The following is a 111,081-nucleotide window of genomic DNA, read 5'->3' as shown; positions in this document are numbered from 1 at the left end:
CCAGCACAGCTGCGCCGCGTCACCGCCGAAAGCTTCGCGCATTACCGCCAGGGTCTGGCGCAACTGTTGTTCGATACGGTTCATGATGGCGCGTCGGTCGGTTTCATGGCCGACCTCGACATGGCGCAGGCCTACGGCTGGTGCGACGGGCTCAGAGTCGACGTCGCCGCTGGCACTCTGCTGCTGTGGGTCGTGGTCGAGAACGAAAACGTTCTGGCCAGTGCGCAACTGTCGCTGTGTCAGAAGCCCAATGGCCTGAACCGCGCCGAAGTACAGAAACTGATGGTGCTGCCTGCGGCTCGCGGGCGTGGCCTGGGCAGGCAATTGATGGAGGCCGTTGAGCAGGCGGCCGTGAAACACAAACGTGGACTGCTGCACCTGGACACCGAAGCAGGCTCGACGGCTGAAGCGTTCTATCGCTCGCTGGCCTACCACCGTGTCGGTGAACTGCCGGATTATTGCGCGACACCGGACGGTCGCTATCGGCCGACCGCCATTTATTTCAAAACCTTGGGGCAACCGACATGATCCCTGGTCAATACCAGATCCAGCCCGGCGACATCGAACTCAACGCCGGACGCCGCACCCTCAGCCTTACCGTCGCCAACAGCGGCGACCGGCCGATTCAGGTGGGCTCGCATTTCCACTTTTTCGAAACCAACGACGCACTGACCTTCGACCGCGCCGCCAGCCGGGGCATGCGCCTGAACATTCCGGCCGGCACCGCCGTGCGCTTCGAACCGGGCCAGTCCCGAGAAGTCGAGCTGGTGGACCTGGCCGGTTTGCGCAAGGTTTACGGGTTTGCCGGTCGGGTGATGGGGGAGCTTTAGCTTCAAGCTTCAAGAGAAAAGCATATGACGACTAAAGACTTGCGGCTTGCAGCTTTCAGCTTGTCGCTTTGAACACATTACAGTGTGCGGCCTGCAGCTTGCCGCTCTGAATCCGAGGTACGAGAGATGAAGATAAGCCGACAAGCCTACGCAGACATGTTCGGCCCCACCGTCGGCGACAAGGTTCGCCTGGCCGATACCGAGCTGTGGATCGAGGTCGAGCAGGACTTCACCACCTACGGTGAAGAAGTGAAGTTCGGCGGTGGCAAGGTCATTCGTGACGGCATGGGCCAGGGCCAGTTGCTGGCCGCTGACGTAGTCGACACGCTGATCACCAATGCCTTGATCATCGATCACTGGGGCATCGTCAAGGCAGACGTCGGCATCAAGAACGGGCGTATCGCGGCCATTGGCAAGGCGGGCAACCCGGACATCCAGCCGGACGTGACCATTGCAGTCGGCGCAGCCACCGAGGTCATTGCCGGCGAAGGCATGATCCTCACCGCGGGTGGCGTCGACACGCACATCCACTTCATCTGCCCGCAGCAGATCGAAGAAGCGCTGATGAGCGGCGTGACGACCATGATCGGCGGCGGCACTGGGCCGGCCACGGGCACCAACGCCACCACTGTCACACCCGGCCCGTGGCACATGGCGCGCATGCTCCAGGCCTCGGACTCGTTCCCGATGAACATCGGTTTCACCGGCAAGGGCAACGTCAGCCTGCCCGGCCCGCTGATCGAACAGGTCAAGGCAGGCGCCATCGGTCTGAAGTTGCACGAGGACTGGGGCACCACGCCTGCGGCCATCGACAACTGTCTGAGCGTGGCCGACGAATACGACGTGCAGGTGGCGATCCACACCGATACCCTCAACGAGTCGGGTTTTGTCGAGACCACCCTGGCCGCGTTCAAGAACCGCACGATTCACACTTATCACACCGAAGGTGCCGGTGGCGGTCACGCGCCGGACATCATCAAGGCCTGCGGTTCGCCGAACGTACTGCCGAGCTCGACCAACCCGACCAGGCCGTTCACCCGCAACACCATCGACGAGCACCTGGACATGCTAATGGTCTGCCACCACCTGGACCCGAGCATCGCCGAAGATGTGGCCTTCGCGGAAAGCCGCATTCGCCGCGAGACCATTGCCGCCGAGGACATCCTCCACGACCTGGGCGCGTTTTCCATGCTCAGCTCCGACAGCCAGGCCATGGGTCGGGTTGGCGAGGTGATCATGCGCACCTGGCAAACCGCCGACAAGATGAAGAAACAGCGTGGCCCGCTGCCGCAGGATGGCCCAGGCAACGATAACTTCCGCGCCAAGCGCTACATAGCCAAATACACCATAAACCCGGCGATCACGCACGGCATCAGCCATGAAGTGGGCTCCATTGAAGTCGGCAAATGGGCGGACCTGGTGCTCTGGCGCCCGGCGTTCTTCGGCGTCAAACCGACCCTGATCCTCAAAGGTGGCGCCATCGCCGCCAGCCTGATGGGCGACGCCAACGCTTCCATCCCGACGCCGCAACCGGTCCACTACCGGCCCATGTTCGCAAGTTTCGGCAGCTCGCTGCACGCCACCAGCCTGACCTTCATCAGCCAGGCCGCGTTCGACGCCGGCGTACCGGAGTCACTGGGCCTGAAGAAGCAGATCGGCGTGGTCAAAGGCTGCCGTACCGTGCAGAAGAAAGACCTGATCCACAACGATTACCTGCCAGACATCGAAGTCGACCCACAGACCTATCAGGTCAAGGCCGACGGCGTGCTGCTATGGTGCGAACCGGCCGATGTGCTGCCGATGGCACAGCGGTACTTTCTGTTTTGAATCAGCAAGGGCCTTCGCTTTCAGAAGGCCCTTCAATATTTATTGCTCGGTTTATTCTTTGAGGCTAAGCAACTCGTTGAGTTTGGCTCTGAACCAGGACTTCAGATGAAAATCAGCGGTTTCCTCAATCTTATTACCGCTCTTGAAAAAGATGACGGTTGGTGTAACGGTGACATTGTAGTTTTGGGCTGTCGCTGGGCTAGCGTCCACAGGCACACGAAGCATGACGACCCTCCCGGCAAACTCAGGCGCTAGCTCATCGAGAATTGCCCCAGTCCGTGTACTGTTGTTCGCTTCACCATGGTCATTAACGCCGGGGTTGCTGAATTCCAACACCACCAACGGGCTGATTGCAGTCCATTGGGAACTGAAGTCCGCATCGTTCTTGACGACCCGGACCTGGGCTGCCTTGTTCTGGTAATTCAGAAGTGTTTCTTTAGATTCCAATATTTTCAGCGACTGCAGCGTATCGTTGATAGCGTCCAGTACCCCCAGATCCTGGGGGGTGCCGGTGCCCTGCAATGCTCGCTGCAATGGGAGAAAAACGCTCAGTTTTCCTGTCGCTACGTCGTCGAGTTTGCTGACTTTTCCGTCGGCCAGTGTCTGCTGGGCACGCGTTACACGCTCTTCAACAAAGGCTGTGAGTTCTGTGTTCGACATGGTCATTCTCCGATTACGAGGCGGGTAGCAATTCATCCAGGGTCTGCGTCATCCGTTCTTTGGTTTGCAGGCCGACAAGGTCTTTCCTTGCTCTTGCGCCACCCTTGAAGAAAACCATCGTCGGACCATGATTTATCTGATATTCAGTCGAAGTCACCGGGTTCAAAGAGTCTTTGAGATCCGAATCCAGTTCGATCTCGACCCTGACCAAGCTGACATTTAGTAGGGCATATTTCTCTTCCAGCGCATTAAAAACGGTATCCATTCTGGCGCTGGCGTTTTCCTCGCCTCGCTTATTTACCTTCCCTTTCGTCGAGAATTCCACCACCACGAGCTTTTGGTTGCTCGCCTCAATGACATCCTTCTGAAAGGTCAAATCAGTAACTGTCATGACACTCATGCTCAGGGCCTCCGTTCGATTAACCTGCCGAATGAACATAGGCTCCATAGAAATCAGCGTCTACTGACAGAAATGACAGTAAACACTCTGTTTGTCGTGCTCTGTAAAGGCGATAATATGCGCCATCTTTCGTCACGCTCCTCCAAAGGTAACCGGCCATGCGCCTTTCCGAATTCATCGTTATTCATGTGGATCGCATCGTCGATGAATGGGAAGACTTCGCCAGAACCCTGAAACCGGCGGCAGAAACGATGACCAGGGCAGAGCTGCGGGATCATGCCAGGTCGATTTTGCTCGCCGCAGCACGGGACATGAAGACCGCGCAGAGCAAAAGCGAGGAGATTGCCAAGGCCAGAGGCGAAGAGCTGAACAAGACACCAAGCCTGGACGAAGCAGCCAGCAGCCATGGCGAGTTGCGCCATGAGGTCGGTTTTGATCTGGTGCAGATGACGTCGGAGTTTCGCCATCTGCGCGCCAGCGTCATCCGCCTCTGGGTAGAAAGCCTGGCAGCGCCGCAACTGGCCGATTTTCAGGACGTGATTCGCTTCAACGAAGCCATCGACGAGGCGCTTGCCGAATCCACCGCGGCCTATGCGGAGCGGGTTGGGCGCTCACGAGATATCTTTCTCGCCATTCTCGGTCACGATCTGCGCGCGCCACTACAGGCCGTCAGCATGTCCACCGAGTTGCTGGCCCGCAAAATAACGCTGGACGAAAAGACCCAGTCCTATGTTTCACGTATCCAGACCAGCACTCGCCATATGGGCTCGATGGTCAGCGATCTGCTCGAGTTCGTGCGCAGCCGCCTGGGCGCCGGGCTACCGGTGGAGCGCAAATACATGGACCTGGCCAGCGCCTGCCGCGAGGCCATCGAGGAAGCCTGCGCCGGGCGACCGGACTCTGTGCCGGTGCTGAACATCGAAGGCAACACCAAGGGTCACTGGGACGCCGGACGGATCAGCCAGATGTTACAGAACCTGATCGGCAATGCCCTGCAGCATGGTGCCGCCAGTCACGAAATAACGGTGACTGTCACGGGTGCCGAGAAAGCGGTGATATTGGTGGTACACAACGAAGGCAAACCGATTGCCGAAGACGCTATCGGGACGATCTTCGATCCGCTGGTGCGCAGCACCGAGGAAAACAGCGAAACACGCGGCACGTCGACCAGCCTGGGTCTTGGCCTGTTCATCGTCAAGGAAGTGGTCAACGCCCACGGCGGCAGCATCACTGTGACCTCGACCATTGGCGAGGGCACGACCTTCAATGTGGTGCTGCCGAAAAACTGACCGAGGCTGACTGCCTGCTGATGCGGGTGCCGCATCAGCCCAGGCAGAAAAGACAGAATCGCAAGAGCGCTCCGCTCAACCCTTCCACTGCGCGCGAGGATCGAACGACGAACTGTCTGCCAGTTTCTGCCAGAGCGCCCGGGTAGCCTCGTCGGTGTGCTTGGGCACGACGACTTTCAACTGCGCGTAAAGATCGCCGCGCTCGCCAGTCTTGTTCATCAAGCCGTTACCCTTGATCCGCAGACGCTGCCCGTTCTGACTGTCCGGGCGGATGGTCAGGTTGATCCTGCTGGTCAGCGTTGGCACGGCAACCTTGGTACCCAGCACGGCTTCCCAGGGGGCCAGTGGCACGGTGATGACCAGATCATGGCCTTCGACCTCGAACAGCGGATGCGGGGCCAGGCGAATGATCAGGTACAAGTCGCCATTGGCACCACCGCCCACGCCGGGTGCGCCCTGCCCTTTCAGGCGAATACGCTCGCCATCGACCACGCCTGCCGGAATCTTCACATTCAGCGTTTTGGTGATATCGCTCATGCGCTGCCCGTTGGGGCTGTGCTGCGGCACCTTGAAGCTGACCTGCTTGGATTCCCCCGAAAGTGTCTCTTCGAGGAACACCGCCAGTTCCATCTCCACGTCCTGCCCGGTGCGTCCAGGGTTGCGGGTACGCCCGCCCTGTTGTGGCCGGCCACCGAAAATGGAGCTGAAAAACTCCGAAAAGTCTGCCGTTTCCTCGAACCCGCCTGCCCCCGCGCCGGCGCGGCTTTGCCAGCCAGGCGGGGTCTGGAACGGACGGCCCTGACGACCGTATTTGCGTAGCTCGTCATACTCGGCGCGCTTTTCAGGGCTGCTGAGTACCTCATACGCTTCGGAGGCTTCCTTGAACTTGTCTTCGGCGCCTGCTTCCTTGCTGACGTCCGGGTGATACTTGCGCGCGAGTTTGCGATAGGCGGTCTTGATCGCCTTGTCGTCCGCAGTCGGCTCCACGTCAAGTATCTTGTAGTAGTCTTTGAAATCCATGTAACGATCACCCATCCGAATTATCCGGCAAAGCCAGATACGCTGGCGTCACGCGCCCAGCGCCCTCTGTCACGAGGCATCTGGATTACCTAACGTCGAAAAATATACAGATAGACCAGCTGCCTTTGTCGGCGGGTCGATAGCTCGACAACATAATGTCCGACAACAGGGTCTACCGGGAATCCCTTCAAGATTGGGGGTAACAGGCTTCAGTTCAAGCCTTGGCCGCAAATACAGCCAAGTAAATATAAGCGACGTGTCGCGCTACGCAATTTGCCCGCGCTGACATAAACTGCGCGGCCGTTTTTTGACTGGAACGTAAAAGACATGAATGACCAATCCCCGGCCCGTGCCTGCGGCATCGATTTCGGCACGTCCAACTCCACTGTCGGCTGGCAACGACCCGGCATGGAATCGTTGATCGCGCTGGAGGACGACAAGATTACCCTGCCTTCGGTGGTGTTCTTCAATATGGAAGAGCGCCGCCCGGTGTATGGCCGCCTGGCGCTGCACGAGTATCTGGAAGGCTACGAAGGCCGCCTGATGCGCTCGCTCAAGAGCCTGCTGGGCTCGAAGCTGATCAAACATGACACCAGCGTGCTGGGCACGGCGATGCCCTTCAAGGATTTGCTGGCCCTGTTTATCGGCGAGCTGAAAAAGCGCGCGGAGCAAACGGCCGGACGCGAATTCGAGCAAGTCGTGCTGGGCCGTCCGGTGCATTTTGTCGATGACGACGCCCAGGCCGATCAGGAAGCCGAAGATACGCTGGCTGAAGTGGCACGCAAGATCGGCTTCAAGGACGTGTCGTTCCAGTTCGAGCCTATCGCTGCGGCCTTCGATTACGAGTCCACCATCCAGGACGAAGAACTGGTGCTGATCGTCGACATCGGCGGCGGTACTTCGGACTTTTCGCTGGTGCGTCTGTCGCCCGAGCGCCGCCAGCACGATGATCGCCAGCAGGACATCCTCGCCACCGGTGGCGTGCACATCGGCGGGACCGACTTCGACAAGCAGTTGAGCCTGCAAGGCGTGATGCCGCTGTTCGGTTATGGCAGCCGCATGAAAAGCGGTGCGTACATGCCGACCAGTCACCACATGAACCTGGCGACCTGGCACACCATCAACGCCGTGTACTCGCAAAAATCGCAACTGGCCCTGGGCAGCATGCGCTACGACATCGAAGACACTGGCGGTATCGATCGCCTGTTCAAACTGATCGAACAGCGCGCCGGGCACTGGCTGGCCATGGAAGTGGAAGAAACCAAGATCCAGCTGACTCACGCCGACAGCCGTCACCTGCTCATGGATCGAGTGGAAGCCGGCCTGAGCGTGGACCTGAGCCGGGTGATGTTCGAAGCCGCCATCGACGCCCAGCTTGAGCGGGTGCGCAACAGCGTGACGAACTTGCTGAACGATGCGGGAGTGAGTGTCGAACAGGTCAGCACGGTGTTCTTCACCGGCGGTTCAAGCGGTATCCCTGCCCTGCGCAACAGCGTCTCGAACATGCTGCCCAACGCACGCCACGTTGAAGGCAACATCTTCGGCAGCATCGGCAGCGGCCTGGCCATCGAAGCGAAGAAGCGTTACGGCTAGTCATGCGCCTATCGTGGGAATGCCCTTCGTGATGCTCCGCGTCACAGATCGCTGATCTTGTGGGAGCGAGCTTGCTCGCGAAGACGGATTACCTCACCAATGGACTTCCAGCGGCTGCACGGGCCTCTTCGTGAGCAAGCTCACTCCCACGGGCGGGAGTGTTTCGAGCCATGTGGATGCGCTGCAGCACCGCAGACGCAGAGCGTCCAGAACTGCATGCCAACGCGGTGAACTGGCACGATAGGCGTTCTTTCGGACGCCTATCTACGCAAGCGCACTAGACCAACCCTTCCTTCTGCAACTCGCTCTTCAGGTAAGCATAGTAAATCGGCCCTGCGACCACGCCCGGCAGACCGAATGCGGCTTCGAACAGCAGCATCGCCAGCAGCAGCTCCCACGACTTGGCGTTGATCTGTCCGCCCACGATGCGCGCATTGAGGAAGTACTCGACCTTGTGGATCACGATCAGGTAGCCCAGCGCCGCCAGCGCAACCCAGATCGAGATGGACATGCCGACGATGAAGATCAGCGTGTTTGACATCAGGTTACCCACCACCGGCAACAGGCCAAGCAGGAAGGTCATGATGATCAGGGTCTTGGTCAGTGGCAGGTGAATCCCGCACAGCGGCAATACGATGGCCAGGAACACCGAGGTAAACGCCGTATTGAGCAGGGAAATCTTGATCTGGGCGAAAACAATGTTGCGAAACGCCCGGCTGACCAAGTGCAGCCGATCGAACAGAGCAGCCGCCAGCGGCTTGCGCGCATGCACATCGGAGATACGCTGCAAGGCAATGATCGCGCCCAGCACCATGCCGATCAGCATGGTGACGAACATGTGCGCCGCCCCCTTGCCGATCAACTGCAATTCGCCCACGTGCTTCTGCAGCCATTGCCCGAGCGAAACCTGAAACTCCGCTGCACTGGCAGGCAGATAAGCATCGATGAACGGAGGCAACTGACCACGCGCGCGGTCGACCAGGGTCATGAACTTGTCGAGCGAGGCACCCGGATTTTCGGCTTCATGCAGCACAAAACTGATGGCACCGGCAAAAATCAGTGTCAGCAGGCTGACCACCAGCGTGCCCAGCAGCGCCACAGCCAGCCAGCGGGCCCGTTCGCCGGAGATCAGACGTTGCAACTTGGGAGTCAACATGTTGACCAGCTCGAACACCAACAGTCCAGCCAGCAGGCTGGGCAACAACTTGAATGGCAACACCAATAACAGACCGCCAAATACAAGAATCCAGCTGGCTATTAACACCTGACGCGCAGAAAACGTTGGCATAGACCCTCAACGGGCAACACAAGGAAGGTGGGCAGTCTGCCAGCCTTCTTGGCCCATAACCAGTGATCCGAAAGCGGTAAAAAACAAGCCGCAATCATCTGCCCGATGATCGGCTCGAGAACAGCGCGAAAGTGCAGTGTTTACTGCACCCGCGCCTGTTGCCCGCAGTAAAGATGCCGACTGAAAAATTATTTCTTCTTGAGACAATCGCTCATGAAACTCTTGCGCTCATCGCCCTTGAGCGCCTGAGTGCTGGCGGTCGCGTTGCAGGTTTTCATCTTCTCCTGCTGGGTGGCCGCCGGCGGCGGTGCCGCTTTCAGGCAAGTGCTCATGAACGCCTTGCGCTCATCGCCCTTGAGCGACTTCGCGCTGGCGTCGGCATTGCAGGTGGTCATTTTGTTCTGCTGCGCGGTCGCAGCGAAACCCTGGGCAGACAACATCAAGCCAACGAGCAACACAGGAATACCGAGCTTGTTCATCGATCCACTCTCCAGATCCACTGCGCCGGGCGGCACAGGCTGAGATTCAGTGTAGTCAGCGTCTGCAGTCTGTGACGGGGCGCCGAATATCGCCGCTGGCATTCTCGACAAACAGGCGGATAATTACGCCTCGCTTTAACGATGATCCCCTTATGCAATACGCTTTCCCGCTGATCACCGTCCTTATCTGGGCGATCAACACAGCCGTCACCAAGGCGTCTGCCGGGGTGATCTTTCCGGCTGAAATAGGCTTTTATCGCTGGGCGCTGGCCGGCTTGCTGTTCACGCCGTTCATGCTCGGGCCGGTGTGGGCGAACCGCGCGGCAATAAGACCGGTACTCGGCAAGATCTTCATTCTGGCCGTGCTTGGCACAGCGCTGTATCAGAGCCTGGCGTATTTCGCGGCCAGCCTGACAACTGCCACCAATATGGGGATCATTCAGTCGATGGTGCCGATGATGGCGCTGGGGCTGTCGATAGCCTGCCTCGGCACTCGCTTGACCTCGGGTGCGCTGCTGGGGGCGGCGCTGTCATTCGCGGGTGTGGTGGTCGTGGTCTCGGCGGGCAATCCGGCCGGCCTGATCGAGCAGGGTGTCAATCGGGGCGATGCGATGGTGCTGGTGGCCGCCGCGTCGTATGCGGTCTACAGCACACTGCTGAAGAAGTGGCAGTTGCGTTTGCCGCCCCTGCAGTTGCTTTACGTACAGATCCTGCTGGCGATTATCGTTTTACTGCCGCCGTTCATGCTGTCGGCGAAAACCGGCCTGAATGCGAGCAACATCCCGATGGTGCTGTATGCCGCGATTCCAACGTCGATGCTCGCGCCGTGGCTGTGGATGACCTCGATCATGCGCCTGGGCCCCAGCCGCACAACACTGTTCTTCAACCTGATGCCCATCGCCACGGCCTTGATTGCCGCGGCGACACTGGGCGAGAAACTGGCGCTCTATCACCTGTTCGGCGGAGCGCTGACCCTGTGCGGCGTCATCCTCGCGGAACGCTGGACAACGCCGCTGCGGTCAAAGGCGGATTAGACAGTCGCGCTGCCTTCGCTGCCCTCCAGGCTGTGAATCGACACATCGGTGATGCCGGCGGCAAGGGGCAGCCCGGCTTCACCCATTGGCAGCTCGTCCAGCTCTACGTGATGCTTGAGCGCCAGTTCGTGCACGACTTCGATGATGGGCACGTCCAGATTCTCGATAATGTCTACGTGGTGCTCGCCGAGCAGGGTGTACTCGATCTCATACAGCTCTTTATCGCTCATCGCATCTTCCTGGCCGTCACTGAGGAACGGCTGATTAACGAACTACGGTCCGACAACCGATGACCGAGCCCAAGGCTGAGCAAAACGCTCAACCATGCCATCAGATTGACCTCGGCCTTTCGGGAACGTGCGAGGAATATTCAAAGCGCTTTTCATGCCCGATCGTCATGCCGTTCGGGGGGTTCAGCACCGGCATCAGGGTCGATGCAAGGTACTGCCTCATCGCCATCTTTTTTTCGAACTCTTGGCCTCTCCTCTGCTCCAAGGCGTACCGGGCCAAAACCGGCTCTGACATGTGGAGCAATAACGATGTACAAAAAACTCTTCGCGGCGACCTTTGTATTGGCGACGATGGCTGGCTGCAGCAACACAACCGTGCAGAACCCGGTGGACTACGTCACTTATCGCAACGAGCCGCTGGTCAAGCAGGTCGAGAACGGCATGACGCGCCAGCAGGTCCTGACCATCGGCGGTGAGCCGTCGAGCACCATCGAGCGCCGGGTCAACCCGGGCACTTGCAACAACTACGTCATGAACAAAGACGGCCACAAACAGGTTTACCATGTCAGCTTCAACAGCGACGGCCGTGTAACCAACAAAGGTTTCATGACTTGCGAACAACGCGAGAAGAACGAAAAAGCGATGTAATCAAAACGCAGGCACAAACAAAAAGCCCGAGGCATGGATGCCTCGGGCTTTTTGTTGAATGCTTTTTTAGAAAACCAGCTTGAACAGGGCGATAACCACGACCAGGCCGATCAGAAAGATGATGCCAACGGTGCTTCCCAGGAACTTGAGCATTGTGTATCTCCACGATTTATTTGGGTCTCAAGGTTGGGACCGCGGGGCTCAGCACTCGTTTCTTATATTTTTACATTCAGTCACAACCTTGCGCACCGACGAAAATCCGATAAAACTTTTTCCCTTCTCCAGCACTCACAACCCTTGCTGATCCTGCCGGGCAATACACAGAGCGGGACAGCAAAACCTGATGAGTCCTGGAGATAAATGATGAATTCTGCACCGCAATCACAGCTTTCCGATGTAAATACTCTGCGCCAGCGCGCACGCCAGAACGTTGAGGATGGTGCTGTGACTCAAGGTTACAGCGCTGACCGCGAAACGGTCCTGCGCCTGCTCAATGAATCGCTGGCTACCGAGCTGGTCTGTGTGCTGCGCTACAAGCGCCACTACTACATGGCGTCGGGCCTGAAAGCGAGCGTCGCGGCAGCCGAGTTTCTGGAACACGCAGAGCAGGAAGCGCAGCACGCTGACAAACTGGCCGAGCGTATCGTGCAACTGGGCGGCGAGCCGGAGTTCAACCCGGACACCCTGTCGAAGAACTCCCACGCGCAGTACGTGGCTGGCAACACACTGAAAGAAATGGTCTACGAAGATCTGGTTGCCGAGCGCATCGCCGTAGACAGCTATCGCGAGATCATTCAATACCTCGGCGACAGCGACCCGACTACACGCCGCATCTTCGAAGAAATCCTTGCTCAGGAAGAAGAGCACGCTGACGACATGGCAGACATTCTTAACGATCTGTAAGCCGCAGCAGCAAATGAAAAGCCAGGACCTGTGTCCTGGCTTTTTTGTGGCCGGTAGTTTCTCGAGGCACATATGTGAACATCGTTGCGCACGCTCCAGCGCTGGCACGAGAGATGGAGCGTTACTTCACCGTCTTCGGCGCCTTGCCGGTGCGCATCTGCTCCAGCAGCGGACCACACTGATTCGGCTCGCTGTCGCCAGTGGCGACCAGCGCGAGCAAACCGGCAACAGGACCTACGGTTGCACCGAGCAGGACCATGCCGGCTCCACGCAGCAACAACGGACCGGACTGTACGCCTGCGTTGGGCTTGGCGAACGGGCCGTTGACGTACAGCGGCGAGCGCAGCGAGAACACGCGGAAGCCCTTGGACTCAGGGTTGATCTGCAGGTCCAGTTGCTCGGTCTTCAGGTTCGCGGTGCCATTGATGTAAATGATGGCGTTCTCGGTATCGAAGACAAACAGCCGGCTGGTCGCCAACCCGTCTTTGATACCGAAGTTCGAGGCCGCGCAATTGATCTTCACGTCCTTGTCGCCGAACAGCTTGCCGACTACGTAGTTACCCACGTTCAGCCCGGCAATTTCCATCAGGCCACGACTGATCGCGCCGTCATTCACCAGCATCTTCATTTCGCCGTTGGCAGACCCCAGCAAGGCTGCAATCGAGTTGCCGCGCCCACTGATATCGGCGTCGCCGTTCAGCTCACCGAAGCTGGTTTTCATCGGTTCGAAGGTCGGGAACAACTGCTTGAGCTTGAAATTGCGCGCCGACAGTTTAGCCCTGCCCTGCATCGGTTTGTTTTGCCCGTTCAGGCGAATGTCCGCGTCCAGCTTGCCGCCTGCCACACCAAAGCGCAGCGGCTCGAGGCTCAACTGGCCATCGTCGAGAACCAGATGGGTGTAGAGGTCAGTGAACGGCAGATCCGGGCTCTGCACGATGCGCTTGCCGGTGAACTCCACGTCGGCGTCCATCGCCCGCCAGCGATCAGTCTGAAACTCCTCGACAGGCAGAACCTTGCCCGAAGGCTGCTTGCTCTCGCCACCGCGCTTTTTCTGCGCAGCATTGGAGTCCGCACCGATCAGCGGCGCGAGGTCACTGAACAGCAATTGATTGGAGACCAGCACGCCACTCAGCTTAGGGCGGGGCTGACTGGCGACGAAGCCCAGATCGCCATGGATATCGCTGTTGCCGATCTTGCCGTTGAAGCCTTCGTAACGGAAGTTGGCGCCGGCCGGATCATGCAGTTTGGCGATCAGACGGCCATCAGTGGAGTACGCCGGAGAATCCGGCAGGGTCACGCCGGTCAGCGGGTAAAGATTGCTCAGGCTCGCGCCGGAAAGCTTGAGGCGCAGATCCAGCGCGCCCAGGTTCTGTGGATCGGTCAGGGTCCCGGCGATCAGCGCATGGGTATCACCGACCTTCACGTCAGCCTGTACCGGAAACGGTTGATTGGCATCCTTGAGCGCGAGCAGACCGCCGACCTTGCCGGTGCCGCTCAGCTTCTGACCGTGGTACTGGCCGGTGACCGCCAGACCGAATGCATAATCCTGCGGCACTGCGCCCTTGTCCTGGGCCTTTTTCGCTTCCTTGCTGCCGACGATTTCACTGAACGGGATCGGCTTGCCGAGCAGGTCGATTACCACGTCCAGATTGGCGTTGAGTTTCTGGTCGTTGAAGCTCACCAGTCCCTTGTCAAACTTGATCGCGCCGATGTCCATCACCCATTTGGAGGGCTCGGCATTCGGGTCGGATTTGGGCAGATCGAACACCCAGTTGGCGCGACCATCGGCCAGACGCTCGAGTTTAGCCTCGGGGCCGGTCAGATCAATACGCGGGATAACCACTTGCTGCGCCAGCAGCGGCAGCAGCGAGAGACGAAATTCGACGTGCTTGAGGGTCACCATCTGCGGGGTCTTCGACCATTCAGGGTTACCCAGGCTCAGGTCATCGGCGACAAAGTGCGGCGACGGCACCCAGGCACGCCAGCCACCGAGTTCGGGCTCACGCGTCCAGCGCACATCCAGATCACCATTGATGGCGAACGGACGATGCAGCGCTTCGCTGACTTTTGCATTGAGGGTGGGTTTGATGCGATTCCAGTCGAAAGTGACGATCACAATGACCAATATAGCCAGCACCACCAGCAACGTGGCACCTGTCCAGGCGAAAATCTTGCGGCTGCGCGTCATGCGTCACTCTCCAGAAAACAGCGCCCCGACCCTGGCGCGCTGAATACGACATGAATGTTCGACTGACAAACGCGCCGAGGGTTTGATTTGAATACGAAAATGCATCGAAGGCCAGCACTCATGCACTATTACTGTTCAAGGAGCCTGACTGAAAACCCTTTCGACGCAGGTAAAGCGCATTTGCTAAAGTGCAACCCAGCCTAATCCAAGAATCGTTTGAGCCATGCTGCCCCGCGCCGAACAGAAACAACAGACCCGAAGAGCCCTGCTCGATGCTGCCCATCAACTGATGGAGAGCGGGCGCGGCTTCGGCAGCCTGAGCCTGCGCGAAGTGGCACGCACGGCAGGTATCGTACCCACCGGGTTCTACCGGCATTTTGAGGACATGGACCAGTTGGGGCTGGCGCTGGTCAGCGAGGTCGGCCAGACCTTTCGCGAGACCATCCGGCTGGTGCGCCACAACGAATTCGCCATGGGCGGGCTGATTCGTGCGTCGGTGAAGATATTCCTTGAACGCGTGGCGGCCAACCGCTCGCAGTTCCTGTTTCTGGCGCGCGAACAATACGGCGGCTCCTTAAAGGTGCGCCAGGCGCTCGGAGCGCTGCGTGAAGGCATCAGCGCCGACCTCACCGCCGACCTGGCAAAGATGCCCAAATGGCAGCACCTGAATGCCGATGCACTGTCGATCATCGCCGACCTGGTGGTCAAAAGCGTGTTCGCGATGCTGCCGGAACTGATCGACCCGCCCCCTGCCTCACTGGCCCCGCACCTGACACCTCAGGCGAAGATCACCCAGCAACTGCGCTTCATCTTCATTGGCGCACGGCACTGGCGGGGGCTGGGCAGTCACGATTGAGCGTCGGCACGCTCTGCTTCGTCCCGAGAAAAACGTCTCACTATTAACGCTCCCATCAACCAAAAGACTCGCACCAAATTAAGGCACCGCCTCGCTTACGCACCTAAATAGAGCGATGCAGCGCGTGTCGATACTCGCATCACCCGCTTCTGTCAGCCATTTCGTCGCAAGCTGCACTGTTGGCAAGCCCCTTGCTCTGATTTGAAGCATCGCAATTGGCTGGAAGCTATCTGATGCTGGTGATTCACGACCGAATCGAACCTCAGGCCGAATGGGCCGCCGAGCTGCATTTGAATTTCGAGGCACGCAGCAAAAGCCGACTGCGTTGCTTCAGTGCGGAAAACGAAGACGTCGGCCTGTTTCTGCAACGCGGCCAGTCGCCGCTGCGCGATGGCGAGTTTCTTCAAGCCCAGGATGGCCGCGTGGTGCGTGTCTGCGCGCGTCCCGAAAAACTCATGCACGTCACGTGCAGCAGCACCTTTGAACTGACCCGCGCGGCCTATCACCTTGGCAATCGTCACGTGGCCCTGCAAGTCGGCGACGGCTGGCTGCGCCTGCTCGACGATTACGTGCTCAAGGCGATGCTCGATCAACTGGGCGCCACTGTCGACACCATCGAAGCGCCGTTCCAGCCGGAACATGGCGCCTACGGCGGTGGGCATCATCACTCGCGTGCAGGCGAGGAGGATTTCAACTATCCGCCGCGAATGCACCAGTTTGGCGTGCGCAAGTGAACAGCGCCTGGGCGCTGTTGCGCCTGGCCAGCCCGCAGCTGCCTATCGGTGGCTACAGCTATTCGCAAGGGCTGGAAATGGCAGTGGAGCAGTCCATTGTGGTGGACCCGCAGACCGCAGGCCGCTGGATCGGCGATCAACTGCTGCTCAATCTCGCGCGTTTCGAGGCGCCCCTGCTGCTGGCTCATTGCGAAGCAGCGGCAGCCGGTGACTGGGGTCAGCTGCTGCAAGTCAGCGAACAGCATCGCGCCAGCCGCGAGACTCGCGAGCTGCATCTGGAAAGCCGGCAGATGGGTTACTCCTTGAAGCAGTTGCTCGATGGCCTGCCTGAACTGGATCGTGATGCGCGCCATTTTCTGCAGCAGACTGCCGAGCCGCACCTGGCCCTTGGCTGGGCGCTGGCCGCACGCGCCTGGCAGATCAGCCCGCAGGATGCGCTGGCTGCCTGGCTATGGAGCTGGCTTGAAAACCAGCTGGCCGTACTGATGAAAACCCTGCCGCTGGGCCAGCAAGCCGCCCAGCGGCTGACCAGCGAGCTGTTGCCGTTATTGCAGCAGGCGCAGGTCCGTGCGAGCGCACAAGATCCCTGCCATGCCGGTAGCGCAGCCTTCGGTCTGTCCCTGGCGAGCATGGCGCACGAACGTCAATACAGCCGGTTATTCCGGTCCTGATCAGTCCTTATGGAGAATTCAATGAACAGCCAACCTCTGCGCGTCGGAATCGGTGGCCCGGTCGGATCCGGCAAGACGGCGCTGACCCTGGCGCTGTGCCTGGCATTGCGCGACCGCTATAACCTGGCCGTGGTGACCAACGATATCTATACCCGAGAAGACGCTGACTTTCTGGTGCGTAACGAGGCACTGGCACCTGAGCGCATCATCGGCGTTGAAACCGGCGGCTGCCCGCACACCGCCATTCGCGAGGACGCTTCGATCAACCTGGAAGCAGTCGACCAACTCAATCGCCGCTTCGAAGGCCTGGACCTGATCATCGTCGAGTCCGGTGGCGATAACCTTTCCGCGACCTTCAGCCCGGAGCTTTCCGACCTGACCATCTACGTGATCGACGTGTCGGCCGGCGACAAGCTGCCGCGCAAAGGCGGTCCGGGCATTTGTAAGTCCGACCTGCTGGTGATCAACAAGATCGACCTCGCCCCGTTGGTGGGCGCGTCACTGGAAATGATGGACAGCGACACGCGCAGGATGCGTGGCGAAAAGCCGTTCGTGTTCAGCAATCAGAAAACCGGTCAGGGTCTGGAACAGATCATTGCCTTCATTGAGCGCCAGGGCCTGCTGAATGCAGCAGCCTGAATTCAACAACCAAAAGGAACCCATCGATGAACTACAAAAAAGCCCTTGGCGCCCTCGCGCTGTTGCTGGTGCCGACTCTGGCGCTGGCTCACCCCGGTCATGGCGATAACGGCCTGATCGCCGGTATCAGCCACCCCATCGGTGGGCTGGATCATTTGCTGGCCATGCTTGCCGTCGGCTTGTGGGCTGCGCAGCAACAAGGGTCGGCACGCTGGGCGCTGCCGTGCACCTTCGTCGGCACCATGCTGATCGGCGGCATGCTGGGCTTTGAAGGTCTGGACCTGCCTGCGCTGGAAAGCGGCATTGCAGCATCGGTACTGGCTCTGGGCCTGGCCGTGGCATTGGCAGTACGTCCGCCGCTGGCGTTGGCGGTCGCCGCAACAGCCCTGTTCGCCTTGTTCCACGGCGTGGCGCATGGCCTTGAACTGCCGGAGATGTCCAGCCCGTGGGCGTATGCAGCAGGTTTCGTTGCTGCAACTGCGGCCTTGCACGCGCTGGGTTATGCGATGGTTCGCGTGTTGCCTCAGGCGGCAGCACCGCTGGTGCGTATCGCCGGTGCAGCCTCTGCGGCAGCGGGTGTGTGGTTGCTGGCAGCCTGATCCCTGATCGAGTTTCGCGCTGATCGTGTCCGCGTCAGTTGGGGATGATCAGCGCGAAGGCGCAGGAATGCGGTACAGGTAGAGCAGCACTGCGCTGGCAAACGCCAGCAGACAGACCGGCAAGGGATGCAGACCGAACAGAACCGCGATGGCGGCGATCCAGGCGGGCAACCCGGCGGCCAGGAACGCCAGGCGGCGGATGGCCGCGAGCTTGAGCCACGCTGCCGGCTCCTCGGGTGTATCGAGTGCAGCCTGGGTGACCGCCAGCGCGCGCTTGTAGGCGCCGAAGGGTTTCAGGCTGACGAACATCGAGCCTATGCCGGCGATGAACAGCGGGATCGCCAACACCGGAATGAGCGGCTCGCTGGCACCGAAAAATAGACAGACCACCAGCAATGGCGCCAGGGTCAGACCCAGTTGACGCCACCATTGCATCTCCAGCTTTTGACGAACCTCGCTGCGTGTCACGCGGGGCCGACCTCGCTTTGATGTTCGTTGCCCATCATGTGCCCCAGCTTGCCCGCCTTGGTCGCCAGATAAAGGCGGTTGTGCGGGTTTTGTCCGGTGTGCAGCGGCACGCGCTCGGCGACCGTGATGCCCATGTCGGTCAAGGCCTTCACCTTGCGCGGGTTGTTGGTCATCAGCCGCAACGACTGCACGCCCAGATGCTGAAGCATCGGCAGGCAGATCGCGTAGTCACGCTGATCGGCAGCAAAGCCCAGCCGCTCGTTGGCTTCAACCGTATCGGCACCGCCATCCTGCAGCTCATAGGCGCGGATCTTGTTCATCAGACCGATACCGCGCCCTTCCTGGCGCAAGTACAACAGTACGCCCCGCCCTTCGGTGGCAATGGCGCGCAGGGCGGCTTCCAGTTGAGAACCGCAATCGCAACGCTGACTGAACAGGGCGTCGCCCGTCAGGCATTCGGAATGTACGCGACCCAGAACCGGCTCACCGTCCGCCACATCGCCCAGACTCAGGACGACGTGTTCACGGCCGGTTGCCGACTCGATAAAGCCGTGCATGGCAAACTCTGCAAAGGGAGTGGGCAGTTTGGAAGCGGCGACAAAGACGACGGGCACCGTGTGCTCCTGATCAGTATGAAGACTGGAAATTCGCAAGATTTGTATTGTAACAGCAGGTTCCTGCAGACGCTCAGGGTGAATTCTCGTGCATTTAGATCATAAAGTTCGATAGATAGAAGCGCTCATCGGCTCACTGCTCACCGCCAAAATGCTGGTAGCCACGCGTGTCAGGCGTGACGTCTTGCCCTGTGTCGTCAACAAGAATGACGCCTTGCCCCTGCTCTACCCGGCCAATCACATGCACCGGCCAGCCTTCTTTCAGCAACGTCGACAAGTGTTCGGAAGGCAGTGTGAAGGCCAGGATGTAATCGTCGCCACCGCTGAGCGCAGCCTGTCGGGCAGAAGGCAGATCGAACAAGGTCAGCAACTGGTCAGACATCGGCAGCCGGTCCCGCTCAACCACCAGACGAACACCCGACGCGCGAGCGATGTGTCCGCAGTCGGCCAGCAGCCCATCGGAGATGTCCAGCGCCGACGTCGCCCTGCCGCGCAAGGCCTGCCCAAGCGCCAGTTGCGGTTGCGGCGACCAGTAGCGGGCCAGCAATGCTTCGGCGATCAAGGGCTCGGCGCTGCGCTGCTTCAATACCAGCGGTAACGCACCTGCGCCATCACCCAGCGTGCCGCCGACACACAACAGGTCACCCGCCTGAGCACCCGCGCGGGTCAGGGCCGATCCGGCCGGCACAGCGCCGAACACTGTCAGGGTCAGGCTCAAGGGACCGCGCGTGGTATCACCACCGATCAGACGCAGCGAACAGCCTTGCGCCATCTGGTCAAGGCCGCGAGCGAAGGCCTGCAGCCAGTCGGCATCGACCTGCGGCAGAGTCAGGGCAAGGGTGAACGCGACAGGCCGGGCGCCCATGGCCGCCAGGTCACTGGCAGACACCGCCAGCGCACGCTGGCCAAGCAGAAAAGGGTCGCAGGCATCAGGAAAATGTACCCCGGCAACCAGGGTGTCGGTCGAGATCGCCAACTGCTCACCGGGCGCTAACGCCAGCAGCGCGCAGTCGTCGCCGATCCCCAGGGCAACTTCCTCGCCCACCTGCGCACAGGGCGCGGCGGCGAAGTAATTGCGGATCAGCTCGAACTCTCCCATGAAGGTCAGGCGCGAATCAGCGCTTGTGGGCCTTCACTTCGACTTCACGCAGGCGCGGCGCCAGCTTGTCCAGCACGCCATTGACGAACTTGTGGCCGTCAGTGGAGCCGTAGACTTTCGCCAGCTCGATGCCTTCGTTGATCACTACGCGATAAGGCACATCGATGCGCTTGAGCAGTTCGAAGGTGGACAGCCGCAGCACGGCCAGTTCAACCGGGTCGAGCTCTTCGATGGTCAGGTCAAGGCAAGGCGAGAGCGCGGTGTCGATCTCGGTCTTGTTGGTTGCCACGCCGTGCAGCAGCTCATGGAAGTAGGTGCCGTCGACGTTGCTGAAATCGTTGTCGACACGGAACTGCGCTTCGATCTCGTTCAACGAATGGCCGGCCATGTGCCACTGATACAGGGCCTGGGTTGCCATCTGACGTGCTTCACGACGCTTGGCGCTTTTGCCCTTGGCGGCTTCCGGCGATTTGGCGTCGCGCGGGTTGAACTGGTCGGTATCGTCGGAAATCACTTGGCCTCCAGCTGCGACAGCAGACTGACCATTTCGATAGCAGACAGGGCAGCTTCAGCACCCTTGTTGCCGGCCTTGGTGCCGGAACGCTCGATGGCCTGTTCAATGGAGTCGACGGTCAACACGCCGAAAGCGACCGGCACGCCGAATTCCATGGACACCTGAGACAAGCCCTTGACGCACTCGCCTGCCACGTATTCGAAGTGTGGAGTACCGCCACGGATCACTGCACCCAGTGCGACGATGGCCGCGAACTCGCTGCGTTGGGCAACTTTCTGCACAACCAGTGGAATCTCGAACGCACCCGGGGCACGGATGATGGTGATGTCGCTTTCGCTCACGCCATGGCGTACCAGCGCATCAACGGCACCGCTAACCAGGCTTTCCACGACGAAGCTGTTGAAACGGCCAACTACCAAGGCATAGCGGCCTTGGGGGGCGATGAAGGTACCTTCGATGGTCTTCAAGGTCATTCGGTGAGTCTCGTATTAAAGAGCAAGCCCGCCTTGGGGCGGACTTTGAGGGATATTAGGCCACGAATCATGCCTGTCAGGCCAAAACCTGCGAAAAACCATCTTTCACACGCCCCGACCTGCCGGTATTTATTCGGAGGGCACGTATTCTACAACTTCCAGATCGAAACCGGATATCGCATTGAACTTCATCGGCGAACTCATCAGGCGCATTTTGCGCACGCCGAGGTCACGAAGGATCTGCGAACCGGCACCGACCGTGCTGTAAGTGGTCGGTGTCTTGATCGGTTGCTGACCGGCGGTTTCGCGAATATGAGCCAGCAAGACATCGCCATCCAGCGGGTGACCGAGCAGCAGCACCACGCCGCTGCCCGCCTCGTTAACCGCGCGCATGGCGGCGCGCAGGCTCCATCGGCCGGGCTGGTTGACCATCAGCAGGTCACGCAACGGGTCCATGTTGTGCACGCGAACCAGCGTGGGCTCTTCGGCGCAGATGGTGCCCAGAGTCAGCGCCAGATGCACGTCGCCCTCGACCGAATCGCGGTAGGTCACCAGGTTGAAACTGCCCAGTTCGCTGTCCATCGGCTGCTCGGCAATCCGCTGAACGGTACGTTCGTGGATCATCCGGTAGTGAATCAGGTCGGCGATGGTGCCGATCTTGATGTCATGTTGCTGGGCAAATGCTTCGAGTTCGGCGCGACGGGACATGGTGCCGTCGTCGTTCATGACTTCGCAGATCAGGCCCGTCGCCTCGAAACCGGCCATGCGCGCCAGGTCGCAGGCCGCTTCGGTATGACCGGCGCGTGCCAGGGTGCCACCCGCCTGAGCCATGAGCGGGAAGATATGGCCCGGGCTGACGATGTCTTCGGCCTTGGCGTCCTTGGCAGCGGCAGCCTGCACCGTGCGTGCGCGGTCGGCTGCCGAGATGCCGGTGGTCACGCCTTCGGCAGCTTCAATGGAAACGGTGAACTTGGTGCCGAAACCTGAACCGTTGCGCGCTGCCATCAGCGGCAGCTTGAGGGTTTCGCAGCGCTCGCGAGTCATCGGCATGCAGATCAGACCACGGGCGAAACGCGCCATGAAGTTGATGTGCTCGGGCTTCACGCATTCGGCGGCCATGATCAGGTCGCCTTCGTTTTCGCGGTCTTCGTCATCCATGAGGATGACCATCTTGCCCTGGCGAATGTCTTCGACCAGTTCTTCGATACTGTTGAGCGCCACGCGGCACCCCCTTCAATCAATTCAGGATTTGAGGTAGCCGTTCTCGGCCAGGAAGCTTTCGGTGATCGTGCCGTGGCCCGGCTCGGCGGCCTTGTCACCCAGCAGCAGGCGCTCCAGATAACGCGCCAGCAGGTCGACCTCCAGGTTGACCTTACGGCCGGGCTGGTAGTCGGCCATGATCGTTTCGCTCCAGGTATGAGGCACGATGGTCAGTTCGAACTCCGCGCCGTTGACCGAGTTGACGGTCAGGCTGGTGCCATCGACCGTGATCGAGCCTTTGTGGGCGATGTATTTGGCCAGCTCACGTGGCGCACGCACGGTGAACTGAATGGCGCGGGCGTTATCTGCACGGGCGACGATTTCGCCGACGCCGTCGACATGACCGCTGACCAGATGGCCACCCAGACGTGTAGTCGGGGTCAGGGCCTTTTCCAGGTTGACCCGGCTGCCGCTCTTCAGGTCGACAAAGGCGGTGACGGTCAGGGTTTCCCGGCTGACGTCAGCCCAGAAGCCATCACCGGGCAATTCGACAGCGGTCAGGCATACGCCATTGACGGCAATGCTGTCGCCGAGTTTGACGTCGGTCAGGTCAAGCTTGCCGGTTTCCACATAAACGCGGACGTCGCCGCCTTTGGGAGTCAGGGTGCGGATGCTGCCAATGGATTCGATAATGCCGGTAAACATGGGTCCTCCGGGAGAACAAGGGCTGCGCGCAAGGCGAAAGCCGGGAATTATACGCCGGGTGTGCGCACAGGGAGAGCGATGACTCGCCAGTCATTACCGACAGCACGCATTTCCACAATGTTCAGCTCAAGTGCCTCGCTCATCTGCGCCAGCGGAAGATCGAGCAGCGGGCGGGCCGATGAACCAAGAAACTTGCCGGCAATGAAGAGCTGAAACTCGTCGACCAGCCCGAGCCGGGCAAAAGCCCCCGCCAGTCGCGGACCGGCCTCGACCAGTACTTCATTGACGCCCCGCGCGGCGAGCTCGCCCATCAACCTGCGCAGGTCCACATGACCGGCGCTGTCGGCCAAGGCGAGCATTTCGTGGCCCTCTTCCTGATAACGGCCTCGCGCCGACGCAGCGGCGCAGGTCACGACCAGTGCACTGCCTGCCTGGAAAAACGGTGCATCGAGCGGCACGCGTAAACGGCCGTCGATCAACACCCGCAACGGTGCACGTGCAGCGGCCAGCGCGGTCAGTTCGGCATCGAGCCCCAATTCATCAGGGCGCACGGTGAGACGAGCCTTGTCGGCCAGCACCGTGTCGGCGCCGCTGAGTACCACACTCGACTGCGCCCGCAGGCGTTGCACGGCAGAACGTGCCTCAGGGCCGGTGATCCACTGGCTTTCACCGCTGGCCATCGCTGTGCGGCCATCCAGGCTCATGGCCATTTTGACCCGCACGTAAGGCAGGCCGGTCTCCATGCGCTTGAGAAAGCCTTTGTTCAGCGCTCGCGCTTCGCTTTCCAGCACGCCACATTGAACGCCGATGCCGGCATTCATGAGGCGCAACAGGCCACGGCCGGAGACTTCGGGGTTAGGGTCCTGCATCGCCGCGACCACCCGCGTCAGCCCGGCTTCGATCAGTGCATCGGCACAGGGCGGTGTGCGCCCCTGGTGACTGCACGGTTCGAGGGTGACGTAGGCGGTCGCACCTCTGGCCAGCTCGCCGGCCTGGCGCAACGCATGCACTTCGGCATGCGGCTCACCGGCGCGCGCATGCCAGCCTTCGCCAACGATCCGGCCTTCACGCACGATCACGCAGCCGACTCGCGGGTTGGGATGTGTGGAGTAGAGCCCCTTGCGCGCCAGCTCGAGTGCTCGCGCCATGTAATGAACGTCGAGAGCCGCCTGTTCAGTCAGCAATGCATTTATTCCTTGCCCGGCTCGCGGGCCAGACGGTCGATTTCTTCACGGAATTCGTTGAGGTCCTGAAAGCGCCGGTACACGGAAGCGAAGCGGATGTAGGCCACTTCGTCGAGCTTCTGCAGCTCGGTCATGACCAGCTCACCCACTACCAGCGATTTGACTTCGCGTTCGCCGGTCGCGCGCAGCTTGTGTTTGATGTGAACCAGGGCCGCTTCCAGGCGTTCGACACTCACCGGACGCTTTTCAAGCGCGCGCTGCATACCGGCGCGCAGTTTTTCTTCATCGAAAGGCTGGCGGCTGCCGTCCTGTTTGATCAGACGCGGCAAGACCAGCTCGGCAGTTTCGAACGTGGTGAAGCGCTCGCCGCAGGCCAGGCACTCGCGTCGGCGGCGTACTTGCTCGCCTTCGGCGACGAGGCGGGAGTCGATGACTTTGGTGTCATTGGCACCGCAGAAGGGACAGTGCATGGTGGCTGGCAACAAAAGAATGAGGAGCGCCATGTTAGCGCATCCTGCCGGCAAGACAAGGCTGAGGGTTTACGGTATATAGACGCGCATTAAAGCGGTGTGAAATTGTCCGGGCTCGGTAATACTGCACGCTTGGCGTCACCCAGCCTTTCGAATTTTGCCTTGTGGAGCTCTTGATGACGTTACGCCCCGCTTTTCTACTCTGCTTCATCGGCTTGCTGGCCGCGTGCAGCAGCAATGACGCGCCGAAACCCGCTGCGCCGCCACCGGTCGCACCTTCGATCAAGCTGCCTGCCGGGCCGGGGCCACTGCAACCGTACCAACGTGAACTCAGCGGGCAATTGCTGGGCGTGCCGGCTGGCGCCGAGGTCGAGCTGGCAATGCTGGTCATCGACGAGCGCGGACGTCCGCAGAAGCTGCTGACCAACACCCTGCTCAAGGGCAACGGTCAATCATTGCCGTTCCAGTTGCGCTTCAACCCGGAAGCCTTTCCGGTCGGCGGACGTGTCGAGCTGCGCGGTCGCGCCAGTAAATCCGGGCAGTTGATCCTGCACCTGCCGTCGATGCGTATCGATCAGCCGGCAACTCAGGCTCTGGGGCAGTTGCAGTTCGTCAAGGCGCCATGATCGCTCCGCAACATCTGCAACGCACGCTGAGCGAACTGCTTGGCGACGCCCGGCTGACCATCACTGCGCTGCCGGGCACAGAGTTGAAGCTGTGGCTGATCGACGATGCCAACATGGACCGCGCCTTCAGCCCGGATGAAACGCGGCGCATTCTGGAAGATCCACCGTACTGGTGCTTTTGCTGGGCCAGCGGCCTGGCTCTGGCACGTTTTCTGGCTGAAAACCCGCACTGGGTGGCTGGCAAACGGGTACTGGATTTCGGTGCGGGCTCGGGTGTAGCAGGCATTGCCGCGCTCAGGGCCGGGGCGCTTGAGGTTGTGGCCTGTGATCTCGACCCACTGGCGCTCGCTGCCTGCCGGGCCAATGCCGAACTCAATCAGGTGCCATTGCGCTACTCGACGGATTTCTTTGCCGAGGCGGACCGCTTCGATCTGATTCTGGTCGCCGACGTGCTCTACGACCGCGCCAACCTGCCGTTGCTGGACCAGTTCCTCTCCCGAGGCCGCGAGGCACTGGTGGCGGATTCCCGCGTGCGCGACTTCAAGCACGCTGCCTACCAGCGTCTGACGATGCTGCATGCGCACACCCTGCCGGACCTGGCCGAGCCGCACGAATTTCGCGACGTGAGCCTCTATCACGCGGCGCGGTGAGCGCTAAATAACAGTCCGGGATTGCTCAGCTAAACGGCTTTTGTAGGAGCGAACTTGTTCGCGAAGACGGTCGTTCAAACGATAAATTTCCAGAGAGCTTTCCACCCCTTTCGCGAACAAGCGAAGCGTCGCCCGGTTCGCTCCCACGGCCTTCGGCCAGCATCAATAGCAATGAGTGTGGGCACGATCATGTCCAATAGACGACACCGCTTTCAGCATTGCCCTGCGGGCTTTATAGTTGGCAGCATTCAGATTCTTCGAGACGTGCAATGAGCCAGGAAACTGCTTACATCTTCGACGCAACCGCCGCGAACTTCGATCAACTGGTGATCGACAAGTCCTTCGACCAGCCGGTGCTGGTGGATTTCTGGGCCGAGTGGTGTGCGCCCTGCAAGGTCTTGATGCCCCTGCTGCAGCAAATCACCGAGAGCTATCAGGGCGAGCTGCTGCTGGCCAAGGTCAATTGCGACATCGAGCAGGACATCGTAGCGCGCTTCGGCATTCGCAGCCTGCCGACCGTGGTGCTGTTCAAGGACGGCCAGCCGGTAGATGGCTTTGCCGGTGCCCAGCCCGAGTCGGAAATCCGCAAGATTCTCGACCAGCACGTGGTCATGCCGCCACCGCCAGCCGCCGACCCGCTCAAGCAGGCACAGGCGCTGTTTGCGGAAAGTCGTTTCGCCGAAGCCGAAGCACAGCTCAAGGTGCTGTTGGGCGAGGACAACACCAATGGCGCGGCGCTGATTCTGTATGCGCGCTGCCTGGCTGAACGTGGCGAATTGAGCGAGGCCAAGGCCGTGCTGGATGCGGTCACCGGTGATGCACACAAGGCCGAACTGGCCGGTGCCAAGGCCCAGCTGACGTTCCTCGCGCAGGCCGCGACCCTGCCGGACGCTGCCGAACTGAAAAGCCGTCTTGCACAAAATCCTCAGGACGATGAAGCAGCACTGCAACTGGCGATTCAGCAGTTGTCGCGTCAACAGTACGAAGCTGCGCTCGAGGGCCTGCTCAAGCTGTTCATCCGCAATCGCAATTACGCCGAGGGGCTGCCGCACAAGACCCTGCTGCAAGTATTCGACCTGCTGGGCAACGATCACCCGCTGGTCACAGCGTACCGTCGCAAGCTGTTTGCCGCGCTGTACTAATGTACAAAGCAACAGGCACCGCTCGGGTGCCTGTTGTTGCTGAGCGCGGTCAGGTCACGTCGCTTCGACCCAGCTGTACAGCGGCGCATCTCCGCCGCTCTCGACTTTCACGTTCGCCGAGTGACGCAAGCGCACCAGCAGATGCTTGCCCGCAGCGGTACTGCCCGCCAACCCTTCCAGTTGCCCCAATAGATCCGGCCCACTCATCTGCCCGGCCTTGTGCAGCAATTCCTGAGCGACTTGCCAGAGCCTGTCGTCCTGGTTGAGCGGCTTGCTCTCGGCCGCGGCGGCGGGTGCCTCCGGGACGGGCGCCTTGAGCTGCGCGCCCAGTTGTGCCCAGTCTCCTTCGTCCAGTTCAAGGGTCAAATCCACCGGCCACTGGCCTACGGTTCCACGAATACGCAACATGATGTGCACCTGCTGACAGTCAGGCGTACATGCTCCCACAGGCTGGCGCGCATTCCCATGATCAACCGTAACGCCACTGGTTGAGGACCGGTTCCTTGCCGTTGATGAAATTGCCAAGCGCCCGCACGTCGTAGACGTTTTCCCAGCACTCGATAATTCGGCCATCGCGAAACCGCCATAGGTCGCAAAACGGCATGATGATTTTCCGGCCCTCACAACTGGCGCGCATTTCGCCCAACACCGAGCCGAAGTGATCGTTGGCGATGATGTCGTGGACATCCATGTACAGGGTCTGATGGGTACGCCTGATCAGATTGATCTGGTGGGAAAGCACTGCCTCCCTGCCGATGGCTATGGACAAGCCACCGCCAGCGCCTTGATCCGCCTTGTGCAGCACGATGTCAGCGTCGGCGAATTCGGTGATGCGTGTCATATCCTTGTACACAGCACGCAGGACTTCTCTGTTCGAATGGAGCTTGTTCATGAGTATCTTCCCTGATGTCGCACTCGGCCCAGGTCGAGCGCAGGCCCTTACTGGCGATGAAAACCTTCCTGCGCATCCGGCGCAGGTGTAGCGATTTTCATCTTCCAGAGTAGGACTTGATGACGCGAAGTGTGAGACTACTTAGACATAAGCACCGGACCGGGTATGCCCGGCAAGACCGTCAATAGCGCTTTGCTGCAGCCCGGTCACCCGGCGTCTGGATAAAAACACGTCCACGCAGGCCGTCACTTGTTATAAGATCACATAACAGTTTTTCTCGATTATTGTTCTGGAGCCCGCTATGCGCCGTCTGCTACTCGCCCTGCCTTTCGCCCTGTTACCACTCGTTGCTGCGCACGCGGCTGAAGAGCACGACCACGATCATGGCGATGAACATGGCAGCCTGGGTGCGCACGAGCACGGCGTCGGACGTCTGGATGTGGTGCTGGAAGGCAAGACGCTGGAATTCGAATTCGACAGCCCGGCCATGAACATCGTCGGCTTCGAACACGTTGCGACCTCGGATGAAGACAAGGCCAAAGTCGCCAAGGCGCGCGAATTGCTGCTCAAGCCCAACGCGTTGTTCAGCATTGCCGATGCCGCCAATTGCTCGGCCACTTCGGTGAAGCTGGAAAGCCCGCTGTTTGGTGACAAGGATGACGATCATGACGAGCACGCCGACGCTGGTGATGCCGAGCATCACGAGCACAGTGAAATCCATGGCCACTACAAGTTCGTCTGTGACGCACCGGCCATTCTGAAGAAGCTCGACCTGTCGCAAATCTTCACAACCTTTCCCGACACCAAGAAGCTTCAGGTACAACTGATTTCGCCAGGCGGCCAGTCAGGCGCAGAAGTGATCGCGGCCAACCCGACGCTGAAATTCTGATCGCACCCTGCAGTACAACGACCGGGCCTGGCCCGGTCTTTTAATTTCCAACCGAGCGTGAGTCAGCCTATGACCCAAGCACTGATCGAACTGTCAGACCTGCGCTTCAACTGGCCCGGCCATCCGCAACTGCTGGACATCCCCGAGTTCCGCCTGCAAAGCGGCGAAACCCTGTTCCTCAAAGGCCCGAGTGGCAGCGGTAAAACCACGCTGCTGGGCCTGCTGGGCGGTGTACAAAAACCGGTCAGCGGCAGCATTCGCCTGTTGAACCAGGAACTGTCGGCCCTCTCTTCGGCCGCTCGTGATCGCTTTCGCGTCGATCACACTGGCTACATCTTCCAGCAGTTCAACCTGCTGCCGTTTTTGTCGGTGCGGGAAAACATCGAACTGCCCTGTCACTTTTCAAAGGTCCGCGCCGAGCGTGCCAAGCAACGCCACGGTAGCGTCGAGAAAGCCACCACTACCCTGCTCGCCCACCTGGGTTTGAAAGACCCGACGATGCTGACACGCCGCGCCGACTCGCTGTCCATCGGCCAACAACAGCGAGTCGCTGCCGCCCGGGCGCTGATCGGTCAACCGGAGTTGGTGATTGCCGATGAGCCTACGTCTGCGCTGGACGCGGATTCGCGCGAGGCGTTCATTCGCCTGTTGTTCGCCGAGTGCCGCGAGGCCGGGGCCAGCCTGCTGTTTGTCAGTCATGACCAGAGTCTGGCACCGCTGTTTGATCGCAATCTGTCGCTGAGCGACCTGAATCGCGCCGCCGTCGCCGTGGAGATTTGAGATGTATCTGTTTCGTCTGGCCATGGCCAGCCTGGCCAATCGCCGTTTCACCGCGTTTCTCACTGCCTTCGCCATTGCGCTGTCGGTTTGCCTGTTGCTGGCCGTCGAGCGGGTGCGCACCGAAGCGCGCTCCAGCTTCGCCAGCACCATCAGCGGTACAGACCTGATCGTCGGTGCGCGCTCCGGCTCGATCAACCTGTTGCTGTACTCGGTGTTCCGCATCGGCAATGCCACCAACAACATTCGCTGGGACAGCTTCGAGCACTTCGCCAACAGCAAGCAGGTCAAGTGGGCGATCCCGGTTTCGCTGGGCGACTCCCATCGTGGCTACCGGGTGATGGGCACCAATGAAGCGTATTTCGAGCATTATCAGTTCGGTCGCCAACAGCACCTGGAAATAGCCGAAGGACGCGAGTTCAAGACCGATCCCTTTGAAGTGGTGCTGGGTTCGGAGGTCGCCAAGGCGCTGCATTACAAGCTAGGCGACAAGCTGGTACTGGCGCACGGTGTCGCCGCGATCAGCCTGGTCAAGCATGACGACAAACCGTTCACCGTGGTCGGCATCCTCAAGCCGACCGGTACCCCGGTGGACCGCACGCTGCATATCAGCCTGGGCGGCATGGAGGCCATTCATATCGACTGGCACAACGGCGCCCCGGCACGCGGCAACGAGCGCATCTCAGCCGATCAGGCGCGCAATATGGACCTGACGCCGACGGCGATCACTGCCTTCATGCTGGGCTTGAACAGCAAGATTTCCACCTTCAGCCTGCAACGCGAGATCAACGAATACCGTGGCGAGCCCATGCTGGCGATTCTGCCCGGCGTGGCACTGCAGGAGCTGTGGAGCCTGATGGGCACGGCGGAAAAGGCGCTGTTCGTGATTTCGCTGTTCGTGGTGCTGACCGGACTGATCGGCATGCTGACTGCGATTCTCACCAGCCTCAACGAGCGCCGCCGGGAAATGGCCATCCTGCGCTCGGTCGGCGCGCGCCCCTGGCATATCGCAAGTCTGCTTATACTCGAAGCCTTCGCCCTGGCGCTGGCGGGTGTCATCAGCGGCCTTGCGCTGCTCTATATCGGCATCTTCGTGGCCCGCGACTACGTGCTCGACAACTATGGTCTGTACCTGTCGTCTATGCCACCTGGCCAATATGAATGGACATTACTCGGTGCCATTCTCGGCTGCGCGCTGTTGATGGGAACCGTGCCAGCCTGGCGAGCCTACAGGCAGTCACTGGCCGATGGACTGTCGATTCGTTTATGAGGACCTTCATGATGCGGCGCATGCTACTCACTCTGCTGTTCTCGGTTACCACTCAAGCGTGGGCCGCCGAGCCGCGTGAGCTGACCTGGAATGACATGATTCCACCCGATGCACCTGTGGTGAAGCCGGTAACGGCTCCGCTGCACGATATGTCCAAGCTGTCCGATGCACTGGCCATGGAGGCAGCGCCTGCTGCCCACCAACTGGCACCGCATGCGCCGGTGGTCAAGGCACTGGACGGCAAACTGGTGCGCTTACCGGGCTACATCGTGCCGCTCGAGGTCAGTGAGGAAGGCCGAGTGACGGAGTTTTTGCTGGTGCCGTATTTCGGCGCCTGCATTCATGTGCCGCCGCCACCGGCGAACCAGATCGTGCATGTCACGAGCGAGCTGGGTGTGAAGGTCGATGAGCTGTATCAGCCGTACTGGATCGAAGGACCGATGCAGGCCAAGTCGTCTTCCAGCGAATTGGCAGAAGCGGGTTATCAGATGCAGGCAGACAAGATTCTTGTCTACGAGTTGCCGGATTCATAAGGATCACGAGGTTCCCAGCGATTTCATTGAGCTGAGTCAAAGTCGCCGCTCGACAGCGCTTTAACATTACGCCCATAAATTTTGACTGATCTCTGGAGCCTCCATGCACAAGCATCTGCTACGCGCGTCCCTTGTCGCGCTTACCCTCACCGCCCCGGTCGCGGCACACGCCTACCAGCCTGGCGACTTCATCGTTCGCGCCGGTGTCGCGCACGTCCAGCCCAATGAAGACAGCGGCGAAGTGCGCCTCGACGGTGCCAAGGTTTCCGGCACCAAAGCGACTGTCGACGGCGAAAACCAGCTGGGCCTGACCTTCGCCTACATGCTGACCCAGCACGTCGGCGTCGAGCTGCTGGCCGCCACACCGTTCAGCCACACCGTATCGGTCAAAGGCCTTGGGCCTGGCCTGGATGGCAAGCTGGCCGATATCAAACAACTGCCGCCGACGCTGTCGTTGCAGTACTACCCGATGGAACCGTCGTCGAAATTCCAGCCGTACGCTGGCGTGGGCATCAACTACACCACGTTCTTCGATACCGACCTGACCGGCAACCGTAAGAATCAGGGTTTCAGCAACCTCAAGCTCAAGGACTCGGTCGGCCTGGCCGGGCAGTTGGGCATGGATTACATGATCACCGACAACGTACTGCTCAACGCCTCGGTCTGGTACGTCGACATCGACACCAAAGCAACCGTGGACGGCCCGTCAGCCCTGGCCGTCGGCAAGACCAAGGTCGACGTGGACATCGACCCGTGGGTGTACATGGTGGGCGTGGGTTACAAGTTCTGACCTGAACGTCTCAAGCGCCACAAACACAAAGGCACCCTTATTGGGTGCCTTTGTGTTTTGTAGACCTGGTGATCTCGTACCAACTCCATGACGAAGTAATGCCGCGCTTTTTGCAGGAGCGGGCTGGTCCGAAGGCAGTTACATTCGATGCACTTTCTGCGCCTGCAATATCGTCTTCGCGAACAAGTTCGCTCCTACAGGTGCTCACAGGCTTTTGTAGGAGCGAACTTGTTCGCGAATAGGTAGTTACACTCGATGTAATTTCTGCGTCTGCAATATCGGCTTCGCGAACAAGTTCGCTCCTACAGGTGCTCACAGGCTTTTGTAGGAGCGAACTTGTTCGCGAATAAGTAGTTACATTCGATGTAATTTCTGCGTCTGCAATAGCGTCTTCGCGAACAAATTCGCTCCTACAGGTGCTCACAGGCTTTTGTAGGAGCGAACTTGTTCGCGAATAAGTAGTTACATTCGATGTAATTTCTGCGTCTGCAATAGCGGCTTCGCGAACAAGTTCGCTCCTACAGGTGCTCACAGGCTTTTGCAGGAGCGAACTTGTTCGCGAATAGGCAGTTACATTCGATGTAGGGCTCACTGCCCCATCAACAACTCAAGACCGCGCACCAGTGGCGTTGGCTCGTCGAGGGTGAAGTGTTCCAGCAGGCGCTGGTTGCTGGCGCGGGAATGTTTGATGTCGCCCGAGCGTGGTGCCTGATAGGTGACTTCCGGCTGCTTGCCGACAACCTGCGCAAGCGCAGCCAGCAGTTCGTTGAGCGACGTGGTCTTGTTCAGGCCGACGTTGATCGCGCCTTCGATGGCGCTTTCCCGTGACAAGGCCTGCAGCAGCAGCTTGAGCAGATCCCCGACATAGTAGAAATCCCGCGTCTGCTCGCCATCGCCAAACACGCTGATCGGCAGGCCTTTGCGGATACGCTCGGCAAAGATGCTGATCACGCCCGAGTACGGCGACGATGGGTCCTGGCGTGGCCCGAAAATGTTGAAGAAGCGAAAGATCACCGGTTCCAGGCCATGCTGGCGACGGTAGAAATCCAGGTAATACTCGCTGGCCAGCTTGTCCGAGGCGTAAGGCGTCAGCGGTGCCTTGGTGGTGTCCTCGGTTATCGCTTCGCCCTCACCGTTGTTGCCGTACACCGCCGCGCTGGAAGCGAAGATCACCCGTTTGATGCCCGCTTCGCGCATGGCCTCGCAGACATTCAACGTGCCGATGAAGTTGCTCTGGTGAGTACGCACCGGGTCGTCTACCGACGCCTGCACCGAGGCCACTGCCGCCAGGTGCACGACGGCCTTGCAGCCCTGCGCCACGCGCTTGACCAGGTCGGCATCGGCCACGTCCCCTTCGATCAGTTCGACCCGCGGGTTATCGAGCGGCAAATTGCTGCGCTTGCCTGCCGAGAGGTTGTCGAGGATACGCACGGCCTGCCCGCTGGCAAGCAATGCGTCGGTCAGGTGCGAGCCAATGAAACCCGCACCTCCAGTGATCAGAACAGGAGCGTCAGACATGTCGATAATACCGATCCAGCAGGCTTGGCAGGCCGGCCCGCCAAGCGCGGGGCTTGATGCCGAAAGTGTGGAGAATTTTCTTGCAGGCCAGTACCGCGTGCTGCGGTTCTTCGGCTGCATCGGGACGCGCGGCATGAGCCTGCGCAGTGGGCGATTCGATGGCCAGCGCGTGCAGCAGACGCGCTTCGGTGAGCACTGCCTGCCCCAGCGCCAGCGGCGTGGTCGCCTCGTGTCCGGCGTAGTGGTAGGTGCCCCACAGCGGCGCTTCGCAGTCGAGTTGCTTGATGACCGAAATGATCACCCGTGCCGCATCATCGACCGGCGTCGGGTTGCCGCGGCGATCGTCGGCGAGCAGCAGCTCTCCGGGTTCCTTGGCACGCGAGAGAAAGCGCCCCAGCACACCATCGGTGCTGTCATCCAGCAGCCAGCCGAAACGCACCAGCACATGTTGCGGGCAGGTCGCGCGAACGCTCTGTTCGATACGCCACAGGGCCTGACCGCGCAGGCCCAAGGGTACAGGATCGTCTTTTTCGCTGTAGGCCGTCGCGCGGGAACCATCGAACACACGATAGCTGGACGGCTGAACCAGCGTGATGTTGTGGTGCTGACACAATTCGGCAAGACGCTCGACAGAGCGCTCTTGATGGGTCAGGCGCGCCTCACTCACGGTCTCCGCCTGAAACCAGTCGAAGTAGTAAGCAAGGTTGATCAGGGCATCGGGGCGGGTGTCATCAAGCAGTTGCGTGAGGCTCGCCACGTCCCAGCCGTCTTGCGGTGGACGTGGTGCGAGGAAACCAATGTCTTCCTCGGCACCCAGACGAATCAGCGCCTGCCCGAGGGCATTCCCGCCGCCCAACAGCATAAGGCGCATTCGCATAGAGTCAGCAGGCTCGGTATCAGGTAATCAAACGAACAATTGAAAAACGCCTGCAAACATAACACGTTGCCTGCCAACCCCCAACAGTTGCGCAGCCTGGCGGGTTAATGACGCCGCGACAAAGCGTTGCAGCGTCCCCGTGCGTCGGTTGAGTTACTGAGCTGCCGGGCCGGGCGTGCTGTTGCCCTTGGACAGACTGAGCGGCGCCGGCGCGGGCGCAGAAGGTGTCGCCATGGCAGGGTCCGAGGGCGCGGGCGGCCCTTCGGCTTCGACGCCAGCCTGCGGGTTATTGAAGCCCGGCCCCATGACCATCTGTGGATAAGTCTGCGCAAAACGCACGTTCGGGTTCTTATCCACAAGGCGCTTGAGACGCTCGTTGAACGCGCGCCCCACCGCGTACTGACCGCCCGAGGAGGTACGAAATTGCGCGGTCAGCACCACGCCGTTGAGGTCCATGCGGTCTACGCCGAAGACCTCCAGCGGCCCCTGCAGGTTGTGCTTGAGCAGGATGTCTTCGCTGATCGACTGGCCGGTCTCGCGGATCAGCGCCAGCGCGTCATCGATGTCCGAGTCATAGGTGAATTGCACCGAGAAGAACGCGTACGCGAATTGCCGCGACTGGTTGGTGACCGCCTTGATCTGCCCGAACGGCACCGAGTGGACGAACCCCTTGCCGTCACGCAGGCGCACGGTGCGAATGGTCAGGCTCTCCACCGACCCGGAATGCCCGGTACTGAGCACCACCCAGTCACCCACCGAAAAGGTGTCCTCGATGATGATGAACAGACCGGTGATCACGTCCTGCACCAGTTGTTGCGAACCGAAACCGATGGCCAGACCGACCACACCGGCACCCGCCAGCAGTGGTGCCACGTTGATGCCCAGGTTGGCCATGGTGGTGATCGCACAGATCACCACCAGAATGATTTTCACCGCGTTGCGCAGCAGCGGCAGAATGGTTTTGATCCGCGTGCTCGGCTGGCGACCACTACGATGATTGACCGGCGGTTTCAGGGCTTCCTGAATGGCAGTGTCGAGCACTACCCACAACAGCCAGGTGACGACGAAGATCAGACCGATGCTGCTCAATGAATCACTGATCACTCGGCCCAGGGTATTGCGCTGGGCAAACTCGAACATCGAGAAGCCCCAGATCCGCCCCAGTATCTCGATGAACCCGATGGCCAGCGCGATACGCAACACCGCGTACACAAGGCTCAACAGACGCGCCTTGTACACATGCCCGCCGCGGCCCAGGGTCTCGGTCGGTTTGAACAGGTGCTGGAACACGGTGCTGAGGAACACCGTGGCAATCAGCAGAATGGTGGTGAACAACGCACACCGCAGCGCTTGCTGACTGTCCTCGCCAGCGCCAATCAGGTTGATCGCCGAGACCAGAATCATCAGCAGGATCGGCAGGTGCCACAGCCTGGAGAATATCTTCAACGATTGTTGCAGCGCGGGCCGTTGCAGACGACTGCTCAATGAGCGGTTACGGATCAGGTGGGCTACCGGGCGACGCACCTTGATGATCAGCATGCAGAACACCACCGAGGCGAACAGCCCGGTAAACACCGCAACACTGGTGGTGACGTTACTGCCGAGCTGACGGGCGATCTGCGGACTGGTCAACGCATCGCTCAGCGCCGCCAGGAAGCCGACCACGAACAGGGGCCTCGGCGCGTAGCGGCGGATCATGCGCACGCCGGCACGCTTATGCCCGAAGTTGAACATCACGATCACGCAGAGCAGTACCGAGGTCGAAACGATGCCGCTGCTGGTTGCATACGCGAAACACAGCGCCAGCGCACGGCCTACCGAAGACGGCATGAAGTGGCTGACGTAAAGGGTCAACGGCAGGCAGACGATGGCTGGCAGGGTAAACGGCAATACGTATTTGAGCAGCGCCTGACTGCGGGCGCGCACCCGCATGAACGGTGTGCGGCACAAGCGTACGGCCAGAAAACGACCCAGCGTGGTCAGAACCGCAAACGATGCGATCCAGACAAAAGACAGGGCGAGGAAGTCCCCGGCGACACTCCATGGGGAGCGTGTGGTGCGTTTGTTGACCAGCGTTTCCAGCTCGTCGGCTGCGCGATCGGCGCGCAGTTGCCAGGCTTCGAACAGGTTGTCATCCAGATTGAGCTTTTCCTGGACGTCATCGATGCTGGTACTGATGGCACCGAGCAACCCACCCTGCACCAGCAACTCAGGAGTCTCGGCCGCAGGCTCTGCGCCATCGGCGGGTTTCGCATCGGCCTTGTCCTTGTCCGCCGCCTTGTCATCCGCTTTCGCGGCGGGTTTGTCAGCGGCCTTGGGGTCGGCTTTGGGGTCAGCCTTTTCAGCAGCCTTGTCGTCTGCCGGCACCGCGGCGCCCATCGGTAATGCAGGTACATCGGCCGCCTGGAGATTGAAACTGCCTGCGAATAACAGCAGACCCGAAAGGATCAAGATTTTCAGCTGAGACGCCACGCAGTTCTCTCCTTCAATGGGCAAGTCAAACCATGGACAGGGCAAGGCAAGCCCCGACCCCAATGAACTGATTCCCGTATGCGCGGCAAGTTCGGTTTTGGCATGCAAATACGATGAGGCAATGTTTCAGAAAAAACGCGTCAGGGCAGTACGCTCAGTCTTCTCGACTGAACTATGCAAAACCCCCACTGCCGGAATTATCGGGGGCTGCCGAAGGCGTTCGCCCGCCCGCGCAGCACGGCGTTCGCCCGATCAACCTGACATCGAGAACCTGACATCAAGAGGAATCTGCATGAGCACGTTCAACACCAAAGATGGCACCGAGATCTATTACAAGGATTGGGGCACGGGCAAACCGGTCCTGTTGAGCCACGGCTGGCCGCTGGATGCGGACATGTGGGAATACCAGATGGAATATCTGAGCAGCCGGGGCTATCGCACCATCGCCTTCGACCGCCGCGGTTTCGGTCGTTCCGGCCAGCCGTGGACCGGCTATGACTATGACACCTTCGCTGACGACATCGCCGATCTGATCGAACACCTCGATCTGCGCGACGTGACACTGGTGGGCTTCTCCATGGGCGGTGGCGACGTTACGCGCTACATCGCCAACTATGGCAGCGAGCGAGTGGCCAAACTGGCCTTGCTGGGCTCGGTCACACCGTTCTTCCTCAAGACCGCTGACAACCCGGAAGGCGTCGAGCAGTCCGTATTCGATGGCATCACGGCAGGCCTGCTCAAGGACCGCGCTCAGTTCATCAGCGACTTCGCCAGCACGTTCTATGGCATCAACCACGGCCAGAAAGTCTCCGAAGGCGTACAGACGCAAACGCTGAACATCGCCCTGCTCGCCTCGCTCAAGGGCACGCTGGATTGCGTGACGGCGTTCTCCGCAACCGACTTCCGCCCGGACATGGCAAAAATCGATGTGCCGACCCTGGTGATTCATGGTGACGACGATCAGGTAGTGCCGTTTGAAGCCTCGGGCAAACGGGCTGCCGCGATGATCAAGGGGGCCGAACTGAAGGTTTACCCAGGCGCGCCGCACGGGTTTGCAGTGACCCATGCAGAGACGCTCAACAAAGACCTGCTGGCGTTTTTGCAGGGCTGATGGCTTGTGTGACAGGGAGCCGATTGCCGGCCCCCTGCTGGCAGCGGGTCAGTCGGCCGGAACGGTCAACTGATTCTGCTCGCCCAGCCCTGCGATCCCCAGACGTATGCGTTGCCCAGCACGCAGGAAGACAGGTTGCGGCTTCACGCCCTGCCCCACACCCGGTGGCGTCCCCGTCGAGATGACATCGCCTGGTTGCAGGCTCATGCAACGGCTCAGGTAGGCGATCAGTTGCGGCACGCTGAAAATCATCGTGCGCGTATTGCCATTCTGATAGCGGTGGCCGTCCACTTCCAGCCACAGGTCGAGCGAGCGAGGATCGGCAACTTCGTCGCGGGTCACCAGCCATGGACCTAACGGGCCGAAGGTATCGAAGCCTTTACCCTTGTCCCAGGTCCCGCCGCGCTCTAGCTGCCATTCGCGCTCGGACACATCGTTGATCACGCAATACCCGGCCACGTGCTCCATGGCATCGGCTTCATCGATATAACGTCCGCCCTTGCCGATGATCACGCCCAACTCGACCTCCCAGTCAGTCTTGAGCGAGCCACGGGGGATCTGGACATCATCGTTGGGGCCGCAAATAGCACTGGTCCACTTGTTGAAGATGATCGGTTCCTTCGGTACTTCCATCTGCGACTCCGCGGCGTGGTCAGCGTAGTTCAAGCCTATGCAGATGAACTTGCCGACCTGCCCGACACACGCCCCGATGCGTGGTTGGCCCGGAACCAGAGGCAGGCTCTCGGGATCCAGCGCAGCCAGGCTTGCAAGCCCTGCAGGGCTCAACACATCGCCAGCGATATCCTTGACGTGTGCAGACAGGTCACGGATCTGGTTGGCAGCATCAAGCAAGCCTGGCTTTTCCAGACCCTTCTCACCATAACGTAGCAATTTCATCGAGTTCTCCCGTTTCTGTCCAAGGTGTGAACCGCGGATCAAGAGGGTGACGCCCTGTTGCCCAGCCTGCGCGGCGATACGTTTTCGTGTAATGACGAACGTGGCACGTCTGGACAGATAGCATTGCAGCCGATGCCTCGCCTAATGAAATTTACGAACAGTTGCGCGGCAAGCCGGGTTCACTTTCAACACAGAAAATCACGATCACGCGGCGGCGGTCATAATTAATACACACAACGAGTATTAATATCGGCTCCAGTTGAAACGAGCCCTTCGCCAACGCGCCAAGGTTCGTATTCTTTCACGGGTGAGCTGAACTCATGTCAACGCTGATACTGTCCCGCCGATTACCGCCGCGTCAGCTACGCCACTGGCCACATCAGCCTGTGGGTAACTGCAACGTTGCCCCATCGTCGCTTGTGGTCCAGCAGAACGGCGACAACGCACCACGCATATGGCCGCACGCCGCATTGGCGATTGCACTGGCGATCGGGTTGCATGCCGCGCTGGCCGCGTGGCTGATGGCCGATCACCCGCAAGCGCCCGAGCCGACCCCGCCGATTCCGATCACCGTGCAGTGGGTACCGCCGCCCGTGGCGCCGCCGGTTGCACAACCGACGCCGCCCGAACCAACGCCTCAGCCAGCACCGGAGCCGCCTGCGCCAGCTCCCAAGCCCGCGCCACCCGAGCCCAAACCTGCCGAGTTGCCCAAGCCCAAGGCCCAGCCCAGAACCGCAACGAGCAAACCTGTCGCCAAACCTGTTGCGCCGGCACCTTCCGTCGCGGCGCCCACACCGGCACCTGCTGCAGCGCCAGCGCCAAGACCTGCACCAGCGGCACCACAGACCACCACCGCGCCGATAGGCCGGGCCGGTTACCTGAACAATCCGCCGCCGGTCTACCCGCCCGCCGCCGCGCGCCGCCATCAGGAAGGCACGACGATGCTGCGCGTGCATGTGCTGCCCAACGGACGTACCGACCAGGTGCAAGTGCTGCAAAGCAGCGGCGTCCCGGCGCTGGACGAAGCCGCGCAGGCCGCCGTCCGGCAATGGACCTTTATTCCCGCCAAACGCGGCGACACCCCGGTAGAAGGCTGGGTCAACGTCCCCATGGCTTTCAAACTCGCACCCTGAGGCTCACGTCATGAACACTGCTTACTCCGTACTCATTACCCAATCCTCAATGGCCCTGCTGGTGATTTTCTCGCTGGTGACCTGGGCGCTGTTGCTCGGAAAGACCTTCCAGCACTGGCGACTGACCCGGCAGAACCGACGCTACGCCACGCAGTTCTGGGCCGCCCGTGACCTGAAAAATGCGCTGCACCTGCCGAACAGTGAAGGCAGCCTGGCACGCCTGACCGATGCCGGCGCGCAGGCCCTAGCCGCGCCGCATGATTCGCCGGACCTGGGCCATAGCTGGAATCGCCAGGACTTGCTCGAGCGCAGCCTGCGTCAACAGATCCACAAGGAACGTCGTCGCCTGGAGAGCGGCATGATCCTGCTGGCATCGATCGGCAGCACCGCGCCCTTCATCGGCCTGTTCGGGACGGTGTTCGGGATCATTCATGCACTCAGCGCGATCAGCCAGGCCAAGTCGGCGAGCATTGCGGTGGTCGCCGGGCCGATTGGCGAAGCGCTGGTAGCGACCGGCGTCGGCATCGCCGTCGCGGTGCCTGCGGTGCTGGCTTACAACTTTTTCGGGCGGCGTCTGAAGCTGGTGATCGCGGACCTTGAAGAGTTCGCCGTGGATTTCCTCAACCTCTCGCAACGCAACGCCTTCCGGCTGCAACCCGACCACCGCGACAAGACGGCCCCGAGCCTGAAAGGAGTGAGCTGACATGTCCTTCTCCACGTCCAATGATGACGATGCAATCAGCGACATCAACATCACGCCGTTGGTGGATGTGATGCTGGTACTGCTGGTGACCTTCATTGTCACCGCACCGCTTCTCAATAACGCCATACCGCTGGACCTGCCGCAGACCGTCGCCACCACCTCACTGGATCAGGCCGACCCGGTGGTGGTGAGTGTCGACGCCAGCGGCGGCGTGTTCATCGACAGCCAGGCTGTAGCGCTGGAGCAACTCCCGGAGGCTCTGCAAACCCTGCACAGCAAAGACCCGGACGTCGCCGTCAGCCTGCGCGCCGATCAGGCGACGGGTTACGGCCGCGTAGCGCAGGTACTGGCCGATGTGCAGAAAGCCGGCATCAGTCGCCTGTCGGTGATTACCGAAAGCCCCTGAAACAAAAACCTGTCGTTAACCACATGACCCGCCGCAAGCGCGGCACCCTGACGCCCCAGGAAAACCTTTCCATGAACAATCGATCGATATCGCGTGCCCCTCGATTCCCGGTAACGCGCCTCGCGCTGCTGATTTCATTGAACTCTTTGTGCCTGATCAGCCCGTTCATTCAGGCCGATGACGATGTGCCCACCTCGGCAACGGCGCCCGCCAGCGACAACAGCGCCGCCATGACGCTGGGCACGGTATCGGTGATTGGTCAGGGCGAGACTCGCCAGGTGCAGCGCGTGACGCAAAAGGATGTGAAGGCTTACTCGGCAGGCACCAGCCCGATGAAGGTTCTGCAACGCCTGCCGGGGGTCAACTTCCAGTCCGGTGACCCGCTGGGTCGCGAGGAAGGCAGCCAGCGCATCAGCCTGCGCGGCTTCGATATGCACCACCTGGGCTACACGCTGGACGGCGTCACCCTCGGCAACATGAGCTTTGGCAACTTCAACGGGCTGAGCATCACCCGCGCGATCATCGCGGAAAACATCGCCTCCAGCGAAGTGGCACCCGGCATCGGCTCACTGGGCACGGCATCCAACAGTGATCTGGGCGGCACCATCCAGTTCACCAGCTCCAACCCCGATAAAGAGTTCGGCGCGCGTCTGTCGCAAACCCTGGGCAGCTACGACACCTCACGCACTTTCATGCGGGTCGATACCGGCGAATACAACGGCCTGTCAGCGTACGTGTCGGGCGAAAAGTACGACGCCGACGCCTGGAAAGGCCACAACAACCCGCAAAAGTCCGACGCGGTGAACGCCAAGGTCAACTACAACTTCGGCGACAATCGGGTGAGCTTCTTCCACAGCACCTCGTCCCATGACGAAGCCAACCTGCCGAACATGTCCAAGAGCATCATCCAGCGTCTGGGCTACAACTGGAGCTACTACACGCCGGACTGGACCCGCGCGGTCAATGCGGCCAACGGCATTTATAGCGGCGGGGTCACCAGCGCGAACGATGCGACCTACAACGCCAGCAGCCTGCGTGACGACGAACTGGACATCCTCAACGGCAACTTCTCGCTGACCGATGATCTGGTCCTGGACGCGACCGCCTATCACCACCATGACTCGGGCCGGGGCAATTCGTATTACCCGTTCGTCTACACCAGCGGCTCGACGACAGTGCCGAGCAATTCGATTCGCAGCACAAAATACGGCATCGATCGAACCGGTTTCCAGAGTTCACTGACCTACTACCTCGGCCAGCATGAAATTCAGGGCGGGTTCTGGATTCAGTCCAACAAGAACGACATCTCGCGTTACCTGTTCGATACCACCAATGCGACGCCGCAGAACCACATCGTCAAAACCGATGGCCTGCCCCTGGCGGCCACCGTGCTGGATCAGAGTTACAACGACCTGACCCGGCAGTTCTACCTGCGCGACACCTACACCCTGCTCGATGACCGCCTCAAACTTGAGTTCGGCGCGAAAAATACCGTGACAACCTCGACAGCCGAAGGCAAAGGCGGCGGTTACGCCAGTGGTTCGCTGCAAGCGCGGGACAGGTTTCTGCCGCAAGTAGGCGCAACCTACAAACTCGACGAGGACGACGAAGTCTTCACCTCTTACTCGGAAAACATGGCAGCGTTCCCGAGTGGCGGTTACAGCCCGTTCTTCACGACGCAGAGCGCCGTCGATGCGCAGAACGGCTTCAAGGACCTGAAGCCGGAAACCTCGAAAACCGTGGAGCTGGGTGTGCGCCGCAGCACCAAGCTGTATTCGGCCTCGGCGGCGATCTACAACACCAAATTCGATAACCGCCTGGTCGCCATCACCAACTGCACCGGCATCGTCATCTGCCAGAACGGCGTCGCCAACGTCGGCTCGGTCACCAGTCGAGGCCTGGAGCTGTCGTTCGGCCTGACGCCCAATGAGAACTGGCGCTGGTCCAACTCCATGTCCTATAACCACAGCACTTACGACGATGACTACGCCAGCGGCGGCAACACCGTTCATGTAAAAGGCAAGACCGTCGTCGATACACCGAAACTGATGTATTCAAGCAACCTGGACTGGAATTGGGAACACTGGAACGCCGGCTTGCAAGGCAGCTACATCAGCAAGCGCTATTACACCTACACCAATGACTCCAGTGTCAGCGGCTACTGGCTGGCAAACGCCAACCTTGGCTATGACTTCGGCAAACTCGGCGCCCTCAAGGACACCACGCTGTCGCTGAACATGGTCAACCTGTTCGACAAACGCTACATCTCCACCCTCAACACCGACGCCAGCGCAGCCACCGACCCGGCGGGCAACTTGCAGATTCTTCAAGTGGGCACACCGCGCAGCGCGTTCGTAACACTCGGCGTGAAACTCTGATCGTTGCTGACTGAGGACGGGCGAAGGATCGCCCCACCCGCCACTTGCATTGAATGACGCTGCGCGGTTTGCTCTTGGAGACAGGATCCTGCGGGAGCGCGCTTGCTCGCGAAGGTAATCTGCCAGTCGCTGCATAATACGTGTCGGTGGCCAGCCCCACGGCGACGAACAGCGCACGGTGCTGCATACTCCCCCGCATCTATAGCGCCTGACCTCTATCTGGACACCCCATGACACCCAACGCAGAACTGTATAACCCCTCCACCGAATATGCCGACAAACTGATCTCGCGCATCGGCCAAACCCCTTCGTGGATCGCCAAGCGCATTGGAGTGACCGACAAACGCATTCGCTACATCCTCGATGGGGAGCGGACCGTCAAGGGCGAGACCACGCCGATTCAGATGACCTATACCGAGCAGTTTGCGCTGGAGTGCCTTGTGGCAGAGGCTATAGCGCTGAGGATGTAGACTTAGCTCTCAAGCCGATAAGCCAGAAGGAACATCGGCGTCAACTCATAGACTAAATTGGATAGCTTCTGCGGGTGCACCCAACAGGAATGATTCCATGCATATTCTTCATATCGCCAGCTCTCCCCGCGCCGAGCGCTCCGTTTCCCTGAAACTGGCCTCGCGCTACCTTGAGACTTTTACCTCACTTCATCCGGAATCCACTGTGGACGCTCTGGACGTGTGGACGACCGATCTTTTGCCCTTCGACGGTCCTGCCTTGAACGCCAAGTACGCAGACCTTCAAGGTGTGCAAATGAGCGCTGAGCAACAGGCAGTGTGGAAGCAGATCCATGCATTGGGCGAGCGTTTCCACCGAGCCGACGTCATCCTCTTCAGTGTGCCAATGTGGAATTTCGGTATTCCCTACCGCCTTAAGCACTTGATTGACGCCGTATCGCAGCGCGGTGTGCTGTTCGAGTTCGATGCCCAAGGCATGCGTGGTCTGCTCAAAGGTAAGAAAGTGGTGGTGTTCGCCTCACGTGGGGTAGCGCTTGGGGAAGACTTCCCCACCGAAGCCTACGACCATCAGGTCGCGTACCTCAGAACCTGGGCACGGATGGTGGGCATCCCGGCCATCGACGCAGTGCTATCGGAAGCAACGCTCGCGGATCCCGCAACGGCAGAGGCCAATTTTAACGCAGCGCTGGCTGAAGCGTCGAAGCTCGCCACGGACCACTCTGACCCACAAGGTGCCAGGGTCACTTAGACCCCGTCGCTTGAGGCGCATGTAGATCGGCGTAAATACTCTCCGCCAGAGCAATATCTTCATCCGTCAGGTGCTGGAACAACCCTGTCCGCTTGCGCTTGGAGACATGTCCGCTGTTCTCGTAGATCACCGCGATAAGAAGCTCAAGATCTCGGTTGGACAGATCAAGTTCGCGATTCATTTGCTCTTTGAATCTCTCACGGCGAACGAGATGGTTAACTTCGTCACGCATGAGCCCGTCCAGAACCCGCGCAGCACTCTCGTTGACCTCGCCCTGCAGATCAGTGAAATCCAGATGAGCGAACAGATGATCGTGCGCCTCATCCAGTTCAGGGTCGCTGGCCAGGTCCGTCCTGTGGTACTGCGTAGCACCGAGTATCCGCCGTGACAGGACATCAAGCGCGCCGATATAAGTCTCGAGATTGACCAGAAGGCCAGCAGATATTGGCATGATAATGCCCTGCAGCTTGACACCTTCATTAGCCAGGATGTCCTGCATGATGAAGCGGGACAAACGGCCGTTGCCGTCCATGAAAGGGTGGATATAGATAAAGCTGTGCGCAATCGCATTCAATTTAACCAGCGCTGGCGCGTTACTGCGCATAACGCGCTCACGCATCAGGAACCACTCCTCCATCATCTCAGGAACGTTCTCCGGCGCTGGCGGGATGAGGTGGATCAGATCCCCGCGGCCAAGCCAGTTCTGCATATACCTGTAAGCACCAATGGAAGGGTCAGGGCGCCCCGTAGCGAGGGCTATTCGATGGACGTCGAACAGGAACTCCTCATCAAGCGAGCGCTGGCCTGCCTGTTCCAGCACTCGCACAAAGCGCAGGATTCGATCAGGCGCCGGGCGTTCGTGCTCAATCTCGTATGAACTGCGGGTCTCGGTCGTCAGCAGGTACTGCGCCGCTCTAGCAATCTCGCTGACTGAGAAGTCGACCATCTGGTCATGCATACGCTCGACTATTTGTGCATTCAGAAGATTGTCGTCTGCCCAACTCTGGCGTGTAACAAGAGCCGAAAGCTTCGGTGTCCCCAACAGATTCATCCGCACCCGGTGTCTGCGCGACATTTGCTCTGGGCCGGTGAAATATTTATCCGGTGGGAGCAGGTGCTCATAGGGTATGTTTTGAGCCGCGTCGGGCAAAGGCAATTGGTGGCCTGCAATGTGCTCACAGATGTACCAGAGTCGGCGCAGATAGCCGCTGGCTGGTTTCTCGACGATTGCAGCAGTCAGGTCATTACGAACAGCCGGATTCTGAAAGGCGCGCTCCAGAACGCCTATATTCACCCCTTCGTATGAGAGCGCAAAAAGCATCTGGTCAACGGGGCGATGCTCTCTGGCATAGCCCTTGGTGAAGACCTCTATCTTCACGCCACCAGCGGGCAGTGAGAGCGCAGGCCGCGAGCCAATGACACACTCATGATCAAGCGCCACGCAGCGAAGATCCAGTGCATTGATCAGCCAGCTATACCCGGCTCGCTCAATGGGTTGCTGCATGGAGAATTTCCTATACGAGTCACGAGAAAATTATAATTTACACGCTTTTCGAGGAAAAAATTATAGCTGGCTGTGCATACCATGAACGAGTGGGTGATTTTTTGTGAAGACTGCTTCGTTTCGACTCAGGTAGCAGTGGGTCGGAAATGTTTCGTCTGATGCGTATCGTTTATCAAATGCAGCTACCTGCCAATACGTGCTTTCGGCCAAAAGCAGCCGCTGCGTACAGCGGCCTGCCATGACCGCTCTCGCAGACGCGATCAATACTACGTTACGCAACACCACTTTCAGAAAAGCTTATATCCAGACTGCGTGACGATTTAATCATCGCAGCGCACTCTTCACTGATGACAGGCTTACTAAAAAGATAACCCTGCATTTGATCGCAGCCATACGTCACGAGCAGCTCTAACTGATCGACTGTTTCGACGCCTTCTGCGATGACGTTAAGACCCAATTCGTGCGCCAATACGATTACCGCCCGGGTGATCGCGGCATCCTCATGATTGCTGGTGATATCTTTGATAAACGCCCTGTCGATTTTGAGGGCATCAAGAGGGAATCGCTTCAAGTAAGCCAAACTGGAATAGCCCGTTCCGAAATCATCGACCGAAAGGCTTATACCATACGACTTTATATCTCGGAGTATTTCAACTGCCGACTCGGGATCGATCATCAGCATCGACTCGGTCAGTTCGAACTCTAAAAGAGCGGGGTTGATACCGTATGCTTCAACGATATGCTTGACGGTCTCGGCCAGGCCTTTCACCTGAAGCTGCCTGACGGACAGATTGATGGCGATCGGCACCAGCCTTATATTATTCTTTTCCCAGCTCTTTAGAGTTTCACAGACTTTGCGGATAACCCACACGCCGACAGGAATGATCAGGCCCGTGTCCTCCAGAATAGGGATAAAATCGGCCGGAGAAATCATACCTTGCTCCGGGTGATTCCAGCGCAATAAAGCCTCCAGACCACTTATCCTGCCATCGACGAGGCTGACCTTGGGCTGAAAGTGCAGAATAAACTCATCGCGCTCAAGTGCACCCCGCAGTAGCGTTTCAGTTTGCAAGCGCCTGGTTAAACTTTCGTTCATCCTGGCGTCGTAAAACTTGAAATTATTACGGCCACTTTTCTTCGCATGGTACATGGCGGTGTCCGCATTCTTCAAGATAACGCCCGTGTCACGCCCGTCAAACGGATAATTAGCGATGCCCACACTCGCTGAAACGAATATATCCTGGCCGCCCAGGTTAAACGGTTTTCCCAACGCATCGACAACCTGGGTAGCCAGCGATTTGATGAGGCTCTCGGAATAGACCTTGTGGGTGACGACGATCGAAAACTCATCGCCTCCCAGCCGCGCAACCACACTGTTCTCATCAATGCAGTCTCTCAAGCGTCGACCCGCCTGGATAAGCAATTGATCGCCTACTGAATGCCCCATGGTGTCATTCACGGCTTTGAACCGGTCCAAATCTATGAATATGACGCTTACTGCATCTGGCGCTGACGTGGTCCGACTGATTATCTCGCGCAGATAATTGCTGAGAAACCAGCGATTAGGCAGACGGGTGAGCGAATCATTTTCGGCCAGGTAGGTCAGCTTGTTCTTTGCGTCATACCGTTCAAGCGCGGCTGCCAAGAGGTTGGCAAGTGTTTGAAGGTAGCTGACATCTTCACGCGTAAAGCGGTAATCCCTGCTGGCATACACCCCAAGAACGCCCTTGAAGACTTCTCTGCAAGAGATATCAACCTCCAGGCCACTTCTAATACTGCACGCCTCTGCTGTCTCACAAGGAAGCAGCGTGTAACGGCTATCAGGCGAATCAGAATTAATGACAAACCCGGCAGAAGAAGCAGTACTGTTCAAAAAATCATTATGATAACCACTGCGGATTTCAACGCCGGCGAAGCCAACCTCCGCGGTGACGATGACCTCATGGTTCACTCGATCAACGACCCGTAAAGCGGCCTTGCTCAGGTTCAATCCTTGCGCCGCAGTCAGTGCCGCCAGCTCACCCAGAGCACTGACGTTTTCCTCGGTCAATGCCTGCTGGCCAAACAAGGCGATAAGGTTCTGCCTTCTGGCGTTATCCAGAATCGCTACCTCAAACTCTTTTCGATCTGTGATATCGATATCGATGCAGATATATTTTTCAACGCCGCCCAGGTCATCGAGAATAGGTATGACAGTGCGTCGATGCCATGCAACCTTGCCGGTACGACCAGCAAGCCTGACCTCACCGTTCCACACCTCATTTTCAGGTGCCCATTGCCACGACTCATTGGCCGAAGACATGCCGGTCCAGACTTCATCGATCGTCAACTCTAAAAGCTCGGCTCGCGAATGCTGTGAGCTTGTGACGAATCGTTCGTTAACGTAGGTGATACGTCCGGAGGCCGACACTTCGCAAACGATCGACACCTCATCCAGGGCATTTTTATGCTGCACCAAGGTATTCATCAACGATTCGATACGCAGGCCAAAGTGATTGCGCATACTCGCAGCAGTACGGTTTACCGCTTTTATAGCCTCCTGTATTTCCATGGGAGCATCAGCGACCAACATCGCTTCTGCTGCCACTGCGCCTGAAGCGATTTCTGCCTCATAAGAGTGAAGCTTGCCCAGGTGGGCAAGCGAACGTTTGATCATGAATCCCATCAACGTCAAACTGATCAGCAAAAAGAACCCAGCGAAGAGTGTCGCCTGAATCACAAGACTGTAGAGTTCGGCAGCAATTCTCTCGGCATTGAAAGACAGACGCATCACACCATAATCTTTCCCGCCAACAGTGATCGGACGATTGACATCGAATAATCGCGCAGCGACTTCAGACTCTATCCATGCAGGCGCTCTTCCAAGCGGCGCACTGGCGGCCTCAAGGCGAATGACGCCACCCGACAGGTCAATAAACATGGCCGACTTGAACGGCGAGCGAGCCAGGGTTTTTTCGAGGGTTCTTTTGATGGTGTCGTAATCGCCGATGACGACACTCTCCTCGACCGCTTGCGCGGCTACCTCGATCAGCATATTAGCGGTGTCTTGTATCTCTTCAATATGCTGAAGCAGCTGGTTTTTATAAAACAGGCCCAGGCCCGTCGTCAAAAAAGTCAGTATCAGAATGCATAACATCACCAGTATTCGCGATGTCAGTGATTTGGGCAGCAGGCTTTTAAAGAAATTCATTAACAGCCTCTCCAGCTAACGTTGAAATTATTTACTTGAGGTTTGCCGGCAAACTATTATAAAAATCACGATAGGACGCGTAATCCGCTTCCGTCGCAGGAATGAAGGTAATCGGTGTCGGTGCATGCACCAGCTCGGTCGCCTCACGAAGAACCCTGCTACCGTCGGGATCGTTTTGCATATTAAAAAATGCGTTGGCGACCGCATCACGTTCTTTTTTAGAAACCCGAGGGGATGCCATGAGGGCTAAATCGTTGAACGAGGCCGAACTCCACAGGACGCGGAACGACTTCCCTTCTCTCTCCGTGTAGCCGCTTACAAGCTGGGAGTTGGCCCCCATCGCTTGGGCCTTGCCGCTAAGGAGTTGGCTGAAAGCACCGTCCATGTTTCCTGCGAACACAGTAGCCGTATTGATCTTTTTCTTGACCAATTCCGAACTTGTGACTTTATAAGCAATGAACGCTTCGGGCCCTGGATAAACCACTTCCTTGCCTTCTAGTTCCGAAAGGCTATGAATCGGCGAGTCGGCAGGCACCACGATTTGTCCTTCGAGGGCAGGCGCGTTACGGCGACCAAACACCTTCCAGCCCATTTTGTCGCGCTCGGGGCTAAAAAGGTGGTTGGTGAACGCGAAATCAACTTCTTGCGCGAGCACATAACTGGTTGTATCAGAGGAGGTTCGCCCTAACTTCAGCGTGAGATTCACGCCGCTTTTTTCAGACACATACTTAATAATTGGATTCCAAAAACTGGCCGAAAGATTAAGATTGTACTGATTGACAGGCGAAAAATTGTACACCTTAAGCTCTTCAGAAGCCGCCACATTCGACAAGACCAAAGACAGGGCGATCATGATAGCTTTGCAGCTCAGGCGTAACTTCACTTGTCTACTCCACAGGTATAATAACTTCTTAGCCAACGGTGACGAGCGCTAACTTAAGCTCAGCCATCAAATATAATCGGCCGAGGCGCTTGAATCTTAAGCACCGACCGCATGAATAAATGTTAATGGCCAGCCCACACACCTGCCTGCCGCCGCCACAGACCGCTTTATGTCAAAAACAGTCGTTCAGCACAGCACAAACGGCTGACTTGATCCCGGCGCAGCAGAGCAATTGAGATATCTTGTCGGGCTGTAGATCCGCTCAACATTCCAGGGAAGCCAATGCTCATTTCACTCGTGTCAAATGGTCAGCCACAAACGCCAGACCGATTGGAGCTGATGGCCCCCTGGTGGAGCTTTACGAAAACGGTCCTGGCTGCGACAGCCCTCTCGTTGGTACAGGATGGACTGATCGGGTTGGACGACCCCATTCCTGATCAGCCTTTCACTTTGCGCCAGCTACTGCGGCATGAAGCAGGACTGGCTGACTACGGAGAGCTTGCGGAGTATCACACCGCCGTTGCTAAAGGTGAGCCCGCCTGGCCGGCAGATGAAATGATGCGATGTCTTGACGGTACTCGACTTCGATACAGCCCCGGAACCGGATGGCGTTACTCGAACGTCGGTTACTTATTCATCGGCAGGCTAATTGAACGGCTGACCGATATGACGCTTGATGATGCAGTGATTCAACGTGCGCTTGCCCCTCTGGGCATCTCGAACGTTCGCTTTGCTAAAACGCGAGCAGACTTACAAGCGACCCATCTGGGAAGTACCTCGAATTATGACCCCGCCTGGGTTTACCACGGCTTGTTGATCGGGCCGATTTCGCAAGCAGCGCTGTTTCTGGACCGACTTCTCAGTGCAGAGCTCCTCTGCGCAGGCTTGCTTCAGGAAATGCAGACAGCACGAACACTAGGCGGCCCGATTCCAGGGCGCCCATGGATCACGGCGGGCTATGGCCTCGGCTTGATGCAAGGTTCGATTGACGGTGGGCATTCTCTAGCTGGGCACACAGGCTGCGGGCCAGGCAGCGTCATGGCTGTCTATCGCATCGGCGATGGCGGCGCATCGGCTTGCTGCGCTGCTTTTGAGGTGGACGCTACTGAAGGTGCCGTTGAAGCCATCGTTGCTGGGCAACTGATGCAACTCTTGCGACAGGGGGCTGACGGCATCAAAGTCCTTTAGCCGTAGGCCTTATGGTTCGCCGGATAACCGCTTCTGAATCCCGTAATGACCGCTTGTAAGGCCACGCCTGTTGGCGCCCATGCAATTGTCACAAACTGCTTACTTGATAATTTTTCTCTGTCACGCATCTGTCACTCGTCACTCCTATATTCCTCCGACACCTGTTACGAGGTTCCTCTACCGGCCTCGGACCCAACTTTCGCAGGGAATGCGCCCGATGTACCCGGCCTACCGGCCTGGAGGAAATCAATCGTGGATGCAACGCTGACACCCCTGCTGCACCTTCAGCCATTGCCTGCCGGCAGCGCCTCGCGATTGCTGCGCCGGGGATGCGCGGTAACGCTGGTCGTGGCGGTGCATGTTTTGGTATTGAGCATGGTGACCAGGTCATCGCCCCCTGCGCTTGCACCACAGGTGATTCGTACTATTTACGCCTCGGTCATCAATGAACCGACTCCGGCGCCAGCTGCAAGTGCCGCGCCCACGCCACCGCCTACCGTTGCCCCTGTCGCACCGGCACCGGCACCAACGCCTGTGGCCGTTAAGCCGGTGGCCCGGCCCAAGCCCGCGGCCAAACCGCAGGTGATGCAACACCCCGTCGTGGCCGCCGCAACGTCTGCCCCCGCGACCATCAGCACCGCGGCCGCAGCACCGGTAGTTACGCAAATTCCCGTACCACCGCCTCAGCCCAAGACCCTCACCCGGGGCGTCGAATACGTGCATGAACCACAACCCGAATATCCCGACAGTGCACGTGAAGAGGGCCACGAGGGCACCGTGATCCTGCGGGTTCTGGTGGACGAGCACGGCAAGCCCGGCGCGGTGGACATCGTACGCTCTTCGGGCTTTGGCAACCTCGACGAGGCGGGCAGGACGGCTGTGCGCGGCGCACTGTTCAAGCCTCATTTGGAGGAAGGGCATGCGGTGTCGGTGTATGTGATCGTGCCGCTGCGATTCCAGCTCGACAGTTAGCAATCACGCAGGCGTAACCCACCATCTTTTATCGACGCGCCTCCCGGTCAGGGCAGCGCTCACCTCAAAGAAAGGAAATACACATGGACACCGGAACACTGGGTTTGAATGTTTTGTGGCAACAGGCCGACGTTGTCACCCGTGGCGTGGCCTTGACGCTGTTGGTGATGTCGATTGCGTCCTGGTACGTGATGGTCGACAAGCTGGTGCGCCTGGCACTGCATCGCCTGCGTTCACCGAAGTTGCTGGAGGCGTTCTGGAGCGCACCGACGCTCAAGGATGGCGTGCAACAATTGGGTCATCACAGTGCCTACGCCGAACTCACTCAGGCCGGCGTCAGCGCCGCACGCCAGCACCGTGATGCGCTGGATGGCGACATGCACCCGCCGGCCTTCAGCGAATGGCTTAACCGCGCCTTGCGCCAAGCCACGCTGACCGTGGGCGGACAGTTGCAAGGCGGCATGGCGATTTTGGCCACCGTGGGTTCCAGCGCCCCCTTTGTCGGTTTGCTCGGCACCGTGTGGGGCATCTATCACGCCTTGATGAAGATCGGCCTGACCGGCGACGCGAGCATCGACAAGGTTGCAGGCCCCGTCGGCGAAACGCTGATCATGACCGCTCTGGGACTGGCCGTGGCCATTCCGGCCACCCTGGGCTACAACCTGCTGGTGCGCAGTAACAAGCAGACCCTCGCTGAACTGGGCAAGTTTGCCTTCGAACTGCACGACCTGCTGGTGATCGGCGCCCGTGCGACCCCGCGCGGCGGGCAGCCTGCGCGCAGCACGTTCAACGCCCAAGCGGAGATCGTCTGATGGCCAGTGGATTGCTGGGCGGGGATGAACAGGAAGAGGACGGTTTTAACCCCGAGATCAACACCACGCCACTGGTGGATGTGATGCTGGTGCTGTTGGTGATCTTCATCATCACCGTGCCGGCCATCCAGCACTCGGTGAAGATTGACCTGCCCAAGGCCGCCGCGCAGCAGGACAACAAACCGCCGCCCTCCGTGGATCTGGCGCTGGACAACGAAGGCCACCTGCATTGGGACGACCGCGACATCAGCGACAGCGACTTGCCGGCACTGATCGCCGAGGCCGCCGCGCGTCAGCCGGTACCGGAGTTGCACCTGCGTGCCGAACGCAACACCCCGTATGAAAAGGTGGTGCAGGTAATGACCGCGGCGCAGTCCGGTGGCCTGGAAAAGATCGGCTTCGTGACCAAGGCCGTTACGCCTTAACAACCGCGCCGCCTTCACCCCCCCTTCCTCGGTCGGCTGTTACAGCCGGCCACGGCGAAGTGCGCGCGACAGGAATCAACCAGGCCGTGAACGGCCGTTTTCGAAGGTGCAGTCATGTTTCGCAAATCCTCGTTGTATGTGCGTGCAGGTCTCGGTTTCGCAGCGTTTTCCCTGGCCTTGCCATCATTTGCTGCCGATGTACCACCGGCCATCGACGACAGTACATTGGCCACGCTGCCTCAAGTCACTGTAAAGGCCACCAAGCGCAAGCCGGCGCTGCACCAGCAGACCAACAGCGGCGCCTTGGGCAGCCATGCGGTGATCGATACACCGTTTTCGTTCAAGAGCGTAGGCAGCGACGAAATCCAGGCCCGTCAGGCGGGCATCCTGTCTGAGGCCGTCAAGTACGACGCCTCCGTCACCTCCATCAGTTCGAGCTATGGCACCCACCCCGCCACACTGGCCGTTCGCGGCCTGCCCCTGGATGACCTGAACGGCTACAAAGTCGACGGCATGGCCAACATCAACCGCGGTGTGGAAATGCCTCTTGAGATGTTCGAGCGGGTCGATGTGCTTAAAGGCCTGTCGGGCTTCATGTATGGCTTCGGCAGCCCGGGCGGCATCGTCAACTACGTGACCAAGCGGCCTACCGACAAGACCACCCTCAGCGTTGATGCCGGCTACCAGTCCGACAATGTCTATAAGGAACATCTGGATGCCGGAGGGCGTCTGGATGACCCGCGTTTCGGCTACCGGGTCAACGTGGTGCATGAGGAAGGCGATGCCGCTTCGGGTGACGCCAAGGTCAACCGCACGGCAGTCGGCCTGGCCCTGAACGCGCAGCTCAGTGATGACTTGAGCGTTGACTTCGACACTCTGTACCAGAAGCGCAATACCAGCGGTGGCACCGACATCATCGTCAACACCAAGAACGCCTTGCCCAGCCCTATTGACGGTAGCAAGCGCCTGTACAGCAATGGCTCCTACACCGATGTCGACTACAGCCTGTCGACCGTGAGCGCTACCTACAAGTTTTCTCCCGACTGGACCGGTAAACTGGCCTACCGCTACTCCGATTCGACACGCCGTTATGTGAAAGACCAATACCAGATTTCCAGCGACGCCGGCGCGTACACCGACAAGGTTACGTCCGAGTATCACGCCTACGACTACAACGACACCATGGGCACCCTGGAAGGCAAATTCACCACGGGATGGTTCACTCACGACGTGGTACTGGGCGCCAGCTATTCCCAACTGAACTCGGACAAATCCGTGGTCACCCCGAAGACCACCGTGGGCAAAGGCAACCTGTACAACCCGACGATCTTCTCGGTGTACAACATCGACTACAGCGGCGGTACCTACGGCGACGACAACGTCAAGGAAAGCGCAGTGTTCGCCAGCGATACCATTGGCCTGGGCGAAAACTGGTCGTTGCTGGCGGGCCTGCGCAACGAAAATTACCGTGAGCAAACCCGCGGCTCCGCCACCTCTGCTGTGACGCCATACAAGGCCCGGCCGGCAACCCCAACCGTTGCCTTGATGTACAAGCCGACCAAGGACGTGACGCTGTATGCCAGTTACGTCGAATCTCTGGAAAGCGGCGGTACCGCACCCAGCAGCGCAGTCAACTCCGACCAGACCCTGAGCCCGCTGCTCAGCAAGCAATACGAGGTGGGCGTGAAAGCCCAGCAGCGTAACTGGAGCGCCACCGCCGCAGCGTTTCGCATCGACCGTGGCGCCGAGTACACCAACGACGCCAACGTCTACGTGCAAAGCGGCACCATCCGCTATCAGGGCCTGGAGCTGAACGCCAGCGTCGATGCCACGCCGGACCTGACAGTGGAAGGTAGCGTCATGTCACTGGACTCGGCCTACCACGATGCGGGGGACGGTGTGGACGGAAACCGCGCAGCCGGTGCGGCGCACTATCAGGCCGCAACTCAGGTTACGTATCGTGTGCCCATGGTGCCCGGGATGTTCCTGCACACCGGTGCCCAGCGTATCGGCGAAATGGCGGTGGATTCAGGCAACGTGCATACCCTCCCGGCCTACAGCCTGTTCGATGCCGGGGGCGGCTATCGTCTGCGTCTGGGCGATGGTCATGCGCTGACTCTGGGTGCCAACGTCACCAACCTGGCCAACAAAAAGTACTGGACCTACTACCAGGAAAACTACCTGCAACCGGGTTCGCCACGTACTTTAAGCCTCAATACCCGTTATGACTTCTAGGCCCGTGATGATGAAATCGACTTTGTTGAAGTATGCGGGGTTGGCGCTGGGCGTGTGCCTGGCGCTTCCATCAGTGGCCGCGCCTCTGGACACCACCGGCCTGCGCCTGGACAAGGTGGTACTGGTGATGCGCCACGGTATCCGTCCGGCTACCAACACCGCCGAGTTGCAACGCTGGTCGGCCAAGACCTGGCCAGCGTTTGGTGTCCGCGACGGTCAGTTGACCGACCATGGCCGCGCCGCCACCGTGCTGCTGGGCCAATGGCAACGCCGCACGCTGGATTCGCTCGGCCTGTTCAAGGCGGGACAGTGCCCGCAGGCGGGGGATGCCTACGTGTGGTCCAGCCCGGTAGCGCGCACCCAGGCCACCAGTGCGGCGTTGGTAAAGGGGATGTTCCCGGGCTGCAACGTAGCGATACACCATGTGCGTGAGAGTGAAGACCGGCTGTTCCACGGCGGCGAAAATGGCCTGGCACCGCTGGACCCGGCGCGCACCCGGGCGGCAATGCTGGCAGCCATGGGTGGCAGCGTTGACGCAGCTCGCGAGCGCTTTGCCGCGCCGCTGCTGGCCATGCAGCAATTGGTGGGCGTGCCGACGACCTGCGGGAAAAAGACCTGTGCCTTGAGCAAGCAACCCTGGAAGCTGAAAGAGAAGGAAGGCGTCACCAAGCTCAGCGGTCCGTTGAGTGTGGGCGCGGCCATGAGCGAAACCTTCCGCATGCAATACGCCGAAGGCTTGCCACTGGACCAGGTGGCGTTTGGCGAAGGGCGCACTGCCGCAGACGTATCGCGCTTGATGGCCTTGCGTTCGGGCAAATACGCGCTGAGCAATCACGTACCTTACATCGCCCAGCGGGGCGCTTCGCAATTGCTCGGACAAATCCTCCTGGCTCTGCAACCGACATCCGTGGGCAGCCCGCCGGGTAGCAAATGGTTGGCGTACGTAGGCCACGACAGCAACATCGCGCAGTTGCGAACGCTGCTGGGCTTTGACTGGAAAATTGCCGAATACCCCGAGAATGACGCAGCACCGGGCGGCACTATTGTGTTTGAACGCTGGGTGAACGACCGCACAGGCGCGCAGTTTGTCAGCGTTGCCTATGTGGCGCAGAGCCTGGACCAGTTACGCAATTTGTCCAGTGAACCGCCGTATCAGGCGCAGTACCCGGGGTATGCGGGAGAGGAGTTGATGCCATTGAACGGGTTTGTTGCCGACATGGAAAAACGTATCGACCGGTCTGCGACTGAGGTACAGCATTACGACAACCCTTGAAACAACAGCTTTGGCCCAACAACAGTCAACATTCCCCCCAAAAACCGCCAATGCCTGTCCACCCAACGCCCAACGAATCAAACAAAAAACCGCTCCTTCAACGGCACCAGCGCCGCCCCCAGCGCCGCCGCATCCCCATTCGTCTCGCTCAGCAATAACTGCGGCCGAGGCGGTGGAGAGTTGTAGCGATGGGTGCCCCAGAAGGTCGTCGCGGCGATCAGGCGTTTTCCCAATTCAGGCGGCAATTGCCCGCCAAACACCACGGCCTGCGGATCGAACAACCCGGCCAGTGCGTTGATCAGGCGATCCAGTGTGGGCTTGACGCGTGTCAGCCAGGTATTCACACCGGGCCAGTCGGGGTCGAAGCGCAGGCGCAGGTCTTCGATCGAGTCGACCTGCATGCCGCTCTGATGCAGGTCTTCGAGCAAGTAACGCAAAGCCGGGCGGTTTATCGATTCTTCGTCGTTGTAGAGGGTGATCTCGCCTGCGTTGCCGTGGCTGCCGAAATACGGTTTGCCGTTGATGACGACGCCGGCGCCGAAACCGAAGTTGAACGACAGGTAGATGAAGTTGCTGGCCCAGGCGCCCACGCCGACCAGGCTTTCGCCAATGGCTGCGGTGGTGGCGTTGTTTTCCAGCCAGACCGGCATGCCGAAGCGTTCCTCCAGCACCGGTTGCAGGTCCATCAATGACCAGTCGCGCAGCGGTTCAGGCGCATTGATCTGGCGGTTTTCAAGAAAAAAGCCGGCAATCGCGAAGCCCATGCCGACGACGCGTTGCGCTTCGATACCGTTGCGCTGAAGCATGCGCTCGATGGTCTTTTCCAGCGAATCCAGGGTGCTGTTGCGGCTTAACGGCGGCGTGCGCAGGGTGACTTGTTCCAGCACATTGCAGCCCAGATCGGCGACGCAGACTACTGCCGAGTCGGTGTTGATCGATACACCAATGGCATACACCGCTTCGTTGACCAGTTCGATGCGCGGGCTGGGTTGGCCGCGACCGTTTTTGACGCGCTCGCCACTGCGCAGCAGGCCACGGCTGATCAGTTCTTCGATGAGCCGGTGCACCGACTGCTGAGCCAGGTCCATCTCGGTTGAAACCGTGGCACGGGTGATCGCGCCTCGACGACGAAGGATGTCCAGCAACTTGCGTTCATTGAGGCTCAACGGTTGATGCGAATGAAGTGGCGTGTCGAGGTCGAGAGGCATGGAATCTTCAAATCGTAGGAGGATTAAAACAGTCGGCGTGTGAAGCAGTGTATCGCCCACCATCCATTGCACGCTTCCATCATGAAAATTTAATAAAAGTCACGCAGGTCACAAATACTACACACAACCTGTATTAAATGGCATTGAGTTCTTGTGAGTGTCCTCATGCCTTCCATCCGTAAGATGCTTTCCGCGCTGGCCCTGCTGCCGCTCGCGACACACGCCTTCGCTGCACCGGCCGAGTTCTGGTACAGCCACAGTGGCGCGGCCGGGAGCGCCATCGCGGATCTGTGCAGAAGCTTCAATTCACAACGTGAAGAAAGTGATCGCCTGCACTGTGTTTCCCAAGGCAGCTATGAGCAGACGCTGCAGAAAACCGTTGCTGCTTACCGGGCGGGCATAGGCCCGGCACTGGTGGAGATTTACGACGTCGCCACGCCTGACATGCTCTTGGGCGGTGCCACCCGACCTGTCGAGGCGATCATGGCCGATCATCACAGGGCCTATCCCGACGACACCTTTCTGCCAGCCTTGCGGCGCTACTACGCCGACGATCACGGCACGCTCGCGGCGCAGCCTTTTGCGGCGTCCACAGCCGTGCTCTACACGCACAGAAATGCGTTGGCTGCTGCCGGGATCAGTGCGCCACCCGCCACGTGGGAAGCGTTTGCGGATGCCTTGCGAGCCCTGAAGAAAAGCGGCCAGAAATGCCCGGTCGTCAGCGCGTTTGCACCCTGGATCTGGCTGGAGCAGGCCAGCGCAGCGCAAGGCACTGACGTTGCGATTCGCTCCTCAGGCAGTGACCGCTACCAGTTCGACAACGGCGCCCATCTGCGCCTTATGAAAGACCTCGCGCAATGGACCCGTGAAGGTCTGGTGGTCCATGAGGACTCAACCCGCAGCGGCCAGCAGGCACTGGCGTTTGCCACCGACGACTGCGCCATGCTGATCGACTCCACCGGGGCGTGGAATGTTGTGCACAGCACGCTCAGATCCGATATCCAGGTCACGGCACTGCCAATTTACGCGGGTACCCAGCGACGCGCCAACGTCCCCGGAGGTTCCTCGCTGTGGGTGATGCGCGGGCATTCCGTGAGGGATTATCGGCTGGTCTCGGAATTCCTGGCGTTCGTGCTGCAACCGGACAACCAGTTGATGTTCAGCGCACGGACAGGCTATCTGCCCGTCACTCAGGCTGGCGCTGCACGTTTGCAATCTGCTGCCAGCGAGCCATCGGCGATCACGGTCGGACTGACAGTGCTCAACGATATCGACGGTCAGCCCTCCGCGCCTTTGCGCTGCGGTTTTATCACGCTGATGCGTCTGATCTGGTCACAGGAAATGGAGAACGCGCTCGCGGGTCGCCAGAGCATCGATCTGGCCCTGCGCCAGACAACGCTGCGCGCCAACGAGCTGTTGGGTCTGTTTCAGCAGATGCACCAGGCCCAGGCCAGCAATGAGTCAAACGAGGCAACGCCATGAAACCGCGTGCACATTTCCCTCAGCCACGTCTGGCGCTGCTGTTCGCCCTGCCGCAGCTGCTGGCACTCGGACTGTTTTTTTATTGGCCTGCGGTCCAGGCCATCTGGTGGTCGTTTCATCTGGTGCCGCCCTTCGGCGGTAATGAAATCTTCGTTGGCCTGAGCAACTATTGGCGTGTGCTGAAAGACCCCGGCGTGCTGGCGTCGCTGGGCTCGACGCTGGTGTTCAGCTTATCGAGCGTCGTGCTTTCGATCCTCATCGCGCTGGTGCTCGCGCTATGCCTGGAACTGAAACTGCGCGGCAACGCCTTGTTTCGCAACCTGCTGATCTGGCCCTACGCGGTATCGGGCGCAACCATCGGTATCGTCTTTCATGTGCTGGCCAATCCGGTGATGGGCATCTTCGCCTGGCTCAACGCGATTGCACCCGGCACCTGGGCGCCCTACTCCAGCCCGATACAGAGCATGCTGTTGCTGATCGTGGCGTATGCCTGGTGCCTGGTGCCGTTCAACTTCGTGATGCTGGTCGCCAGCCTGAAATCGGTGCCCGACGACTACCTCGCCGCTGCTGCACTGGATGGAGCCGGTCCCTTGCGGCGCATGCTTGACATACAACTGCCCCTGATCGCGCCCTATCTGCTGTTCGTGTTTGTCATCGACCTGCTGGAAAGCCTGTCGAACAGTTTCGGGCTGGTCGACACCCTCACCCAAGGCGGACCTGGCGACACCACCAATGTGCTGGCCTACAAGATTTACACCGACGGTTTCATGGGCCTGGATCTGGCCGGCTCATCGACCCTGTCAGTGCTCATGCTGCTGGCGGTGGTGGCGCTGAGCGTCGCTCAATTCAAACTCCTGTCGCGCTTCCAGCGCCGCGGGGTGAAAGCATGATCGAGCATAACCGGCTGTTCAACGCAGGCGCTTACCTGTTGCTGATCCTGGGGCTGGTGTTCGCGCTGGGCCCGCTGTACATGGCGGTCTGCTCCGCGACCGTCAGCAATCCACAACTGTTCGCCCACGGCCTTGCGGTGATCCCCGGCGACCAACTGCTGGAAAATCTGCAGCAGGTCACCCGGCGTCTCGATCTGCTGCGCCTGCTGGGCAACAGTCTGCTGGTCGCCACGCTGGTGGTGATCGGCAAGCTGACGCTCTCGGCGCTGACGGCCTTTGCCGTGGTGTACTTTCGCAGCCGCTACAGTTCGGTGATTTTCTTCGCTGTGCTGGGGGCGCTGCTGCTGCCGCTGGAAGTAAGGATCATCCCCACGTATTCGGTGGCCAGCGATCTGCTCGCCCCCGTACGCAGCCTGTTGCACTGGCTGGGCATTCAATGGCTGCCGCTGCCGACCATCAATTTGCTGGACAGTTACCCCGGCCTCGCCCTGCCGCTGATTGCTTCGGCCACCGGCACCTTCCTGTTCCGGCAGTTCTACCAGACGCTGCCCGCTGAACTGGTCGAGGCCGCACGCATGGACGGTGCCGGGCCTTGGCGGTTCTTCATCGACATCCTGCTACCACTGTCGAAGACCAACTTTGCAGCGCTCGGCACGCTGGTGTTCATCGGCGCCTGGAAGGACTACCTATGGCCGTTGGTGGCAACCAATCGCGAGGACATGCGCACGCTGGTGCTGGGCGTCGCCAGCTTCCTGCCAACCGATGCAACCCAGGTCCCCGAGTGGAACCTGCTGATGGCCGCTGCTGTGGTCAGCATGCTGCCGCCCATCCTCGTCATTGCGCTCATGCAGCGATGGTTTGTCAAAGGCCTGATTGGAGTCGGTAAATGAACGCGCTCACCCCTATTACCTGCGCGCCGGATATTGTCCTCAAGGGCCTGCACAAAACCTATGGCGCAGAACCCATCCTTCACGGGCTTGATCTGGTTTTCAAGGCGGGCGAACTCAACGTCATCCTCGGTCCGTCCGGGTGTGGCAAGTCCACGTTGCTGCGCATGGTGGCCGGGCTGGAAGAGGCAAGCCAAGGGCAGATTCTAATGGGCGGCCGCGACGTTACGCGCCTGCCGCCCAAGGAACGCGGCTGCGCCATGGTGTTTCAGAACTACGCGCTCTACCCGCACATGAGCGTGGCCGACAATATCGGCTACGCGCTCAAACTGGCGCGGGTTGCACGTAAGGAGCGTGAGCAACGCATACGCGAGTGCGCCGCGTCACTGGGCCTGGAGGACCTGCTGCAACGCAAGCCCGGAGAGCTTTCCGGCGGCCAGCGCCAGCGCGTCGCCATCGGTCGGGCGTTGATCCGCAAACCGCCGGTGCTGCTGTTCGATGAGCCGCTGTGCAATCTGGACAGCGCGCTGCGTCATGAAATGCGTCTGTTGATTCGCAGCCTGCACCGGCAGACCGGCGCGACGATCCTGTATGTCACCCATGATCAGACCGAAGCCATGACCCTCGCCGAGCGCGTGGTAATTCTCGACAAAGGCCGTGTCGAGCAGATCGGCACGCCGGCCGAGATCTACGATCAACCCGCCAGCACATTCGTCGCCAGCTTCATCGGCACGCCGCCGATGAACCTGCTGCCGGTGCATTGCCTCGACGACAGGATTTTGCTGCTCGCCGATGGGCAGCGTTTGCCCATCAAGCTCGGCATTGCCAGCAACCGGACCGGCAAATGGCTGATGGGCCTGCGCCCCGAGACCTTCATGCTCGACCAGGAAGGCGTGACTGCCACAGTGGAGTCTTCGGAAAATCTGGGCAGCCACACGCTGCTGTATTGCCAACTGGCTGGAACGCGCTGCGTTGTCAGCCTGGCCGGACGGCAACATCAGATACCCGGCACCCAGGTTCGACTCGCGATCAACTCCACGCCCTTGCTGTTCGATATCGAGACCGGCCAACGCCAGCTCGTGACTTTCTCCCACACCACCAAGTGACCCGCCATGCTCAAACCTGCTCCCCTCGTCCGCTCGTCCCTGATTGCCCATCGCGGTGCCAAGGCTTACGTGCCGGAAAACACTCTGCTGGCCCTGGAAAAAGCTGCCGCATGCGGCGCCGAGTGGGTCGAAATCGACGTGAAGCTGACCCGTGATGGCCAGCCGGTCGTGATTCATGACGACTTGCTGGACCGCACTACCAACGGGCGCGGCGCCGTCGTGCTGCATGAGCTGAAAGCTATCCGCATGCTGGACGCGGGCAGTTGGTTCGCGCCTGAATTCGCCGGCCTGCAGGTCCCGACTTTTGAAGAGATCGTGGCCTGTGCGCTGCGCCTGAACCTGGGTTTGCAGGTCGAACTCAAGCCGACCATTGGCGACGATGTCGAGACGGCGGAAGTGGTGATGCCGATCCTCAAAAATCTGTGGCCCGCCGACAACGATCGGTTATTCGTCTCCAGCTTTTCGGTGCGCTCGCTAACGGCCGCCCGACGCTTGTGGAACGAAGTACCCCTGGCTATCGCCTCCGTGGTGGCGCCTGCCGACCCGGTCGCGCTGTTGGCCGAATATGACTGCCGGATACTTCACGTACTTGACGATATGCTCGATGACCATCACCTTGTTCGCCTGAAAAGCAGCGGCGTCGAATTCGCCGTGGCTACCATCAACAGCCCGAAGCGTGCGCACTACCTGCTGGAACATGGCGCACAGTCGATTCTCAGTGATTACCCGGACTTGTTGAACCTGCCGAACGGAGGCTGTCTGCAATGAACAACCGACTCAGCGTCGCGATGCAAGCCGTAGAAAAGGCCACTGGCCTGGCCATGGCATATTTTAACGACCGCCACACCCTCGACATCACCACCAAAAGCGCGCAAGACCTCGTCTCCCGCGCCGACTTTGAAGTGGAACAACTGCTGCGTGCAGAACTGAGCAAACACTTCCCCGACGATACAATCCTCGGCGAAGAAATGGGCGGCGAATTCATCACCGACGGCTGGGTCATCGATCCCATCGACGGCACCGGCAACTACCTGCGCGGCACCCCATTGTGGGGAATCGCGGTGGCGTACATGTCGGCAGGCGAGCCCGAAATCGGCGTCGTTGCCTATCCGGCACTGGGTTACACCCTGGCAGCCCGCACGGGCGATGGCTTGCTGCGCAACGGCGTCCCCTTTGTCCGCCCTCAACCACCCGAGCACCTGCGCATCGCTGGCGTCGGTGAAAACACCCGCTGGGATGCCGAAGAGATGGGCAAACTGCACCTGAGCCTGCGCCGACAGGGCTGGGGCCTTGCTGGTTATCGCTGCGCCACCATCGGTCTGGCGTTCGCCGCTTTGGGGCAGACAGACGGCTACATGGAGAAATTCACCAGTCTGTGGGACATCGCAGCGGGCGCAGTGATCTGCCGGGAGGCCGGGTTGTTGTGCACGATTGAAGGCGAGCAGAAGCAAGGCTCGATGACGGTGATGGTAGGCCGTGAGGAGTTGATGGGGATTTTTGGTGCGTGATGCGCCGGGCTAGTCGACGCAGTTTTATGACTGCGTTTGTCCGCCTGCTGGCGTGCCTGCCCTTCGTCAGCAGCAGGCTGCTGGCGGCACAAACCTTTACCGCATTGCGCCAGCCTGCAGCCGAGAAAGGCATACGGTTCGGCTTTGCAGTTGATCCGACAAAGCTGAATGACGACGCGGCCTATCGGCAACTGGTCGCCCTACAGGCCAGCATCGTTGTGCCAGAAAATGCCTTGAAGTGGCAGACCGTCCACCCCGAACCAGAGCGTTACAACTTCGCGCCCGCCGACGCAATCGCGGCGTTTGCCAAAGCGCATGACCAGCGTATGCGCGGGCACACCTTCTGCTGGCATCGTTCTTTACCCGACTGGGTTCACCACACCGTCACCCCGATGAACGCCGAAGCAGTGCTGACGACGCACATCAGTACCGTCGCCAGCCATTATCGCGGCCTCATCAGCGCATGGGACGTCGTCAACGAAGCCATCCAGCTGGAGGACGGCCAGCCTGACGGGCTGCGCAATTCATTCTGGTATCAGATGCTCGGGCCTCGCTATCTGGACATAGCCTTCAAGGCTGCGCACAAGGCCGACCCGGACGCCCTGCTCTGCTACAACGATTACGGCCTGGAAAAGGATACCCATTACGGCGAAAGCCGACGCACTGCCGTGCTCGCTCTGCTGCGCGGGCTCAAGCAGCGGGGCATTCCGATACACGGCCTGGGCATTCAGTCCCACCTGCGTGCAGGCGACACATTTGGTCCGGGCCTGTCTCGCTTTATTCTGGCAGTGCGTGATATGGGATTGTCGATCCACATCACGGAACTCGACGTCGACGACAGCCACTTGACTGGGTCCATCGCAGATCGTGATGGATCAGTTGCAGCGACTTATAAGCGGTATCTCGACGTGGTGCTTGCCACGCGCTCGGTGTCTACCGTTATTACGTGGGGCGTTTGGGGCAGCCCGCATGTTGCCGGCGCCACGGCCAGCAACGGGCCGTTGGCACAACGGGCATTGGCGTTTGGCCCACGAGGTGAGGTTAAGCCGGCAAGCTGGGTGATCGCGCATTGTTTCGAAAACGCGCAAATGCAGAAGGATGCGCGGATTTAGGTGCTCAGCGGCTTCGCGTCAGCCGTACAGCCAGCGTGGTTCAGCGCTTTCTGACGCCTGAAGACGACGAAGCCCCCGATAAACGGGGGCTCCGGTTCTGGAACTGAATGGCAGGTTCCAGCTATATCCTAGAACGGTAGTTCATATAAGCAGGAAAACAGATAAAAACAATTCTTCCAACCCCCTAATTCTTCGAGGATATCCCGACTGAAAGCGTGATCTCTACGAAAAACGTAGAGAACACTCGCACTGGACTCACTGCGACTGCTTGCCTCCGCCTTCCCCCTAACTCTTGCGTAAAGCATATTGTTGACGCTGACGCCGATTTGACCCATATGCCGAGATGTCACTGACCCAGTCCGATTCCTCGAAAAACATTACCTGGGCAGGGGTTGTGCCGATGTGGAGGTGGGGCAGTCCCGCGTCGGCAAGTCGGCGCAAAGCGGCTTGCGTTGCCTCGGCGTTTGACGGGTGCGACGATGTCTTCAGGGTCTTCGTCAGCATTATCAGCGACGAGTACAGCGACACGCTCGGGCTCGTTAAACGGTGCAAGCTGCGGGATTTGAGGGTCGACGGTTTGCTCGGATTTACGACCGAACAAACGGTCGCGCAGCAACTTGATTTGCTATTTCAGGTCGAGGATCTGACTGTGTTGAGCACGGCGTTCCGCAAGCAGTATTTGCTTGAGTAGAACAGGGTCATCAGGAAGATCATCGGACATCGAAATCATGCCCGGATTATACCCGTCAGGCGACGAATCTTGGAGTCAGAACTTGATGAGGACGGTTGCGCCACAGATCAAAGCCGTCGAGCATCTGATTGAGACCTCCTTCGCAAGCATGGAAGAGTTGGTTTTTCAATGAGATAGATCTGAAAACTATCTCTAGTGTTTTTTTGTGTGTGGGGCAATTAAAATAATTATCTATTTGGTGTGCGGAGATTATTAGTAATCAAGAACCAAATTGATGTATCTATCAAACCCTGTCGGTATGCCGCACTCAGATAACGTATCATAAATGCGAGACAGGGTGTCGCTCTGTCTGAATATTAAATCACCCACTGAGAAACGATACAGCTCAATACTCCTATCGTATCCTGCATCATAGGCATCTTTGCACCAAGCGTCTATCGCTGTATTGGAAAGTGTAAACGGCGGCGGCAATTTCTGAAATTCTTTCGAATAAAATTCTAGGACTTGCCTATAATGATTCCTCGCTTTAAAAGCTCGCTCGTTATAAGTGATTAAGTTTTGTAGCTCGCCATTGCTAACTCCGTAGTCCTTCGCAACATTAGAAATCCAATTGGTCGAAACCCTTATAGTGTTAAAGATCCATTCACGAGACGGCAGCTTTTTTCTTAAACCAGCTTTTCCCTGGCGTACAAATGATCGAAGATCTTGGTAAAGATGGTCAAAGTTTGAAAACGAATTAAGGCCGCGTACAGCTTTGTCTGAACCATAAAGATTTAGTTGCAGGTGCAGGGATATGTAGACTCTCCTTATGGCGCTGTATATCTGTATACACTCAAAACCTACGGCATCGTTATTATTAAGTGCAGATGCGCTTGATTTTAATTTTTGGTATTGAGAAGCAAGAAACGCCTTCGTTATTATGTGCTTATTAGGCTGGGGGCACTGAACGTGATTAGACTGGCAAAATAACAATTTCGCCTCTTGATAGATAGTCCAAGCTAAATCAGAGCCTGTTTCGAACATGGTCGTTAACTGTTTTTTGATATTATTTCTACCTCATTCTCAATGCATATTCCAAGATCATCTTTAACTCGGCAAATCAAGTGAAAAGGATCTAACTCAGATACTATCAATAAATCCAGATCAGAGAATTCGTCTTGCTCACCTCGTGCGGCGGAGCCATATAAATAAATGGCCTCTACGTCTTTACCATACATCATGAACTGATGGGTAACTTTATCGAGACTAATCATGGAAGGTGCGCCATTTCGCTGTCAAACTTGCTACTAGTGAAGTATTCAGTTCGTTCGAAAACCTTTTGTAAAAGCGATTGATCGACAAGCTTGTTTTCAAGCAAAAAACAAAGAACGAAAAGAGCGCGCAACTGGATATAGGGTTTTATTGAACCTGATGTTATGCTGGTGTTGAGCTCGTTATACCCTCGAAGCAGCGCCTGAATATTTTCTCTAACTTCATATTTTTTGACGATGAGGTTGTACGCCATAACACCTAAGTCAAAATTTCGATTTGCCAGCTTGGAATCTTCAAGGTCTATAAAGTATATAACTCCATTTACATATTTTGCGTTCCCTAACCACGCATCACCATGTGAAAGGACTGCGCAATCAGTCGAGGCCAGTGCTTGTATCGAGTAGCAATTATCGAGGAGCTTTGATGCTAAAGGCTTTGGTATGTAAGAGTGCTTTTCTATTGAGCTCCTGATTCTATAGCATTCGCTTTCAATGGAAAAAATACGAGAGGTATATTGTAAGAAAAAAGATGTTGGTGTCCTGTGAATTTCTGCTAACGCTTTAGAAAATAGAAATATATCTCTGGGATCGCTAGTTAAAGTTCGCCCACCAACATGAGCATACAGAACAGCCAACCTGTCTTCGCCTGCTAGTGTTAGATTAATATATGCATCACCATTAATAGAGTTTATAGCAGTGGCCACGCCAATGCCGCTTGCAGATAGCCTATTTATGACGTGCATTTCAAAAGATATGTCGATTTCATCTCTTGATGCGGAAAATATCTTTAAATAATATTTTGTGTTTTTGCATTCGACTCTCAATGTGTAATTCATACCTTTTACAAGCAGTTCTATATTCGTAATGCTCGTCGGAAAACTGAAATTGGCATTTAATACTTTCTTTATATCCCTAATGACTTGTTCATTGTAAGGCGCTGAGCTAGACATGACCGTACTCCCGAACGATGCCTTCTATTGCAGCGGCTTCCGGATCCATACCCGAACAATCAGGGATGTCAGCTGATGGCAGATTGATTTTTTGATCCATCCAGTCTGCAAGCAGATAGACAATGCCACCGGCAGCTAAGGCTGCATCCCGCTTCCCCGCGGTCATTCGAGAAAATGAGCGGAAGCTGGCATTTTCATCAGTTGGGGCTTCAATGTCACGCCCCAAGAAAAAGTTAACCGGGAATTTCAGGACGCGAAAAAGCATGCCTAAACTTTCGGGTGTTGGATCCTGAGCGCCGGTCTCATGGAGCGTGATGAGCTTACTGTTGAGACCTGCATAATCAGCGAGCAATTTCTTGGTATAGCTACGGCGCTGCCTAGCGAGGATTAGCCGGTTTGGATTGAAATCGCTCAATTCGTTCATTATCTCGGTGTCACGGGGATACCTAAATCAGGGCCTAGGGTCGGACCTTGGAGTGGATTTGGCTCGTTGAGTTGCAGCGGCGGCGGCGGCGGCGGCGGCGGCGGCGGCGGCAATAAGGCTCTTATGTCGAACTATTTATTCTACTATTTCCGTGTAAAGAAAAAGCCCCGACCTCTTTACAGAGACGGGGCTTTCATTTATGTCAGAAATCTCTTTGATTACTTAGGCTTTAGCCATATCACAACCAAAAATATCTTTACATTCTAGCCTTATGAGATTCAGAACGGAATATCATCATCAAAGCTATCAAAGTCAGCAGCTGGCTGCGGCGCTTGTTGTTGCGGCGCTGGGCGCGAGTCGCGCTGTTGTGGCGGCTGCTGGTTGTAGTTCTGCTGAGGTGCAGATTGCTGCGGCGCCGACTGTTGTGGGCGCGACTGCTGTGGACGCGGTGCGGACTGGTTGTAGTTGCCGCCGCCCTGACCTTGTTGAGCGTCGCCCTGTGGACGGCCGCCCAGCAGTTGCATGGTGCCCTGCATGTCGACGACGATTTCAGTCGTGTAGCGCTTGATGCCGTCTTTTTCCCACTCGCGGGTCTGCAGCTTGCCTTCGATGTACACCTGCGAACCCTTGCGCAGGTATTCGCCAGCGATTTCGGCGACTTTGCCGAACATCGATACACGGTGCCATTCGGTCTTTTCGACTTTCTGACCGGACTGCTTGTCAGTCCACTGTTCGCTGGTTGCCAGACTCAGGTTGGTCACGGCGTTACCGTTAGGCAAGTAGCGAACTTCGGGATCCTGGCCGCATGTACCGACCAATATGACTTTGTTAACCCCACGGGCCATAACGTTCTCCTAGGCTTCGCACGCTTCTGACGCTGGATTGACCAGCTTTTCGAGAGAGGCACGATCCAATAATTTTGTGTCGAGTTTTATGTAGATGGCTGCCTCTTCCGCAACCACCACTGCATCTGTCACGCCTGCTACGGACATCAAACGCTCTGCCAGGCCTGCTTCACGCTGCGCCTGCGGCGACAACGGCAGACGTAGGCTGGTCACGTAAGGCGGTTCTCGCATGGTCACTGCGAAGGCGAGCCAGAAGGCGGCCATGGCTGCACCACCCAGGAACACCACATCGAGCCCACCGTGCTGGAACAACCAGCCGCCCAGTATCCCACCTGCGGCCGATCCAAGAAACTGGCTGGTGGAATAAACTCCCATTGCCGTGCCTTTTCCGCCGGCCGGTGAAACCTTGCTGATCAGCGACGGCAACGACGCTTCCAGCAGGTTGAACGCGGTGAAGAATACCACTGTCCCGATGACCAGTGCCCGCAACGTGTCCCCGTATGCCCAGAAGAATAGCTCAGCCAGCATCAAAACTGTGACGGCGCCCAGCAGAACGCGCTTCATTTGACGTTTCTTCTCGCCATAGATGATGAACGGGATCATCGCGAAGAAGGAAACCAGCAAGGCGGTCAGGTAGACCCACCAGTGTTGTTCCTTGGGCAAACCGGCTTTTTCGACCAGCGCCAGCGGCAAGGCCACGAAGCTGGACATGAGCATCGCATGCAACACGAAGATACCCAAATCCAGGCGCAGCAGGTCCGGATGACGCAACGTCGCCCCCAGTGCCTGTTTGGCGACGCCGGACTCGCGGTGCATTAATGCCCCGCTGGCCTTGGGCACCACGTAGGCGACGATGAGAACGCCTAACAAGGCCATGCCGCCGGTGGCCAGGAACAATCCGGAAAGCCCGAACATGCCAGTGATCACCGGGCCGACGACCATGGCGATGGCGAACGACAGGCCGATGGTCATGCCGATCATGGCCATGGCCTTGGTGCGGTGCTGTTCGCGGGTCAGGTCGGAGAGCAGCGCCATGACCGCCGCGGAAATAGCGCCAGCCCCCTGCAGGATGCGTCCGGCAATGATTCCCCAGATCGAATCCGCGTTCGCCGCCACCACGCTGCCGATCGCAAAGATGATCAGGCCGAAATAAATGACCGGTCGCCGGCCGATACGGTCGGAAATGATCCCGAACGGTATCTGCAACACCGCCTGGGTCAGGCCGTAGGCGCCAATCGCCAGACCGATCAGTGCAGGGCTCGCGCCTGCCAGGTCCATGCCGTAGGTTGCCAGAACCGGCAAGACCATGAACATGCCAAGCATGCGGAACGCGAACACCAGGGCCAGACCGCCTGCTGCGCGGGTCTCGCCGCTACTCATACGCTCGCTGTGGGTATCGTGCATGGAATAACCTCGTGTGAACCGGCGGCGATTCTACCAGTCCCATCGTTGTACAGCACATACGCGACGCTTTGCCGCGTGATGGCTCGGAGCCGTATACTCCGTCGTTTATGCCCGCCAAGCGAGGCCGCAGTGGACAAGATCCTGATACGTGGGGCACGAACCCACAACCTGAAAAATATTGACCTGACACTTCCCCGCGACAAACTGATCGTTATCACCGGGCTCTCCGGCTCAGGCAAGTCTTCGCTGGCTTTCGATACGCTGTACGCCGAAGGGCAACGCCGCTATGTCGAATCGCTGTCGGCCTATGCCCGCCAGTTTCTGTCGATGATGGAAAAACCGGACGTCGACACGATCGAAGGTCTGTCGCCGGCGATTTCCATCGAGCAGAAGTCTACTTCACATAACCCGCGCTCGACCGTGGGTACGATCACCGAAATTTACGATTACCTGCGTCTTTTGTATGCGCGCGTCGGCCAGCCTCGCTGCCCCGACCACGACATCCCGCTGGAAGCCCAGACGGTCAGCCAGATGGTCGACCTGGTGCTGACCCAGCCGGAGGGCAGCAAATTGATGCTGCTTGCGCCGGTCATCCGCGAGCGCAAGGGTGAGCATCTTTCGGTTTTTGAAGAGCTGCGCGCGCAGGGCTTTGTCCGGGCGCGAGTCAACGGCAAGCTGTGCGAGCTGGATGAGCTGCCGAAGCTGGACAAGCAGAAGAAGCACTCGATCGATGTGGTCGTGGACCGTTTCAAGGTCCGTGCCGACCTGCAGCAGCGTCTGGCCGAGTCCTTTGAGACCGCCCTGAAGCTGGCCGATGGTATCGCCCTGGTTGCGCCCATGGACGACGAGCCGGGCGAGGAAGTGATTTTCTCCGCCCGCTTCGCCTGCCCTATCTGTGGCCATGCGATCAGCGAGCTCGAACCGAAGCTGTTCTCTTTCAACAACCCGGCTGGCGCGTGCCCGACCTGTGACGGCCTGGGCGTGAAGCAGTTCTTCGATATCAAGCGGCTGGTGAATGCCGAACTGACGCTTGCCGAAGGCGCGATACGAGGCTGGGACAGGCGTAACGTCTATTACTTCCAGATGCTCGGCTCGCTCTCCAAGCACTATGGCTTCAGCCTGGAAATGCCGTTCAAGCAGATCCCGGCCGACATGCAGAAGATCCTGCTCAACGGCAGTGGCTCGCAGAGTGTCGACTTCCGCTACCTGAATGACCGCGGCGATATCGTCAAGCGCGCGCACCCGTTCGAAGGCATCGTGCCGAATCTGGAGCGTCGCTATCGGGAAACCGAATCGGCCACAGTCCGCGAAGAGCTCGCCAAGTTCCTGGGCACGCAGCCCTGCCCTGACTGTCGAGGCACTCGTCTGCGTCGTGAAGCGCGCCATGTGTGGGTGGGTGAAAAGACTCTGCCCGCAGTCACCAATCTGCCGATTGGCGACGCGACGCATTACTTCGAAACACTCAAGCTGACCGGACGGCGTGGCGAGATCGCCGACAAGATCCTCAAGGAAATTCGCGAGCGTCTGCAGTTTCTGGTCAACGTGGGCCTGGACTACCTGACCCTGGACCGTAGCGCGGACACCTTGTCCGGCGGCGAAGCACAGCGTATTCGTCTGGCCAGCCAGATCGGTGCGGGCCTGGTCGGGGTGATGTACATCCTCGATGAGCCGTCCATCGGTCTGCACCAGCGCGACAACGATCGTTTGCTGGGCACACTCAAGCACCTGCGCGACATTGGCAATACGGTGATTGTGGTCGAGCACGATGAAGATGCGATTCGCCTGGCCGACTACGTGGTCGACATTGGCCCGGGGGCCGGCGTGCATGGTGGTCATATCGTTGCCGAAGGTACGCCGGACGAAGTGATGTCGCACCCCGACTCGCTGACCGGCAAATACCTGTCGGGGCGCGTGAAGATTGCCGTTCCTGCCAAGCGCACCCCGCGTAACAAAAAGCTCTCGCTGACCCTCAAGGGCGCGCGTGGCAACAACCTGCAAAACGTCAACCTGGAAATCCCGATCGGTCTGCTGACCTGCGTGACGGGTGTGTCCGGATCGGGCAAGTCGACGCTGATCAACAACACGCTGTTCCCGCTGAGCGCTACGGCGCTGAACGGCGCCACGACGCTGGAAGCGGCTACGCACGACAGCATCAATGGCCTGCAGCACCTGGATAAGGTGGTGGACATCGACCAGAGCCCTATCGGTCGTACGCCGCGCTCCAATCCGGCGACCTATACCGGGCTGTTCACGCCGATTCGCGAGCTGTTCGCCGGGGTTCCGGAATCACGCTCGCGGGGCTACGGTCCGGGGCGGTTCTCGTTCAACGTCAAGGGCGGCCGCTGCGAGGCGTGCCAGGGTGACGGGCTGATCAAGGTCGAGATGCACTTTTTGCCAGACATCTACGTACCCTGCGATGTGTGCAAGAGCAAGCGTTACAACCGTGAAACGCTTGAGGTCAAGTACAAGGGCAAGAACATCCACGAAGTACTGGAAATGACCATCGAGGAAGCGCGTGAGTTCTTCGACGCCGTTCCGGCACTGGCGCGCAAGCTGCAAACCCTGATGGATGTAGGACTTTCCTATATCAAGCTGGGGCAATCGGCGACGACCTTGTCAGGCGGTGAAGCGCAGCGGGTCAAGCTGTCGCGTGAGCTGTCCAAGCGCGACACTGGCAAGACGCTGTACATCCTCGATGAGCCGACTACCGGTCTGCACTTCGCGGATATTCAGCAGTTGCTGGATGTGTTGCATCGCCTACGCGACCACGGCAATACCGTGGTGGTGATCGAGCACAACCTGGATGTGATCAAGACGGCCGACTGGCTGGTGGATCTGGGTCCGGAAGGCGGGTCGAGAGGTGGGCAGATCATTGCGACGGGCACACCTGAACAGGTCGCCGAGATGGAACAGTCCTACACCGGTCATTACCTGAAGCCTCTGTTGACCAGAGACAAAGCCTGACGCGTGTGATGAAAACGGGTTCGGCATCAGTCGAACCCGGATACAAAAAAGCTCCTGTCACGCAAGTGCAGGAGCTTTTTTATGAGCGGCTGAATCAGAACTGCGATTGCAGGTAGTTCTGCAGACCGATGGACTTGATCAGCCCCATCTGCTGTTCGAGCCAGTAGGTATGGTCTTCTTCCGTATCAGCCAACTGTACGCGCAGGATTTCGCGGGTCACGTAGTCACTGTGAAGCTCACAGAGCTCGATACCCTTGCAAAGAGCAGCACGTACCTTGTATTCGAGACGCAGATCGCTGGCGAGCATCTCAGGCACTGTGGTGCCGACGTCGAGGTCGTCCGGGCGCATGCGCGGCGTGCCTTCCAGCATCAGGATACGGCGCATCAGCGCATCAGCGTGTTGCGCCTCTTCTTCCATCTCATGATTGATACGCTCGTAGAGCTTCGAAAAGCCCCAGTCTTCGTACATGCGTGAGTGAACGAAATATTGGTCACGAGCTGCCAGTTCGCCCGTGAGCAACGTGTTGAGATAATCGATTACTTCGGGGTGGCCTTGCATCGCACCAGACTCCTGCTTCAAAGCCGATAGTTTGAACCAAGCGCCGCGCGAGGTCACTGAGAAAAACGCAATAAACCGACGAAAAGTGGCGAAATTACGCCGTTAAGAAGCGAAAAACCGCCCAAATGAGGGCGGTTCTGTTTCTCACTTCGAGTCAGCCCGACAATTCGACGTATCCTGATTAACACCCTGGTTTAGCCTGCCTGAATCGCGTGCAACAAAAAACCGGGCACTAGGCCCGGTTTCATGTTCAAACTGATGTCTTATTCAGCAGCTTCTACAGAGCCACCGATAGGACGATCAACCAACTCGACGTACGCCATTGGCGCGTTGTCGCCAGCGCGGAAACCGCACTTGAGGATGCGCAGGTAGCCGCCCTGACGGGTTGCATAGCGCTTGCCCAGATCGTTGAACAGCTTGCCGACGATTTCTTTCGAACGAGTACGGTCGAAAGCGAGACGACGGTTAGCAACGCTGTCTTCCTTGGCCAGGGTAATCAGCGGCTCGGCAACGCGGCGCAGTTCCTTGGCTTTCGGCAGGGTAGTTTTGATCAGCTCGTGCTCGAACAGCGACACCGCCATGTTTTGAAACATGGCTTTGCGGTGAGAGCTGGTACGGCTCAGGTGACGTCCACTTTTACGATGACGCATGGTTCATTCCTTACCAAACTCGCGTTCGGTGATTACGACGATCAGGCCGTAGCCTTGTCGTCCTTCTTAAGACTTGCCGGCGGCCAGTTGTCGAGGCGCATGCCGAGGGAGAGACCACGAGAAGCCAGAACGTCCTTGATCTCGGTCAAGGATTTCTTGCCCAGGTTCGGAGTCTTCAACAGCTCTACTTCGGTGCGCTGAATCAGATCGCCGATGTAGTAGATGTTCTCCGCCTTAAGGCAGTTGGCCGAACGCACGGTCAGTTCCAAATCGTCAACCGGACGAAGCAGGATCGGATCGATCTCGTCTTCCTGTTCGATTACCACTGGTTCGCTGTCGCCTTTGAGGTCCACGAACGCAGCCAACTGCTGTTGCAGGATGGTTGCAGCGCGGCGGATAGCCTCTTCAGGGTCCAGAGTACCGTTGGTTTCCAGATCAATAACCAGCTTGTCCAGGTTAGTACGCTGTTCGACACGGGCGTTTTCCACCACGTATGCGATACGGCGAACCGGGCTGAACGAAGAGTCAAGCTGCAAGCGACCAATGCTGCGGCTTTCGTCTTCATCGCTTTGACGCGAGTCTGCCGGCTCATAACCACGACCACGAGCTACGGTGAGCTTCATGTTCAAGACGCCGTTAGACGCCAGGTTAGCGATTACGTGATCGGGGTTAACGATCTCGACATCATGATCCAGCTGAATATCGGCAGCGGTAACCACCCCCGAACCCTTCTTCGACAAGGTCAGCGTAACTTCGTCTCGACCGTGCAGCTTGATAGCCAGACCTTTAAGGTTCAACAGGATTTCAATGACGTCTTCCTGTACACCTTCGATGGCGCTGTACTCATGGAGTACACCGTCAATCTCGGCCTCGACTACTGCACAGCCGGGCATGGAGGACAACAAAATGCGGCGAAGCGCGTTGCCCAGGGTATGGCCGAAACCACGCTCGAGAGGCTCGAGAGTGATTTTGGCGCGGGTTGGACTGACAACCTGCACATCAATGTGGCGGGGTGTCAGGAACTCATTTACCGAAATCTGCATGGATGCACCTATTTTCTAGCCCTTACTTGGAGTAGAGCTCGACAATCAGGCTTTCGTTGATGTCGGCGGATAGATCACTGCGAGCTGGAACGTTCTTGAAAACGCCCGATTTCTTCTCAGTGTCTACTTCTACCCATTCTACGCGGCCACGTTGGGCACACAGATCGAGAGCCTGGACAATACGCAGCTGATTCTTAGCTTTTTCGCGGATAGCAACAACGTCGCCAGCACGAACCTGATAAGAAGGAACGTTAACGGTTTTGCCGTTTACGCTGACCGACTTGTGCGAAACCAATTGACGGGATTCGGCACGCGTCGAGCCGAAGCCCATGCGGTATACAACGTTGTCCAGACGGCATTCGAGCAGTTGCAGCAGGTTCTCGCCTGTTGCACCTTTCTTGCCGGCGGCTTCTTTGTAGTAGCCGCTGAACTGACGCTCGAGAACGCCGTAGATACGACGGACTTTTTGCTTTTCACGCAGCTGAGTACCGTAATCGGACTGGCGACCACGACGTTGGCCGTGGATACCTGGAGCTGCTTCGATGTTGCACTTGGATTCGATAGCGCGAACGCCGCTCTTCAGAAAGAGATCGGTGCCTTCACGACGAGCAAGTTTGCATTTTGGACCAATGTAACGAGCCATTTCTTACAGTCTCCTGGATTACACGCGGCGCTTCTTCGGCGGACGGCACCCGTTGTGCGGGATTGGCGTCACGTCGGTGATGCTGGCGATCTTATAGCCACAGCCGTTCAATGCACGGACAGCGGATTCACGACCTGGGCCTGGACCCTTGACATTGACGTCGAGGTTCTTCAGACCGTACTCCAGCGCAGCTTGACCAGCACGTTCAGCAGCTACTTGAGCAGCGAACGGGGTGGACTTGCGCGAACCACGGAAACCCGAACCGCCGGAGGTAGCCCACGAAAGAGCGTTACCTTGACGATCGGTAATGGTGACGATTGTGTTGTTAAACGACGCGTGGATGTGGGCGATGCCATCAACCACTGTCTTTTTAACTTTTTTACGAGGACGAGCAGCAGGTTTTGCCATGACTAAATTCCTGTCGTTGCGCTGGTGCGATTACTTGCGGATCGGCTTACGCGGACCTTTGCGAGTACGCGCGTTGGTCTTGGTACGCTGACCGCGCACTGGAAGACCACGACGATGACGCAGACCGCGGTAGCAGCCCAGGTCCATCAAGCGCTTGATTTTCATGTTGATTTCGCGACGCAGGTCACCTTCAGTGGTGAACTTCGCCACTTCGCCACGCAGCTGTTCAATCTGCTCGTCGCTCAGATCTTTGATTTTCACCGCCGGGTTTACGCCGGTGGTTGCACAAATTTTCTGTGCGGTGGTGCGACCAACACCATAGATGTAGGTCAACGAGATAACAGTATGCTTGTTATCTGGAATGTTAACGCCTGCAATACGGGCCATTCAGTGGGACTCCAATTGACAGCTACCTACGCCCCGGAAGCCAAGAAATAGGGCGCGAGATAATATCGCTGTAGTAACAAATAATCAACCCAGCAGCGCACTAGCTGCTGGGCTTAAGCACAAATCACAATCAGCCTTGGCGCTGCTTATGACGTGGTTCCGCGCTGCAAATTACTCGAACCACACCTTCGCGGCGGATAATCTTGCAGTTACGGCACAGCTTTTTCACCGATGCACGAACTTTCATCACCAACTCCTCGAACCTTAGGGGTGCTTCAGCGCAGCATACCGCCGCTGCCACCGTAGCCCTTCAGGTTGGCTTTCTTCATCAGGGATTCATACTGGTGCGAAACGAGGTGAGATTGCACTTGCGACATAAAGTCCATCACAACCACGACCACGATCAGCAACGAGGTCCCGCCAAGGTAGAACGGTACGTTTGCCGCGACCACCAGGAACTGGGGAAGCAGACACACGGCCGTCATATATAGAGCACCGAACATGGTCAAGCGAGTCAAAACGCCATCAATATAGCGTGCCGACTGCTCGCCTGGACGAATACCCGGAATAAAGGCACCGGACTTCTTCAGGTTTTCCGCTACGTCTTTCGGATTGAACATCAACGCCGTATAGAAGAAGCAGAAGAAAATAATCCCTGCACTAAACAGCAGAATATTCAACGGCTGACCAGGAGCGATCGACTGCGAGATGTCCTGCAACCAGCCCAGACCTTCAGACTGACCGAACCAGGACCCCAACGAAGCCGGGAACAGCAAAATGCTGCTCGCGAAAATGGCCGGTATGACACCAGCCATGTTCACTTTCAGCGGCAAGTGGCTGGTCTGCGCAGCGAAGACCTTACGGCCCTGCTGACGCTTGGCGTAGTGAACAGCGATACGACGCTGGCCACGCTCAATGAACACCACAAAACCGATGATCGCTACTGCCAGCAAACCGATTGCAACCAGAGCGAAGATATTGATATCACCCTGACGTGCAGACTCGAAAGACTGCCCTATTGCTCTCGGAAGACCAGCGACGATACCTGCGAAAATCAACATCGAGATACCGTTGCCGACACCGCGCTCGGTGATCTGCTCGCCCAGCCACATCATGAACATCGCACCTGCCACGAAGGTAGTTACGGCCACAAAGTGGAAACCCAGGTCCCCAGAAAACGCGACGCCCTGACTCGCCAGACCAACGGACATGCCGATAGCTTGGACCAGAGCCAGGACAACGGTGCCATAGCGGGTGTACTGGCTTATCTTGCGACGGCCAGCTTCACCTTCCTTCTTCAACTGCTCCAGCTGCGGGCTGACGGCGGTCATCAACTGCATGATGATCGATGCCGAAATATACGGCATGATCCCCAGTGCAAAGATGCTCATCCGTTCCAGCGCGCCGCCGGAAAACATGTTGAACAAGCTAAGAATGGTCCCCTCATTCTGTCGAAACAGTTCTGCGAGTCGGTCCGGGTTGATACCTGGAACCGGGATGTGTGCGCCTATTCGGTAGACGATAATCGCCAGGAACAGAAAACGCAGACGAGCCCAGAGTTCAGACATACCGCCTTTGCCGAGCGCTGAGAGAGCACCTTGCTTAGCCATTTATTCCTCGAACTTGCCGCCAGCTGCTTCGATAGCCGCACGCGCACCTTTGGTGGCGGCGATACCCTTGATAGTGACAGCGCGAGTAACTTCGCCCGACAGCATGATTTTCACACGCTGAACGTTCTGGTTAATCACGTTGGCATCTTTCAGGGACTGCACAGTTACGATGTCGCCTTCCACTTTAGCCAGCTCGGACAGACGCACTTCTGCGCGGTCCATGGCCTTCAGGGAAACGAAACCGAATTTTGGCAGGCGACGATGCAGCGGCTGTTGGCCGCCCTCAAAGCCCGGAGCAATAGTGCCACCGGAGCGGGAGCTTTGACCTTTGTGGCCACGGCCACCGGTCTTGCCCAAACCACTACCGATACCACGGCCCGGACGATGCTTTTCGCGACGGGAACCCGGCGCTGGACTCAGATCATTGAGTTTCATCGATTAACCCTCGACTCGCAGCATGTAGTAAGCCTTGTTGATCATCCCGCGATTTTCGGGAGTATCTAGGACTTCTACAGTGTGACCGATGCGACGCAGACCCAAACCCTTAATGCACAATCTGTGATTAGGGATGCGGCCGGTCATGCTTTTGATCAGCGTTACTTTAACGGTAGCCATGATCAGATGATCTCCTCAACACGCTTGCCACGTTTGGCAGCGATCGACTCAGGAGACTGCATGCCCTTCAAACCCTTGAACGTAGCGTGAACCACGTTTACCGGATTAGTAGAACCGTAGCACTTGGCCAATACGTTCTGGACACCAGCAACTTCCAGCACTGCGCGCATTGCGCCGCCAGCGATGATACCGGTACCTTCAGAAGCAGGCTGCATGTACACCTTGGAGGCGCCATGAGCAGACTTCATTGCGTACTGCAGGGTAGTGCCGTTCAGATCAACCTGAATCATGTTGCGGCGAGCAGCTTCCATCGCTTTCTGGATCGCAGCAGGCACTTCACGTGACTTGCCACGGCCGAAGCCAACGCGCCCTTTACCATCACCCACTACGGTCAACGCAGTGAAAGTGAAGATACGGCCGCCTTTTACGGTTTTGGCCACGCGGTTAACTTGAACCAGCTTCTCGATGTAGCCTTCGTCGCGTTTTTGGTCGTGATTTGACATAACTTAGAACTCCAGCCCGCCTTCACGAGCAGCATCAGCCAGCGCTTTGACACGGCCGTGGTACTTGAAGCCAGAACGGTCGAAAGCGACTTGCGATACACCCGCGGCTTTCGCGCGCTCGGCGACCAGCTTGCCAACCTTAGTGGCCGCGTCGATGTTGCCAGTGGCGCCATCACGCAGTTCTTTGTCCAAAGTCGAGGCGCTTGCCAGGACTTTGCTGCCGTCGGCCGAGATGACCTGGGCATAAATGTGCTGCGAAGAGCGGTGCACGCAGAGACGCACGACTTCAAGCTCGTGCATTTTCAGGCGTGCTTTGCGAGCGCGACGCAGTCGGGTAACTTTTTTGACGGTCATTTGCTATGCCCTACTTCTTCTTGGCTTCTTTACGGCGGACGACTTCGTCTGCGTAACGCACACCTTTGCCTTTGTAAGGCTCAGGACGGCGGAAGTCGCGGATCTCAGCGGCCACTTGACCAACCAACTGCTTATCGATACCGCGAATCAGGATATCGGTCTGGCTGGGGGTCTCAGCGGTGATGCCATTCGGCAATTCGTAGTCCACTGGGTGCGAGAAGCCAAGTGCAAGGTTCAGTACCGTGCCTTTTGCTTGCGCCTTGTAACCAACACCGACCAGCTGGAGCTTGCGCTCGAAGCCTTGGCTTACGCCTTGGACCATGTTGTTTACCAGTGCACGAGTGGTGCCTGCCATTGCGCGGGTTTGTTGATCGCCATTGCGAGCAGCGAAACGCAGCTCACCAGCTTCTTCAACAATCTCAACGGACGAATGGATGTTCAGTTCTAGAGTGCCCTTGGCACCCTTCACCGAAAGCAGCTGGCCGACGAGTTTGACTTCGACGCCGGATGGCAGCTTAACGGGGTTCTTAGCGACGCGTGACATGCTTATCCCCCCTTAGAACACAGTGCAAAGCACTTCGCCACCGACACCGGCAGCGCGCGCAGCACGATCCGTCATCACACCTTTACTGGTGGAGACGATAGACACACCAAGACCGCCACGAACTTTCGGCAGATCATCGGAGGACTTGTACTGACGCAAGCCTGGACGGCTGACGCGCTTAACCTCTTCGATGACCGGACGGCCTTCGAAGTACTTAAGCTCGATGGACAGCGAGGATTTAACTTCGCTGCTGATCTGATAACCCGCAATGTAGCCTTCGTCCTTCAGGACTTTTGCTACAGCAACCTTCAACGTGGAAGATGGCATGCTTACGACGGGCTTTTCAGCCATCTGGGCATTACGGATACGAGTTAGCATGTCCGCTAACGGGTCCTGCATACTCATGGGCTAGACGCTCCTAAAACAAAATAATTAGCCTTGCGGCTACAGCTTGATCGCCGAGAACTTCCGGGCAAGTAAAAACACGGGCTCAGGCGAGCCGGCAATTCTAGTCCTACGCCGGAAATGAATCAAGCCCCAAAAGGGGCTTGATTCAAATTCAGGCGCCATCCCGACCGGTGACTTGCGTAGCCGGCGGGAGGGCGCGAGAGGTGTCGCCTTACCAGCTGGCTTTGACCAGACCTGGAACGTCGCCACGCATAGCTGCTTCACGCAGCTTGTTACGGCCAAGGCCGAACTTGCGATAAACGCCGTGTGGACGACCAGTGATGCGGCAACGGTTACGCATGCGCGCAGCGCTTGCGTCACGTGGTTGCTTCTGCAGGGCTACGGTAGCTTCCCAACGTGCTTCTGGACTTGCGTTCAGATCAACGATGATTGCTTTCAGCTCTGCACGCTTCTTGGCGTACTTGGCAACGGTGAGCTGACGCTTCAGCTCACGGTTTTTCATGCTCTTCTTGGCCATTTTCCTACTCCAATCAGTTGCGGAACGGGAATTTGAAAGCACGCAGCAATGCGCGACCTTCATCATCGTTCTTGGCAGTGGTGGTCAGGGTAATGTCCAGACCGCGGAGAGCATCGATCTTGTCGTAGTCGATTTCCGGGAAGATGATCTGCTCTTTTACGCCCATGCTGTAGTTACCACGACCATCGAAGGACTTGGCATTCAGGCCGCGGAAGTCGCGAACCCGAGGCAGGGAGATCGACAGCAGACGATCCAGGAATTCGTACATACGATCGCGGCGCAGAGTCACTTTGACGCCGATCGGCCAACCTTCACGGACTTTAAAGCCAGCGATGGATTTCCGAGCGTAAGTCACAACGACTTTTTGACCGGTGATCTTTTCCAGGTCAGCAACAGCGTGCTCGATGACTTTTTTGTCGCCGATCGCTTCGCCCAGACCCATGTTCAGGGTGATTTTGGTAACGCGCGGAACTTCCATCACGTTCGAAAGCTTAAGTTCTTCCTTAAGTTTCGGAGCGATTTCCTTCCGGTAAATCTCTTTTAGTCGTGCCATGGTCTTCTACCTAGCAGTGTTCAAGCATCAACCGCTTTTTGGGTCGACTTGAAGACACGAATTTTCTTGCCGTCTTCAACTTTGAAACCAACGCGGTCAGCCTTGTTGGTTGCGCCGTTGAAAATGGCGACGTTAGAAGCGTGCATTGGCGCTTCTTTCTCGACGATACCGCCCTGTACGCCCGACATCGGGTTTGGCTTGGTATGACGCTTCACCAGGTTGATCCCACCAACGACCAAACGGTCGTCAGCGAGAACCTTGAGCACCTTACCGCGCTTACCTTTGTCTTTGCCGGCGATCACGATGATCTCGTCGTCACGACGAATCTTTTGCATGTCGGATCTCCTTAGAGCACTTCTGGGGCGAGCGAGACGATCTTCATGAACTTCTCAGTACGAAGTTCACGGGTCACTGGCCCAAAGATACGGGTACCGATCGGCTCTTGCTTGTTGTTCAACAGAACAGCAGCGTTGCCATCGAAGCGGATGATGGAGCCGTCTGCACGACGAACACCGTGGCGAGTGCGGACTACAACTGCAGTCATCACCTGGCCTTTCTTCACCTTGCCGCGAGGAATTGCTTCCTTGACGGTTACTTTGATGATGTCACCGATACCAGCGTAACGACGATGGGAGCCACCCAGCACCTTGATGCACATAACGCGGCGTGCGCCGCTGTTATCGGCCACATCGAGCATGGATTGAGTCTGAATCATATAATTTCTCCGACCCCTAGCCCTTAGACTTCCACAGCGCGTTCGAGGATATCAACCAACGCCCAAGACTTGGTCTTGGCTACCGGACGAGTTTCACGAATAGTGACCTTGTCGCCGATATGGCATTGATTGGTTTCGTCGTGTGCGTGCAGCTTAGTCGAACGCTTAACGTATTTACCGTAGATCGGGTGCTTTACGCGACGCTCGATCAGAACGGTGATGGTCTTGTCCATCTTGTCGCTGACAACACGGCCAGTCAGCGTACGGACAGTTTTTTCGGCTTCAGCCATGATTACTTACCTGCCTGCTGGTTGAGCACAGTTTTCACGCGAGCGATGTCACGCTTAACTTGCGAGAGCAGATGAGACTGCCCCAACTGGCCAGTTGCTTTCTGCATACGCAGATTGAACTGGTCGCGCAGCAGGCCGAGCAGTTGCTCGTTCAGCTGCTGTGCTGATTTTTCACGAAGTTCATTCGCTTTCATCACATCACCGTCCGCTTAACAAAGGAGGTGGCGAGCGGCAGCTTTGCAGCAGCCAGGGCGAAAGCCTCACGCGCCAGCTCTTCAGTAACACCCTCGATTTCATACAGGACTTTGCCTGGCTGAATCTGGGCAACCCAGTACTCCACGTTACCCTTACCTTTACCCATCCGAACTTCGAGTGGCTTTTTGGTTACAGGCTTGTCCGGGAACACACGGATCCAGATCTTGCCGCCACGTTTAACGTGACGGGTCAGAGCACGACGCGCTGACTCGATCTGACGAGCGGTGAGACGACCACGAGCAACAGACTTCAGCGCGAACTCGCCGAAGCTGACTTTGCTACCGCGCAGTGCCAGACCACGGTTGTGGCCGGTCATCTGCTTGCGGAACTTCGTACGCTTTGGTTGCAACATTTGGCGTACCCCTTACTTAGCAGCTTTTTTACGAGGCGCTGGTGCTTGTGGTTTCAGTTCTTCTTGGCGACCACCAATTACTTCGCCTTTGAAGATCCAAACCTTTACACCGATCACACCGTAAGTGGTGTGAGCTTCGTAGTTGGCATAGTCGATGTCGGCACGCAGGGTGTGCAATGGCACACGACCTTCGCGATACCATTCAGTACGTGCGATTTCAGCACCGCCGAGACGACCGCTCACTTGGATTTTGATGCCTTTGGCACCAATGCGCATGGCGTTCTGAACAGCGCGCTTCATAGCGCGACGGAACATTACGCGACGCTCCAGCTGCTGAGCTACGCTCTGCGCAACCAGCATACCGTCGAGCTCCGGCTTACGGATCTCTTCGATATTGATGTGCACAGGCACACCCATTTGCTTGGTCAGGTCCTGACGCAGTTTCTCAACATCTTCACCTTTCTTCCCGATAACGATACCTGGACGAGCGGTGTGGATGGTGATACGTGCTGTCTGAGCCGGACGATGGATATCGATACGGCTGACGGACGCGCTTTTTAATTTGTCTTGGAGGTACTCACGCACTTTCAGATCAGCGAACAAATAGTCCGCATAAGTCCGACCGTCTGCGTACCAGACGGAGGTGTGCTCCTTGACGATTCCCAGGCGAATGCCAATGGGATGTACTTTCTGACCCATCTCTTCGACTCCGTTACTTGTCAGCAACCTTGACAGTGATATGGCAAGACCGCTTGACGATGCGATCAGCACGGCCTTTAGCACGTGGCATGATGCGCTTCAGCGAACGCCCTTCGTTGACGAAAACGGTGGAGACCTTGAGGTCATCAACGTCTGCGCCTTCGTTATGCTCGGCGTTGGCTACAGCCGACTCCAGCACTTTCTTCAGGATCTCGGCGGCTTTCTTACTGCTGAAAGCCAACAGGTTGAGCGCTTCGCCCACCTTCTTCCCGCGGATCTGGTCGGCGACCAAGCGGGCTTTCTGGGCGGAGATTCGAGCGCCCGACAACTTAGCGGCTACTTCCATCGTTCCTTACCCCTTAACGCTTGGCTTTCTTGTCTGCCACGTGCCCACGATATGTGCGGGTACCGGCAAACTCGCCTAGTTTATGGCCGACCATGTCTTCGTTCACGAGAACTGGAACATGCTGGCGACCGTTATGCACTGCAATGGTCAAACCGACCATTTGTGGCAGGATCATCGAACGACGCGACCAGGTCTTAACTGGTTTGCGATCGTTCTTTTCCGCCGCCACTTCGATCTTCTTCAGTAGGTGAAGATCAATAAAAGGACCTTTTTTCAGAGAACGTGGCACTGTCGTATCCCTCTATTTACTTGCGACGACGGACGATCATTTTGTCGGTACGCTTATTACCACGAGTCTTCGCGCCCTTAGTCGGGAAGCCCCACGGCGATACCGGATGACGACCACCAGAGGTACGACCTTCACCACCACCATGTGGGTGGTCAACCGGGTTCATGGCAACACCACGAACGGTTGGGCGAACGCCACGCCAGCGTTTGGCACCCGCTTTACCCAGCGAACGAAGGCTGTGCTCGGAGTTCGAGACTTCGCCCAGCGTTGCACGGCACTCAGACAGTACTTTACGCATTTCACCGGAGCGAAGACGCAGGGTCACGTACACACCTTCACGAGCGATCAGCTGTGCCGAGGCACCAGCGGAGCGAGCGATCTGTGCGCCTTTACCTGGCTTCAGTTCGATGCCGTGTACGGTGCTACCAACTGGAATGTTGCGCAATTGAAGAGCGTTGCCCGGCTTGATTGGTGCCAGAGCACCTGCAATCAGCTGGTCGCCAGCACTCACGCCTTTAGGGGCGATGATGTAGCGGCGCTCGCCGTCTGCGTAAAGCAGCAGAGCAATGTGAGCAGTACGGTTTGGATCGTATTCGATACGCTCGACGGTGGCAGCGATGCCATCCTTGTCGTTGCGACGGAAGTCGACCAGACGATAATGCTGTTTATGGCCACCACCGATATGACGGGTAGTAATACGACCATTGTTGTTACGACCACCAGACTTCGATTTTTTCTCGAGCAGCGGTGCGTGAGGAGCGCCTTTATGCAGCTCCTGGTTGACCACCTTGACCACAAAACGGCGGCCAGGGGAAGTCGGTTTGCATTTAACGATTGCCATGATGCACCCCTTCCTTACTCAGCACTGCTGCTGAAATCGAGATCTTGGCCTGGCTGAAGGGAGATAACTGCCTTCTTCCAGTCATTACGCTTGCCCAGACCGCGAGCAGTGCGCTTGCTCTTACCCAGAACATTCAGGGTAGTAACACGCTCTACTTTCACGCTGAACAGGCTTTCGACGGCCTTCTTGATTTCCAGCTTGGTTGCGTCAGTAGCAACCTTGAAAACGAACTGACCTTTTTTGTCTGCAAGAACCGTAGCCTTCTCGGAAACGTGCGGGCCAAGCAGAACTTTAAATACGCGTTCCTGGTTCATCCCAGCAGCTCCTCGAATTTCTTCACGGCCGACACAGTGATCAACACTTTGTCGTATGCGATCAGACTAACTGGATCGGAACCTTGAACGTCACGTACATCAACGTGCGGCAGGTTACGAGCAGCCAGGTACAGATTCTGGTCAACAGCGTCAGACACGATCAAGACGTCAGTCAGGCCCATGCCAGTCAGCTTGTTCAGCAAATCTTTGGTTTTCGGTGCTTCAACAGCGAAGTCCTGAACCACGACCAAACGATCAGTACGAACCAGTTCAGCAAGGATGGAGCGCAGAGCAGCGCGATACATCTTCTTGTTGAGCTTCTGAGTGTGATCCTGAGGACGAGCTGCGAAAGTGGTACCGCCGCCACGCCAGATTGGGCTACGGATAGTACCGGCACGAGCACGGCCAGTACCTTTCTGACGCCAAGGGCGCTTACCGCCACCACGAACGTCTGAACGGGTCTTTTGCTGCTTGCTACCCTGACGACCGCCAGCCATGTAGGCCACGACTGCCTGGTGAACCAGCGTCTCGTTGAATTCGCCGCCAAATGTCAGTTCGGAAACTTCGATTGCCTGAGCGTCATTTACATTTAATTGCATGTCAGCTTCCCCTTAACCGCGAGCCTTGGCTGCCGGACGTACAACCAGGTTGCCGCCAGTAGCGCCAGGAACAGCACCCTTGACCAACAACAGATTGCGTTCAGCGTCCACGCGCACTACTTCCAGGGACTGCACGGTCACGCGCTCAGCGCCCATATGACCGGACATTTTTTTGCCCTTGAATACACGACCAGGAGTCTGGCACTGGCCGATAGAGCCTGGGACGCGGTGGGAGACGGAGTTACCGTGGGTATTGTCTTGACCACGGAAATTCCAACGCTTGATCGTACCCTGGAAGCCTTTACCCTTGGACTGACCCGTTACATCAACCAGTTGACCAGCGGCGAAGATTTCAGCGTTGATCTGATCGCCAGCCTGGTAGTCGCCTTCTTCAAGACGGAATTCCATGACGGTACGACCGGCGGCAACGTTCGCCTTAGCGAAGTGGCCAGCCTGAGCGGCTGTAACACGCGAAGCGCGACGCTCGCCGACAGTGACTTGCACTGCACGATAGCCATCGGTTTCTTCGGTTTTGAACTGAGTGACGCGATTCGGCTCGATCTCAATGACCGTGACCGGAATGGAGACACCTTCTTCGGTGAAAATACGGGTCATACCGCATTTACGACCGACTACACCAATAGTCATGTTGTAAACCTCATGAGTGTACGGGGCTTTCACCCGCTATGGCCGCCCATTTCAGAGCGTTACACGACTAAGACCCAAGTCTTAGCCGAGGCTGATCTGAACTTCCACACCGGCCGCAAGATCAAGCTTCATAAGCGCATCAACGGTTTTTTCCGTTGGCTGGACAATGTCCAGAACACGCTTGTGAGTACGGATCTCATACTGGTCGCGCGCGTCTTTGTTGACGTGCGGAGAAACCAGAACGGTGAACCGCTCTTTACGAGTCGGCAGTGGAATCGGACCACGCACCTGTGCACCAGTACGTTTCGCGGTTTCCACGATTTCCTGGGTTGATTGGTCGATCAGGCGATGGTCAAAAGCCTTCAACCTGATACGGATTTGCTGGTTTTGCATTGGATTCAGACTCCAGATTGCTGTTCCCACCGAGCGCAATACGCCCGTTAAAAGGAGGCGCAATTCTATAGACGACCTAACAAGGTGTCAACCCAATAAAAAAGCCCCCGCAGTGCGGGGGCTCTTTTTGGGACTCAACGCTTAAGCGATGATTTTGGCTACGACGCCAGCGCCGACGGTACGACCGCCTTCACGGATTGCGAAACGCAGACCATCTTCCATTGCGATTGGCTTGATCAGGGTAACGGAAACTTTAACGTTATCACCTGGCATGACCATTTCTACGCCTTCCGGCAGTTCGCAGCTACCAGTTACGTCGGTAGTACGGAAGTAGAACTGTGGACGGTAGCCTTTGAAGAACGGAGTGTGACGACCGCCTTCTTCCTTGCTCAGAACGTAGATTTCAGCTTCGAACTGAGTGTGCGGCTTGACGCTGCCTGGCTTGACCAGAACCTGGCCACGCTCAACGTCGTCACGCTTGGTGCCGCGCAGCAGCACGCCGCAGTTCTCGCCAGCACGACCTTCGTCGAGCAGTTTGCGGAACATTTCAACACCGGTGCAGGTGGTGACGGTAGTGTCACGCAGACCAACGATTTCCAGTGGATCCTGAACCTTGACGATACCGCGCTCAATACGACCAGTCACAACAGTACCGCGACCGGAGATCGAGAACACGTCTTCGATTGGCATCAGGAACGGCTTGTCGGTAACACGAACTGGTTCTGGAATGTACGAGTCCAGTGTTTCAACCAGTTTACGAACGGCAGTGGTGCCCATTTCGTTGTCGTCTTTACCTTCCAGAGCCATACGAGCAGAACCGATGATGATCGGAGTGTCGTCGCCTGGGAAGTCGTAAGTGCTCAGCAGATCGCGCACTTCCATCTCAACCAGTTCCAGCAGCTCAGCGTCGTCTACCAGGTCAGCCTTGTTCAGGAAGACCACGATGTACGGAACGCCAACCTGACGGGACAGCAGGATGTGCTCACGGGTTTGTGGCATCGGACCATCAGCGGCCGAACAAACCAGAATCGCGCCGTCCATCTGGGCAGCACCAGTGATCATGTTCTTCACGTAGTCAGCGTGACCTGGGCAGTCAACGTGAGCGTAGTGACGGATCAACGATTTGTATTCGACGTGCGCGGTATTGATGGTAATACCACGAGCTTTTTCTTCCGGTGCGCTGTCGATCTTGTCGAATTCAACAGCAGCCGAACCGAAAACTTCGGAGCAGACGCGAGTCAGAGCAGCGGTCAGCGTGGTTTTACCGTGGTCAACGTGACCAATGGTGCCAACGTTGACGTGCGGGAGGGAACGATCAAATTTTTCTTTAGCCACGACAAATAACTCCTAGCCTAAAGGCGCTGAATCAGCCTTGTTTTTTGGTTACAGTTTCGACGATGTGCGACGGAGCTGTATTGTATTTTTTGAATTCCATAGAGTAGCTTGCGCGACCCTGAGACATGGAGCGAACGTCGGTCGCATAACCGAACATCTCACCCAACGGAACCTCGGCACGAATTACTTTGCCGGAAACCGTATCTTCCATACCCAGAATCATGCCGCGACGGCGGTTAAGGTCGCCCATCACGTCACCCATATAGTCTTCAGGCGTAACAACCTCTACCGCCATGATCGGCTCAAGCAGCTCACCACCGCCCTTCTGGGCCAGTTGCTTGGTCGCCATGGAAGCAGCCACCTTAAACGCCATCTCGTTCGAGTCGACGTCATGGTAGGAACCATCAAACACGGTAGCCTTCAGGCCGATCAGCGGATAACCGGCAACAACGCCGTTCTTCATCTGCTCTTCGATACCCTTCTGGATAGCCGGGATGTATTCCTTGGGAACAACACCACCTACCACTTCGTTTACGAATTGCAGACCTTCCTGACCTTCGTCAGCAGGTGCAAAACGGATCCAGCAGTGGCCGAACTGGCCACGACCGCCGGATTGACGAACGAACTTGCCTTCGATTTCACAGTTCTTCGTGATGCGCTCACGATAGGAAACCTGAGGCTTGCCGATGTTGGCTTCGACGTTGAACTCACGGCGCATCCGATCAACCAGGATGTCCAGGTGCAGCTCGCCCATGCCAGAGATGATCGTTTGACCAGTCTCTTCATCAGTCTTGACGCGGAAAGACGGGTCTTCCTGAGCAAGTTTGCCCAGTGCGATACCCATTTTTTCCTGGTCATCCTTGGTTTTAGGCTCAACGGCAACCGAAATAACCGGCTCCGGGAAGTCCATACGAACCAGGATGATTGGCTTGTCAGCGTTGCACAAGGTCTCACCAGTGGTGACGTCCTTCATGCCGATCAAGGCCGCGATGTCACCAGCGCGCACTTCCTTGATCTCTTCGCGGGCGTTTGCGTGCATCTGCACCATACGACCCACACGCTCTTTCTTGCCCTTGACCGAGTTGATCACGCCGTCGCCGGATGCCAACACGCCCGAGTAAACGCGGACGAAAGTCAAGGTACCCACGAATGGGTCGGTAGCGATCTTGAACGCCAGAGCCGAGAACGGCTCGTTGTCGTCTGCATGACGCTCCATCAGGATTTCTTCGTTATCAGGATCGGAACCCTTGATAGCTGGAATATCGATTGGAGCCGGCAGGTAGTCGATCACGGCGTCGAGAACCAGGGGAACACCCTTGTTCTTGAAGGAAGAACCGCAAACAGCAAGAACGATCTCACCAGCGATAGTACGCTGACGCAGAGCGGCCTTGATTTCCTCGTTGGTGAGTTCTTCACCCTCAAGGTACTTGTTCATCAGCTCTTCGCTGGCTTCGGCCGCAGCCTCGACCATGTTGCTGCGCCACTCGTCAGCCAGTTCCTGCAGTTCAGCAGGGATAGGCTCACGACGTGGAACCATACCCTTGTCGGCATCGTTCCAGTAAACAGCTTCCATGGACATCAGATCGATCTGACCCTGGAAGTTGTCTTCGGCACCAATGGCCAGCTGGATCGGCACCGGGGTGTGACCCAGACGCTGCTTGATCTGAGCGATTACGCGCAGAAAGTTCGCACCAGCACGGTCCATCTTGTTCACGTAAACGATACGCGGAACACCGTACTTGTTGGCTTGACGCCATACGGTTTCGGACTGCGGCTCTACGCCAGAAGTACCGCAGAACACAACGACCGCGCCGTCGAGTACACGCAGGGAACGCTCAACTTCAATGGTGAAGTCAACGTGGCCCGGGGTGTCAATAACGTTGAAACGGTATTGATCTTTGTGTTGCTTCTCGGAACCCTGCCAGAAGGCAGTAATAGCAGCAGAAGTAATGGTAATACCACGCTCCTGCTCCTGAACCATCCAGTCCGTGGTCGCGGCGCCGTCATGCACCTCGCCCATTTTGTGGCTTTTGCCGGTGTAAAAAAGGACGCGCTCGGTGGTGGTGGTTTTACCAGCATCCACGTGAGCGACGATACCAATGTTACGGTAGCGGCCAATCGGAGTAGTACGAGCCATAAAGCCCTCGCAAAATTAGTGACGCTGAAATTAGAAGCGGTAGTGCGAGAAAGCCTTGTTGGCCTCAGCCATACGGTGCACGTCTTCACGCTTCTTGACCGCAGCACCTTTACCTTCGGCGGCGTCCAGCAGTTCGCCAGCCAAACGCAGTGCCATTGACTTCTCACCGCGCTTGCGCGCGAAGTCTACCAGCCAACGCATTGCCAGAGCATTACGACGGGACGGACGAACTTCGACAGGAACCTGGTAAGTAGCACCGCCTACACGGCGCGACTTTACTTCGACCAGCGGAGCGATGGCGTCGAGAGCTTTCTCGAAGATTTCCAGGGGGTCGCTGTTCTTACGTTCTTTAACCTTTTCCAGCGCGCCATAAACGATACGCTCGGCAACGGCTTTCTTGCCGCTTTCCATTACGTGGTTCATGAACTTGGCCAGAATCTGGCTGCCGTATTTTGGATCGTCAAGCACTTCGCGCTTGGCTGCTACGCGTCTTCTTGGCATGGATAAGCCCTCAAACGGTCTTCAGGTTAGCTCGGGACCACCATCCTGCAAGGGATGCGCCCGACCTTACTCTTATCGACTCAGAAAAATAGAAATCTGCAATTTCAAACAGAAGCCAAAAACTACTTAGGCTTCTTGGTACCGTATTTCGAGCGACCCTGGTTACGACCTTTAACGCCGGAAGTATCCAAAGAACCACGAACGGTGTGATAACGAACACCTGGCAAGTCTTTTACACGACCGCCACGGATCAGTACCACGCTGTGTTCTTGCAGGTTGTGACCTTCACCACCGATGTACGAGGAAACCTCGAAACCGTTGGTCAGGCGCACACGGCAGACTTTACGCAATGCCGAGTTAGGTTTTTTCGGCGTGGTGGTATACACACGAGTGCACACACCGCGACGTTGCGGGCAGTTCTGCAGCGCAGGTACGTCGGATTTCTCGACGATACGCTTACGCGGCTGACGTACCAGCTGGTTGATAGTTGCCATCTACTAGCTCCACTGTTGTCTTGCGACGCTATTGTCTTACAAGAAAAGCAAATGACAGGGCACAGGCCCCGCCAAATTTAGGGGTACAAGAGTCTAAAGAGGATCCCGCCCCCAGTCAAGACAAAGCCCCGACGTCCTCACCGGGCAAACAACACGATAACGTGCTGCCTGCCAGATGAAAAATGCCGAGGCTCTGGTCTCAATTACCGCTGGAGTTCAACGCTTCCGTCAGAGCCGCTTCTACTTCGCTCGCGCTGACACGGGTCGGTTTGTCCATTTCACGACGACGCTTGCGCTCGCTGTGATAAGCCAGACCGGTACCGGCCGGGATCAGACGACCCACGACCACGTTTTCCTTCAGGCCGCGCAGGTAATCGCGCTTGCCGGTCACAGCCGCTTCGGTCAGTACGCGGGTTGTCTCCTGGAAGGAGGCCGCGGAGATGAACGACTCGGTGGACAGCGATGCCTTGGTGATACCCAGCAACACGCGAGTGAACTTGGAAACAAACTTGTCTTCCGTGCTCAAACGCTCGTTTTCTACCAGTACGTGAGTCAATTCCATCTGGTCGCCCTTGATGAAACTGGAATCGCCAGACTCGGCAATCTCAACCTTACGCAGCATCTGACGCAGAATCGTCTCGATGTGCTTGTCGTTGATCTTCACGCCTTGCAGACGGTATACGTCCTGAATCTCGTTGACGATGTACTTGGCCAGCGCACTCACACCCAGCAGACGCAGGATGTCGTGTGGATCGCTCGGGCCGTCGGAGATAACTTCGCCGCGGTTCACTTGCTCGCCTTCGAAGACGTTCAGGTGACGCCACTTCGGAATCAGCTCCTCGTACGGATCGCTACCGTCGTTCGGGGTAATGACCAGACGGCGCTTGCCTTTGGTCTCTTTACCGAATGCGATGGTACCGCTGACTTCTGCAAGGATCGACGCCTCTTTCGGACGACGCGCTTCGAACAGGTCAGCAACACGCGGCAGACCACCAGTGATGTCACGAGTCTTCGAAGTTTCCTGCGGAATACGAGCGATAACATCACCGATCGCGATCTGCGCACCGTCAGCAACACCAACAAGTGCGTTGGCCGGCAGGAAGTACTGAGCCGGTACGTCAGTACCTGGCAGCAGCAGATCCTTGCCATCCAGACCGACCATCTTCACAGCAGGACGAATGTCCTTGCCGGCAGCCGGGCGGTCTTTGGCGTCGAGCACTTCAATGTTGGTCATACCGGTCAATTCGTCTGTCTGACGCTTGATCGTGATGCCTTCTTCCATGCCTACGTAGGTAACAGTACCTTTCATCTCGGTGACGATTGGGTGAGTGTGCGGATCCCACTTGGCCACGATAGAGCCAGCGTCGACCTTGTCGCCTTCCTTCACCGAAATCACTGCGCCGTATGGCAGCTTGTAACGCTCACGCTCGCGACCGAAGTCATCTGCGATTGCCAGCTCACCGGAGCGGGATACCGCAACCAGGTGACCGTCAACACGCTCGACGTGCTTCAGGTTGTGCAGACGGACAGTACCGCCATTCTTCACCTGAACGCTGTCGGCTGCCGAGGTCCGGCTTGCCGCGCCACCGATGTGGAACGTACGCATTGTCAGCTGGGTACCCGGCTCACCGATCGACTGTGCAGCGATTACGCCGACAGCTTCACCGATGTTGACCTGGTGACCGCGTGCCAGGTCGCGACCGTAGCACTTGGCGCAGATGCCGTAGCGGGTTTCACAGCTGATTGGCGAACGGACGATGACTTCGTCGATGCTGTTCAGCTCGATGAACTCGACCCACTTCTCGTCTACCAGCGTGCCAGCAGGCACGATGACCTCTTCTGTACCCGGCTTGAACACGTCACGGGCAATGACTCGACCCAGTACGCGCTCACCCAGCGGCTCTACAACGTCACCGCCTTCAATGTGCGGAGTCATCAGCAGACCGTGCTCGGTACCGCAATCAACCTCGGTAACCACCAGATCCTGCGCGACGTCTACCAGACGACGAGTCAGATAACCGGAGTTAGCGGTTTTCAACGCGGTATCCGCAAGACCCTTACGAGCACCGTGAGTAGAGATGAAGTACTGAAGTACGCTCAAACCTTCACGGAAGTTCGCAGTGATCGGCGTTTCGATGATGGAGCCGTCAGGCTTGGCCATCAAACCACGCATACCGGCCAACTGACGAATCTGGGCAGCAGAACCACGCGCCCCGGAGTCAGCCATCATGTACATCGAGTTGAAGGATTCCTGATCAACTTCGACGCCTTGACGGTCGATAACGCGCTCTTTGGACAGGTTCGACATCATCGCTTTCGAGACTTCGTCGTTCGCCTTGGACCAAAGGTCGATTACCTTGTTGTACTTCTCGCCCTGGGTTACCAGGCCGGAGGCGTACTGACTTTCGATCTCTTTAACTTCTTCGGTGGCCGCGTCGATGATGCGAGCTTTTTCATCAGGGATAACGAAGTCGTTAACGCCGATGGAAACACCCGAAATGGTCGAGTAGGCAAAACCGGTGTACATCAACTGGTCAGCGAAAATAACGGTCTCTTTCAGGCCAACCACGCGATAGCACTGGTTGATTAGCTTGGAGATCGCCTTCTTCTTCATCGGCTGGTTGACGACGTCGTATGACAGGCCGGCCGGAACCACCTGGAACAGCAGCGCACGGCCGACAGTGGTGTCGACGATACGGGTGTTCTTGACGCTGCCACCATCACGGTCGTTGACCGTTTCGTGGATACGAACCTTGACCTTGGCGTGCAGGGCCGCTTCGCCGGCGCGGAATACGCGGTCGACTTCCTGCAGATCCGCAAATACACGACCTTCGCCCTTGGCGTTGATCGCTTCGCGAGTCATGTAGTACAGACCCAGTACAACGTCCTGCGAAGGAACGATGATTGGCTCACCGTTGGCTGGCGACAGAATGTTGTTGGTCGACATCATCAGCGCGCGCGCTTCGAGCTGAGCTTCCAGCGTCAGAGGCACGTGAACGGCCATCTGGTCACCGTCGAAGTCGGCGTTGTACGCAGCACAGACCAGCGGGTGCAGCTGAATAGCTTTACCTTCGATCAGTACCGGTTCAAACGCCTGGATGCCCAGACGGTGAAGCGTAGGCGCACGGTTCAGAAGCACCGGGTGTTCGCGAATCACTTCAGCAAGAACGTCCCAGACCTCTGGCAGCTCGCGCTCGACCATCTTCTTGGCAGCTTTGATGGTCGTAGCCAGGCCACGCATTTCCAGCTTGCCAAAAATGAACGGTTTGAACAGCTCGAGAGCCATCTTCTTCGGCAGACCGCACTGGTGCAGACGCAGGGTCGGACCTACGGTAATTACCGAACGACCCGAGTAGTCAACACGCTTACCGAGCAAGTTCTGACGGAAACGACCCTGCTTACCCTTGATCATGTCAGCCAGGGATTTCAGAGGACGCTTGTTCGAACCAGTGATCGCGCGACCGCGACGGCCGTTGTCGAGCAGTGCATCGACCGCTTCCTGCAGCATGCGCTTTTCGTTGCGCACGATGATATCGGGAGCGGACAGATCCAGCAGACGCTTCAGACGGTTGTTACGGTTGATCACTCGACGATACAGATCGTTAAGGTCGGACGTCGCGAAACGGCCACCGTCAAGCGGAACCAGAGGACGCAGATCTGGCGGCAGGACCGGCAGAACGGTCAGCACCATCCACTCAGGAAGGTTGCCGGAACCCTGGAAGGCTTCCATCAATTTCAGACGCTTGGACAGCTTCTTGATTTTGGTCTCGGAATTGGTTTGCGGAATTTCTTCGCGCAGTCGGCCAATTTCGTGTTCCAGATCAATAGCGTGCAGCAGCTCGCGGACAGCCTCGGCACCCATGCGGGCATCGAAGTCGTCACCGAACTCTTCGAGGGCTTCGAAGTACTGCTCGTCGTTCAGCAGCTGACCTTTTTCAAGGGTGGTCATGCCTGGATCGATAACGACGTAGCTCTCAAAGTAGAGAACACGTTCGATATCACGCAGGGTCATGTCCATCAGCAAACCGATACGGGACGGCAGCGATTTCAGGAACCAGATGTGGGCAACCGGCGAAGCCAGCTCGATGTGAGCCATGCGCTCGCGACGAACCTTGGCCAGTGCTACTTCAACACCGCACTTTTCGCAGATGACACCACGGTGCTTCAGGCGCTTGTACTTACCGCACAGGCACTCGTAATCTTTTACCGGGCCAAAGATCTTGGCGCAGAACAGACCGTCACGCTCAGGCTTGAACGTACGGTAGTTGATGGTTTCCGGCTTTTTAACTTCACCGAACGACCAAGAGCGGATCATCTCAGGCGATGCAAGTCCGATACGGATTGCGTCGAACTCTTCGACTTGACCCTGGTTTTTCAGCAAATTCAGTAGGTCTTTCAAGGCTTTTCCTCCTGGCGGAGCAGGGAGCAGGCAGTACCGCCCTGCCCCCGATTCGCGTCACGTGTTATTCGGTTTCCAGATCGATATCGATACCGAGCGAACGGATTTCTTTGATCAACACGTTGAAAGACTCGGGCATGCCCGGCTCCATACGGTGATCGCCGTCCACGATGTTTTTGTACATCTTGGTACGACCGTTCACATCGTCCGACTTCACTGTGAGCATTTCCTGCAGAGTGTACGCCGCGCCGTATGCTTCCAGCGCCCACACTTCCATCTCCCCGAAACGCTGACCACCGAACTGTGCCTTACCACCCAGCGGCTGCTGGGTAACCAGGCTGTACGAACCAGTGGAACGCGCGTGCATCTTGTCGTCCACCAAGTGGTTCAGCTTCAGCATGTACATGTAGCCAACCGTTACAGCACGTTCAAACTTGTTGCCGGTACGACCGTCGAACAGCTGCATCTGGCCGCTTTCCGGCATATCTGCCAGCTTGAGCATTGCCTTGATTTCGCTTTCCTTGGCACCGTCGAAAACCGGGGTAGCCATCGGTACGCCGTTACGCAGGTTCTTCGCGAGGTCCAGAATCTCGTTGTCGGTGAGGTCTTCCAGAGACTCCTGACGACCGCCGATTTCGTTATAGATCTCGTTGAGGAACTTGCGCAGCTCAGCAACTTTACGCTGCTCTTCGAGCATGCGGTTGATCTTCTCGCCCAGACCTTTGGCCGCGAGGCCCAGGTGGGTTTCGAGAATCTGACCAACGTTCATACGCGAAGGTACGCCCAGCGGGTTGAGGACGATATCGACCGGCGTGCCATTGGCATCGTGCGGCATGTCTTCAACCGGCATGATCACAGAGACCACACCCTTGTTACCGTGACGACCGGCCATCTTGTCGCCCGGCTGGATGCGGCGACGGATTGCCAGGTAGACCTTGACGATTTTCAGAACGCCTGGAGCCAGGTCATCGCCCTGCTGCAGTTTGCGTTTCTTGTCTTCGAACTTGTCATCCAGAAGACGGCGACGATCAACGATGTAGGCCTGAGCCTTTTCGAGCTGCTCGTTGAGAGCATCTTCAGCCATGCGCAGCTTGAACCACTGACCATGCTCAAGACCATCGAGCACTTCGTTGGTGATTTCCTGGCCCTTTTTGAGGCCAGCGCCGCCTTCAGCTACACGACCCACCAGCGCAGAGCGCAGACGTTCGAAAGTAGCGCCTTCGACAATACGGAACTCTTCGTTCAGATCCTTGCGGATCTCGTCGAGTTGCGATTTCTCGATGGACAGGGCACGCGCATCACGCTCGACACCATCACGGGTGAAGACCTGAACGTCAATGACAGTACCTTTGGTACCGGTTGGTACACGCAGGGAGGTATCTTTAACGTCGCTGGCCTTCTCGCCGAAGATCGCGCGCAACAGTTTTTCTTCCGGAGTCAGCTGGGTCTCGCCTTTCGGAGTGACCTTACCGACCAGGATGTCGCCGGCGCCGACTTCGGCACCTACATAAACGATACCCGCTTCGTCCAGCTTGTTCAGAGCAGCTTCACCCACGTTAGGGATGTCAGCTGTGATTTCCTCTGGCCCAAGCTTGGTGTCACGCGCCACACAGGTCAGTTCCTGAATGTGGATCGTGGTGAAGCGGTCTTCCTGAACGACACGCTCAGAAAGACAGATGGAGTCTTCGAAGTTGAAACCGTTCCAGGCCATGAACGCGATGCGCATGTTCTGACCCAGCGCCAGTTCACCCATATCGGTGGACGGGCCGTCAGCCATGATGTCGCTACGCTGAACACGGTCACCCTTGCTGACCAGCGGACGCTGGTTGATGCAGGTGTTCTGGTTCGAACGGGTGTATTTGGTCAGGTTGTAGATGTCTACACCCGCCTCACCTGTTTCAACTTCATCATCGGCAACGCGAACAACGATACGGCTGGCGTCAACCGAGTCGATCACACCACCACGACGAGCCACGACGCAAACGCCGGAGTCGCGAGCAACGTTGCGCTCCATGCCAGTACCTACCAGCGGCTTGTCGGCACGCAGAGTAGGAACAGCCTGACGCTGCATGTTCGAACCCATCAACGCACGGTTGGCGTCATCGTGCTCGAGGAACGGAATCAGCGATGCGGCTACCGAGACAACCTGCTTGGGCGAAACGTCCATCAGGGTGACATCGGCTGGCGCCTTGACGGTGAATTCGTTCAAGTGACGCACAGCAACCAGCTCGTCGATCAGCTCTTGCTTGTCGTTCATTGCGGCCGAAGCCTGGGCAATGACGTGGTCCGCTTCTTCGATCGCCGAAAGGAAGACGATCTCTTCGGTGACCAGACCTTCCTTGACCACACGGTACGGGCTCTCGAGGAATCCGTACTGGTTGGTGCGGGCATAGGCCGCCAGGGAGTTGATCAGACCGATATTCGGACCTTCAGGCGTCTCGATCGGGCACACACGGCCGTAGTGAGTCGGGTGAACGTCTCGAACTTCAAAGCCGGCGCGCTCACGCGTCAGACCGCCAGGGCCGAGTGCGGAAACACGACGCTTGTGCGTGATCTCGGACAGCGGGTTGTTCTGGTCCATGAACTGGGAAAGCTGGCTGGAACCGAAGAACTCTTTGACCGCCGCCGCAACAGGTTTGGCGTTGATCAGGTCCTGAGGCATCAGGCCTTCGCTTTCTGCCATCGACAGACGTTCTTTGACAGCGCGCTCGACACGGACCAGACCTACACGGAACTGGTTCTCGGCCATCTCGCCGACGCAACGAACGCGACGGTTACCGAGGTGGTCGATGTCATCGACGATGCCTTTGCCGTTGCGGATATCAACGAGGGTCTTGAGGACCGCTACGATGTCTTCCTTGCACAGCACGCCCGAGCCTTCGATTTCGGTACGACCGATACGACGGTTGAACTTCATACGGCCTACAGCAGACAGGTCGTAGCGCTCAGGGCTGAAGAACAGGTTGTTGAACAGTGTTTCAGCAGCATCCTTGGTTGGCGGCTCGCCAGGACGCATCATGCGATAGATCTCGACCAGCGCTTCCAGTTGGTTGCTGGTGGAGTCGATCTTCAGTGTGTCGGAGACGAACGGGCCGCAATCGATGTCGTTGGTGTACAACGTTTCGATACGAACAACCTGAGCCTTGGCGATCTTGGCCAGGATTTCGGTGTTCAGCTCGGTGTTGCACTCGGCAATGATCTCACCGGTTGCCGGATGCACGATGACCTTGGCTGTAGTACGACCCAGGACGTAGTCCAGAGGCACTTCCAGCTCTTTGATCCCGGCCTTTTCCAGCTGGTTGATGTGACGGGCAGTGATACGACGACCCTGCTCGACAATGACCTTGCCCTTGTCGTCCAGGATATCCAGAACGGCAATTTCACCACGCAGGCGCTGAGGCACCAGCTCCAGGCTCAGGTTTTCACCGCGCACATGGAATACGTTGGTGGTGTAGAAAGCATCAAGCACTTGCTCGGTGGTGTAACCCAGAGCGCGCAGAAGTACGGACGCAGGCAGCTTGCGACGACGGTCGATACGGACGAATACGCAGTCTTTCGGATCGAACTCGAAGTCCAGCCACGAACCGCGGTAAGGAATGATACGAGCGGAGTACAGCAGCTTGCCGGAGCTGTGCGTCTTGCCACGGTCGTGGTCGAAGAATACGCCAGGCGAACGGTGAAGCTGAGACACGATAACGCGCTCGGTGCCATTGATTACAAAGGTACCGTTCTCAGTCATCAGGGGGATTTCACCCATGTAGACTTCTTGCTCTTTGATGTCCTTGATCGCTTTGTTCGACGATTCTTTGTCGAAAATGATCAGACGGACCTTGACTCGCAGAGGTACTGCGTAAGTCACACCGCGCAGCACGCATTCCTTGACATCAAATGCCGGTTCGCCCAAGCGATAACCTACATACTCCAGCGCAGCATTGCCGGAGTAGCTGATGATCGGGAAAACGGATTTGAAGGCTGCATGCAGACCGACGTCGCGGAACTGATCTTTGGTCGCTCCCGCCTGCAGGAATTCGCGATACGAATCCAGCTGGATGGCCAAGAGATACGGCACATCCATTACGTCCGGCAACTTGCTAAAGTCCTTGCGGATACGTTTTTTCTCAGTATATGAGTAAGCCATCAGCGTTCCCCAGCTTGGTCACCTGCTTGTTTGGCTCCCTCCCGACGGAAGCAGCCAGAAAATCTTGCAAACCCCTTGGTTTGCGCCACCGCCATCGGTGGATGCCACACGTTACAGACGTTGACAGCGCCAATCGTCTATAACGGAAAAAGGCCGGTGGCAAAAGCCACCAGCCATCAGCCTTTCGCTAAACGCGTGGGCTGGACACTCAAAATCGATGCTTATTTCAGCTCGACTTTAGCGCCTGCTTCTTCCAGGGTAGCTTTTGCTTTGTCAGCTGCGTCTTTCGACACTGCTTCCAGAACCTGGGCAGGAGCGCCGTCAACTACAGCCTTGGCTTCTTTCAGGCCCAGACCGGTCAGTTCACGAACTGCCTTGATCACGTTTACTTTCTTCTCGCCAGCTTCCAGCAGCATGACGTTGAATTCAGTTTGTTCTTCAACAACAGCAGCTGCAGCAGCTGGACCAGCAGAGCCGGCAGCAGCAGTAACGCCGAACTTCTCTTCGAAAGCCTTGATCAGTTCTACAACCTGCAGAACGGACATTTCAGCTACGGCGTTAAGGATATCGTCTTGAGAGATGGACATGACTCAATTTCCTGAATTGGGGGACGGCCTACGCGACCATCAAAATAAACAAAAATACGCGAAAAGATCTGACTCAGCCTTAGGCTGCAGCTGCTTCTTTTTGGTCGCGAACAGCCGCCAGAGTACGAGCCAACTTGCTGGTAGCGCCTTGAATCACGCTCATCAGCTGAGAAATTGCTTCGTTACGGGTCGGCAGGCTTGCCAGTACATCGATCTGATTAGCTGCGAGGAACTTGCCCTCGAACGCAGCTGCCTTGATCTCGAACTTGTCCTGACCTTTAGCGAATTCCTTGAACAAACGGGCAGCAGCGCCAGGATGTTCGTTGGAGAACGCTATCAAGGTCGGGCCAGTGAACACGTCGTTGAGGACACTGAATTCAGTGTCAGCAACAGCGCGCTTGAGCAGGGTGTTACGTACAACACGTACGTAAACGCCAGCTTCACGAGCCTCTTTACGGAGTCCGGTCATTGCGCCAACCGTCACGCCACGGGCATCAGCCACGACAGCGGACAGACCAGCTTTGGCAGCCTCGTTGACTTCAGCGACGATGGCCTTCTTGTCTTCGAGTTTAATTGCCACGGGTTTAACTCCTGCTTGTTACCGTTTCATCCGACCGAAGCCAGATGTCGTTTTGGTGTCTGATTCGGTAAGGAACCGGGAGCACCATCTGCGTAGGCTTGAGGTTTAAGACTTGCGTCGCCTACGGTCTTGGATAGCCCCCGCCAGGCAGGGACCCCAATCTTTCAAACGGTACGGCAATCGATCACCGTACCATTTTGTCTTACGCTTCCAACGAACCCTGGTCGATGACCAGGCCTGGGCCCATAGTGGTGCTCAGGGTGATGCGCTTGACGTAAATACCTTTCGAAGAAGCAGGCTTGATACGCTTCAGATCAGCGATCAGGGCTTCAACGTTTTCCTTCAGCTTGACAGCGTCGAAACCGACCTTGCCAACGGAAGTGTGGATGATGCCGTTTTTGTCGGTGCGATAACGAACCTGACCAGCCTTGGCGTTCTTGACGGCGGTAGCGACGTCAGGAGTAACGGTGCCGACTTTCGGGTTAGGCATCAGACCGCGAGGACCGAGAACCTGACCCAGCTGACCCACAACGCGCATTGCGTCAGGGGAAGCGATAACGACGTCGTAGTTCAGATCGCCAGCTTTCATTTCAGCGGCCAGATCGTCCATACCAACACGGTCAGCGCCGGCAGCCAGAGCAGCTTCAGCAGCAGGGCCCTGGGTGAACACTGCAACGCGTACAGTTTTACCGGTGCCGTGCGGCAGTACGGTAGCGCTACGTACGACCTGGTCGGATTTACGAGGATCAACACCCAGGTTGACAGCGACGTCGATCGACTCGCTGAACTTGACAGTCGACAGCTCGGTGAGCAACGCAGCGGCGTCTACAAAATTGTAAGACTTGCCAGCTTCGATTTTCTCGGCGATTGCCTTTTGACGCTTGGTCAGCTTAGCCATTACACACCCTCCACGTTAAGGCCCATGCTACGAGCGGAACCGGCGATGGTACGCACGGCCGCTTCCATGTCAGCTGCAGTCAGATCCGCATTTTTTGCTTTAGCGATATCTTCCAGCTGAGCACGAGTCACGGTGCCAACTTTAACGGTGTTCGGGCGAGCCGAGCCGCTGGTCAAGCCTGCAGCTTTCTTCAGCAGAACCGATGCAGGAGTACTTTTTGTTTCGAAAGTGAAGCTACGGTCGCTGTATACAGTGATGATCACTGGAGTCGGCAAGCCTGGCTCAATACCCTGAGTACGGGCGTTGAACGCTTTGCAGAATTCCATGATGTTCACACCGTGCTGACCCAGAGCAGGACCAACTGGCGGGCTTGGGTTAGCCTGAGCGGCTTTCACTTGCAGCTTGATGTATGCGGTTATCTTCTTGGCCATGAGGCACTCCAATTACGGGTTCAAGCGCCAACAAAGGCTCCCCGGTTACTTACGCGTATATCCCAGTGACGAAAAAACCCCACAGCCTTGGGCTGCGGGGTATGGGATTCCAGCTCAGTTATGCCTTTTCGACCTGACTGAACTCCAGCTCTACCGGAGTAGAGCGTCCGAAAATGAGCACCGCCACTTGAATCCGGCTCTTTTCGTAGTTAACTTCTTCGACCGTGCCATTGAAATCGGCGAACGGACCGTCGGTGACGCGAACAACCTCACCTGGTTCGAACAGCGTTTTCGGCTTCGGCTTGTCGCTACCGTCAGCGACGCGACGCAGAATCGCTTCTGCCTCTTTATCAGTGATGGGAGCTGGCTTATCAGCGGTACCGCCGATGAAGCCCATGACACGCGGGGTGTCCTTGACCAAGTGCCAAGTACCCTCATTCATGTCCATCTGAACAAGCACATAACCAGGGAAGAACTTGCGCTCGCTTTTGCGCTTCTGGCCATTACGCATTTCAACCACTTCTTCAGTGGGAACCAGAATTTCGCCGAAGCCATCTTCCATGCCTGCCAGCTTCACACGCTCGACCAACGAGCGCATGACATGCTTCTCGTAACCCGAGTAAGCATGCACTACGTACCAACGCTTAGCCACGGGACACCCTTAGCCAACTATCAAGGAAACAAGCCAGCCGAGCAGGGAATCAAGCCCCCACAACAGCAACGCCATAACCAGCACAACAGCCACAACGATCAACGTGGTTTGAGTGGTTTCTTGGCGAGTAGGCCATACGACTTTACGGATCTCGGCACGGGCTTCTTTCGCCAAAACGAAGAAGGCCTTACCTTTGCCTGTCTGCAGCGCTACAAATGCAGCAGCTGCGGCAATCACAAGGAGAGCGAGAACGCGATACAGGATCGGCTCAGCAGAATAATACTGATTGCCGACAACACCCACGACAACCAAAACGACTACCAGGAGCCACTTCAGCATATCAAAGCGAGAGTCTGATGCTTCAGCCTTGGGATTCATCTACGGAGATCCTGTGAAAAGAAAGCCAGATTACATCTAGGGAATCTGGCAGGTCAGGAGGGAATCGAACCCCCAACCTACGGTTTTGGAGACCGTCGCTCTGCCAATTGAGCTACTGACCTAAAAGCAAAATCAGGCCGACCATTATGCGGACCTGACGAGAGTTTTTCAACACCTTATTCGAAGAGCACATAACAGGCAGCACGCCCCGAACAAGATTTAGACGGCGCACGCAGCGCGGAACCGCCTAAAACAAAGGCAGATATTTTCATATCTGCCTTTATCAATGGAGCTCTTGAGCGGATTTGAACCGCTGACCTCACCCTTACCAAGGGTGTGCTCTACCAACTGAGCTACAAGAGCAAAACACTGCGCATGAACCACAAGCCTGGAGCGGGTAGCGGGAATCGAACCCGCATCATCAGCTTGGAAGGCTGAGGTTCTACCACTAAACTATACCCGCACAACTTGCAGCTCGCGCTAAATCTGGTGGAGGGGGAAGGATTCGAACCTTCGAAGTCGTAGACGTCAGATTTACAGTCTGATCCCTTTGGCCGCTCGGGAACCCCTCCTAAGCGAGGCAGCATTTTCAACTCATGCTACCCTTCTGTCAACCTTTTTCTCAGTAAAAACCTGAGGTTACATGCGTTGACTACTACCACTCCGTTCGTGAGACTTTCACCTCACTGCGAAGCGGGCGCCATTCTATGTAAACTAATCAGCAGTTGCAATGCCCTCGCACGACATTATTTGATTTTTTAATTGCGGGAAATCCTGACCCAGCTGACTGATCAAGCCAGCTTCGACAAGGCGTCGACTTTCCGGGGCGATTTTCAGCCAGTAGGCGGTCGCCCCGCTCGTTTGCAAGGGCTGAAATTGAGACTGGATATCCAGACTGTTCAATCGCTGCTCTACCAGGCGCGCATCCTCTTGCCTGGCAAAGCCACCGACGTACAGACATTGGGCGTCACGATCGTGGGACACCCGCCCGGCATCCGATTCGCTGAGCAGACGAATATCCTGCTGAGAAGCACGGTGCAACGACAAGGGCATGACCTCTTTGGCCCTGAGCGGAGCCTCCTGCTGATGCCAGATGTAATAAAAGGCATTAAGCATCAACAGCAGAAGAAATAACCAACGCATAGAGACCTCAGCGCAAAGGGCAGGCGAGAGCCAGCCCCACGAAGACCAGATCAGGAACGATACGAGCTCCCGGCAGCACATCCGCAACCAAGGCAGCGTCCCCGCCAGTCACAAAAATAGCAAAGTCCTCACCCCAATACCCACGAGCTATCTCGACCTGAGTCACTGCGAACCCCCGAAGCATCAGCGAGCAACCACGCTCTACGGCTTCTGCGGTTGCACGCCCGGGAACGAGACGAACCAAAGCCCTTTCCGCCTCTGTATCGTCATATCTGATGCGACGGGTATGGGTGCGCAACTGATTGCGCATCAAGGGCATCCCTGGACAGATGAAACCACCAAGATGCGCGCCGTCGGCGTCGACGAAATCAGATGTCACTGCGGTGCCCAGATCAATCACCAGGCATGCACGCTTGACAAGGTGGTACGCACCCACGAAAGCCAGCCAGCGATCCAGGCCGAGGCGCTCGAAATCGTCATAGCCGTTAATCACTCCTCCCAGCTCGCGGGCAGGCACTGCGCAGACCGGGGCAACGGAGAACGCGTCAGCCAGCACGGAAACCAGACGCGCCGTTTCTTCGGCACTTCGGACACTTACCAGACGGCAGTCGCTGAACGTTGTGTCCGGTAAATTACGCAGGTGCTCCAACAAGGCTGCGTCAGAGTCAACGACACCAACGCTGACCACTGCTGCATCGCTTTTAGCGGTAATACGCCACTTGATGAAGCTGTTGCCACAATCGAGCTCAAGAATCATCTCGCAACCTCAGGCTCAGCTCTCCACCACTAAAGCTTTTTTCCACACCATTGACTTCCAACCGCAGCGCTCCAAGCGAGTCGACCCCTAACACCACTCCCTCCACGACACCTACTCCCGAGAGCAACTTGACTGCAGCCCCCTGCCACAAATGCCCGCGCTCCCACTCCTTCTGAAATGCCGCAAAGCTTTCCTTGCGATGAACCGTCATGAGAGCCTCAAGCTGTGTGCTTATACGAGCAGCGACCTGATTGCGATCAACAAGGCCGCCTGTTTCGAGCCTGACCGACGTCCACAGCTGATCGACCTCGCTGGTGGAGCGCATGTTTACGTTCACCCCTATTCCGATGATCACATGACACACGTCCGCCGGATCGCCAATCAGTTCGAGCAAAATGCCGGCGATCTTCTGCCTGCCAACGAGCACGTCGTTTGGCCATTTAAGGCCTGCGCCCTGCACGCCCATATCACGCAGCACATTCATTACCGCGAGCCCCACCAGCAAGCTGAGACCTTCCAATTGACGCATCCCGCCATCGATGCGCAGGACCAGGCTGTAATACAGGTTTTCAGCAAATGGACTTACCCACTTTCGACCACGCCGCCCTCTTCCGGAGGTCTGCTGCTCGGCCACCACCAGTACAGGCATGGCAACGCCTTGAGTGATCAGACGTGCGGCCTCAGCGTTGGTAGAGTCGATGGAATCGTAAGTGCGTACAGACCAGTTGGCAGGAAAGCCTGACTGCTCGATACCGTAGGGACTTAGAAGAGAAATGGGCGTTGCGAGTCTATAGCCACGACCACGCACCTTGTGGACATCTATGCCCAGATCCGCCTCAAGCTGCTGAAGCTGCTTCCAGACAGCACTTCGACTTATGCCGAGGGCATCGCCCAATACCTGCCCAGAATGAAACGCACCATCGGCAAGAAGCTTTAACAAGGTCAGCATTTGGAATCGCCTGGCAATAAGGCACGCATCATAGCCACGCAGAAGCATGATGCATAGAAACGAAAACGTGTTTTCACGCTGGTTTTTTGCAGGCACCAGACAAACAAAAACCCTCAACGCGTAAGCGATGAGGGTTTCTGGAATTTAATCTTGACGATGACCTACTCTCACATGGGGAAACCCCACACTACCATCGGCGATGCATCGTTTCACTACTGAGTTCGGGATGGGATCAGGTGGTTCCAATGCTCTATGGTCGTCAAGAAATTCGGGTACCGAATCGTGCCTTGCGGCGCGCTTCAGCAAATCGGGTATGTGATAGCAAGCTGTTTCAGGTGTCGTTCGTGACGCAAACTTTCGGTTCGTGTCATCTTCACAGTCACCGCAATCTGGTCATTCGACGCAAATTGCTTGGGTGTTATATGGTCAAGCCTCACGGGCAATTAGTATTGGTTAGCTCAACGCCTCACAGCGCTTACACACCCAACCTATCAACGTCGTAGTCTTCGACGGCCCTTTAGGGAACTCAAGGTTCCAGTGAGATCTCATCTTGAGGCAAGTTTCCCGCTTAGATGCTTTCAGCGGTTATCTTTTCCGAACATAGCTACCCGGCAATGCCACTGGCGTGACAACCGGAACACCAGAGGTTCGTCCACTCCGGTCCTCTCGTACTAGGAGCAGCCCCTCTCAAATCTCAAACGTCCACGGCAGATAGGGACCGAACTGTCTCACGACGTTCTAAACCCAGCTCGCGTACCACTTTAAATGGCGAACAGCCATACCCTTGGGACCGGCTTCAGCCCCAGGATGTGATGAGCCGACATCGAGGTGCCAAACACCGCCGTCGATATGAACTCTTGGGCGGTATCAGCCTGTTATCCCCGGAGTACCTTTTATCCGTTGAGCGATGGCCCTTCCATACAGAACCACCGGATCACTAAGACCTACTTTCGTACCTGCTCGACGTGTCTGTCTCGCAGTCAAGCGCGCTTTTGCCTTTATACTCTACGACCGATTTCCGACCGGTCTGAGCGCACCTTCGTACTCCTCCGTTACTCTTTAGGAGGAGACCGCCCCAGTCAAACTACCCACCATACACTGTCCTCGATCCGGATAACGGACCTGAGTTAGAACCTCAAAGTTGCCAGGGTGGTATTTCAAGGTTGGCTCCACGCAGACTGGCGTCCACGCTTCAAAGCCTCCCACCTATCCTACACAAGCAAATTCAAAGTCCAGTGCAAAGCTATAGTAAAGGTTCACGGGGTCTTTCCGTCTAGCCGCGGATACACTGCATCTTCACAGCGATTTCAATTTCACTGAGTCTCGGGTGGAGACAGCGCCGCCATCGTTACGCCATTCGTGCAGGTCGGAACTTACCCGACAAGGAATTTCGCTACCTTAGGACCGTTATAGTTACGGCCGCCGTTTACCGGGGCTTCGATCAAGAGCTTCGCTTGCGCTAACCCCATCAATTAACCTTCCGGCACCGGGCAGGCGTCACACCCTATACGTCCACTTTCGTGTTTGCAGAGTGCTGTGTTTTTAATAAACAGTCGCAGCGGCCTGGTATCTTCGACCGGCAGGGGCTTACGCAGTAAATGCTTCACCTCCACCGGCGCACCTTCTCCCGAAGTTACGGTGCCATTTTGCCTAGTTCCTTCACCCGAGTTCTCTCAAGCGCCTTGGTATTCTCTACCCAACCACCTGTGTCGGTTTGGGGTACGGTTCCTGGTTACCTGAAGCTTAGAAGCTTTTCTTGGAAGCATGGCATCAACCACTTCGCGTTCTAAAAGAACACTCGTCATCAGCTCTCGGCCTTAAGATCCCGGATTTACCTAAGATCTCAGCCTACCACCTTAAACCTGGACTACCAACGCCAGGCTGGCCTAGCCTTCTCCGTCCCTCCATCGCAATAACCAGAAGTACAGGAATATTAACCTGTTTTCCATCGACTACGCTTTTCAGCCTCGCCTTAGGGACCGACTAACCCTGCGTCGATTAACGTTGCGCAGGAAACCTTGGTCTTTCGGCGTGGGTGTTTTTCACACCCATTGTCGTTACTCATGTCAGCATTCGCACTTCTGATACCTCCAGCAAGCTTCTCAACTCACCTTCACAGGCTTACAGAACGCTCCTCTACCGCATCATCAAAAGATGATACCCGTAGCTTCGGTGCATGGTTTGAGCCCCGTTACATCTTCCGCGCAGGCCGACTCGACTAGTGAGCTATTACGCTTTCTTTAAAGGGTGGCTGCTTCTAAGCCAACCTCCTAGCTGTCTAAGCCTTCCCACATCGTTTCCCACTTAACCATGACTTTGGGACCTTAGCTGACGGTCTGGGTTGTTTCCCTTTTCACGACGGACGTTAGCACCCGCCGTGTGTCTCCCATGCTCGGCACTTGTAGGTATTCGGAGTTTGCATCGGTTTGGTAAGTCGGGATGACCCCCTAGCCGAAACAGTGCTCTACCCCCTACAGTGATACATGAGGCGCTACCTAAATAGCTTTCGAGGAGAACCAGCTATCTCCGAGCTTGATTAGCCTTTCACTCCGATCCACAGGTCATCCGCTAACTTTTCAACGGTAGTCGGTTCGGTCCTCCAGTTAGTGTTACCCAACCTTCAACCTGCCCATGGATAGATCGCCCGGTTTCGGGTCTATTCCCAGCGACTAGACGCCCTATTAAGACTCGCTTTCGCTACGCCTCCCCTAATCGGTTAAGCTCGCCACTGAAAATAAGTCGCTGACCCATTATACAAAAGGTACGCAGTCACCCAACAAAGTGGGCTCCCACTGCTTGTACGCATACGGTTTCAGGATCTATTTCACTCCGCTCTCCGCGGTTCTTTTCGCCTTTCCCTCACGGTACTGGTTCACTATCGGTCAGTCAGTAGTATTTAGCCTTGGAGGATGGTCCCCCCATATTCAGACAAGGTTTCTCGTGCCCCGTCCTACTCGATTTCATTGCAAAGCGATTTTCGCGTACAGGGCTATCACCCACTATGGCCGTCCTTTCCAGAACGTTCCGCTAATCTCAATACAACTTAAGGGCTGGTCCCCGTTCGCTC

The 111,081-nt window shown here is 57.5% G+C and carries 119 protein-coding genes, 4 tRNA genes, 2 rRNA genes and 2 pseudogenes (2 of these 127 cut by a window edge); 43 read left to right on the top strand and 84 right to left on the bottom strand.

Annotated elements, in window-relative coordinates; translation table 11 throughout:
• From JOE34_RS09675 to ureC, 3 genes are all read left to right on the top strand, one after another.
• Positions 1–528 carry the 3' portion of a GNAT family N-acetyltransferase gene (locus JOE34_RS09675; RefSeq protein WP_003347923.1) on the top strand. The gene continues 6 nt to the left of window position 1, outside the view, so the window shows 528 of its 534 coding nt (coding positions 7–534); its start codon lies off the left edge, out of view; it ends in the stop codon at positions 526–528.
• Positions 525–830, top strand: a complete 306-nt coding sequence (locus JOE34_RS09670; RefSeq protein WP_003391866.1) for an urease subunit beta — start codon at positions 525–527, stop codon at positions 828–830. Before JOE34_RS09675 ends, JOE34_RS09670 begins: the two co-directional genes overlap by 4 nt.
• Positions 831–956: 126 nt before the next feature.
• Entirely contained in the window at positions 957–2,657 is a 1,701-nt protein-coding gene (gene ureC, locus JOE34_RS09665) for an urease subunit alpha (RefSeq protein ID WP_024665585.1), read from the top strand.
• A 51-nt stretch (positions 2,658–2,708) separates the two neighbouring features.
• Here ureC and JOE34_RS26120 read toward each other — a convergent pair whose 3' ends face one another.
• The 3 genes and pseudogenes from JOE34_RS26120 to JOE34_RS09655 all read right to left on the bottom strand — a co-directional run bounded on the left by JOE34_RS26120 (position 2,709) and on the right by JOE34_RS09655 (position 3,717).
• Positions 2,709–2,882 (bottom strand): thioredoxin family protein, encoded by a 174-nt coding sequence (locus tag JOE34_RS26120; protein ID WP_310886447.1) that lies wholly within the window; start codon positions 2,880–2,882, stop codon positions 2,709–2,711.
• Positions 2,883–3,080: 198 nt separating this feature from the next.
• Positions 3,081–3,317: pseudogene (locus JOE34_RS26115) on the bottom strand (thioredoxin); the annotation flags it as partial.
• Positions 3,318–3,330: 13 nt separating this feature from the next.
• Positions 3,331–3,717, bottom strand: coding sequence for a thioredoxin family protein (locus JOE34_RS09655; protein ID WP_183132899.1), 387 nt, complete (start codon positions 3,715–3,717; stop codon positions 3,331–3,333).
• Positions 3,718–3,875: 158 nt separating this feature from the next.
• Here JOE34_RS09655 and JOE34_RS09650 point away from each other — a divergent pair, with 158 nt between their 5' ends.
• Positions 3,876–5,006, top strand: a complete 1,131-nt coding sequence (locus JOE34_RS09650) for a HAMP domain-containing sensor histidine kinase (protein ID WP_024648035.1) — start codon at positions 3,876–3,878, stop codon at positions 5,004–5,006.
• A gap of 75 nt (positions 5,007–5,081) precedes the next feature.
• Here the strand turns inward: JOE34_RS09650 and cbpA are convergent, their stop codons facing one another.
• On the bottom strand, positions 5,082–6,026 hold the full coding sequence (gene cbpA, locus JOE34_RS09645) for a curved DNA-binding protein (protein WP_209996849.1): 945 nt from the start codon (positions 6,024–6,026) through the stop codon (positions 5,082–5,084).
• A 327-nt stretch (positions 6,027–6,353) separates the two neighbouring features.
• Between cbpA and JOE34_RS09640 the strand changes: the two genes are divergently transcribed.
• Complete coding sequence (locus JOE34_RS09640; protein ID WP_003347909.1) at positions 6,354–7,619, top strand: Hsp70 family protein; 1,266 nt, start codon at positions 6,354–6,356, stop codon at positions 7,617–7,619.
• A 277-nt stretch (positions 7,620–7,896) separates the two neighbouring features.
• Here JOE34_RS09640 and JOE34_RS09635 read toward each other — a convergent pair whose 3' ends face one another.
• A complete protein-coding gene (locus JOE34_RS09635) occupies positions 7,897–8,907 on the bottom strand; it encodes an AI-2E family transporter (RefSeq protein WP_003347907.1) in 1,011 nt (336 codons plus the stop codon).
• Positions 8,908–9,095: 188 nt separating this feature from the next.
• Entirely contained in the window at positions 9,096–9,386 is a 291-nt protein-coding gene (locus JOE34_RS09630) for a PsiF family protein (protein ID WP_003305605.1), read from the bottom strand.
• A gap of 152 nt (positions 9,387–9,538) precedes the next feature.
• On the opposite strand from JOE34_RS09630, the gene JOE34_RS09625 reads away from it, so the two are divergent.
• The gene (locus JOE34_RS09625) at positions 9,539–10,420 is read left to right on the top strand and encodes a DMT family transporter (RefSeq protein ID WP_003391860.1); all 882 of its coding nucleotides are present in this window, start codon (positions 9,539–9,541) and stop codon (positions 10,418–10,420) included.
• Here the strand turns inward: JOE34_RS09625 and JOE34_RS09620 are convergent.
• Positions 10,417–10,650 (bottom strand): hypothetical protein, encoded by a 234-nt coding sequence (locus JOE34_RS09620; protein ID WP_003317034.1) that lies wholly within the window; start codon positions 10,648–10,650, stop codon positions 10,417–10,419. The two genes, JOE34_RS09625 and JOE34_RS09620, sit on opposite strands and share 4 nt — an antisense overlap.
• 309 nt (positions 10,651–10,959) lie before the next feature.
• On the opposite strand from JOE34_RS09620, the gene osmE reads away from it, so the two are divergent.
• The 3 genes from osmE to JOE34_RS09605 are packed head-to-tail and all read left to right on the top strand — an operon-like array spanning position 10,960 to position 12,201.
• Positions 10,960–11,298 (top strand): osmotically-inducible lipoprotein OsmE, encoded by a 339-nt coding sequence (osmE, locus tag JOE34_RS09615; protein WP_003317036.1) that lies wholly within the window; start codon positions 10,960–10,962, stop codon positions 11,296–11,298.
• Between the two features lie 33 nt (positions 11,299–11,331).
• The gene (locus JOE34_RS09610) at positions 11,332–11,658 is read left to right on the top strand and encodes a hypothetical protein (RefSeq protein ID WP_209995616.1); all 327 of its coding nucleotides are present in this window, start codon (positions 11,332–11,334) and stop codon (positions 11,656–11,658) included.
• 3 nt (positions 11,659–11,661) lie between these two features.
• Positions 11,662–12,201 carry a ferritin-like domain-containing protein gene (locus tag JOE34_RS09605; RefSeq protein WP_003317037.1) on the top strand — a complete coding sequence of 180 codons (540 nt, stop codon included), beginning with the start codon at positions 11,662–11,664 and terminating at the stop codon, positions 12,199–12,201.
• Between the two features lie 121 nt (positions 12,202–12,322).
• On the opposite strand, the gene JOE34_RS09600 is transcribed toward JOE34_RS09605, so the two are convergent.
• Positions 12,323–14,389 (bottom strand): AsmA family protein, encoded by a 2,067-nt coding sequence (locus JOE34_RS09600; protein WP_024648031.1) that lies wholly within the window; start codon positions 14,387–14,389, stop codon positions 12,323–12,325.
• 223 nt (positions 14,390–14,612) lie between these two features.
• On the opposite strand from JOE34_RS09600, the gene JOE34_RS09595 reads away from it, so the two are divergent.
• From JOE34_RS09595 to JOE34_RS09575, 5 genes are all read left to right on the top strand, one after another.
• Positions 14,613–15,245 (top strand): TetR family transcriptional regulator, encoded by a 633-nt coding sequence (locus JOE34_RS09595; RefSeq protein WP_002555418.1) that lies wholly within the window; start codon positions 14,613–14,615, stop codon positions 15,243–15,245.
• Positions 15,246–15,478: 233 nt separating this feature from the next.
• On the top strand, positions 15,479–15,979 hold the full coding sequence (ureE, locus tag JOE34_RS09590) for an urease accessory protein UreE (protein ID WP_003317039.1): 501 nt from the start codon (positions 15,479–15,481) through the stop codon (positions 15,977–15,979).
• Positions 15,976–16,650 carry an urease accessory protein UreF gene (locus JOE34_RS09585; RefSeq protein WP_024663240.1) on the top strand — a complete coding sequence of 225 codons (675 nt, stop codon included), beginning with the start codon at positions 15,976–15,978 and terminating at the stop codon, positions 16,648–16,650. Before ureE ends, JOE34_RS09585 begins: the two co-directional genes overlap by 4 nt.
• Positions 16,651–16,671: 21 nt before the next feature.
• Positions 16,672–17,289, top strand: a complete 618-nt coding sequence (gene ureG / locus JOE34_RS09580; protein WP_003347890.1) for an urease accessory protein UreG — start codon at positions 16,672–16,674, stop codon at positions 17,287–17,289.
• Positions 17,290–17,315: 26 nt separating this feature from the next.
• Positions 17,316–17,888, top strand: coding sequence for a HupE/UreJ family protein (locus JOE34_RS09575; protein ID WP_003391854.1), 573 nt, complete (start codon positions 17,316–17,318; stop codon positions 17,886–17,888).
• 48 nt (positions 17,889–17,936) lie between these two features.
• Here the strand turns inward: JOE34_RS09575 and JOE34_RS09570 are convergent, their stop codons facing one another.
• From JOE34_RS09570 to nrdR, 9 genes are all read right to left on the bottom strand, one after another.
• The gene (locus JOE34_RS09570) at positions 17,937–18,356 is read right to left on the bottom strand and encodes a hypothetical protein (RefSeq protein WP_003317042.1); all 420 of its coding nucleotides are present in this window, start codon (positions 18,354–18,356) and stop codon (positions 17,937–17,939) included.
• On the bottom strand, positions 18,353–18,970 hold the full coding sequence (ribA, locus tag JOE34_RS09565) for a GTP cyclohydrolase II (protein WP_003317043.1): 618 nt from the start codon (positions 18,968–18,970) through the stop codon (positions 18,353–18,355). The genes JOE34_RS09570 and ribA overlap by 4 nt, the downstream gene beginning before the upstream one ends.
• A 133-nt stretch (positions 18,971–19,103) precedes the next feature.
• Positions 19,104–20,069, bottom strand: coding sequence for a thiamine-phosphate kinase (thiL, locus tag JOE34_RS09560; RefSeq protein ID WP_122335533.1), 966 nt, complete (start codon positions 20,067–20,069; stop codon positions 19,104–19,106).
• Positions 20,070–20,085: 16 nt separating this feature from the next.
• Positions 20,086–20,583 carry a transcription antitermination factor NusB gene (nusB, locus tag JOE34_RS09555; RefSeq protein WP_003317045.1) on the bottom strand — a complete coding sequence of 166 codons (498 nt, stop codon included), beginning with the start codon at positions 20,581–20,583 and terminating at the stop codon, positions 20,086–20,088.
• The gene (ribE, locus tag JOE34_RS09550; protein WP_002555427.1) at positions 20,580–21,056 is read right to left on the bottom strand and encodes a 6,7-dimethyl-8-ribityllumazine synthase; all 477 of its coding nucleotides are present in this window, start codon (positions 21,054–21,056) and stop codon (positions 20,580–20,582) included. Before ribE ends, nusB begins: the two co-directional genes overlap by 4 nt.
• Positions 21,057–21,185: 129 nt before the next feature.
• Positions 21,186–22,277: a bifunctional 3,4-dihydroxy-2-butanone-4-phosphate synthase/GTP cyclohydrolase II gene (gene ribBA / locus JOE34_RS09545; protein ID WP_003421165.1), complete on the bottom strand. Its 1,092-nt coding sequence runs from the start codon at positions 22,275–22,277 to the stop codon at positions 21,186–21,188.
• A gap of 21 nt (positions 22,278–22,298) precedes the next feature.
• A complete protein-coding gene (locus JOE34_RS09540; protein ID WP_209995614.1) occupies positions 22,299–22,961 on the bottom strand; it encodes a riboflavin synthase in 663 nt (220 codons plus the stop codon).
• A gap of 47 nt (positions 22,962–23,008) precedes the next feature.
• Positions 23,009–24,109 (bottom strand): bifunctional diaminohydroxyphosphoribosylaminopyrimidine deaminase/5-amino-6-(5-phosphoribosylamino)uracil reductase RibD, encoded by a 1,101-nt coding sequence (ribD, locus tag JOE34_RS09535; RefSeq protein ID WP_153222310.1) that lies wholly within the window; start codon positions 24,107–24,109, stop codon positions 23,009–23,011.
• A gap of 41 nt (positions 24,110–24,150) precedes the next feature.
• Positions 24,151–24,615, bottom strand: coding sequence for a transcriptional regulator NrdR (nrdR, locus tag JOE34_RS09530; RefSeq protein WP_003317051.1), 465 nt, complete (start codon positions 24,613–24,615; stop codon positions 24,151–24,153).
• Between the two features lie 176 nt (positions 24,616–24,791).
• Here nrdR and JOE34_RS09525 point away from each other — a divergent pair, with 176 nt between their 5' ends.
• The 3 genes from JOE34_RS09525 (at position 24,792) to trxA (ending at position 27,033) form a co-directional block, all read left to right on the top strand.
• The gene (locus JOE34_RS09525) at positions 24,792–25,241 is read left to right on the top strand and encodes a hypothetical protein (protein ID WP_003317052.1); all 450 of its coding nucleotides are present in this window, start codon (positions 24,792–24,794) and stop codon (positions 25,239–25,241) included.
• Complete coding sequence (locus JOE34_RS09520; RefSeq protein ID WP_003391846.1) at positions 25,238–25,891, top strand: 50S ribosomal protein L11 methyltransferase; 654 nt, start codon at positions 25,238–25,240, stop codon at positions 25,889–25,891. The genes JOE34_RS09525 and JOE34_RS09520 overlap by 4 nt, the downstream gene beginning before the upstream one ends.
• A gap of 269 nt (positions 25,892–26,160) precedes the next feature.
• Positions 26,161–27,033 (top strand): thioredoxin, encoded by an 873-nt coding sequence (gene trxA / locus JOE34_RS09515; protein WP_003349508.1) that lies wholly within the window; start codon positions 26,161–26,163, stop codon positions 27,031–27,033.
• Positions 27,034–27,087: 54 nt separating this feature from the next.
• On the opposite strand, the gene JOE34_RS09510 is transcribed toward trxA, so the two are convergent.
• On the bottom strand, positions 27,088–27,441 hold the full coding sequence (locus JOE34_RS09510; protein ID WP_096116617.1) for a hypothetical protein: 354 nt from the start codon (positions 27,439–27,441) through the stop codon (positions 27,088–27,090).
• A 61-nt stretch (positions 27,442–27,502) separates the two neighbouring features.
• Positions 27,503–27,925 (bottom strand): nuclear transport factor 2 family protein, encoded by a 423-nt coding sequence (locus tag JOE34_RS09505; RefSeq protein WP_003317055.1) that lies wholly within the window; start codon positions 27,923–27,925, stop codon positions 27,503–27,505.
• A gap of 301 nt (positions 27,926–28,226) precedes the next feature.
• Between JOE34_RS09505 and JOE34_RS09500 the strand changes: the two genes are divergently transcribed.
• The 5 genes from JOE34_RS09500 (at position 28,227) to JOE34_RS09480 (ending at position 32,184) form a co-directional block, all read left to right on the top strand.
• Positions 28,227–28,814 (top strand): DUF2796 domain-containing protein, encoded by a 588-nt coding sequence (locus JOE34_RS09500; protein WP_024663233.1) that lies wholly within the window; start codon positions 28,227–28,229, stop codon positions 28,812–28,814.
• Positions 28,815–28,883: 69 nt separating this feature from the next.
• The gene (locus tag JOE34_RS09495; protein ID WP_209995611.1) at positions 28,884–29,594 is read left to right on the top strand and encodes an ABC transporter ATP-binding protein; all 711 of its coding nucleotides are present in this window, start codon (positions 28,884–28,886) and stop codon (positions 29,592–29,594) included.
• Position 29,595: 1 nt separating this feature from the next.
• The gene (locus tag JOE34_RS09490; protein WP_003391841.1) at positions 29,596–30,861 is read left to right on the top strand and encodes an ABC transporter permease; all 1,266 of its coding nucleotides are present in this window, start codon (positions 29,596–29,598) and stop codon (positions 30,859–30,861) included.
• An 8-nt stretch (positions 30,862–30,869) separates the two neighbouring features.
• Positions 30,870–31,394 (top strand): DUF3299 domain-containing protein, encoded by a 525-nt coding sequence (locus JOE34_RS09485; RefSeq protein ID WP_024693506.1) that lies wholly within the window; start codon positions 30,870–30,872, stop codon positions 31,392–31,394.
• A 103-nt stretch (positions 31,395–31,497) separates the two neighbouring features.
• Positions 31,498–32,184: an OmpW family outer membrane protein gene (locus JOE34_RS09480; protein ID WP_016569086.1), complete on the top strand. Its 687-nt coding sequence runs from the start codon at positions 31,498–31,500 to the stop codon at positions 32,182–32,184.
• A gap of 588 nt (positions 32,185–32,772) precedes the next feature.
• Here the strand turns inward: JOE34_RS09480 and JOE34_RS09475 are convergent.
• The 3 genes from JOE34_RS09475 to JOE34_RS09465 all read right to left on the bottom strand — a co-directional run bounded on the left by JOE34_RS09475 (position 32,773) and on the right by JOE34_RS09465 (position 37,051).
• Complete coding sequence (locus JOE34_RS09475; RefSeq protein ID WP_209995609.1) at positions 32,773–33,702, bottom strand: NAD-dependent epimerase/dehydratase family protein; 930 nt, start codon at positions 33,700–33,702, stop codon at positions 32,773–32,775.
• Entirely contained in the window at positions 33,695–34,579 is an 885-nt protein-coding gene (locus tag JOE34_RS09470) for a sugar nucleotide-binding protein (protein WP_074955834.1), read from the bottom strand. The genes JOE34_RS09475 and JOE34_RS09470 overlap by 8 nt, the downstream gene beginning before the upstream one ends.
• 153 nt (positions 34,580–34,732) lie before the next feature.
• A complete protein-coding gene (locus JOE34_RS09465) occupies positions 34,733–37,051 on the bottom strand; it encodes a mechanosensitive ion channel domain-containing protein (protein WP_003317063.1) in 2,319 nt (772 codons plus the stop codon).
• A 292-nt stretch (positions 37,052–37,343) separates the two neighbouring features.
• Here JOE34_RS09465 and JOE34_RS09460 point away from each other — a divergent pair, with 292 nt between their 5' ends.
• Positions 37,344–38,162: an alpha/beta hydrolase gene (locus JOE34_RS09460; protein ID WP_010417453.1), complete on the top strand. Its 819-nt coding sequence runs from the start codon at positions 37,344–37,346 to the stop codon at positions 38,160–38,162.
• Between the two features lie 48 nt (positions 38,163–38,210).
• On the opposite strand, the gene JOE34_RS09455 is transcribed toward JOE34_RS09460, so the two are convergent.
• Positions 38,211–39,059 (bottom strand): ureidoglycolate lyase, encoded by an 849-nt coding sequence (locus JOE34_RS09455; protein WP_003317065.1) that lies wholly within the window; start codon positions 39,057–39,059, stop codon positions 38,211–38,213.
• A 320-nt stretch (positions 39,060–39,379) separates the two neighbouring features.
• Between JOE34_RS09455 and JOE34_RS09450 the strand changes: the two genes are divergently transcribed.
• The 6 genes from JOE34_RS09450 (at position 39,380) to JOE34_RS09425 (ending at position 44,897) form a co-directional block, all read left to right on the top strand.
• Positions 39,380–40,192, top strand: a complete 813-nt coding sequence (locus tag JOE34_RS09450) for an energy transducer TonB (RefSeq protein ID WP_032662518.1) — start codon at positions 39,380–39,382, stop codon at positions 40,190–40,192.
• A 10-nt stretch (positions 40,193–40,202) separates the two neighbouring features.
• Positions 40,203–40,895, top strand: a complete 693-nt coding sequence (locus JOE34_RS09445) for a MotA/TolQ/ExbB proton channel family protein (protein ID WP_003317067.1) — start codon at positions 40,203–40,205, stop codon at positions 40,893–40,895.
• 1 nt (position 40,896) lies between these two features.
• Positions 40,897–41,301, top strand: coding sequence for a biopolymer transporter ExbD (locus tag JOE34_RS09440; protein WP_003317068.1), 405 nt, complete (start codon positions 40,897–40,899; stop codon positions 41,299–41,301).
• A gap of 71 nt (positions 41,302–41,372) precedes the next feature.
• Complete coding sequence (locus JOE34_RS09435) at positions 41,373–43,679, top strand: TonB-dependent receptor (protein WP_003426650.1); 2,307 nt, start codon at positions 41,373–41,375, stop codon at positions 43,677–43,679.
• Positions 43,680–43,909: 230 nt separating this feature from the next.
• Entirely contained in the window at positions 43,910–44,149 is a 240-nt protein-coding gene (locus JOE34_RS09430) for a hypothetical protein (RefSeq protein WP_003317071.1), read from the top strand.
• 97 nt (positions 44,150–44,246) lie between these two features.
• A complete protein-coding gene (locus tag JOE34_RS09425) occupies positions 44,247–44,897 on the top strand; it encodes an NAD(P)H-dependent oxidoreductase (RefSeq protein ID WP_010417412.1) in 651 nt (216 codons plus the stop codon).
• Here the strand turns inward: JOE34_RS09425 and JOE34_RS09420 are convergent.
• The 3 genes from JOE34_RS09420 to JOE34_RS09410 all read right to left on the bottom strand — a co-directional run bounded on the left by JOE34_RS09420 (position 44,890) and on the right by JOE34_RS09410 (position 50,444).
• Positions 44,890–46,401 carry a Fic family protein gene (locus JOE34_RS09420; protein ID WP_010417410.1) on the bottom strand — a complete coding sequence of 504 codons (1,512 nt, stop codon included), beginning with the start codon at positions 46,399–46,401 and terminating at the stop codon, positions 44,890–44,892. The genes JOE34_RS09425 and JOE34_RS09420 overlap by 8 nt on opposite strands.
• A 271-nt stretch (positions 46,402–46,672) precedes the next feature.
• Positions 46,673–49,591: an EAL domain-containing protein gene (locus tag JOE34_RS09415; RefSeq protein ID WP_209995607.1), complete on the bottom strand. Its 2,919-nt coding sequence runs from the start codon at positions 49,589–49,591 to the stop codon at positions 46,673–46,675.
• A 31-nt stretch (positions 49,592–49,622) separates the two neighbouring features.
• Positions 49,623–50,444: a phosphate/phosphite/phosphonate ABC transporter substrate-binding protein gene (locus tag JOE34_RS09410; protein WP_183133144.1), complete on the bottom strand. Its 822-nt coding sequence runs from the start codon at positions 50,442–50,444 to the stop codon at positions 49,623–49,625.
• A 312-nt stretch (positions 50,445–50,756) separates the two neighbouring features.
• Here JOE34_RS09410 and JOE34_RS09405 point away from each other — a divergent pair, with 312 nt between their 5' ends.
• The 6 genes from JOE34_RS09405 to JOE34_RS09380 all read left to right on the top strand — a co-directional run bounded on the left by JOE34_RS09405 (position 50,757) and on the right by JOE34_RS09380 (position 57,379).
• Positions 50,757–51,662: a serine hydrolase domain-containing protein gene (locus JOE34_RS09405; RefSeq protein WP_010417401.1), complete on the top strand. Its 906-nt coding sequence runs from the start codon at positions 50,757–50,759 to the stop codon at positions 51,660–51,662.
• A 375-nt stretch (positions 51,663–52,037) separates the two neighbouring features.
• The gene (locus tag JOE34_RS09400) at positions 52,038–52,634 is read left to right on the top strand and encodes an energy transducer TonB (protein ID WP_245227005.1); all 597 of its coding nucleotides are present in this window, start codon (positions 52,038–52,040) and stop codon (positions 52,632–52,634) included.
• Between the two features lie 83 nt (positions 52,635–52,717).
• Positions 52,718–53,446: a MotA/TolQ/ExbB proton channel family protein gene (locus JOE34_RS09395; protein ID WP_003391821.1), complete on the top strand. Its 729-nt coding sequence runs from the start codon at positions 52,718–52,720 to the stop codon at positions 53,444–53,446.
• Positions 53,446–53,871, top strand: a complete 426-nt coding sequence (locus JOE34_RS09390; protein ID WP_003426642.1) for a biopolymer transporter ExbD — start codon at positions 53,446–53,448, stop codon at positions 53,869–53,871. The genes JOE34_RS09395 and JOE34_RS09390 overlap by 1 nt, the downstream gene beginning before the upstream one ends.
• Before the next feature lie 114 nt (positions 53,872–53,985).
• A complete protein-coding gene (locus JOE34_RS09385; RefSeq protein WP_032662512.1) occupies positions 53,986–56,106 on the top strand; it encodes a TonB-dependent siderophore receptor in 2,121 nt (706 codons plus the stop codon).
• A gap of 7 nt (positions 56,107–56,113) precedes the next feature.
• Positions 56,114–57,379, top strand: a complete 1,266-nt coding sequence (locus JOE34_RS09380) for a histidine-type phosphatase (RefSeq protein WP_046266898.1) — start codon at positions 56,114–56,116, stop codon at positions 57,377–57,379.
• Positions 57,380–57,456: 77 nt separating this feature from the next.
• On the opposite strand, the gene JOE34_RS09375 is transcribed toward JOE34_RS09380, so the two are convergent.
• Entirely contained in the window at positions 57,457–58,587 is a 1,131-nt protein-coding gene (locus JOE34_RS09375) for an ROK family transcriptional regulator (protein ID WP_003391817.1), read from the bottom strand.
• Positions 58,588–58,752: 165 nt separating this feature from the next.
• Between JOE34_RS09375 and JOE34_RS09370 the strand changes: the two genes are divergently transcribed.
• The 7 genes from JOE34_RS09370 to JOE34_RS09340 are packed head-to-tail and all read left to right on the top strand — an operon-like array spanning position 58,753 to position 65,572.
• On the top strand, positions 58,753–60,069 hold the full coding sequence (locus tag JOE34_RS09370) for an extracellular solute-binding protein (protein WP_010417378.1): 1,317 nt from the start codon (positions 58,753–58,755) through the stop codon (positions 60,067–60,069).
• Complete coding sequence (locus JOE34_RS09365) at positions 60,066–60,959, top strand: sugar ABC transporter permease (RefSeq protein WP_010417374.1); 894 nt, start codon at positions 60,066–60,068, stop codon at positions 60,957–60,959. Before JOE34_RS09370 ends, JOE34_RS09365 begins: the two co-directional genes overlap by 4 nt.
• A complete protein-coding gene (locus tag JOE34_RS09360) occupies positions 60,956–61,849 on the top strand; it encodes an ABC transporter permease subunit (protein WP_003419594.1) in 894 nt (297 codons plus the stop codon). Before JOE34_RS09365 ends, JOE34_RS09360 begins: the two co-directional genes overlap by 4 nt.
• Positions 61,846–62,952 (top strand): sn-glycerol-3-phosphate ABC transporter ATP-binding protein UgpC, encoded by a 1,107-nt coding sequence (gene ugpC / locus JOE34_RS09355; RefSeq protein WP_004394159.1) that lies wholly within the window; start codon positions 61,846–61,848, stop codon positions 62,950–62,952. The genes JOE34_RS09360 and ugpC overlap by 4 nt, the downstream gene beginning before the upstream one ends.
• Positions 62,953–62,958: 6 nt before the next feature.
• The gene (locus JOE34_RS09350; protein ID WP_032662510.1) at positions 62,959–63,720 is read left to right on the top strand and encodes a glycerophosphoryl diester phosphodiesterase; all 762 of its coding nucleotides are present in this window, start codon (positions 62,959–62,961) and stop codon (positions 63,718–63,720) included.
• Entirely contained in the window at positions 63,717–64,460 is a 744-nt protein-coding gene (locus JOE34_RS09345; RefSeq protein ID WP_003317091.1) for an inositol monophosphatase family protein, read from the top strand. Before JOE34_RS09350 ends, JOE34_RS09345 begins: the two co-directional genes overlap by 4 nt.
• The gene (locus tag JOE34_RS09340) at positions 64,460–65,572 is read left to right on the top strand and encodes an endo-1,4-beta-xylanase (protein WP_032662509.1); all 1,113 of its coding nucleotides are present in this window, start codon (positions 64,460–64,462) and stop codon (positions 65,570–65,572) included. Before JOE34_RS09345 ends, JOE34_RS09340 begins: the two co-directional genes overlap by 1 nt.
• Positions 65,573–65,997: 425 nt before the next feature.
• Here JOE34_RS09340 and JOE34_RS09335 read toward each other — a convergent pair.
• From JOE34_RS09335 to JOE34_RS09310, 7 genes and pseudogenes are all read right to left on the bottom strand, one after another.
• Positions 65,998–66,302: pseudogene (locus JOE34_RS09335) on the bottom strand (transposase); the annotation flags it as partial.
• Positions 66,303–66,515: 213 nt separating this feature from the next.
• On the bottom strand, positions 66,516–67,286 hold the full coding sequence (locus tag JOE34_RS09330) for a nucleotidyltransferase domain-containing protein (RefSeq protein ID WP_229636589.1): 771 nt from the start codon (positions 67,284–67,286) through the stop codon (positions 66,516–66,518).
• Between the two features lie 5 nt (positions 67,287–67,291).
• Positions 67,292–67,516 carry a nucleotidyltransferase domain-containing protein gene (locus JOE34_RS25830; RefSeq protein ID WP_010417339.1) on the bottom strand — a complete coding sequence of 75 codons (225 nt, stop codon included), beginning with the start codon at positions 67,514–67,516 and terminating at the stop codon, positions 67,292–67,294.
• Positions 67,513–68,463 carry a phosphotransferase gene (locus tag JOE34_RS09325; RefSeq protein ID WP_032662507.1) on the bottom strand — a complete coding sequence of 317 codons (951 nt, stop codon included), beginning with the start codon at positions 68,461–68,463 and terminating at the stop codon, positions 67,513–67,515. Before JOE34_RS09325 ends, JOE34_RS25830 begins: the two co-directional genes overlap by 4 nt.
• On the bottom strand, positions 68,456–68,887 hold the full coding sequence (locus tag JOE34_RS09320) for a hypothetical protein (protein ID WP_003391805.1): 432 nt from the start codon (positions 68,885–68,887) through the stop codon (positions 68,456–68,458). Before JOE34_RS09320 ends, JOE34_RS09325 begins: the two co-directional genes overlap by 8 nt.
• A 278-nt stretch (positions 68,888–69,165) precedes the next feature.
• Positions 69,166–69,732 carry a single-stranded DNA-binding protein gene (locus JOE34_RS09315; protein ID WP_003317093.1) on the bottom strand — a complete coding sequence of 189 codons (567 nt, stop codon included), beginning with the start codon at positions 69,730–69,732 and terminating at the stop codon, positions 69,166–69,168.
• A gap of 9 nt (positions 69,733–69,741) precedes the next feature.
• Entirely contained in the window at positions 69,742–71,136 is a 1,395-nt protein-coding gene (locus tag JOE34_RS09310; RefSeq protein WP_209995603.1) for an MFS transporter, read from the bottom strand.
• A 129-nt stretch (positions 71,137–71,265) separates the two neighbouring features.
• Between JOE34_RS09310 and uvrA the strand changes: the two genes are divergently transcribed.
• Positions 71,266–74,100, top strand: a complete 2,835-nt coding sequence (gene uvrA, locus JOE34_RS09305) for an excinuclease ABC subunit UvrA (RefSeq protein ID WP_003317094.1) — start codon at positions 71,266–71,268, stop codon at positions 74,098–74,100.
• A 94-nt stretch (positions 74,101–74,194) separates the two neighbouring features.
• Here the strand turns inward: uvrA and bfr are convergent, their stop codons facing one another.
• The 50 genes from bfr to JOE34_RS09055 form a co-directional block, all read right to left on the bottom strand.
• Complete coding sequence (bfr, locus tag JOE34_RS09300; RefSeq protein ID WP_003317095.1) at positions 74,195–74,659, bottom strand: bacterioferritin; 465 nt, start codon at positions 74,657–74,659, stop codon at positions 74,195–74,197.
• A 263-nt stretch (positions 74,660–74,922) separates the two neighbouring features.
• Positions 74,923–75,309 (bottom strand): 50S ribosomal protein L17, encoded by a 387-nt coding sequence (gene rplQ / locus JOE34_RS09295; protein ID WP_003317096.1) that lies wholly within the window; start codon positions 75,307–75,309, stop codon positions 74,923–74,925.
• Between the two features lie 41 nt (positions 75,310–75,350).
• Complete coding sequence (gene rpoA, locus JOE34_RS09290; RefSeq protein ID WP_002555464.1) at positions 75,351–76,352, bottom strand: DNA-directed RNA polymerase subunit alpha; 1,002 nt, start codon at positions 76,350–76,352, stop codon at positions 75,351–75,353.
• A gap of 22 nt (positions 76,353–76,374) precedes the next feature.
• Positions 76,375–76,995 carry a 30S ribosomal protein S4 gene (gene rpsD / locus JOE34_RS09285; protein WP_002555465.1) on the bottom strand — a complete coding sequence of 207 codons (621 nt, stop codon included), beginning with the start codon at positions 76,993–76,995 and terminating at the stop codon, positions 76,375–76,377.
• An 18-nt stretch (positions 76,996–77,013) separates the two neighbouring features.
• Complete coding sequence (rpsK, locus tag JOE34_RS09280; RefSeq protein ID WP_002555466.1) at positions 77,014–77,403, bottom strand: 30S ribosomal protein S11; 390 nt, start codon at positions 77,401–77,403, stop codon at positions 77,014–77,016.
• 30 nt (positions 77,404–77,433) lie between these two features.
• Positions 77,434–77,790, bottom strand: a complete 357-nt coding sequence (gene rpsM / locus JOE34_RS09275; RefSeq protein WP_002555467.1) for a 30S ribosomal protein S13 — start codon at positions 77,788–77,790, stop codon at positions 77,434–77,436.
• A gap of 130 nt (positions 77,791–77,920) precedes the next feature.
• On the bottom strand, positions 77,921–78,037 hold the full coding sequence (gene rpmJ, locus JOE34_RS09270) for a 50S ribosomal protein L36 (RefSeq protein ID WP_002555468.1): 117 nt from the start codon (positions 78,035–78,037) through the stop codon (positions 77,921–77,923).
• A gap of 28 nt (positions 78,038–78,065) precedes the next feature.
• Complete coding sequence (gene secY, locus JOE34_RS09265) at positions 78,066–79,400, bottom strand: preprotein translocase subunit SecY (RefSeq protein ID WP_002555469.1); 1,335 nt, start codon at positions 79,398–79,400, stop codon at positions 78,066–78,068.
• The gene (gene rplO, locus JOE34_RS09260; RefSeq protein ID WP_002555470.1) at positions 79,401–79,835 is read right to left on the bottom strand and encodes a 50S ribosomal protein L15; all 435 of its coding nucleotides are present in this window, start codon (positions 79,833–79,835) and stop codon (positions 79,401–79,403) included.
• Positions 79,836–79,838: 3 nt separating this feature from the next.
• Positions 79,839–80,015: a 50S ribosomal protein L30 gene (gene rpmD / locus JOE34_RS09255; RefSeq protein ID WP_002555471.1), complete on the bottom strand. Its 177-nt coding sequence runs from the start codon at positions 80,013–80,015 to the stop codon at positions 79,839–79,841.
• 2 nt (positions 80,016–80,017) lie between these two features.
• Positions 80,018–80,518: a 30S ribosomal protein S5 gene (gene rpsE, locus JOE34_RS09250; protein WP_003317099.1), complete on the bottom strand. Its 501-nt coding sequence runs from the start codon at positions 80,516–80,518 to the stop codon at positions 80,018–80,020.
• Positions 80,519–80,521: 3 nt separating this feature from the next.
• The gene (gene rplR / locus JOE34_RS09245) at positions 80,522–80,872 is read right to left on the bottom strand and encodes a 50S ribosomal protein L18 (protein ID WP_002555473.1); all 351 of its coding nucleotides are present in this window, start codon (positions 80,870–80,872) and stop codon (positions 80,522–80,524) included.
• A gap of 10 nt (positions 80,873–80,882) precedes the next feature.
• Entirely contained in the window at positions 80,883–81,416 is a 534-nt protein-coding gene (gene rplF, locus JOE34_RS09240; RefSeq protein ID WP_002555474.1) for a 50S ribosomal protein L6, read from the bottom strand.
• Positions 81,417–81,428: 12 nt separating this feature from the next.
• Positions 81,429–81,821 (bottom strand): 30S ribosomal protein S8, encoded by a 393-nt coding sequence (gene rpsH / locus JOE34_RS09235; RefSeq protein ID WP_002555475.1) that lies wholly within the window; start codon positions 81,819–81,821, stop codon positions 81,429–81,431.
• A gap of 214 nt (positions 81,822–82,035) precedes the next feature.
• The gene (gene rpsN / locus JOE34_RS09230) at positions 82,036–82,341 is read right to left on the bottom strand and encodes a 30S ribosomal protein S14 (protein WP_002555476.1); all 306 of its coding nucleotides are present in this window, start codon (positions 82,339–82,341) and stop codon (positions 82,036–82,038) included.
• Positions 82,342–82,354: 13 nt separating this feature from the next.
• Positions 82,355–82,894 (bottom strand): 50S ribosomal protein L5, encoded by a 540-nt coding sequence (gene rplE / locus JOE34_RS09225; protein WP_002555477.1) that lies wholly within the window; start codon positions 82,892–82,894, stop codon positions 82,355–82,357.
• A 20-nt stretch (positions 82,895–82,914) separates the two neighbouring features.
• Positions 82,915–83,229 (bottom strand): 50S ribosomal protein L24, encoded by a 315-nt coding sequence (gene rplX / locus JOE34_RS09220; RefSeq protein WP_003317102.1) that lies wholly within the window; start codon positions 83,227–83,229, stop codon positions 82,915–82,917.
• A gap of 11 nt (positions 83,230–83,240) precedes the next feature.
• Positions 83,241–83,609 (bottom strand): 50S ribosomal protein L14, encoded by a 369-nt coding sequence (gene rplN, locus JOE34_RS09215; protein ID WP_002555479.1) that lies wholly within the window; start codon positions 83,607–83,609, stop codon positions 83,241–83,243.
• Between the two features lie 23 nt (positions 83,610–83,632).
• The gene (rpsQ, locus tag JOE34_RS09210; protein WP_002555480.1) at positions 83,633–83,899 is read right to left on the bottom strand and encodes a 30S ribosomal protein S17; all 267 of its coding nucleotides are present in this window, start codon (positions 83,897–83,899) and stop codon (positions 83,633–83,635) included.
• A gap of 2 nt (positions 83,900–83,901) precedes the next feature.
• Entirely contained in the window at positions 83,902–84,093 is a 192-nt protein-coding gene (gene rpmC, locus JOE34_RS09205) for a 50S ribosomal protein L29 (protein WP_002555481.1), read from the bottom strand.
• Positions 84,093–84,506, bottom strand: coding sequence for a 50S ribosomal protein L16 (gene rplP / locus JOE34_RS09200; protein ID WP_002555482.1), 414 nt, complete (start codon positions 84,504–84,506; stop codon positions 84,093–84,095). The genes rpmC and rplP overlap by 1 nt, the downstream gene beginning before the upstream one ends.
• 12 nt (positions 84,507–84,518) lie before the next feature.
• The gene (gene rpsC, locus JOE34_RS09195) at positions 84,519–85,205 is read right to left on the bottom strand and encodes a 30S ribosomal protein S3 (RefSeq protein WP_003176422.1); all 687 of its coding nucleotides are present in this window, start codon (positions 85,203–85,205) and stop codon (positions 84,519–84,521) included.
• A gap of 13 nt (positions 85,206–85,218) precedes the next feature.
• Positions 85,219–85,551: a 50S ribosomal protein L22 gene (gene rplV, locus JOE34_RS09190; protein ID WP_002555485.1), complete on the bottom strand. Its 333-nt coding sequence runs from the start codon at positions 85,549–85,551 to the stop codon at positions 85,219–85,221.
• Positions 85,552–85,564: 13 nt separating this feature from the next.
• Complete coding sequence (gene rpsS, locus JOE34_RS09185; RefSeq protein ID WP_002555486.1) at positions 85,565–85,840, bottom strand: 30S ribosomal protein S19; 276 nt, start codon at positions 85,838–85,840, stop codon at positions 85,565–85,567.
• Between the two features lie 16 nt (positions 85,841–85,856).
• On the bottom strand, positions 85,857–86,681 hold the full coding sequence (gene rplB / locus JOE34_RS09180) for a 50S ribosomal protein L2 (protein WP_003317104.1): 825 nt from the start codon (positions 86,679–86,681) through the stop codon (positions 85,857–85,859).
• 14 nt (positions 86,682–86,695) lie between these two features.
• Positions 86,696–86,995, bottom strand: a complete 300-nt coding sequence (gene rplW / locus JOE34_RS09175) for a 50S ribosomal protein L23 (protein WP_002555488.1) — start codon at positions 86,993–86,995, stop codon at positions 86,696–86,698.
• Positions 86,992–87,594 (bottom strand): 50S ribosomal protein L4, encoded by a 603-nt coding sequence (rplD, locus tag JOE34_RS09170; RefSeq protein WP_002555489.1) that lies wholly within the window; start codon positions 87,592–87,594, stop codon positions 86,992–86,994. The genes rplW and rplD overlap by 4 nt, the downstream gene beginning before the upstream one ends.
• A 12-nt stretch (positions 87,595–87,606) precedes the next feature.
• A complete protein-coding gene (rplC, locus tag JOE34_RS09165) occupies positions 87,607–88,242 on the bottom strand; it encodes a 50S ribosomal protein L3 (protein ID WP_002555490.1) in 636 nt (211 codons plus the stop codon).
• Between the two features lie 81 nt (positions 88,243–88,323).
• A complete protein-coding gene (gene rpsJ, locus JOE34_RS09160; protein WP_002555491.1) occupies positions 88,324–88,635 on the bottom strand; it encodes a 30S ribosomal protein S10 in 312 nt (103 codons plus the stop codon).
• Positions 88,636–88,776: 141 nt separating this feature from the next.
• On the bottom strand, positions 88,777–89,970 hold the full coding sequence (gene tuf, locus JOE34_RS09155; RefSeq protein ID WP_003344210.1) for an elongation factor Tu: 1,194 nt from the start codon (positions 89,968–89,970) through the stop codon (positions 88,777–88,779).
• 31 nt (positions 89,971–90,001) lie between these two features.
• The gene (gene fusA / locus JOE34_RS09150; RefSeq protein WP_003317109.1) at positions 90,002–92,107 is read right to left on the bottom strand and encodes an elongation factor G; all 2,106 of its coding nucleotides are present in this window, start codon (positions 92,105–92,107) and stop codon (positions 90,002–90,004) included.
• 30 nt (positions 92,108–92,137) lie between these two features.
• On the bottom strand, positions 92,138–92,608 hold the full coding sequence (gene rpsG / locus JOE34_RS09145; RefSeq protein ID WP_002555493.1) for a 30S ribosomal protein S7: 471 nt from the start codon (positions 92,606–92,608) through the stop codon (positions 92,138–92,140).
• A 122-nt stretch (positions 92,609–92,730) separates the two neighbouring features.
• Positions 92,731–93,102: a 30S ribosomal protein S12 gene (rpsL, locus tag JOE34_RS09140; protein WP_002555494.1), complete on the bottom strand. Its 372-nt coding sequence runs from the start codon at positions 93,100–93,102 to the stop codon at positions 92,731–92,733.
• Positions 93,103–93,301: 199 nt separating this feature from the next.
• Positions 93,302–97,501 carry a DNA-directed RNA polymerase subunit beta' gene (gene rpoC, locus JOE34_RS09135; protein ID WP_209995601.1) on the bottom strand — a complete coding sequence of 1,400 codons (4,200 nt, stop codon included), beginning with the start codon at positions 97,499–97,501 and terminating at the stop codon, positions 93,302–93,304.
• A 64-nt stretch (positions 97,502–97,565) separates the two neighbouring features.
• Positions 97,566–101,639 carry a DNA-directed RNA polymerase subunit beta gene (rpoB, locus tag JOE34_RS09130; protein ID WP_003317110.1) on the bottom strand — a complete coding sequence of 1,358 codons (4,074 nt, stop codon included), beginning with the start codon at positions 101,637–101,639 and terminating at the stop codon, positions 97,566–97,568.
• A 221-nt stretch (positions 101,640–101,860) separates the two neighbouring features.
• Positions 101,861–102,226 (bottom strand): 50S ribosomal protein L7/L12, encoded by a 366-nt coding sequence (rplL, locus tag JOE34_RS09125; protein WP_003317111.1) that lies wholly within the window; start codon positions 102,224–102,226, stop codon positions 101,861–101,863.
• Positions 102,227–102,305: 79 nt separating this feature from the next.
• On the bottom strand, positions 102,306–102,806 hold the full coding sequence (gene rplJ, locus JOE34_RS09120) for a 50S ribosomal protein L10 (RefSeq protein ID WP_002555498.1): 501 nt from the start codon (positions 102,804–102,806) through the stop codon (positions 102,306–102,308).
• 202 nt (positions 102,807–103,008) lie between these two features.
• Positions 103,009–103,704, bottom strand: a complete 696-nt coding sequence (gene rplA, locus JOE34_RS09115) for a 50S ribosomal protein L1 (protein WP_003317112.1) — start codon at positions 103,702–103,704, stop codon at positions 103,009–103,011.
• On the bottom strand, positions 103,704–104,135 hold the full coding sequence (gene rplK, locus JOE34_RS09110) for a 50S ribosomal protein L11 (protein WP_002555500.1): 432 nt from the start codon (positions 104,133–104,135) through the stop codon (positions 103,704–103,706). The genes rplA and rplK overlap by 1 nt, the downstream gene beginning before the upstream one ends.
• A 118-nt stretch (positions 104,136–104,253) precedes the next feature.
• Positions 104,254–104,787: a transcription termination/antitermination protein NusG gene (nusG, locus tag JOE34_RS09105; protein ID WP_003317113.1), complete on the bottom strand. Its 534-nt coding sequence runs from the start codon at positions 104,785–104,787 to the stop codon at positions 104,254–104,256.
• A gap of 9 nt (positions 104,788–104,796) precedes the next feature.
• Positions 104,797–105,165 (bottom strand): preprotein translocase subunit SecE, encoded by a 369-nt coding sequence (gene secE, locus JOE34_RS09100; protein WP_002555502.1) that lies wholly within the window; start codon positions 105,163–105,165, stop codon positions 104,797–104,799.
• Positions 105,166–105,211: 46 nt separating this feature from the next.
• Positions 105,212–105,287: transfer RNA gene (locus tag JOE34_RS09095), tRNA-Trp, on the bottom strand.
• A gap of 165 nt (positions 105,288–105,452) precedes the next feature.
• Positions 105,453–105,528 (bottom strand) — tRNA-Thr (locus tag JOE34_RS09090).
• A gap of 26 nt (positions 105,529–105,554) precedes the next feature.
• Positions 105,555–105,628: transfer RNA gene (locus JOE34_RS09085), tRNA-Gly, on the bottom strand.
• Positions 105,629–105,652: 24 nt separating this feature from the next.
• Positions 105,653–105,737: transfer RNA gene (locus tag JOE34_RS09080), tRNA-Tyr, on the bottom strand.
• 142 nt (positions 105,738–105,879) lie between these two features.
• Positions 105,880–106,308 carry a hypothetical protein gene (locus JOE34_RS09075; protein WP_003391762.1) on the bottom strand — a complete coding sequence of 143 codons (429 nt, stop codon included), beginning with the start codon at positions 106,306–106,308 and terminating at the stop codon, positions 105,880–105,882.
• Between the two features lie 7 nt (positions 106,309–106,315).
• Positions 106,316–107,065 (bottom strand): pantothenate kinase, encoded by a 750-nt coding sequence (locus tag JOE34_RS09070; protein ID WP_003426583.1) that lies wholly within the window; start codon positions 107,063–107,065, stop codon positions 106,316–106,318.
• Entirely contained in the window at positions 107,055–108,014 is a 960-nt protein-coding gene (gene birA, locus JOE34_RS09065; RefSeq protein WP_010416912.1) for a bifunctional biotin--[acetyl-CoA-carboxylase] ligase/biotin operon repressor BirA, read from the bottom strand. Before birA ends, JOE34_RS09070 begins: the two co-directional genes overlap by 11 nt.
• A gap of 148 nt (positions 108,015–108,162) precedes the next feature.
• Positions 108,163–108,278, bottom strand: a 5S ribosomal RNA gene (gene rrf / locus JOE34_RS09060).
• A 158-nt stretch (positions 108,279–108,436) separates the two neighbouring features.
• Positions 108,437–111,081: ribosomal RNA gene (locus JOE34_RS09055) — 23S ribosomal RNA — on the bottom strand (it continues 249 nt past the right edge of the window).

The organism is Pseudomonas sp. PvP028 (assembly GCF_017832255.1).
In the GTDB taxonomy this organism is placed as follows: Bacteria; Pseudomonadota; Gammaproteobacteria; order Pseudomonadales; family Pseudomonadaceae; genus Aquipseudomonas; species Aquipseudomonas syringae.
The sequence above is the reverse complement of the archived record's forward strand: the minus strand, read 5'-3'. Positions and strand labels throughout refer to the sequence as shown.

Bases quoted from the DNA above. Each gene is read 5' to 3' on its own strand.
- JOE34_RS09670 (WP_003391866.1), top strand. From the start codon at position 525: ATGATCCCTGGTCAATACCAGATCCAGCCCGGCGACATCGAACTCAAC.
- ureC (WP_024665585.1), top strand. From the start codon at position 957: ATGAAGATAAGCCGACAAGCCTACGCAGACATGTTCGGCCCCACCGTC.
- JOE34_RS26120 (WP_310886447.1), bottom strand. From the start codon at position 2,882: ATGCTTCGTGTGCCTGTGGACGCTAGCCCAGCGACAGCCCAAAACTAC.
- JOE34_RS09655 (WP_183132899.1), bottom strand. From the start codon at position 3,717: ATGAGTGTCATGACAGTTACTGATTTGACCTTTCAGAAGGATGTCATT.
- JOE34_RS09650 (WP_024648035.1), top strand. From the start codon at position 3,876: ATGCGCCTTTCCGAATTCATCGTTATTCATGTGGATCGCATCGTCGAT.
- cbpA (WP_209996849.1), bottom strand. From the start codon at position 6,026: ATGGATTTCAAAGACTACTACAAGATACTTGACGTGGAGCCGACTGCG.
- JOE34_RS09640 (WP_003347909.1), top strand. From the start codon at position 6,354: ATGAATGACCAATCCCCGGCCCGTGCCTGCGGCATCGATTTCGGCACG.
- JOE34_RS09635 (WP_003347907.1), bottom strand. From the start codon at position 8,907: ATGCCAACGTTTTCTGCGCGTCAGGTGTTAATAGCCAGCTGGATTCTT.
- JOE34_RS09630 (WP_003305605.1), bottom strand. From the start codon at position 9,386: ATGAACAAGCTCGGTATTCCTGTGTTGCTCGTTGGCTTGATGTTGTCT.
- JOE34_RS09625 (WP_003391860.1), top strand. From the start codon at position 9,539: ATGCAATACGCTTTCCCGCTGATCACCGTCCTTATCTGGGCGATCAAC.
- JOE34_RS09620 (WP_003317034.1), bottom strand. From the start codon at position 10,650: ATGAGCGATAAAGAGCTGTATGAGATCGAGTACACCCTGCTCGGCGAG.
- osmE (WP_003317036.1), top strand. From the start codon at position 10,960: ATGTACAAAAAACTCTTCGCGGCGACCTTTGTATTGGCGACGATGGCT.
- JOE34_RS09610 (WP_209995616.1), top strand. From the start codon at position 11,332: ATGGATGCCTCGGGCTTTTTGTTGAATGCTTTTTTAGAAAACCAGCTT.
- JOE34_RS09605 (WP_003317037.1), top strand. From the start codon at position 11,662: ATGAATTCTGCACCGCAATCACAGCTTTCCGATGTAAATACTCTGCGC.
- JOE34_RS09600 (WP_024648031.1), bottom strand. From the start codon at position 14,389: ATGACGCGCAGCCGCAAGATTTTCGCCTGGACAGGTGCCACGTTGCTG.
- JOE34_RS09595 (WP_002555418.1), top strand. From the start codon at position 14,613: ATGCTGCCCCGCGCCGAACAGAAACAACAGACCCGAAGAGCCCTGCTC.
- ureE (WP_003317039.1), top strand. From the start codon at position 15,479: ATGCTGGTGATTCACGACCGAATCGAACCTCAGGCCGAATGGGCCGCC.
- ureG (WP_003347890.1), top strand. From the start codon at position 16,672: ATGAACAGCCAACCTCTGCGCGTCGGAATCGGTGGCCCGGTCGGATCC.
- JOE34_RS09575 (WP_003391854.1), top strand. From the start codon at position 17,316: ATGAACTACAAAAAAGCCCTTGGCGCCCTCGCGCTGTTGCTGGTGCCG.
- thiL (WP_122335533.1), bottom strand. From the start codon at position 20,069: ATGGGAGAGTTCGAGCTGATCCGCAATTACTTCGCCGCCGCGCCCTGT.
- ribE (WP_002555427.1), bottom strand. From the start codon at position 21,056: ATGACCTTGAAGACCATCGAAGGTACCTTCATCGCCCCCCAAGGCCGC.
- JOE34_RS09540 (WP_209995614.1), bottom strand. From the start codon at position 22,961: ATGTTTACCGGCATTATCGAATCCATTGGCAGCATCCGCACCCTGACT.
- ribD (WP_153222310.1), bottom strand. From the start codon at position 24,109: ATGGCGCGAGCACTCGAGCTGGCGCGCAAGGGGCTCTACTCCACACAT.
- nrdR (WP_003317051.1), bottom strand. From the start codon at position 24,615: ATGCACTGTCCCTTCTGCGGTGCCAATGACACCAAAGTCATCGACTCC.
- JOE34_RS09525 (WP_003317052.1), top strand. From the start codon at position 24,792: ATGACGTTACGCCCCGCTTTTCTACTCTGCTTCATCGGCTTGCTGGCC.
- JOE34_RS09520 (WP_003391846.1), top strand. From the start codon at position 25,238: ATGATCGCTCCGCAACATCTGCAACGCACGCTGAGCGAACTGCTTGGC.
- trxA (WP_003349508.1), top strand. From the start codon at position 26,161: ATGAGCCAGGAAACTGCTTACATCTTCGACGCAACCGCCGCGAACTTC.
- JOE34_RS09510 (WP_096116617.1), bottom strand. From the start codon at position 27,441: ATGTTGCGTATTCGTGGAACCGTAGGCCAGTGGCCGGTGGATTTGACC.
- JOE34_RS09505 (WP_003317055.1), bottom strand. From the start codon at position 27,925: ATGAACAAGCTCCATTCGAACAGAGAAGTCCTGCGTGCTGTGTACAAG.
- JOE34_RS09500 (WP_024663233.1), top strand. From the start codon at position 28,227: ATGCGCCGTCTGCTACTCGCCCTGCCTTTCGCCCTGTTACCACTCGTT.
- JOE34_RS09495 (WP_209995611.1), top strand. From the start codon at position 28,884: ATGACCCAAGCACTGATCGAACTGTCAGACCTGCGCTTCAACTGGCCC.
- JOE34_RS09490 (WP_003391841.1), top strand. From the start codon at position 29,596: ATGTATCTGTTTCGTCTGGCCATGGCCAGCCTGGCCAATCGCCGTTTC.
- JOE34_RS09485 (WP_024693506.1), top strand. From the start codon at position 30,870: ATGATGCGGCGCATGCTACTCACTCTGCTGTTCTCGGTTACCACTCAA.
- JOE34_RS09480 (WP_016569086.1), top strand. From the start codon at position 31,498: ATGCACAAGCATCTGCTACGCGCGTCCCTTGTCGCGCTTACCCTCACC.
- JOE34_RS09475 (WP_209995609.1), bottom strand. From the start codon at position 33,702: ATGTCTGACGCTCCTGTTCTGATCACTGGAGGTGCGGGTTTCATTGGC.
- JOE34_RS09470 (WP_074955834.1), bottom strand. From the start codon at position 34,579: ATGCGAATGCGCCTTATGCTGTTGGGCGGCGGGAATGCCCTCGGGCAG.
- JOE34_RS09460 (WP_010417453.1), top strand. From the start codon at position 37,344: ATGAGCACGTTCAACACCAAAGATGGCACCGAGATCTATTACAAGGAT.
- JOE34_RS09455 (WP_003317065.1), bottom strand. From the start codon at position 39,059: ATGAAATTGCTACGTTATGGTGAGAAGGGTCTGGAAAAGCCAGGCTTG.
- JOE34_RS09450 (WP_032662518.1), top strand. From the start codon at position 39,380: ATGTCAACGCTGATACTGTCCCGCCGATTACCGCCGCGTCAGCTACGC.
- JOE34_RS09445 (WP_003317067.1), top strand. From the start codon at position 40,203: ATGAACACTGCTTACTCCGTACTCATTACCCAATCCTCAATGGCCCTG.
- JOE34_RS09440 (WP_003317068.1), top strand. From the start codon at position 40,897: ATGTCCTTCTCCACGTCCAATGATGACGATGCAATCAGCGACATCAAC.
- JOE34_RS09435 (WP_003426650.1), top strand. From the start codon at position 41,373: ATGAACAATCGATCGATATCGCGTGCCCCTCGATTCCCGGTAACGCGC.
- JOE34_RS09430 (WP_003317071.1), top strand. From the start codon at position 43,910: ATGACACCCAACGCAGAACTGTATAACCCCTCCACCGAATATGCCGAC.
- JOE34_RS09425 (WP_010417412.1), top strand. From the start codon at position 44,247: ATGCATATTCTTCATATCGCCAGCTCTCCCCGCGCCGAGCGCTCCGTT.
- JOE34_RS09420 (WP_010417410.1), bottom strand. From the start codon at position 46,401: ATGCAGCAACCCATTGAGCGAGCCGGGTATAGCTGGCTGATCAATGCA.
- JOE34_RS09415 (WP_209995607.1), bottom strand. From the start codon at position 49,591: ATGAATTTCTTTAAAAGCCTGCTGCCCAAATCACTGACATCGCGAATA.
- JOE34_RS09410 (WP_183133144.1), bottom strand. From the start codon at position 50,444: ATGATCGCCCTGTCTTTGGTCTTGTCGAATGTGGCGGCTTCTGAAGAG.
- JOE34_RS09405 (WP_010417401.1), top strand. From the start codon at position 50,757: ATGCTCATTTCACTCGTGTCAAATGGTCAGCCACAAACGCCAGACCGA.
- JOE34_RS09400 (WP_245227005.1), top strand. From the start codon at position 52,038: ATGGTGACCAGGTCATCGCCCCCTGCGCTTGCACCACAGGTGATTCGT.
- JOE34_RS09395 (WP_003391821.1), top strand. From the start codon at position 52,718: ATGGACACCGGAACACTGGGTTTGAATGTTTTGTGGCAACAGGCCGAC.
- JOE34_RS09390 (WP_003426642.1), top strand. From the start codon at position 53,446: ATGGCCAGTGGATTGCTGGGCGGGGATGAACAGGAAGAGGACGGTTTT.
- JOE34_RS09385 (WP_032662512.1), top strand. From the start codon at position 53,986: ATGTTTCGCAAATCCTCGTTGTATGTGCGTGCAGGTCTCGGTTTCGCA.
- JOE34_RS09380 (WP_046266898.1), top strand. From the start codon at position 56,114: ATGATGAAATCGACTTTGTTGAAGTATGCGGGGTTGGCGCTGGGCGTG.
- JOE34_RS09375 (WP_003391817.1), bottom strand. From the start codon at position 58,587: ATGCCTCTCGACCTCGACACGCCACTTCATTCGCATCAACCGTTGAGC.
- JOE34_RS09370 (WP_010417378.1), top strand. From the start codon at position 58,753: ATGCCTTCCATCCGTAAGATGCTTTCCGCGCTGGCCCTGCTGCCGCTC.
- JOE34_RS09365 (WP_010417374.1), top strand. From the start codon at position 60,066: ATGAAACCGCGTGCACATTTCCCTCAGCCACGTCTGGCGCTGCTGTTC.
- JOE34_RS09360 (WP_003419594.1), top strand. From the start codon at position 60,956: ATGATCGAGCATAACCGGCTGTTCAACGCAGGCGCTTACCTGTTGCTG.
- ugpC (WP_004394159.1), top strand. From the start codon at position 61,846: ATGAACGCGCTCACCCCTATTACCTGCGCGCCGGATATTGTCCTCAAG.
- JOE34_RS09350 (WP_032662510.1), top strand. From the start codon at position 62,959: ATGCTCAAACCTGCTCCCCTCGTCCGCTCGTCCCTGATTGCCCATCGC.
- JOE34_RS09345 (WP_003317091.1), top strand. From the start codon at position 63,717: ATGAACAACCGACTCAGCGTCGCGATGCAAGCCGTAGAAAAGGCCACT.
- JOE34_RS09340 (WP_032662509.1), top strand. From the start codon at position 64,460: ATGCGCCGGGCTAGTCGACGCAGTTTTATGACTGCGTTTGTCCGCCTG.
- JOE34_RS09330 (WP_229636589.1), bottom strand. From the start codon at position 67,286: ATGTTCGAAACAGGCTCTGATTTAGCTTGGACTATCTATCAAGAGGCG.
- JOE34_RS25830 (WP_010417339.1), bottom strand. From the start codon at position 67,516: ATGATTAGTCTCGATAAAGTTACCCATCAGTTCATGATGTATGGTAAA.
- JOE34_RS09325 (WP_032662507.1), bottom strand. From the start codon at position 68,463: ATGTCTAGCTCAGCGCCTTACAATGAACAAGTCATTAGGGATATAAAG.
- JOE34_RS09320 (WP_003391805.1), bottom strand. From the start codon at position 68,887: ATGAACGAATTGAGCGATTTCAATCCAAACCGGCTAATCCTCGCTAGG.
- JOE34_RS09315 (WP_003317093.1), bottom strand. From the start codon at position 69,732: ATGGCCCGTGGGGTTAACAAAGTCATATTGGTCGGTACATGCGGCCAG.
- JOE34_RS09310 (WP_209995603.1), bottom strand. From the start codon at position 71,136: ATGCACGATACCCACAGCGAGCGTATGAGTAGCGGCGAGACCCGCGCA.
- bfr (WP_003317095.1), bottom strand. From the start codon at position 74,659: ATGCAAGGCCACCCCGAAGTAATCGATTATCTCAACACGTTGCTCACG.
- rplQ (WP_003317096.1), bottom strand. From the start codon at position 75,309: ATGCGTCATCGTAAAAGTGGACGTCACCTGAGCCGTACCAGCTCTCAC.
- rpoA (WP_002555464.1), bottom strand. From the start codon at position 76,352: ATGCAGATTTCGGTAAATGAGTTCCTGACACCCCGCCACATTGATGTG.
- rpsD (WP_002555465.1), bottom strand. From the start codon at position 76,995: ATGGCTCGTTACATTGGTCCAAAATGCAAACTTGCTCGTCGTGAAGGC.
- rpsK (WP_002555466.1), bottom strand. From the start codon at position 77,403: ATGGCAAAACCTGCTGCTCGTCCTCGTAAAAAAGTTAAAAAGACAGTG.
- rpsM (WP_002555467.1), bottom strand. From the start codon at position 77,790: ATGGCCCGTATTGCAGGCGTTAACATTCCAGATAACAAGCATACTGTT.
- rpmJ (WP_002555468.1), bottom strand. From the start codon at position 78,037: ATGAAAGTTCGTGCATCGGTGAAAAAGCTGTGCCGTAACTGCAAGATT.
- secY (WP_002555469.1), bottom strand. From the start codon at position 79,400: ATGGCTAAGCAAGGTGCTCTCTCAGCGCTCGGCAAAGGCGGTATGTCT.
- rplO (WP_002555470.1), bottom strand. From the start codon at position 79,835: ATGAAACTCAATGATCTGAGTCCAGCGCCGGGTTCCCGTCGCGAAAAG.
- rpmD (WP_002555471.1), bottom strand. From the start codon at position 80,015: ATGGCTACCGTTAAAGTAACGCTGATCAAAAGCATGACCGGCCGCATC.
- rpsE (WP_003317099.1), bottom strand. From the start codon at position 80,518: ATGTCAAATCACGACCAAAAACGCGACGAAGGCTACATCGAGAAGCTG.
- rplR (WP_002555473.1), bottom strand. From the start codon at position 80,872: ATGACCGTCAAAAAAGTTACCCGACTGCGTCGCGCTCGCAAAGCACGC.
- rplF (WP_002555474.1), bottom strand. From the start codon at position 81,416: ATGTCACGCGTCGCTAAGAACCCCGTTAAGCTGCCATCCGGCGTCGAA.
- rpsH (WP_002555475.1), bottom strand. From the start codon at position 81,821: ATGAGTATGCAGGACCCGTTAGCGGACATGCTAACTCGTATCCGTAAT.
- rpsN (WP_002555476.1), bottom strand. From the start codon at position 82,341: ATGGCCAAGAAGAGCATGAAAAACCGTGAGCTGAAGCGTCAGCTCACC.
- rplE (WP_002555477.1), bottom strand. From the start codon at position 82,894: ATGGCACGACTAAAAGAGATTTACCGGAAGGAAATCGCTCCGAAACTT.
- rplX (WP_003317102.1), bottom strand. From the start codon at position 83,229: ATGCAAAAGATTCGTCGTGACGACGAGATCATCGTGATCGCCGGCAAA.
- rplN (WP_002555479.1), bottom strand. From the start codon at position 83,609: ATGATTCAGACTCAATCCATGCTCGATGTGGCCGATAACAGCGGCGCA.
- rpsQ (WP_002555480.1), bottom strand. From the start codon at position 83,899: ATGGCTGAAGCCGAAAAAACTGTCCGTACGCTGACTGGCCGTGTTGTC.
- rpmC (WP_002555481.1), bottom strand. From the start codon at position 84,093: ATGAAAGCGAATGAACTTCGTGAAAAATCAGCACAGCAGCTGAACGAG.
- rplP (WP_002555482.1), bottom strand. From the start codon at position 84,506: ATGTTGCAACCAAAGCGTACGAAGTTCCGCAAGCAGATGACCGGCCAC.
- rpsC (WP_003176422.1), bottom strand. From the start codon at position 85,205: ATGGGTCAGAAAGTACATCCCATTGGCATTCGCCTGGGAATCGTCAAG.
- rplV (WP_002555485.1), bottom strand. From the start codon at position 85,551: ATGGAAGTAGCCGCTAAGTTGTCGGGCGCTCGAATCTCCGCCCAGAAA.
- rplB (WP_003317104.1), bottom strand. From the start codon at position 86,681: ATGGCAATCGTTAAATGCAAACCGACTTCCCCTGGCCGCCGTTTTGTG.
- rplW (WP_002555488.1), bottom strand. From the start codon at position 86,995: ATGAACCAGGAACGCGTATTTAAAGTTCTGCTTGGCCCGCACGTTTCC.
- rplD (WP_002555489.1), bottom strand. From the start codon at position 87,594: ATGCAATTAAATGTAAATGACGCTCAGGCAATCGAAGTTTCCGAACTG.
- rplC (WP_002555490.1), bottom strand. From the start codon at position 88,242: ATGACTATTGGTGTAGTCGGTCGTAAATGCGGTATGACCCGTATTTTC.
- rpsJ (WP_002555491.1), bottom strand. From the start codon at position 88,635: ATGCAAAACCAGCAAATCCGTATCAGGTTGAAGGCTTTTGACCATCGC.
- fusA (WP_003317109.1), bottom strand. From the start codon at position 92,107: ATGGCTCGTACTACTCCGATTGGCCGCTACCGTAACATTGGTATCGTC.
- rpsG (WP_002555493.1), bottom strand. From the start codon at position 92,608: ATGCCAAGAAGACGCGTAGCAGCCAAGCGCGAAGTGCTTGACGATCCA.
- rpsL (WP_002555494.1), bottom strand. From the start codon at position 93,102: ATGGCAACTATCAACCAGCTGGTACGTCAGCCGCGTAAGCGTATCGTC.
- rpoB (WP_003317110.1), bottom strand. From the start codon at position 101,639: ATGGCTTACTCATATACTGAGAAAAAACGTATCCGCAAGGACTTTAGC.
- rplL (WP_003317111.1), bottom strand. From the start codon at position 102,226: ATGTCCATCTCTCAAGACGATATCCTTAACGCCGTAGCTGAAATGTCC.
- rplA (WP_003317112.1), bottom strand. From the start codon at position 103,704: ATGGCTAAGCTGACCAAGCGTCAAAAGGCAATCGCCGAGAAAATCGAA.
- rplK (WP_002555500.1), bottom strand. From the start codon at position 104,135: ATGGCCAAGAAGATAACCGCATACATCAAGCTGCAAGTGAAAGCCGCT.
- secE (WP_002555502.1), bottom strand. From the start codon at position 105,165: ATGAATCCCAAGGCTGAAGCATCAGACTCTCGCTTTGATATGCTGAAG.
- JOE34_RS09075 (WP_003391762.1), bottom strand. From the start codon at position 106,308: ATGCGTTGGTTATTTCTTCTGCTGTTGATGCTTAATGCCTTTTATTAC.
- JOE34_RS09070 (WP_003426583.1), bottom strand. From the start codon at position 107,065: ATGATTCTTGAGCTCGATTGTGGCAACAGCTTCATCAAGTGGCGTATT.
- birA (WP_010416912.1), bottom strand. From the start codon at position 108,014: ATGCTGACCTTGTTAAAGCTTCTTGCCGATGGTGCGTTTCATTCTGGG.